This is a genomic window from Fusibacter paucivorans (assembly GCF_018390735.1).
Lineage (GTDB): Bacteria > Bacillota > Clostridia > Peptostreptococcales > Acidaminobacteraceae > Fusibacter > Fusibacter paucivorans.
In genome coordinates, this window is the sequence record NZ_JAHBCL010000014.1 from 1 (window position 1) to 113,665 (window position 113,665).

General features: G+C 43.2%; 87 protein-coding genes. 9 read left to right on the top strand and 78 right to left on the bottom strand.

From position 1 onward, the window contains the following. Positions 1-128: 128 nt before the first annotated feature. The 4 genes from sufB to KHM83_RS09230 all read right to left on the bottom strand — a co-directional run bounded on the left by sufB (position 129) and on the right by KHM83_RS09230 (position 5,303). A complete protein-coding gene (gene sufB / locus KHM83_RS09215) occupies positions 129-1,532 on the bottom strand; it encodes a Fe-S cluster assembly protein SufB (protein WP_213236718.1) in 1,404 nt (467 codons plus the stop codon). Positions 1,533-1,543: 11 nt separating this feature from the next. Continuing rightward, positions 1,544-2,290: a Fe-S cluster assembly ATPase SufC gene (sufC, locus tag KHM83_RS09220; protein WP_213236719.1), complete on the bottom strand. Its 747-nt coding sequence runs from the start codon at positions 2,288-2,290 to the stop codon at positions 1,544-1,546. Between the two features lie 1,400 nt (positions 2,291-3,690). Beyond that, the gene (zupT, locus tag KHM83_RS09225; RefSeq protein WP_213236720.1) at positions 3,691-4,500 is read right to left on the bottom strand and encodes a zinc transporter ZupT; all 810 of its coding nucleotides are present in this window, start codon (positions 4,498-4,500) and stop codon (positions 3,691-3,693) included. Positions 4,501-4,562: 62 nt separating this feature from the next. Then, positions 4,563-5,303 carry a metal-dependent transcriptional regulator gene (locus tag KHM83_RS09230; protein WP_213236721.1) on the bottom strand — a complete coding sequence of 247 codons (741 nt, stop codon included), beginning with the start codon at positions 5,301-5,303 and terminating at the stop codon, positions 4,563-4,565. A 331-nt stretch (positions 5,304-5,634) separates the two neighbouring features. Between KHM83_RS09230 and KHM83_RS09235 the strand changes: the two genes are divergently transcribed. Continuing rightward, positions 5,635-9,096, top strand: a complete 3,462-nt coding sequence (locus KHM83_RS09235; protein ID WP_213236722.1) for a choice-of-anchor I family protein — start codon at positions 5,635-5,637, stop codon at positions 9,094-9,096. Between the two features lie 149 nt (positions 9,097-9,245). On the opposite strand, the gene KHM83_RS09240 is transcribed toward KHM83_RS09235, so the two are convergent. The 7 genes from KHM83_RS09240 to KHM83_RS09270 all read right to left on the bottom strand — a co-directional run bounded on the left by KHM83_RS09240 (position 9,246) and on the right by KHM83_RS09270 (position 16,510). Further along, positions 9,246-9,800 carry a DUF4256 domain-containing protein gene (locus KHM83_RS09240; RefSeq protein ID WP_213236723.1) on the bottom strand — a complete coding sequence of 185 codons (555 nt, stop codon included), beginning with the start codon at positions 9,798-9,800 and terminating at the stop codon, positions 9,246-9,248. 82 nt (positions 9,801-9,882) lie between these two features. Next, complete coding sequence (locus tag KHM83_RS09245) at positions 9,883-10,317, bottom strand: MarR family winged helix-turn-helix transcriptional regulator (protein WP_213236724.1); 435 nt, start codon at positions 10,315-10,317, stop codon at positions 9,883-9,885. 147 nt (positions 10,318-10,464) lie between these two features. Then, positions 10,465-11,259 (bottom strand): enoyl-CoA hydratase/isomerase family protein, encoded by a 795-nt coding sequence (locus KHM83_RS09250; protein ID WP_213236725.1) that lies wholly within the window; start codon positions 11,257-11,259, stop codon positions 10,465-10,467. A 212-nt stretch (positions 11,260-11,471) separates the two neighbouring features. Beyond that, positions 11,472-14,057, bottom strand: coding sequence for an ABC transporter permease (locus tag KHM83_RS09255; protein ID WP_213236726.1), 2,586 nt, complete (start codon positions 14,055-14,057; stop codon positions 11,472-11,474). Further along, positions 14,054-14,737, bottom strand: coding sequence for an ABC transporter ATP-binding protein (locus KHM83_RS09260; RefSeq protein WP_213236727.1), 684 nt, complete (start codon positions 14,735-14,737; stop codon positions 14,054-14,056). The genes KHM83_RS09255 and KHM83_RS09260 overlap by 4 nt, the downstream gene beginning before the upstream one ends. Positions 14,738-14,847: 110 nt before the next feature. After that, on the bottom strand, positions 14,848-15,837 hold the full coding sequence (locus KHM83_RS09265; RefSeq protein ID WP_213236728.1) for a sensor histidine kinase: 990 nt from the start codon (positions 15,835-15,837) through the stop codon (positions 14,848-14,850). Beyond that, complete coding sequence (locus tag KHM83_RS09270; RefSeq protein ID WP_213236729.1) at positions 15,824-16,510, bottom strand: response regulator transcription factor; 687 nt, start codon at positions 16,508-16,510, stop codon at positions 15,824-15,826. The genes KHM83_RS09265 and KHM83_RS09270 overlap by 14 nt, the downstream gene beginning before the upstream one ends. 291 nt (positions 16,511-16,801) lie before the next feature. Between KHM83_RS09270 and KHM83_RS09275 the strand changes: the two genes are divergently transcribed. The 3 genes from KHM83_RS09275 to KHM83_RS09285 all read left to right on the top strand — a co-directional run bounded on the left by KHM83_RS09275 (position 16,802) and on the right by KHM83_RS09285 (position 18,918). Further along, complete coding sequence (locus KHM83_RS09275; RefSeq protein WP_343213138.1) at positions 16,802-17,296, top strand: C-GCAxxG-C-C family protein; 495 nt, start codon at positions 16,802-16,804, stop codon at positions 17,294-17,296. Positions 17,297-17,583: 287 nt separating this feature from the next. Then, the gene (locus KHM83_RS09280) at positions 17,584-18,285 is read left to right on the top strand and encodes an MBL fold metallo-hydrolase (RefSeq protein WP_213236731.1); all 702 of its coding nucleotides are present in this window, start codon (positions 17,584-17,586) and stop codon (positions 18,283-18,285) included. A gap of 39 nt (positions 18,286-18,324) precedes the next feature. Next, positions 18,325-18,918, top strand: coding sequence for a TetR/AcrR family transcriptional regulator (locus KHM83_RS09285; RefSeq protein WP_213236732.1), 594 nt, complete (start codon positions 18,325-18,327; stop codon positions 18,916-18,918). A gap of 231 nt (positions 18,919-19,149) precedes the next feature. Here KHM83_RS09285 and KHM83_RS09290 read toward each other — a convergent pair whose 3' ends face one another. The 3 genes from KHM83_RS09290 to KHM83_RS09300 all read right to left on the bottom strand — a co-directional run bounded on the left by KHM83_RS09290 (position 19,150) and on the right by KHM83_RS09300 (position 23,849). Beyond that, positions 19,150-21,051, bottom strand: coding sequence for an NAD(+) synthase (locus tag KHM83_RS09290; RefSeq protein ID WP_213236733.1), 1,902 nt, complete (start codon positions 21,049-21,051; stop codon positions 19,150-19,152). A gap of 322 nt (positions 21,052-21,373) precedes the next feature. Then, positions 21,374-22,651, bottom strand: coding sequence for an O-acetylhomoserine aminocarboxypropyltransferase/cysteine synthase family protein (locus tag KHM83_RS09295; protein WP_213236734.1), 1,278 nt, complete (start codon positions 22,649-22,651; stop codon positions 21,374-21,376). A 388-nt stretch (positions 22,652-23,039) separates the two neighbouring features. Continuing rightward, a complete protein-coding gene (locus tag KHM83_RS09300) occupies positions 23,040-23,849 on the bottom strand; it encodes an EFR1 family ferrodoxin (RefSeq protein WP_213236735.1) in 810 nt (269 codons plus the stop codon). 364 nt (positions 23,850-24,213) lie between these two features. On the opposite strand from KHM83_RS09300, the gene KHM83_RS09305 reads away from it, so the two are divergent. Continuing rightward, complete coding sequence (locus tag KHM83_RS09305) at positions 24,214-25,785, top strand: carboxypeptidase-like regulatory domain-containing protein (RefSeq protein WP_213236736.1); 1,572 nt, start codon at positions 24,214-24,216, stop codon at positions 25,783-25,785. A 26-nt stretch (positions 25,786-25,811) separates the two neighbouring features. Here the strand turns inward: KHM83_RS09305 and KHM83_RS09310 are convergent, their stop codons facing one another. From KHM83_RS09310 to KHM83_RS09365, 12 genes are all read right to left on the bottom strand, one after another. Then, the gene (locus KHM83_RS09310; RefSeq protein WP_213236737.1) at positions 25,812-26,048 is read right to left on the bottom strand and encodes a hypothetical protein; all 237 of its coding nucleotides are present in this window, start codon (positions 26,046-26,048) and stop codon (positions 25,812-25,814) included. A gap of 30 nt (positions 26,049-26,078) precedes the next feature. After that, the gene (locus KHM83_RS09315; protein ID WP_213236738.1) at positions 26,079-26,285 is read right to left on the bottom strand and encodes a hypothetical protein; all 207 of its coding nucleotides are present in this window, start codon (positions 26,283-26,285) and stop codon (positions 26,079-26,081) included. A 188-nt stretch (positions 26,286-26,473) separates the two neighbouring features. Then, entirely contained in the window at positions 26,474-27,670 is a 1,197-nt protein-coding gene (locus KHM83_RS09320; protein ID WP_213236739.1) for a TIGR04083 family peptide-modifying radical SAM enzyme, read from the bottom strand. 46 nt (positions 27,671-27,716) lie between these two features. Next, entirely contained in the window at positions 27,717-29,225 is a 1,509-nt protein-coding gene (locus KHM83_RS09325; RefSeq protein ID WP_213236740.1) for a HEAT repeat domain-containing protein, read from the bottom strand. Further along, on the bottom strand, positions 29,222-31,312 hold the full coding sequence (locus KHM83_RS09330; protein WP_213236741.1) for an AAA family ATPase: 2,091 nt from the start codon (positions 31,310-31,312) through the stop codon (positions 29,222-29,224). The genes KHM83_RS09325 and KHM83_RS09330 overlap by 4 nt, the downstream gene beginning before the upstream one ends. A 54-nt stretch (positions 31,313-31,366) precedes the next feature. Further along, on the bottom strand, positions 31,367-32,863 hold the full coding sequence (locus KHM83_RS09335; protein WP_213236742.1) for a hypothetical protein: 1,497 nt from the start codon (positions 32,861-32,863) through the stop codon (positions 31,367-31,369). Further along, positions 32,847-34,589, bottom strand: a complete 1,743-nt coding sequence (locus KHM83_RS09340; RefSeq protein ID WP_213236743.1) for a WD40 repeat domain-containing protein — start codon at positions 34,587-34,589, stop codon at positions 32,847-32,849. Before KHM83_RS09340 ends, KHM83_RS09335 begins: the two co-directional genes overlap by 17 nt. A gap of 333 nt (positions 34,590-34,922) precedes the next feature. After that, the gene (locus KHM83_RS09345; RefSeq protein ID WP_213236744.1) at positions 34,923-35,621 is read right to left on the bottom strand and encodes an MBL fold metallo-hydrolase; all 699 of its coding nucleotides are present in this window, start codon (positions 35,619-35,621) and stop codon (positions 34,923-34,925) included. Positions 35,622-35,740: 119 nt separating this feature from the next. After that, positions 35,741-36,919, bottom strand: a complete 1,179-nt coding sequence (locus tag KHM83_RS09350) for a GGDEF domain-containing protein (protein WP_213236745.1) — start codon at positions 36,917-36,919, stop codon at positions 35,741-35,743. 379 nt (positions 36,920-37,298) lie between these two features. Beyond that, positions 37,299-37,661 (bottom strand): YkvA family protein, encoded by a 363-nt coding sequence (locus tag KHM83_RS09355; RefSeq protein ID WP_213236800.1) that lies wholly within the window; start codon positions 37,659-37,661, stop codon positions 37,299-37,301. A 100-nt stretch (positions 37,662-37,761) separates the two neighbouring features. Next, positions 37,762-38,964 carry an efflux RND transporter periplasmic adaptor subunit gene (locus KHM83_RS09360; RefSeq protein ID WP_213236746.1) on the bottom strand — a complete coding sequence of 401 codons (1,203 nt, stop codon included), beginning with the start codon at positions 38,962-38,964 and terminating at the stop codon, positions 37,762-37,764. A 37-nt stretch (positions 38,965-39,001) separates the two neighbouring features. Further along, on the bottom strand, positions 39,002-42,034 hold the full coding sequence (locus tag KHM83_RS09365) for an efflux RND transporter permease subunit (RefSeq protein ID WP_213236747.1): 3,033 nt from the start codon (positions 42,032-42,034) through the stop codon (positions 39,002-39,004). A 177-nt stretch (positions 42,035-42,211) separates the two neighbouring features. Between KHM83_RS09365 and KHM83_RS09370 the strand changes: the two genes are divergently transcribed. Both KHM83_RS09370 and KHM83_RS09375 read left to right on the top strand, forming a co-directional pair. Further along, positions 42,212-42,784, top strand: coding sequence for a TetR/AcrR family transcriptional regulator (locus KHM83_RS09370; protein WP_213236748.1), 573 nt, complete (start codon positions 42,212-42,214; stop codon positions 42,782-42,784). Between the two features lie 537 nt (positions 42,785-43,321). Then, positions 43,322-43,873: a TetR/AcrR family transcriptional regulator gene (locus KHM83_RS09375; protein WP_213236749.1), complete on the top strand. Its 552-nt coding sequence runs from the start codon at positions 43,322-43,324 to the stop codon at positions 43,871-43,873. 134 nt (positions 43,874-44,007) lie between these two features. Here KHM83_RS09375 and KHM83_RS09380 read toward each other — a convergent pair whose 3' ends face one another. The 42 genes from KHM83_RS09380 to KHM83_RS09585 form a co-directional block, all read right to left on the bottom strand. Then, the gene (locus tag KHM83_RS09380; RefSeq protein WP_213236801.1) at positions 44,008-44,931 is read right to left on the bottom strand and encodes an ABC transporter ATP-binding protein; all 924 of its coding nucleotides are present in this window, start codon (positions 44,929-44,931) and stop codon (positions 44,008-44,010) included. After that, positions 44,921-46,015 carry an ABC transporter ATP-binding protein gene (locus KHM83_RS09385; RefSeq protein WP_213236750.1) on the bottom strand — a complete coding sequence of 365 codons (1,095 nt, stop codon included), beginning with the start codon at positions 46,013-46,015 and terminating at the stop codon, positions 44,921-44,923. Before KHM83_RS09385 ends, KHM83_RS09380 begins: the two co-directional genes overlap by 11 nt. A 9-nt stretch (positions 46,016-46,024) precedes the next feature. Further along, positions 46,025-47,089: an oligopeptide ABC transporter permease gene (opp3C, locus tag KHM83_RS09390; RefSeq protein WP_213236751.1), complete on the bottom strand. Its 1,065-nt coding sequence runs from the start codon at positions 47,087-47,089 to the stop codon at positions 46,025-46,027. Next, positions 47,082-48,023, bottom strand: coding sequence for an ABC transporter permease (locus tag KHM83_RS09395; protein ID WP_213236752.1), 942 nt, complete (start codon positions 48,021-48,023; stop codon positions 47,082-47,084). Before KHM83_RS09395 ends, opp3C begins: the two co-directional genes overlap by 8 nt. Before the next feature lie 85 nt (positions 48,024-48,108). Further along, positions 48,109-49,779 carry a peptide ABC transporter substrate-binding protein gene (locus tag KHM83_RS09400; protein ID WP_213236753.1) on the bottom strand — a complete coding sequence of 557 codons (1,671 nt, stop codon included), beginning with the start codon at positions 49,777-49,779 and terminating at the stop codon, positions 48,109-48,111. A 309-nt stretch (positions 49,780-50,088) separates the two neighbouring features. Beyond that, positions 50,089-50,781, bottom strand: a complete 693-nt coding sequence (locus tag KHM83_RS09405; RefSeq protein WP_213236754.1) for a BUD32 family EKC/KEOPS complex subunit — start codon at positions 50,779-50,781, stop codon at positions 50,089-50,091. Beyond that, positions 50,768-51,535, bottom strand: coding sequence for a molybdopterin-guanine dinucleotide biosynthesis protein B (gene mobB, locus KHM83_RS09410; RefSeq protein ID WP_213236755.1), 768 nt, complete (start codon positions 51,533-51,535; stop codon positions 50,768-50,770). The genes KHM83_RS09405 and mobB overlap by 14 nt, the downstream gene beginning before the upstream one ends. Then, positions 51,535-52,272, bottom strand: coding sequence for an energy-coupling factor transporter transmembrane component T family protein (locus KHM83_RS09415; RefSeq protein ID WP_213236756.1), 738 nt, complete (start codon positions 52,270-52,272; stop codon positions 51,535-51,537). The genes mobB and KHM83_RS09415 overlap by 1 nt, the downstream gene beginning before the upstream one ends. Then, a complete protein-coding gene (locus tag KHM83_RS09420; protein ID WP_213236757.1) occupies positions 52,256-52,918 on the bottom strand; it encodes an energy-coupling factor ABC transporter ATP-binding protein in 663 nt (220 codons plus the stop codon). The genes KHM83_RS09415 and KHM83_RS09420 overlap by 17 nt, the downstream gene beginning before the upstream one ends. Beyond that, positions 52,906-53,598, bottom strand: a complete 693-nt coding sequence (locus KHM83_RS09425) for an energy-coupling factor ABC transporter ATP-binding protein (protein ID WP_213236758.1) — start codon at positions 53,596-53,598, stop codon at positions 52,906-52,908. Before KHM83_RS09425 ends, KHM83_RS09420 begins: the two co-directional genes overlap by 13 nt. Before the next feature lie 29 nt (positions 53,599-53,627). After that, positions 53,628-54,155 carry a hypothetical protein gene (locus tag KHM83_RS09430; protein WP_213236759.1) on the bottom strand — a complete coding sequence of 176 codons (528 nt, stop codon included), beginning with the start codon at positions 54,153-54,155 and terminating at the stop codon, positions 53,628-53,630. A gap of 46 nt (positions 54,156-54,201) precedes the next feature. Further along, on the bottom strand, positions 54,202-55,698 hold the full coding sequence (locus KHM83_RS09435; RefSeq protein WP_213236760.1) for an alkaline phosphatase family protein: 1,497 nt from the start codon (positions 55,696-55,698) through the stop codon (positions 54,202-54,204). After that, on the bottom strand, positions 55,685-56,236 hold the full coding sequence (locus tag KHM83_RS09440) for an ECF transporter S component (protein WP_213236761.1): 552 nt from the start codon (positions 56,234-56,236) through the stop codon (positions 55,685-55,687). The genes KHM83_RS09435 and KHM83_RS09440 overlap by 14 nt, the downstream gene beginning before the upstream one ends. Before the next feature lie 31 nt (positions 56,237-56,267). After that, on the bottom strand, positions 56,268-57,902 hold the full coding sequence (locus KHM83_RS09445) for a molybdopterin-binding protein (protein ID WP_213236762.1): 1,635 nt from the start codon (positions 57,900-57,902) through the stop codon (positions 56,268-56,270). Continuing rightward, positions 57,886-58,419: an FMN-binding protein gene (locus KHM83_RS09450; RefSeq protein ID WP_213236763.1), complete on the bottom strand. Its 534-nt coding sequence runs from the start codon at positions 58,417-58,419 to the stop codon at positions 57,886-57,888. The genes KHM83_RS09445 and KHM83_RS09450 overlap by 17 nt, the downstream gene beginning before the upstream one ends. Positions 58,420-58,870: 451 nt before the next feature. After that, the gene (locus KHM83_RS09455) at positions 58,871-59,761 is read right to left on the bottom strand and encodes a 3-methyl-2-oxobutanoate hydroxymethyltransferase (protein WP_213236764.1); all 891 of its coding nucleotides are present in this window, start codon (positions 59,759-59,761) and stop codon (positions 58,871-58,873) included. Between the two features lie 156 nt (positions 59,762-59,917). Next, positions 59,918-60,427, bottom strand: a complete 510-nt coding sequence (locus KHM83_RS09460) for a trigger factor (RefSeq protein WP_213236765.1) — start codon at positions 60,425-60,427, stop codon at positions 59,918-59,920. A gap of 36 nt (positions 60,428-60,463) precedes the next feature. Further along, positions 60,464-61,294, bottom strand: coding sequence for an SDR family NAD(P)-dependent oxidoreductase (locus tag KHM83_RS09465; RefSeq protein WP_213236766.1), 831 nt, complete (start codon positions 61,292-61,294; stop codon positions 60,464-60,466). A 565-nt stretch (positions 61,295-61,859) separates the two neighbouring features. After that, positions 61,860-62,645, bottom strand: coding sequence for a response regulator transcription factor (locus KHM83_RS09470; protein WP_213236767.1), 786 nt, complete (start codon positions 62,643-62,645; stop codon positions 61,860-61,862). Positions 62,646-63,049: 404 nt separating this feature from the next. After that, the gene (locus KHM83_RS09475) at positions 63,050-63,925 is read right to left on the bottom strand and encodes an SDR family NAD(P)-dependent oxidoreductase (protein ID WP_213236768.1); all 876 of its coding nucleotides are present in this window, start codon (positions 63,923-63,925) and stop codon (positions 63,050-63,052) included. A 210-nt stretch (positions 63,926-64,135) separates the two neighbouring features. Further along, positions 64,136-65,113, bottom strand: a complete 978-nt coding sequence (locus tag KHM83_RS09480; RefSeq protein ID WP_213236769.1) for a lipoate--protein ligase — start codon at positions 65,111-65,113, stop codon at positions 64,136-64,138. Further along, on the bottom strand, positions 65,106-66,806 hold the full coding sequence (gene lpdA / locus KHM83_RS09485; RefSeq protein WP_213236770.1) for a dihydrolipoyl dehydrogenase: 1,701 nt from the start codon (positions 66,804-66,806) through the stop codon (positions 65,106-65,108). Before lpdA ends, KHM83_RS09480 begins: the two co-directional genes overlap by 8 nt. A 13-nt stretch (positions 66,807-66,819) precedes the next feature. Next, positions 66,820-67,173 (bottom strand): carboxymuconolactone decarboxylase family protein, encoded by a 354-nt coding sequence (locus tag KHM83_RS09490; RefSeq protein ID WP_213236771.1) that lies wholly within the window; start codon positions 67,171-67,173, stop codon positions 66,820-66,822. A gap of 132 nt (positions 67,174-67,305) precedes the next feature. After that, positions 67,306-67,737 (bottom strand): MarR family winged helix-turn-helix transcriptional regulator, encoded by a 432-nt coding sequence (locus KHM83_RS09495; RefSeq protein ID WP_213236772.1) that lies wholly within the window; start codon positions 67,735-67,737, stop codon positions 67,306-67,308. Between the two features lie 125 nt (positions 67,738-67,862). After that, the gene (locus tag KHM83_RS09500; RefSeq protein WP_213236773.1) at positions 67,863-69,470 is read right to left on the bottom strand and encodes a sensor domain-containing diguanylate cyclase; all 1,608 of its coding nucleotides are present in this window, start codon (positions 69,468-69,470) and stop codon (positions 67,863-67,865) included. 120 nt (positions 69,471-69,590) lie between these two features. Further along, positions 69,591-70,838 carry a DEAD/DEAH box helicase gene (locus KHM83_RS09505; RefSeq protein WP_213236774.1) on the bottom strand — a complete coding sequence of 416 codons (1,248 nt, stop codon included), beginning with the start codon at positions 70,836-70,838 and terminating at the stop codon, positions 69,591-69,593. 153 nt (positions 70,839-70,991) lie between these two features. Next, the gene (locus KHM83_RS09510) at positions 70,992-72,056 is read right to left on the bottom strand and encodes an asparaginase (protein ID WP_281415044.1); all 1,065 of its coding nucleotides are present in this window, start codon (positions 72,054-72,056) and stop codon (positions 70,992-70,994) included. A 58-nt stretch (positions 72,057-72,114) separates the two neighbouring features. Continuing rightward, entirely contained in the window at positions 72,115-73,404 is a 1,290-nt protein-coding gene (locus tag KHM83_RS09515; protein WP_213236776.1) for a CapA family protein, read from the bottom strand. 59 nt (positions 73,405-73,463) lie between these two features. Then, entirely contained in the window at positions 73,464-74,597 is a 1,134-nt protein-coding gene (locus KHM83_RS09520) for a M20/M25/M40 family metallo-hydrolase (protein WP_213236777.1), read from the bottom strand. Positions 74,598-74,867: 270 nt separating this feature from the next. Continuing rightward, positions 74,868-75,503, bottom strand: coding sequence for a GyrI-like domain-containing protein (locus KHM83_RS09525; RefSeq protein WP_213236778.1), 636 nt, complete (start codon positions 75,501-75,503; stop codon positions 74,868-74,870). Between the two features lie 292 nt (positions 75,504-75,795). Continuing rightward, positions 75,796-76,344, bottom strand: coding sequence for a flavodoxin family protein (locus tag KHM83_RS09530; protein ID WP_213236779.1), 549 nt, complete (start codon positions 76,342-76,344; stop codon positions 75,796-75,798). A gap of 114 nt (positions 76,345-76,458) precedes the next feature. Continuing rightward, a complete protein-coding gene (locus KHM83_RS09535; protein ID WP_213236780.1) occupies positions 76,459-77,592 on the bottom strand; it encodes a GGDEF domain-containing protein in 1,134 nt (377 codons plus the stop codon). Between the two features lie 170 nt (positions 77,593-77,762). Then, the gene (locus tag KHM83_RS09540) at positions 77,763-79,010 is read right to left on the bottom strand and encodes an Ada metal-binding domain-containing protein (protein ID WP_213236781.1); all 1,248 of its coding nucleotides are present in this window, start codon (positions 79,008-79,010) and stop codon (positions 77,763-77,765) included. 131 nt (positions 79,011-79,141) lie between these two features. Continuing rightward, positions 79,142-80,311, bottom strand: a complete 1,170-nt coding sequence (locus KHM83_RS09545) for an iron-containing alcohol dehydrogenase (RefSeq protein WP_213236782.1) — start codon at positions 80,309-80,311, stop codon at positions 79,142-79,144. Between the two features lie 454 nt (positions 80,312-80,765). Continuing rightward, entirely contained in the window at positions 80,766-82,829 is a 2,064-nt protein-coding gene (locus KHM83_RS09550; protein WP_213236783.1) for an S-layer homology domain-containing protein, read from the bottom strand. Between the two features lie 13 nt (positions 82,830-82,842). After that, positions 82,843-83,124 carry a hypothetical protein gene (locus tag KHM83_RS09555; RefSeq protein ID WP_213236784.1) on the bottom strand — a complete coding sequence of 94 codons (282 nt, stop codon included), beginning with the start codon at positions 83,122-83,124 and terminating at the stop codon, positions 82,843-82,845. A 110-nt stretch (positions 83,125-83,234) separates the two neighbouring features. Continuing rightward, positions 83,235-84,896 (bottom strand): protein kinase domain-containing protein, encoded by a 1,662-nt coding sequence (locus tag KHM83_RS09560; protein WP_213236785.1) that lies wholly within the window; start codon positions 84,894-84,896, stop codon positions 83,235-83,237. A 9-nt stretch (positions 84,897-84,905) separates the two neighbouring features. Then, a complete protein-coding gene (locus KHM83_RS09565; protein ID WP_213236786.1) occupies positions 84,906-85,337 on the bottom strand; it encodes an XRE family transcriptional regulator in 432 nt (143 codons plus the stop codon). A gap of 267 nt (positions 85,338-85,604) precedes the next feature. Beyond that, positions 85,605-86,684 carry a phage tail protein gene (locus KHM83_RS09570; RefSeq protein WP_213236787.1) on the bottom strand — a complete coding sequence of 360 codons (1,080 nt, stop codon included), beginning with the start codon at positions 86,682-86,684 and terminating at the stop codon, positions 85,605-85,607. After that, the gene (locus KHM83_RS09575) at positions 86,677-87,222 is read right to left on the bottom strand and encodes a phage tail protein (protein ID WP_213236788.1); all 546 of its coding nucleotides are present in this window, start codon (positions 87,220-87,222) and stop codon (positions 86,677-86,679) included. Before KHM83_RS09575 ends, KHM83_RS09570 begins: the two co-directional genes overlap by 8 nt. 71 nt (positions 87,223-87,293) lie before the next feature. After that, a complete protein-coding gene (locus tag KHM83_RS09580; RefSeq protein WP_213236789.1) occupies positions 87,294-88,373 on the bottom strand; it encodes a phage tail protein in 1,080 nt (359 codons plus the stop codon). After that, positions 88,360-88,914 (bottom strand): phage tail protein, encoded by a 555-nt coding sequence (locus tag KHM83_RS09585; protein ID WP_213236790.1) that lies wholly within the window; start codon positions 88,912-88,914, stop codon positions 88,360-88,362. The genes KHM83_RS09580 and KHM83_RS09585 overlap by 14 nt, the downstream gene beginning before the upstream one ends. A 245-nt stretch (positions 88,915-89,159) precedes the next feature. Here KHM83_RS09585 and KHM83_RS09590 point away from each other — a divergent pair, with 245 nt between their 5' ends. Then, a complete protein-coding gene (locus KHM83_RS09590) occupies positions 89,160-100,760 on the top strand; it encodes an S-layer homology domain-containing protein (protein ID WP_213236791.1) in 11,601 nt (3,866 codons plus the stop codon). Between the two features lie 403 nt (positions 100,761-101,163). Here KHM83_RS09590 and KHM83_RS09595 read toward each other — a convergent pair whose 3' ends face one another. The 8 genes from KHM83_RS09595 to phnX form a co-directional block, all read right to left on the bottom strand. After that, on the bottom strand, positions 101,164-102,513 hold the full coding sequence (locus KHM83_RS09595; RefSeq protein ID WP_213236792.1) for an ABC transporter substrate-binding protein: 1,350 nt from the start codon (positions 102,511-102,513) through the stop codon (positions 101,164-101,166). 72 nt (positions 102,514-102,585) lie between these two features. Further along, a complete protein-coding gene (locus tag KHM83_RS09600) occupies positions 102,586-103,410 on the bottom strand; it encodes a carbohydrate ABC transporter permease (protein WP_213236793.1) in 825 nt (274 codons plus the stop codon). A gap of 17 nt (positions 103,411-103,427) precedes the next feature. Beyond that, positions 103,428-104,390 carry a carbohydrate ABC transporter permease gene (locus KHM83_RS09605; RefSeq protein WP_246542993.1) on the bottom strand — a complete coding sequence of 321 codons (963 nt, stop codon included), beginning with the start codon at positions 104,388-104,390 and terminating at the stop codon, positions 103,428-103,430. Then, positions 104,387-105,508 carry an ABC transporter ATP-binding protein gene (locus tag KHM83_RS09610; RefSeq protein ID WP_213236794.1) on the bottom strand — a complete coding sequence of 374 codons (1,122 nt, stop codon included), beginning with the start codon at positions 105,506-105,508 and terminating at the stop codon, positions 104,387-104,389. Before KHM83_RS09610 ends, KHM83_RS09605 begins: the two co-directional genes overlap by 4 nt. Then, positions 105,505-107,148: an amidohydrolase gene (locus KHM83_RS09615; RefSeq protein ID WP_213236795.1), complete on the bottom strand. Its 1,644-nt coding sequence runs from the start codon at positions 107,146-107,148 to the stop codon at positions 105,505-105,507. The genes KHM83_RS09610 and KHM83_RS09615 overlap by 4 nt, the downstream gene beginning before the upstream one ends. 64 nt (positions 107,149-107,212) lie before the next feature. Beyond that, complete coding sequence (locus KHM83_RS09620; protein ID WP_213236796.1) at positions 107,213-108,001, bottom strand: DeoR/GlpR family DNA-binding transcription regulator; 789 nt, start codon at positions 107,999-108,001, stop codon at positions 107,213-107,215. Between the two features lie 30 nt (positions 108,002-108,031). After that, the gene (phnW, locus tag KHM83_RS09625; RefSeq protein WP_246542994.1) at positions 108,032-109,153 is read right to left on the bottom strand and encodes a 2-aminoethylphosphonate--pyruvate transaminase; all 1,122 of its coding nucleotides are present in this window, start codon (positions 109,151-109,153) and stop codon (positions 108,032-108,034) included. Continuing rightward, positions 109,153-109,971, bottom strand: coding sequence for a phosphonoacetaldehyde hydrolase (gene phnX, locus KHM83_RS09630; RefSeq protein ID WP_213236797.1), 819 nt, complete (start codon positions 109,969-109,971; stop codon positions 109,153-109,155). Before phnX ends, phnW begins: the two co-directional genes overlap by 1 nt. Before the next feature lie 280 nt (positions 109,972-110,251). Between phnX and KHM83_RS09635 the strand changes: the two genes are divergently transcribed. Continuing rightward, positions 110,252-111,559: an alkaline phosphatase family protein gene (locus KHM83_RS09635; RefSeq protein ID WP_213236798.1), complete on the top strand. Its 1,308-nt coding sequence runs from the start codon at positions 110,252-110,254 to the stop codon at positions 111,557-111,559. Between the two features lie 475 nt (positions 111,560-112,034). Here KHM83_RS09635 and KHM83_RS09640 read toward each other — a convergent pair whose 3' ends face one another. Both KHM83_RS09640 and KHM83_RS09645 read right to left on the bottom strand, forming a co-directional pair. Next, on the bottom strand, positions 112,035-113,114 hold the full coding sequence (locus KHM83_RS09640) for a tail fiber protein (RefSeq protein ID WP_213236799.1): 1,080 nt from the start codon (positions 113,112-113,114) through the stop codon (positions 112,035-112,037). Beyond that, the coding region (locus KHM83_RS09645) for a phage tail protein (protein ID WP_246542996.1) at positions 113,107-113,665 on the bottom strand (559 nt) is incomplete at its 5' end. The genes KHM83_RS09640 and KHM83_RS09645, both read right to left, overlap by 8 nt.

A 113,665-nucleotide genomic window follows, 5' to 3' on the forward strand; every position in this document is an offset into this window, starting at 1 on the left:
AATATCGATAGATTTTGAAAACTGCCTTTTAGGGAGTCTTATTAAAGTTGCCCTTTTTTAGACCTACTGATTAAAGTGAATTTCCGGTTATTTTAGTCTTGACTTTTCATAGCTGGTCTCCTCTCCCATTAACCGATCGTTCCTTCCAATTCCAGTTCAATGAGCCGATTTAGCTCTACAGCATACTCCAGCGGCAGTGTTTTGGTAATCGGCTCGACAAAACCTCTGACAATCATCGCCTTAGCCTCTGCCTCACTGATTCCCCTGCTCATTAAATAAAAAATGGTTTCATCACTAATTCGTCCAATTTTCGCCTCATGTCCAATGTCTACACTGTCCGTATGCGCTTCGATGATCGGCAGTGTATCGGATTTCGATCGATTGTCGAGCATCAGCGATTCACAATTGGCAACCGCTTTGCTGTTGACGGCGTTCTTGGCGATGCGAAGTAAGCTGCGATAAAATGCGTGCCCGCCATCTTTGGAAATGGATTTAGAATTAACCACGGAATGAGTATTCGGCGCCGCGTGCACGACTTTTGTGCCCGTATCGAGGTATTGTCCCGTCGAAGCAAATGTGATGCCTGTAAATTCACAGGATGCGCCCTCACCGCGCAAAATACTCATGGGATAAAGCATGGAAACGCGCGATCCAAACGAACCCGAAACCCATTCGATCTTACCGTTGCGTCCCACTGTTGCCCGTTTGGTATTGAGATTGTACATATTGCGCGACCAGTTTTCAATAGTGGAATAGCGCAGCGTCGCATCCTCTGCGACAAATAGTTCCACTGCCCCGGCGTGCAGATTATTGACACTGTATTTCGGTGCGGAGCAGCCTTCAATAAAGTGAAGATTCGCGCCCTTTTCCAAAATTATCAGCGTATGTTCAAACTGACCAGCCCCCTTGGCATTGAGTCGAAAATAGGATTGCAGCGGAAAGTCTACTGTTACACCTTCCGGTACGTAAACAAAGGAACCGCCTGACCATACCGCGCCATGCAGTGCAGAAAATTTATGATCACGATTGGTAATCAATTTCATAAAATGTTCTCGCACAATAGATTCATGTGTTCGCAGCGCCGTTTCGATGTCCGTATAAACAACCCCCTGCTCAAGCAAGTCTTCTCGTATCGAATGGTAAACAACTTCCGAATCGTACTGGGCGCCAACGCCTGCAAGGCTTCTCTTTTCAGCTTCCGGAATGCCAAGCCGATCAAAAGTCGCCTTGATGTCATCGGGGACATCAGCCCAGTCGTGCTTCATGTCCGTATCAGGTTTGACATAGTGAACGATATTTTCAATATCGAGATCTTCAAGATCAGCCCCCCAAGCGGGAACTGGCATTGACTTATAAATTTCAAGGGATGCAAGTCTAAAGTCCAACATCCACGATGGTTCTCCCTTTTCTCTTGATATTTCGCGAATCACAGTTTCCGACAATCCCTTGTCCGTCACAAAACGATGGTGTTCTGGATTAATGACGTCATAAATACCACGTTCGATATCTGCAATATATGTTTTTTGTGCCATGGCCGCCTCCTTTACACGGAAGCCCGAAACGCTTCGTAGCCCGATGACTGTATCGTGTTTGCGAGACCGAGATCGCCTTCTTTGACGATCTTGCCGTCGACGAGAACGTGTACGAAATCCGGTTTAATATAATCTAAAATTTTATTGTAATGAGTAATGACGAGAATCGCGTTATCGGCATTTGCCAGCGCCTGAACTTTTTCATAGACAACGCGGATTGCATCGACATCAAGCCCTGAATCCGTCTCATCCAAGATAGCGAGTTTGGGCGCTAAGACAGCCATTTGCAAAATTTCGCTCTTTTTCTTCTCACCGCCTGAAAAACCTTCATTCAAATAACGCGCCAGATATTTTTCATCCATTTCCAGCGATTGCATTTCCGACTTGACCGTCGCATTAAATCGCCCCATCATGGGCATAATGCCCGAAACCTCTTTTTTCGCCGTTCGCAGAAAATTTTCCACAGTCACACCAGATACTTCTTGAGGGTACTGAAAAGATAAAAAAAGACCCGCTCGCGCGCGCTCATCTACTTTCATCGACAGTAAACCTTTGTTCATAAAGAGGGCTTCTCCTCCAGTGACTTCATACGCCGGATGTCCCATGAGTACATTTGCCAGCGTCGATTTTCCGGCGCCATTCGGCCCCATAATCACATGCACTTCCCCCGGATTGATTTCTAAATTAACGCCCTTTAATATTTCTTGATCTCCTACTGTTGCACGAAGACCGCTAACCTTTAAAATGCTTTCACACATCATCTGCCTCGCTTTCGCTCTTCTGTTAATTTTCTATGAACAAGTTCTCTATTGGTACAATTCCTATTGCTTTAGTCACTGCTGCTGTCAGCTGCAACATCACACACCGCCTTAGCACCCGCATTTAAAACAGCTCGTCAAGCAGGTAATCGCAATGGTTTTACAGCTATCTATCGTTTATACCTTAGTAATTTAGTCGGAATTGTTTTCGTAATTATGTTAACACACTTTGATCACGTCGTCAACGTCCTAAAATCCCTTTAGCCAGTCAATGCTATCGCATCGTACTGCCTGATAAAATCGACATCATTTTGCTTGTCAAAGAAAAAACGCACTGTTTAAAATAAACAGTGATGGTTTTTTCTCATACCAAAAGGATTCCTCTAACATTAGTTTAATGATAGAGCAGCAAACAACATTAATTCTGTTTTACAAAATGGAAATATGTGTTATTGTAGTAAAAAAAGTAATCTTTATAGAATGACATAGTGAGGATGGTTTAAAGTGAAACGTTTTAAGATAAACACCTAAATGATAGCTGTAAAATTCGCAGTCATAAATTTAACAATATATATCATAATAGACACTTATTATTTTATAAATAGTCGTTGGTAATTTGGGTAAATGAGAAGATTGAGGTTTCATCAATAGTTTCTGCTGTTTTGTCGTCATTGGCAGCCATGTTTGCAGTCGGTGTGATGCCATATAATTACTATATGACATTGGATGTTTTACTAGAAATAAGCATTTTATCAACCTATTTACCTAAAATTTTAAAATATCAAGGCCACACAGGAATTTATACTGGCCCAAGTTCAAATTACAAATTGAATACATTGTATTATGCAACACCGCATTATATTGTTGAAGAATATTGATAGAATATTAAGGTAGGATTAAATGAGAAATAAAATAATAAAGAATGTTATGATACGCATACAGGTAATATTGCTCTTAATCGTATTATGGTTTGCATTTAGTCTTCTTTTTAGCATTCGACCACTGAGTTATTTTTGGAATTTCTTATATAAAATCGGAGATCATAAATTACAGGTTGGTTTTCTAACAGGATTAATTACTTTCGTTTCATCAATAATACTTCACAAACGCAACCATTATGATCTTTAGCTATTATAACTTACACAAAACCAACTTAATACTAGTTCTTTAAGAATGAAAGAAAAGTCAGTACAAAAGGAGGCCACTGAAATAATGGCCAACTAATATAAGTTAAAACAAAAAATAAAAAATCACGTTTGGTCAGAAAATAAAAATCTAAACCGAACGTGATTTTCTTTGTTTTTATCAGATAAATATATATATTTCTTAATCATTTTTGATGCGTCAACTTCAAATCCAACTTAAAATCAAGCTTTTCTTCTTTAACTGGTTATGCAATGTTAGATAAAGAGCAACAAGCTCAGCGCCATAACCACCATTCCAGCAATAAGGCCATACATCGACAAATGATGTTCGCCGTATTCTCTTGCAGACGGCAGCAGTTCATCTAAGCTTATGTAAACCATAATCCCTGCTACAGATGCAAAGATAAAACCAAAGACCGCATCGTTGAAAAACTTGTAGAGCAATACATAACCAACCAGTGCACCAATCGGCTCTGATAACCCCGACAGAAATGACAGACGAAATGCCTTGCGGCGATCGCCGGTCGCATAGAAGATCGGAACGGCTACGGCAATCCCCTCTGGGATATTGTGAATGGCAATTGCAAAGGCGATGGGAATCCCCAGCGACGGGTCGCTTAATGCCGCTGTAAACGTGGCAAGTCCTTCCGGGAAATTATGAATGCCAATTGCCAAAGCTGTAAACAACCCCATACGCATCAAATTAGATTGATGCTCTTCACTTTTACCATCCATTTCTTCAACCGTGTGCACTTCATGTGGATTTTCGACATCGGGAATCAACTTGTCGATAACGGCAATGATCAGGATCCCAAAGAAAAAACCGCCAACAGTGGCCCAAGTTCCCAAGCGCACACCCAAAGCTGACGTCAGTGCCGCTTGCGCCTTTGAAAAGATCTCAACAAAAGAGACATAAATCATTACACCTGCAGAAAAACCAAGTGCCACAGATAAAAATTTCGTATTCGTTCGATTGGTCAGCAGTGAAAGCGCACTGCCGATCCCAGTAGATAACCCCGCTAAGAGGGTTAATGAAAACGCAAAAATAACCGCATTGAAATCCATTGCAACAACTCCTTTTCTATTCATATTTTGCCGATACTATTTTATTTCTATTGGGAAGGCGCTTATGCGTTATCTTCCGCGTCGTACACCTCACATACAAACAACTTTTGGGCAACCGCGCCACTGAGCGGCGTATTCCGCCCATCATACGTCAATGTCACGATATCACTCACCAAATCTCTTTCAATGATCTTGAAGCACAGATCAATGTAAATATTCAAGCTGTTTAAATAAACTAATAAAGCCTTATCGTCAACAACACTTTTAAGACAATACTGTTTGCCTTTCTTCGCTTTAGAAAGCTTTAAGCGCCCGCAAGTGTCTAGATCATCACGTTTCAAGTCACTCAGTGCCGGAATATAATTGCCATGGGGACACACTTCTGGCGCTCCCAAGAATGCATACAGTTTATCTGCCAATTTTGTAGAGGTGAGATGTTCCAGCATTTCGGCTTCTTCATGAACCTCTTCCCAAGCATAGCCTAGTTTATCTGTCAGAAATGTTTCCCATATGCGGTGTGCACGGATAAGTCTTACCGCTTCCTCCATGCCAAGTGTCGTTAATACAGAGCCTTTATAAGGCTGGTAAACCAACATTTCCTTCTTTTCAAGCTTTCGGACCATTTCATTTACGGTTTGGGCGGTATGCGCAAAATAAACGGCCAACTGATGATTGGTTACCCTCTCGCCCTCTGCTTCATCGCTGAGTTTATAGATTGCTTTGATATAATCTTCTTCGCCTCTACTCGTTACTTGTTTTCCTTTAATAATAGGCTTTTCTTTAATCACTTGCCTCTTAGACATGAAATATTCCTTCTTAATCCCTATTAATCATTATATGCTTCCTTAGTGGTTCCTTAAAAGTCATTTCACCGATTACACCAATCGCCATTTTTTATAATCGTCCGTCAATTCTTAAGGTTAACCATAAAAAGTTGTTCGATAATATTATATGCTTTTCGCCATTGTATGTCAATACGTACAATCGTGTCCTTTTTATTTGTCGATCGCCCAAAATGTATTGTTAAAAAGCACCATACACGATCTTCACACAGATTTAACCTGCTCTTGCGAATGACGCTAAATGTACTGTGATAAAATGACACGCATAACAAATTGTAATTGGGAGGATATTATGGTAAATGGAAAACCTGCAACAGTGCACATTTCCAAGGCAAAACTGGCATTAAATCTCATTTTGCTGTCACTTTTGACCCTCGTCATGTGTGCGATACCAGTTTCGGCAGATGAAATGACGACTGGTTATGTGACCGATGTACCCGGTCGCATCGAAATGAATTTAAGTGCACGTTATGATGTTGATGTCAATGACCCCGAAGGCGGTCTGGAAATCGTCACTTACAACCCAGCCAATCATACAGCCTATGCGATTGACGGTATTAACAGCGTGCTCATCGCCGTGCCAATGAATGCTTTGAGTACAGATCGATTCAATGATCTTAGCGCCGACGGCTATCAAATCGACCTCGCTGCTGCCGCAGAAGCAGCCGTCAGCGGCTTCAAATATGGTGATATTACCAGCATTGACATTTCACCCGATCATACCAAGCTGGCTGTTGCCATTCAAGCGGCAGGCTATAATGACACGGGACTCGTCGCTGTTTTTCCAATTGACAGCAGTGATGATACTTTAGGAACCCCTGCATATTATGCCGTTGGTGTACAACCGGATATGGTTATCTTTGCCGATGATGCAACAGTGCTTTCCGCGGACGAAGGTGAACCGCGCATGGGTTACGGCACCAATTCAGCTGGTGTCAACGTCATCGATCCTAAGGGAAGCATCTCTGTCATCAACCTTGCGTCAGGCACCGTTACCATTGCTGATTTTACTGCTTTCGATAGTCAAAGAGCTGCGTTAGCAGCATCAGGTGTTCTCATGACAAAAGGCCAAACGCCTTCTGTTGATTTAGAACCCGAATACATGGTCATTAGTGGCGATGGGAAAACAGCTTATATCACCCTTCAAGAAAACAACGCCATTGGCGTATTGGACATTCCTTCTGCCACACTAACGAAAGTCATGCCCCTCGGGTTCAAAGATTACGGCGCAGAAGGCAATGCAATCTATTTGGATGGCAGTGCCCGCAGTTATGAAGATCTTTACGGCGCCTATATGCCTGACGGTCTCAGCCTCTATGAAACAGGCGGCAAGACATACCTGATCACTGCAAATGAGGGCGACGGCAGAGAATGGTCTTCAACTGAATTCCCAGAAGACCATGAAGATGCCGGAGATCCCAACAGTGATGACACGTCATATTATTCAAATGAAACAAAAATAACCCTTTCAAAAGAAGACGACTACGAAATAAAAAAAGTCGTCGTCATTGATCCAGAAATGGTTGATGGTCTCCCAAGCGGCGCAGATGTCATGTTTGGCGGCCGTTCAATGACCATTTTTGAAGTGACGGCCAACAGCCTCGTTCCCGTCTATGACAGCGGCAGCGACTTTGAAGACATCACTGCAAAACTGTATCCTGAATGGTTTAATACTTCCAACAGCAAACTGAAGCTCAATGACCGTTCGACTAAAAAAGGACCTGAACCTGAAAACGTCACCATTGGTCAAATCAATGGTCATACGTATGCATTTGTCGTCCTCGAACGCATTGGCGGCATTATGGCTTATGATATTACGACACCGTCAAACAGCAGCTATGTGAATTATATCAACTCTCGTGATTTTGATGCAGAAGACGGCATTGGCGGCGATTCAGGACCGGAAGGCATTCACTTCATCCCTGCTTCACAAAGCGTCACCGGTACTGCTTTACTCATCACCGGCTGTGAAGTAACGGGGACAATGCCCATCTATGAAATAACCGCTTATCCGGGTGATCTTACCGGCAAGCTCGTCATTCTTCATACCAATGATACCCACGGCGGCGACGTTGCCGTTAAAGGCGTTTCAATCGGTACCGCAGGTGTGGCAAAACTTGCAGAAGACTATAGAGCAGCAGGCGCTGAAGTATTGCTCATCTCAGCGGGCGATGCAACACAGGGTGATCCGCTTGTGAACCTTAGCAAAGGTGCAACGGCGATTGATTTTATGAACCTCGCGCAATACGATCTAATGGTTCCAGGAAATCATGAATTCGACTACGATTACGACAATTTACTCAAACTCAAAGCCAGTGCAGACTTCCCGTTTGTCTCTGCCAATATATTAGACAAAACAACCGGCGAACCCGTCTTTGATGCACATGTCATTTTTGACACGGTCATTGGCAAAGTTGGCGTCTTTGGTCTCACGACGCCGGAAACATTGACGAAAGCCAATCCAGACAACGTCGCTTCACTTTCATTCCCTGAGGGGAAAGCAATGTACGCCATTGCACAAGCCCAAGTTGATGCGCTAAAAGCAGCAGGATGTAGCACGATCATCTGTGTCGCGCACCTCGGTACAGATACCGGCAGTGAGCCTAATACATCAACAGATGTCCTTCAAAATGTTAAGGGAATCAATTTGCTCATCGACGGCCACAGCCACAGCGTTATCGAAGGTGATCTCGTCAGCCAATCCGTACTCACATCTGCGGGAACGCGTCTCGAATACGTCGGCGTCGACATGCTTGACGGCACTAGCATCATGTCAACGCTCGTATCAGCAGAAGATTACAGTAGCGTCGATCCTGCCATCAATGCCGTTATAAACGCAAAATCCGATGAAATCGATGCACAGCTTGCAGCAAAATTTGCTGTCAGCGAAGTATTGCTCGACGGCAATCGTGCACCGGGCGTTCGAACACAGGAAACAAACCTCGGTGACTTTGCCGCAGATGCTATTTTATGGGCTGCCAATGAGGCTGTCGGCGCAGGAACTGTGGACGCAGCAATCACCAACGGCGGTGGTATCCGCGCAACAATTGAAATCGGTGATATTACCATGAAAGATATGAAGACAGTATTCCCATTCGGCAATACGATCGCCACTGTAAAAGTGACAGGGGCTCAGCTCTTGGAACTCATTGAAGCCGCGACATTCAGCACACCGGAATCCCTCGGCGCATTCCCGCACGTTGCAGGCATTGAATTCACCCTTAACACCGCCATCCCTTATGCCAAGGGTGCACAGTATCCAGACTCGACCTACTTTGCACCGGCTAAGCCCGGCACGCGTGTTACCAATGTCAAAGTTGCCGGAAAAGCACTGGATCTCAACAAAACGTATACCGTCGCAACCAACAACTTTACAGCAAGCGGCGGCGACACTTATTATCTCTTTAAAAACTGTGAAACGTTCAATACCTATGTTGCTTTGGAAGATGCACTCGTCAACTATACAACTGAAATCCTTGGCGGCGTGGTAACAGAAGCAAAATACGGTCAGCCTGCTGGGCGTATCAATATTATCGCAGCGGCGGCACCTGTACAAACCGAAGCTGCTATGCCGACAGCCGCAAGCGGCATGCGCGTCTATACAGTCGTCAGCGGTGACAGCCTCTGGAAAATCGCTTCATCTTCCCTAGGTGACGGCGATCGCTACATGGAAATATTCAACCTTAACAAGACGCTGCTCTCTAACCCGGATATGATTGCGATTGGACAAACGTTGACGCTTCCAGCAGAATAATCTGTCGAACTGACCCTAAGCAGCGTCGAACATCAAAACAGATCTAAAATCAATTGGTTTATACACTTTAATAAAGGCCATCTTCTATCGCTAATAAGCGAAAAAGATGGCCTTTCTCTCATATGTTTTTCTTTTATATGATTTTCATTTCAAATAACCAGCATTCCCCTAAACCCTCTCGCAGCATAGTATGAATCTGCGCCATTGTGATATGTAAATACCGTATCATAACGGCGATCACAAAAGATCGCACCGCCCAGCACTCGAATGCGATCAGGGGTTTTAACCCATGAAGATGTTTTAAGATCAAATGTTCCCAGTGTTTGCAGCATGCGATACTGAATCTCTGTCAGCATGGTGATGCCCATTTCATTTGCCATCTCAATGGCACTGCCCTTTGGCTTATTGGCTTTTCGAGCTTCCAATGCCGCCTGATCATAGCAAAGATGCCGACGTTTCGTTGGCGATTCTGCCGAGCAGTCAAAAAAGACAATCCCACCTGTAATCTCATCGATGCCGACGACATCCGGTTCACCGCCCGTTGTCTCCATCTGATAGAGCGACCACAGTTTACCAGTGTCTGATTCTAGTTTCACAGCAACCTCTTCCCATTGAATCGACGGATGTCTCGACACGTGCTCATTAAAACGCGCTTCTAATTGTTCAAAAAATAAGCGCTGTTCTTCCTTCGATAAAATTGTCATCACAACCTCTTTTCCATACGCTTTATCAATCGACACAATTGTCACATTATTATTCATACGCGATCTGACACGTGTTAAGCAATTATTTAGCGCCAGAAGCTTCCGAAATTCCTCTGATTTTTGAAATGAGTTGTTTCAGCACTTCAATTTCATGCGAATCAAGAACCGATAGAAAGGCGGTATTGGCTGATTCCATGCGCTCTCTGACAGCTTCTGCTGCTGTAATGCCACTAGGTGTCAAGTAGATGAGAATCGATCGGCGATCATTTGGATTAGCATGTCTTTCAATCAATCCGGAAGACTCAAGTCTGTCAATAATGCCCGTCATCGTGGAACTGTCCAAAACTGCTTTGCTCCCTAACTCAACCGCTGTTATCCCATCCGCTTCATAGAGAAAACTGAGCACCATTCCTTGAATAGCTGTAATTCCCAAATTGGCAATTTGTTTTCCCCAGAACTGCGAACTCTTCTGATTCATTTTCGCGAGCTGAAAAAATATGCAATCACTTTCATTCATCTAATATTCCCACACTTTCTTTTTCGTCATCATTAACTGAATGGCGAAACGCCTTGACGCCTATTTTCGCTATACTTTAACATCTGATCCATCGGACTGCGTCACTGTCGCACCGTTCTTTTCACAATGCGGCTTAGCAATGTTCTTTTATCGGTTAAACACCGGACTGCGCTTTTCCAAAAACGCCTGCATGCCTTCTTGACCATCTGCCGTTGTGGAGATGTTTGCAATCATGGCCGCTTCATTTTCCATCTGCGTTTCCAACGTTGACGTCCAGCCAATGTGCATCAGCTTTTTAACAGCACCAAATGCCTGTACAGAACCGCTTGTCAGAGCAGCTGCCAACGCTTCTGCCTTTTCCATCAACTGATCTGCCGGTACCACTTGATACGCAATTCCCCATTCCAGCGCTTCTTGTGCTGTCAACACGCGATTCGTCGTCGCCAGTTCAATTGCGCGATTCATGCCGACAATTCGCGGCAGAAAATACGTTGACGCTGCATCCGGCGTCAATCCCGCCTTGGTATAGGCCATGGTAAACTTCGCTTTTTCCGATGCAATGATAAAGTCACCCGCACATGCCAAACTCATCCCGGCACCTGCTGCAACACCGTTTACGGCGATAATGACCGGTTTTGCCATACGAACCATTTTGGCAATGGCGCTGTGTAAATAGACCGTCACTTCTTTTAAACAGTAAGAAGCACCTTGTTCACTGCCCATAAAAGCCTTTAAATCACCACCTGCCGAAAACATCTTGCCATTCCCTGTGATAATAACCGCCAACACTTCTTCTGACGCATCACAGTCAAGCAATGCATAGAGCAGTTCCTTTGACAATGCCAAATCAAATGCATTTGCATCATTTGGTCGATTAAGTGTTACCCATGCAATGCGATTGCGCACTTCTAAAACAATATGTTGATATTCCGAGTGATTCATGATGACGCCTCCCTTTCATGCGCCCTTAGCGCATGTCCTTTGTCGTTGCTGCTTTGCGATTGCCGTATTCTTTTGATGGCTGATTCTTTGTCTGCAACATTTTGTACGTATGCAAGTATCTCGCCTACAAGTATAAACAGCTAAAAGCAGCTTGTCAAATTGATGCGATACGCCTCCATTCTCAAAATGCTATCCTATTAAATCTTATTAAATTACATCATATCATCCCGCAGCGCATCTATTATATTTTCCTTTTTTATCTTGCTGACAGCATACGTCATCGTGGTAAAAATAACAAGCAGAACACTGATAATACTAATGCCTATGCTCGTCCAAGGCCACACAAACACAATTCCGTCCGCACCGCCTATAAACATGCCCTTATAGATAAGCCAAGCAATGAGTACAGCCAACGGGAGACCTACAAGCAATGCATTCAAACCATAAAAAACGCATTCATAACGCATCATACGATTAAAATCGCGATCAGACATGCCAACTGACCGCAGCATGGCAAATTCTCGCCGCCGCAATTTAATATTGGTTGCAATGGTATTAAAAACATTAGCCACAGCAATGAGAGAAATCATAACAATAAACGTGTACGCAAATACATTGGCAATAAAAATATAGTTTCGGCTCTCCTCCAGCATCTCAGATGTGTTCACAATTATATACGAATCTACTGTTCCCATATGTTGCAGCATCTTTTCTATTTCCGACATCGATAGCGACGGATTTTCCGACTGAAAGGTTAAGCCTTTCACGATAATTGTATCTGGCAAAGCAAATGATGCTGCACTAGCATATGGCACAATAATCTGAAAAAAGTACGGCTGTGATTCGAAAGGCCTTGCAGTTGGCGGCATATCCGGCGGCGTCATATCGACACAGGTTATCTTTGCGTTTTTTACATACGCCGTCTTGGATGCATCATTCGTTTCCGACTGCATCACTATCTCTATTGATGTCTCGGCGAACAGATCTTTTAGCTGACCCGCAGTTTCTGCCGAATCGCTGTCAGTCTGCATTTTAGCAACGGCAATCCATTTTGCATCTTCACCAGTATACGCTGCCTCAGGCAGTCCCAAGTCTTGAATGATTTTCAGGTAGGCAGCTTCATCAAGACATTGAATTTTAACGGATAACGGCACTGTTTCACCTGCCAAGCCGCATTCTTGAGTCTCCCAGAAAGCATCTGACAGCATGCTGCTTTGAACTGTACACATTTGCTGCATAACCACCTGATACGAACTGTCTGTGACGCCTTCAGTCGTTTTAAGTTTATCGTATAGCAGGAGCATTTCCTTCCCTGCCATGTTCTGTACACCTAAACCAACATCGTAACTCGTTACGGCTTTTGCCAGTGCAGTGGCTTGCTGAAGATCAATGACAAAAGCACTCGTCGATATAAAGAGCACAATACTCAGCACCAGTGACAATACAATGCTGTGATACCGCTTCCTATTTCGCTTAAAGTTTTTCAGAGCCAGTGTCCCTTCAAGACCACAAAGCCTTTGCATCCATTTTGATGTCTTTACATCATTAGGCGCCACCTTTACTTCATTTGTCTGGCGTATACAGGTCATCACAGGTGTGCCGGCTGCTTTTCTCGCCGGCAAATAAGCTGAAATTAGGATTGTTGCCAAACTGACTGCAGCCGCAGTCGCCACTGCGATTGCAGAAATGTGAAGTGTCAGCGGAACCTCACTGTAAAGTATATTGCTGAAATTATGCGTCACAGCCGCTATGACAAGGCCGATACTGCCAAGACCAACCGCTATGCCAATCGGAATACCAACAGCACCGATGCAGAGGCCTTCGAAGAGAACTGAGCCGCGAAGCTGCTTCGCCGTAGCCCCTACAGAGGCAAAGATACCAAACTGCTGCATACGCTCGTTTAGAGAAATATCAAACGAATTGTAGATTAAAAAAATTGAACCAATCATGATGATTGCAATGACAATCATACCGATAGAAACCAGCAGTGATACAAACAGTTTATCACCCGGATCTCTGGATCGTCCCATAAATCTAAGAACATTGTTGTTATAGATGACAGCATGTCCCTCTGTCATGCTGTCTGTAAACGCATAGACTGACCTCGGCTTACGAAGTGTGACAAATAAACTGAAATCATCTGTCATTACCGCATCGTCTACAGCTGTTATTAACGTATATCCCGCTGCATTTTCAGTTTCAAAAACAGGTGTTTGGCAAATGCCAACGACTGTATAAGTCTTTTGCACCTCTACATTCAAGGTCTCATTCCCGGCCATATAAGAATCATATTGACCAAGTTCTTCAGAACCGTTCGTGCGCTGCCCAACCGCGAGGGAAAGCGTATCTCCTAACGCATATGAAATGCCCCCGGCTTTAAGGGCGCGCCCGGAAATGATTACTTCATTGCTGTTTTCAGGCCGCCTGCCTGAAAGCAGTCTGACCGGCAGCTTATCAAAAGCTTTATCCTCGAAACCTGCAATAAAAAAATAGGGGCTAATGTCCTCTTCGTCATTTTGAAACGTCGCATAGCCTATATTCGTAAATGCTGCCGTATCTGCCATTGCATCATTATTGATAACTTCGTTTAATAAGACAGCGTCCGCATCCAGAAATGCAACATGCCAATCGCCGTATTTCTGTGTCGCACCATCTGTCATATAATGCAGCAATGAAACACCAAAAGTAATAACTGCTGTCATCATCGCAGCAGACAGTACAACGCCAACAATCGTTACAATCGTTCGTGTTCGGCTCTTTTTCATTCCCTGCAAAGCCACTTTATTAAAAACATTCATGGGCGTACCCTCTCGTCACGTACGACGCTCCCATCAGATATACCGATAATACGGTCTGCCTGCAAAGCAATCTCTTCATCATGTGTAACAATAATGAGGGTTTGATTGTACTTTTTATTGCTCTCTTTTAGTAATTTAATAATTTCATGCCCGTTTCGACTGTCCAAACTTCCTGTAGGTTCATCCGCAAGCATCACTGCCGGCGCATTCATCAGCGCCCGTCCTATCGAAACGCGCTGCTGCTGTCCACCGGAGAGCTGATTGGGTAAATGTGTTCTGCGATCTTGAAGACCCAGCATATCAAGAAGTTCTTTTAATCGCTCTTCGTTGACCTTTCTTCGATCCATAAGAATTGGCAGCGTTATATTTTCAACGACATTCAACGTCGGAATAAGATTGTGAAACTGATAAATCAGTCCAACCTGTCGCCTGCGAAAAATAGCCAGTTTCTCATTATTCTGTGCATACACGTCCTGTTCTTCCAAATACACATTGCCGCTCGATGGTACATCCACACCGGCAATCATATGAAGCAATGTTGATTTGCCTGAACCCGATGAACCAACAATAGCTGTAAAAGACCCCTTTTCGATCGCTATCGAGACGTGGTCAAGTGCGGCAACCCGATTTTCACCTTTACCATATACTTTGCATAAGCCTTCTGTTCTTAAAAATGCCATTCTGTAAGTTTCCTTTCTCAAATTGTTGTTTAAGGAAATTATGAATTTCCCTCACTTCTTATCATAGAATTTTCGACTTACATCTCGGTGACTTTAAGATGACAGATTCGTCACTTTGTAAAGCGTATGACAAATACAGCGCCGCCCTGAAAATGATTTTTCGCAGTGATCATACCACCGTGTTTTGTTATTACCAATTTTGACAGCGCCAGTCCGATGCCATAGCCGGAAGCATTAGCTTTTTTCCCGCGATAAAATCGGTCAAATAGATTGGGCAAATCATCATTGTCAAAGCCGCATCCGCTGTCGTGTATCGTTAATTCAAGAAACAGGGGATTATCTATACAAGTGATTTCAATATGACCCTGATCACCTGCACTTTCAATACAATTTTTCAATATATTCTGAACGGCTTCCGACAGCCATCCAAAATCCCCATTGACATTTGCTGTTTCCGGCACATCCATCTTTAAGACGATACCATGGATTTCCATTGCTATTAGAAAGGGCTGAAGTGCCGAATCCATCAATGCTCTAACCCTAATTGACTCGTTTTTCAGCGTCACAATGTCTGCATCCAATCTGGAAATTTTCAGTAGAAAATCAAGTAGCCAGTTCATCTGTATGAACAATGTCTTTATTTCACGCACCAGTTTTTTACGTTCATTTTCATCAGGATTATCCTCGAGCAATGACAAGATGAGGCTTACAGCGGTAAGTGGCGTGCGAAGCTGGTGTGCAATATCTGCCAGCGAATCTGCAAGATATGTCTTTTCGCCTCTTAACGCTTCATTTTGTTCACGTATTCGCAGTGTCATCTTCCTGATCTCACTTTGAAGAATGGAAAGTTCCCCTTCATCTGTCTCATCAATATAAAGACGGTTTTCGTTGTGCAGCACGAGATCAATTTGATCGGCAATTTGTGCAATCTTTTTGTAACGCGCTTTTGTAAATACAAAAAAAAACACCCCAAAGACAACGGTATAGACGACGGCAAGCATGCCGGCTGTCATACTGACGGCAAAACCCATGCTCACTGCACTAACGGCTATTATGAAAAATAAAACGGCAAACTGGCGGATTTCTCTATTCCGAAACATGCGCTTCCCCCAATCGGTACCCCATCCCACGAACCGTTAGAATAATCTGTGGTTTTGCCGGTTCATCTTCAATTTTCTCCCGAAGCCGTTTGATATAGACAGTCAGTGTATTGTCATTGACGAACTCACCTACTGCGTCCCACAATTCATCAAGCAGCTTATGTCTTGTTATAATTACTTTTTGATTATTAATAAACACCAGCAGCAATCGATACTCTAAAGCTGAAAGCAACACTTCGGCACCGTTTTTTTTAACAACACCGCTTGTCGTATCCACAGAAAGTCCGCAAACTTCAATAACTGCCGGTGAACGACCTCGTTTCCTCAGTGCCGCCTTAATGCGAGCAATCAGCTCGCGCGGCCGAAAAGGTTTAATGATATAATCATCCGCCCCCATGTTTAGGCCCGTCACAACACTTGCTTCATCCCCAGATGCCGTCAAAAAGATGACAGGAATATCTCCAGCAGTTTTAATTTCTGTGCAGACAGCAAATCCATTCCCATCAGGAAGTGCAACGTCGACCAATGCTAGGTCAAATCGACTCATGTCGATTGCCGCAACCGCTTCAGCCTTTGTCGAAACATGTTTGACTGCAAAGCCTTCCGCTTTAAGGAGACGTATGAGATTTTTGGCGATTCCCCGATCATCCTCAACGAGCAATATCTGTTCCACGATAGATCACCTTCTCTATTTTTACATGCTGTATTGACATGCTTTTTAGTTTGTATACGATTCATTTATATGCTTTGAACACTTTTGGATGTTTATTGCCATCACGCCGCATATAACTCTATTGTATTGCGTCAGATTGCATTATACAAGCTGTGTCATTTGAATCCGTTTATACAGAATTTCTATTCAGTCAATTAGTCGATGCAGTTGCTTGACAAAAGATAGTCAAACCCCTATAGTGAGATTATTATTGAAAACGCGCACAGATTGCGCATACACGAGGAGGGCAACGTGTCAGAAGAACAGAAGGCAGCTTTGATCGCCGAGGCTGAAGAGAAAGCGAGAAATTATTTTAAACAGGGGCTTAACTGTACAGAATGTCTACTGCAAACAATTATGGATCTTAATGACGTGAATCTGCCGCAAGAAGTCATTTGTCTGGCAACCGGATTTGGGGGCGGAATCGGCGAAACGAAAAATACATGCGGCGCCATCACAGGAGCCGTATTGGCACTTAGCGCTGTGAAAGGCCGTCGCAATCCCTTTGCCAAAGAAACATTGAGAGAACGCGTTGTCGAAATCAAATCGCATTACGACCCCTTTGCCGACATGATTAATGAAATCGACGAAATCTACGGTACATTGATTTGTAAAGAACTGACGGCGCCGCTTGGCGACTATGAAGGCAAAGCCCGCAAGAAAAACTGTATGCAAATCATTGGCCATTGTGCCGGCATTACACAAAAATATGCTATGGCACCATATAATGACCATAACCAAGGATAAAACAGCGTTTTAAAACCAAGAATCTCTTATCAAACAAAATAAGTAATACGCCATGCTATGAACCGAATAGCGGTTAACCTTTAAAAGGTTTATCGTATTCGGTTTTCTTTTTGCTCAGTTATTCATAACATTATATAAGGTAATGATGCCATTTCCTCATCCAACAAAATCACAAATTTGACAAAACTAATCATATTAGTTAAAATACTATTATAATTAGTTTTTGTATTGTAAATTTGCAGTGTCCTTTATGTATCTATCAATCCCATGCCAAAGGAGGTTTCCCAATGAGAATAAGATCCCATCAAAACGTTTATCAACTGACCTATTGGCCAAATCTATTTCCCATCAATGTTTATATCGTCGAGTATGACGATCATTTAATTCTAGTTGATACAGGCATTCAGGCAATGGTCACAGGCATTCTTAATTTTGCCGACCAGTTGGCAAAACCTATTCGCCATATCCTTATCACCCATTGTCACGGCGATCATATTGGCGGTTTAGAAGCATTAAAAAAAGCACTGCCAAACGCCGCGTTCTACGTCTCCAAAAGAGAAAGCCGTCTATTTGACGGTGATTTTTCCGTTGAAACCCACGAGCCCCAACAACCGATCAAAGGTGGTATACCAAAACATAAAATTAGTTATGACATCACACTTGAAGATGGTGATCACATAGAAGGCATCTGCTGCATCAGTATCCCCGGGCATACTCCCGGCCAAATGGCGTATTATGTTGAAGCCGCCGGCATACTTCTCGTTGGCGATGCTTTGCAAAGCCGCGGCGGCCTAGCTGTTGCCGGAACGATCAACTGGACATTCCCATTTCCCGCATTGGCAACTTGGTCGAAGCCGCTCGCCGTCAAAAGTGCAGAACTTATTTTGGCATTATCGCCAGAGGTTATCGGCTGTGGTCATGGCGACATGATTCATAATCCAACAGTCCCCTTAACCCAAGCCATTAATCGCAGTAAAACAGCACGATAATGTGTCGCCATCTCTTGATCATCATACAAAGGAGTTCCTATGCCCCGTCAAGAAAAACTGTCTATTGAAAAAATTATCGCTGCCTCAATCGAAATCATTGATGTCAAAGGTTATAATGCCCTTACACTTGCAGACGTTGCCAAAGTTTTAAAGATCAAGCCGCCTTCTCTCTACAATCACATTAGCGGTCTCGATGCCTTACGACAGCAAATGGGGCATTATGCCATGACAGCATTTTACGATGCAATGACGACTTCTGCCTTTGGCAAGTCCGGCAGCGAAGCGATATATGCTGTGTCCGACGCCTATATGCAATTTGTCAAAGAACGTACCAGCCTCTATCAGTCAATGACACGTGTACCCAATGAATCCGAGCCAGCATATGCCGCACTCAATCAAAAGCTCACATCAATGCTGACCCAACTCATGGCTCATTATGCAGAATCTGAAAGCGACCGCATCCATTGCGTCAGAGGCCTGAGAAGTTTACTGTATGGTTTTGCCGCCATTGAACTCGAAGGCGGCTTTCGCATGGCCGTATCGAAGTCCGAAAGCTTTCAATACATCCTTGACCTTTACATCAAAGGGCTCGAAAGCAACTGCCAGTCGAGGAAACTCGAAAACAATCACTAGTATTCTTATTTTTAATACGACCTACCATTTATCATTGTATCAATGACGCAACACAACTTATACCACCACCTTAAAAGGCTGTGCCATCATCCTATAACCCACCTAATGGGAGAGGATATTAGCACAGCCCTTATTATATATCTTAAGCGTTAGCTAGCCAGTCTATGTCAATTCAGATTGGTTCGAGGTCTTTACTTGCACGCAGCCAAATCACTTGGTGATCTGATAACGTCATGGCACCGGATACTTCACATCCGACGGCATGCGCCAGTCCCCTCGAGGCGACAGTGAAACCGTCCCCACTTTTGGCCCATCGGGAATACATGACCTTTTGAATTGCTGTGTAAAAAACCGCCAGAAGAAGGTATCAAGTGTCTCGTCAATCTCAGAATGATCCACTTCATTAAAAGCAATATAAGCGAGTGCCCTTATTTTCTCTTTCTGATAACTGTTCCGCACAAAATGATAGAGGAAAAAGTCATGCAAATCATATTTGCCAATCGTCTTTTCTGTCGATTGAATCTCCTCACCATGCTCAAAAGGGATCAACTCAGGGCTAATTGTCGTATTGCAAATGGAATCGAGCACTTCTTTCAACTCAGGATGCATATCTGCATAGGTTGAGACGAGGTATTTGACCAATGTCTTTGGCACACCTGAATTAACGGCGTACATCGACATGTGATCGCCATTGTAAGTACTCCAGCCAAGGGCTACTTCTGAGAGATCACCCGTTCCAATGACCAATGCGCCCTGCTGATTGGCAACGTCCATTAGAATTTGCGTCCGTTCACGCGCCTGAACATTTTCAAATGTCACATCATAGCAGTCAGATGAATGTCCAATATCTTTAAAATGCTGTTCACAAGCCGGTTTAATATCAATGGTCTTTGACGTGACACCCATGATCGCCATCAATTGATCTGAATTTGATTTCGTCCGCTCAGAAGTACCATAACCCGGCATTGTTATTGCAACAATGTTTTCAATAGGCAGCCCTGCCATTTGATGTGCATCCGCAGCGACCAGCAATGCCAGTGTACTGTCAAGACCACCAGAAATGCCGATCACACTCTTTTGAATCCCCGTCTTCTTAAGACGCTGTGACAACCCGCGTGACTGCAAATGCAGTATTTCCTTGCAGCGTTCTTCCTTTTCGGCGCCTTCAGGGATAAAGGGAAATGGGTTAACCAAATCCGGCAACGGGCCCTGATCGGTTGTCGCCTTTGCCGAAACGTATTGGTAACTTTGCCGCCTATCGCGGTCTGCTCTAAAATTTTCGACAAAGCTGTTGAACCGCAGCCGATCACTGTCTAGTTTTTCAATATCCACTACCGATGCCATGACGCTGTCATTTTCTCTGCCTTCATTGGCGATACTGCCATTGTATGCAATGAGATTGTGACCGCTGAACACGAGGTCTGTCGTACTCTCGCCTAGACCGGAAGAAGCATAGATATAAGCACAAATGCAACGTCCCGATTGCATTCTGACCAAATCTCTGCGATAATGACTTTTCGTCGCCACTTCATTTGATGCCGAAGGATTGACAATAATATTGGCACCATAGACCGTATGAAGCGCACTTGGCGGGTTGTTAACCCAAAGGTCTTCACAGATTTCGCAGCCCAGTCGGATGCCATTCGGCGTTTCCACAATAAGATTTGGCGTAAAAGGCACTTCTTGTCCACACACGGCTACCCTATCTTCGATGCGTGCCGATGCCGGACTAAACCATCTTTTTTCATAGTACTCACCGTAATTTGGCAAAAATGACTTTGGCACAAGTCCCAATATTTTATCACCTTGAATCATTGCCGCCGCGTTAAAGAGCATGCCGCGTTGTTTCACTGGCATGCCGATCACTATAATCATTTGATTAGCCTGTGCTTCAAAGGCTTCCAGCAAACGTGCCAGTGCATTGTCTGCCGATTGATGCAGATACGACTGCAAAAATAAATCACCACAAGTATACCCCGTTAGTGATAATTCAGGAAATACCAGAATTTCAACTTTCTGCGCCACAGCATCTTGCATCACTCTAATCATTTCGTCCACGTTGGCTTCCGGGTTGCCAACAATGACCTCAAAAGATCCCGTCGCGACTTTTACAAATCCTAATTGATTATCCATTCTATACACCCATTTTATATTTGTCGTTAAGTCAAACACTTTCTATTTTTCTATCTTACCACATTGTCGCTCAGACTTGTATCTGCAAATGTGCATTTTTAGGGATTTGTTCGAAAACAACCACCCAATTTGTGTGACAAATCTATTTTACAGCACATGCCACACCTGAAATAAAACGCCCTTCATCAGACGCACAGTCCGCTTCAATTGAGTCAACCCGTTTAACAAAATAAACCGTTTAACCTTATGATGCATTTGACCGCATAATCCAACGCAGAGCGTTTGATTTATTCTAGCAGCTATTTGCTGCTTTGATTTTTCACTATACTTGTGCTAACGCCTGTTTGAGGTCATCAATAATGTCCTCTGCATTTTCAATCCCGACAGAAAGCCGAATCAAATCCGGCGCAATACCGGCAGCTCTCAGCTGTTCATCTGTAAGCTGACGATGTGTATGGCTTGCAGGATGCAGCAGGCAGGTTTTACTGTCTGCAACATGTGTGACAATAGAAGCCAGTTTCAGCTTATCCATAAACTGAATGGAACGCTCTCTACCGCCCTTGATCCCAAAGGAAAGTACGCCGCAGGATCCTTTCGGCAAATATTTCTTTGCCAGCGCATTGTAAGGATTGCTCTCTAAGTCAGGATAATTAACCCAAGCAACATCATCGTTACCTTCTAGGAACTTGGCTACTGCCAGTGCATTTTCACAGTGCTGTCTCATTCTGAGGTGTAGTGTTTCCAGACCGACATTGAGGTAAAAGGCATTCTGCGGCGATTGGATCGCACCAAAATCACGCATAAGCTGAGCAGTCGCCTTGGTAATATACGCACCTTTGCCAAATCGCTCTGCATAAATAATGCCATGGTAAGAATCATCCGGCGTCGTTAATCCCGGGAACTTTTCAGCCTGTGCCATCCAGTCAAAATTGCCGCTGTCCACAATGCAGCCGCCGACGCCGACGCCGTGCCCATCCATGTATTTTGTCGTCGAATGCGTTACGATATCGGCACCCCATTCGAAAGGACGGCAGTTGATTGGCGTCGCAAACGTATTGTCAACAATCAGTGGTACACCATGCGAATGCGCCAGTCTTGCAAATTTTTCAAAATCAAAAACAGAAACGGTGGGATTGGTAATCGTCTCGCCGAAAACAGCTTTGGTGTTTGGTTTAAAGTATTTTGCCAGCTCTTCTTCCGGTAAATCTTGATCGACAAATGTGCATTCGATCCCCATCTTTTTCATGGTTACGCCGAAGAGGTTAAACGTACCGCCATAGATCGCAGAAGAAGCGATAAAATGATCTCCCGCCTCACAAATGTTGAAGAGCGCGTAAAAATTAGCAGCCTGTCCAGACGATGTGAGCATCGCCGCAGCACCGCCTTCAAGTGCACAAATCTTCGCGGCTACAGCATCGTTGGTTGGATTTTGAAGTCTGGTATAGAAATAGCCCTCTGCTTCCAAATCAAACAGTTTGCCCATTTCATCACTGGTGTCGTATTTGAAAGTCGTACTTTGGTAAATCGGCAATTGTCTGGCAGCGCCCTTTTCAGGCTTCCACCCTTCGTGAATGCACTTCGTCTCAATTTTACTTTTCATGCTCTTTCCTCCGAATTCTCGTCAATATTATGCTAAAACGTGCGACCCGAAAATAATCGGTCTCTGTGTCCAAGGCTTCCGGGCAATATAACCCGCGCCGCAAACATCACTGGGCACTTTTGGACATTCATTATTATTACTTATTGTAACAAGATTTTAGAAACATTCAAACGATTTATCAAAATCCTATTGATATTCTCGGGAATTCTCAGAAATTCATCTACATAATACACATATTTTCTATATGAAAAAAATGTATCATAACCTTATCTTTTTACGATGTACAACCACCTCTTGCCGAAAAACAATTCCGATCATCTGCGCCATAGGTCATCGTCATATGCCCATCGCTCTATCTATTGCTATCGTGCGTTAATGCGTTTCACCGTCAATCCAATAGCTTCTGGCTGGCAATTGCTTCCTGTGCCATACTAGGATGATGGTAACGCCCCATTTTCTTTTTATAATGTTTAACGTAGATCGCCTGCTGAGGACAAAAATTAAAACAGGCATAACAATAATAGCATGCCATGTCTGCCCACATAGGATAATCTAAAAGCTTAATGCGGTTTGAAAGACAAACTTCTTCACAAATCCCGCATCCCGTACAGGTATCATCTACCTCAAATATGAGTTTTGGTGATGAATCAATATGCCACATCAGCTTGCCAGCCCATGAAATCTTATTGATTCCCATGACAAGCGCTTCTTTAAAACCAATGCTGCGATGATTCACTGCCTCTGCAATCGTATCTATTGCCGCCATTTCACGCGCCAGCATTTCATGACGCTTTTCTGCCGTAATTTCCGTTTCCCAGTCCAAATGCATTAGAAATTTAGGCGCCACTCCTTTTGGTGTATTGTTAATCATTTCAATGGCATGATAGTCATCTAAGGCTATCTGATGATACTTTTCTAAAAGATGTTTTAAATAGTGCTCCGGTTTTCCCGGAACGCCGCCATGCGTTGTCACGGCATATAAATAGGTCACTTTTGAAAAATCGGCCTGTCTGATAAAGGCTTCAACCGGTTTTGGCAAGCCGTTCATATAAACGGGAAAAATCAGCCCCACTTCACCGCTGAGACTTGTATCCTTTACGCTGAGTAATGGCTTTGCTTTACCATTGGTTCGCTTTGCAAGTTCTATGGCTGCATGCATAGAATTGCCGGTTCCCGAAAAATAATATAAAGTGTGCAACACTGCCTCCCCGAAATAGACGATTCTACATCAAACGTCTTTGATCTGTTTTTACCTGACTACAGCTTAACAAATCGGAACTCCTTTTTAATTAAAAATGTATTAAAATTCCGTAAAGGTATTTGAAATACAGAAGCCTTTCTAAATAAACCGCAGGTTAGAGCTGCTTCAAAACTGCTGAAAACAATCTGCCAATTAGCTGAATACAATCTAAAAATAATCTGACAAATACAAATAACTGAAACAGTTTGACAAATAAGCATAGATTGCTCAGTTAAGGAAATGGTATAATTAAATTGAGTCTTTAGTCCGATAAAACGTTTTTATTTAACAAGACACTTTAGAGAGAGGAAGGAAACGCAACATGAAAAAAATACATATGCTGCTACTTGCCTTATGCTTTATAGCTGGAACCATGTCTTCGGCTTTTGCCGATGTAAACCAGTCCGTCCCGACGGCACAAACAGTTGCAGTACCGACGGCAATTCCCGCTGTCGTGATTCCCAAGGTAACCGTTGTTGCAAACGATGTTAAGATGTGGCAAATGATTGAGTTTACCGTTGAGAACGCACCGACCGCCGCTCAAGCATGGGTAGGCTTATTTGAATACTCACCGGACGCCGAATGGTATCAGGCCGGCTGGGAATCCGCCTATAAGGCAAAGATCATGATTGCTAATCTTGGTACAACACCTTATTTTGAAACGATTAAGTCAACTGAACAAAAGCAATATGTGATTGCCTTATTCGATCAATACGGCTATGATTTAATGCCTGTTGCCGTCAGCGAACCGATTACTGTAGAACCTATGTACCTCAGTAAAAACATGTTCACAGAGCGCGCAGCTTACGATGCAGAAATGAAACAAATCTACGCTGAAAAGTATGTCGGCACTTATGAGATCAAAACTGAAATGAACAAAGGCGTCTGCAACCCAAACATCACTGCCGAAGAAATCCTTCACTACATAACGCTCAAAAACAGCAATACCTCTTTTGAACAGCCTAAACAAACGGCTTATGATCAAAATGGCATTTTATCTGAAATACCGGCAAGTGCAAACTGGTACAGTTATCCGAAAGACACAACTGATGATGCCGCCGTCATTGATTCGCCCGCCGTTGAAGGCAAACGCGAGATGCTCTTTGACAATGAAGACTTTTATAAAATGAAGCCGGCACCTACCAAAGCTACCTCATTCACCGTTCAAGAGACACTGATCCTCGATTATCTTGAAGTCATGCATCAGCTCGGTACAATACCGAATGCCGACAGCACCATCCATTTAAAAGACGCGTCAGGCAACGTTTATGGACCATGGCCCGCTGTACTTGGGGAATCCTTTGATGCTGAATCTATTGATGCTGCAGGTTATACCGTGCTGTTCGTCAAGCCGAATGCAGTCCTTTACCCAGGTACCTATACGATTATGAACGCTGAAAATGCTTCTTGGCTTTACAGCGATTACTCTGAAAATGCCGGCATGGCCTATATTGAAGGTGTTATTCCAGCTCAAGGAAACACGGTGAATACGCCGACAACATCCACCCCGACGGCACTGCCGCCGATACAAGATACCGAAGATAGCATCGCAGACAACCAAGCATCAAATAATGCTCAGGCTGTTTCCCTCCCTGTTATCACTGTCAGAGGGCACCTCTATGATGCATCACTGGCGCCACTGCCGAATACGACAATACAATACAGTCAAAACGGACTGACACTGGGCAGTGTCACAACTGATGCCTCAGGTACGTTTGCCTTAACACTTCAAAGCGGACTTTACGCGTTCAGCTGTTCTTCTGAAACCATCACGCCGGAACAGCCTGGATCTGAAACACTTGAAACAGTTGAATCGCAACTACAGTATATTGCTGTCGGCTACCGTTCGCCTCAGTCTATCTACCTGCTGAAAACGGATGAAGCTGCCGAATAGTAGTAATGGCAATTCAAACGCGTTAATCAATACCGATCTGCAATTTTATAGTGCACTTCTCTATCGACGCGTTCATTAATCATCTGAATGAGTTCAGCCGGTGTATCTGGCTGGTAATACATGCGCGATGCCTGTGAATAGAGGCTGCGATCCTTAAAGCTGCAATCGCGAAAGTCATAGAGGGTATATGTTTTCCCATTATATCGCGTCGTCTTTTCACATGCCTTTAATGCTTTGATATTACAGCTCGCTCGCTGAGCCATTTCAATTTGTTCTTTTACAAAACTGTCAACTTATGCAATGATTTGTTTTGAACTGAGTTTTGCGTATTCCAACATCATATTCACACGTAAATTCCAAGGCCGACTCGTACCGAGGTAGTGAACGGCATTTTGCATCTCAATGCGTAAAAATACACGTTCCTGATGTGGTGGATCATAAAAAATCGCCGCATTTGCCGTATATGGGTGCTGCATTAATACGCGTTCGGTCTTTCTCATTGTTTCCTCTAGATTGAAGAACAGCCGCATAACCCTTGCCTCCTTAAATATCGTCTTATTCTATTTGCCGTATCTACTGACTTACTACACATCAAATACCCGCTTATACTGCATCTTTGCTTTCGAAACTTATTTCACAGCATTTCCGTATTGATTCGCTAAGTAATCACAGCTACACATGATTGTGATTACCCGTTGTTTATGCATGGGTGCTTTCCCTTCGCAATTTCTAAGTAAGTGCCTTCCCGATAAAAAGGATTCCCCTCAGAACTTGCCCCCTCGACTAAAATAGCATTTATGTTAACATCCGAAACCAGCTCTTCCATCATCAACTGATCCAAATGATCAAATATAGCACTATAAGCCTCACAAAGATAATCTCTTGCCAACAGATTACCGTTCGTCATGGCATTAAAGGCACACCCGCCTCGGCAGTATGCCAAATGGGTACAGGCCGCACATGCTTGCTCAATCGCTTCCTTTCTTTTTAAGAATAACGCCCCAGCCTGACTGTCTGAAAGTGTCTTTGCATTCGGTGCATCGACAATATTGCCGAGTTTCGTCATCGGATGACCAACAAATCGCTGACATGGATAGAGATCACCCATAGGATCTATGATGAGAAACATGCCAAAACAATCTCGAAATGTACAAAGTGCATTTTCACCTTGATAAATTCCTCTGCACAGCTGATCAATGACAGGCAGTTTCATCTCACTTGTCCTATTTTCGTAATCGTCAATCATCGCAACAAACAATTGTCGATAGGCTTCTGGCGATAAATGCCATGCGTTTTCCCTTGCGTCAGCAGGTGATGCAACAGCACCATGGCAATCAAATGGCATTTGATGCATTTGAAAAAATGACCGCACTGTTTCCCATTCATTTAATGATTGCTTCGTGAACGTAGCGATCACGCCATGTTTAATGCCCGCTTCCTTGAGCTTTTGTATACCGCGCATTGTCTGTTCAAAATAGCCTTCGCCGCGCTGTGCATCGCTTATTGCTTTGGGCCCGTCAAGGCTGGTGCCAACCGTAACGTCATACGCTTTAAACAGTTCACAGTAAGCATCATTGAGCAGCCATAGGTTGCTCTGGATTGAAAGCTTGAGATCTTTCCCTGAAAAAGCAGCGGCAAGCCCTTTAATAAGGGCTTTGATAACGGTATAACCTGCACAAAGCGGTTCGCCGCCATGTAAAGCAATTTGGACAGTTTGCTGTTCAAGCATTTCCGAAAGCATTTTTATGTATTGGATGGTGTTGTCAACTGCTTCCAGCGTCATGGTCTTGCCGATATTGGGTCCGAAACAGTAGCGGCAAGACGCTTGACACTTCATGGATGGCACAATCATATACGTTGGATTTTGAAAAACCGTATCACACATTTTCTATATACCTCTCTTTTGGTGAAGCATCTTTCTTTTACCTTATTCACTCGTAAAAATCCGTATGCGGTGAATAATTGTAAATTTTATAACCAGAATTATATTCTTCAATGGTGTAACCCGTATCCGTGTGCACAGGCTGATCGTTAATCTTTTCTGCTTCTTGCACTTCTTCTTGTGCTTCTTCTATCTCCGGAAACAGCGATTGTTCAAAGGTTGTTTCAGTATTTTTGCGTTTATAATGGCGAAAAGCCTTGGCTATTTGCTTGCGGCGGCTCTTGGAGGATTTTTCAAAAATGCACATGATATCAGCTTGGTATTGATCAAAATCAAGCGTTCCCAGCCGTTCAAAATCTTTATCGCGCTCGCCTCTAAATATTGTCGCGTATACGGGCTCGCCTAATGAGTCGAGCATTTCAGCGGCTTCTCTTCTCATATTGCCATTATCACTGCCCAAACTTTCAATTAAATAATTGCGCCCGATTGAGTCGCCTAGCGCCAAGAGCAGCCCCGCTTCCTCTATAGCAGTTTTCGATAAATCCAGTTGAAGCCGCAATACTTTTTTTCGCTTTGCAATCAGCGGTGCATAATAGGCTTCATTATAGGCAAGCAATCTTTCAAAATCCAATTGATCACCTCTGATAATCGCCTCATAAGCACCCATGCCACTGTGACGGAGCGCCTCTTTAACAGCCATTCTGACGCGAGGCGGACTAATAAAATATGCTACCAGTTTATCCGCGGGTATTCGGTCGCCATACATACCAATTGCTTGAACAACAGCTGCTCTCAAATCGTAATTAGCCGCGGCTTCAAGCGCCGTCACCAAATAATCAAGTGCTAAATCCAACTTCGAAAATCCCAGCGCCTTAATAATCGCCAAACGATGACAGCTGTTTTCTGATGGGTGTTTTGCTGCCAGTGCCACCAGCAATTCGACCGCAGCTGTTTTGTGAATAGTGCCAAGTGCCTGTATGAGCAATAGCTGATCGTTTCTATTTTGGGTCTCATACGCAGTGTAAACGTGTTCAATAAACGACTGTTCGTCCTCTCTTGCATAACGACGATAGTCCCATTCATCGCCTCGTATAAGTCTCTCACGGCCATTGCCCAGCAAAATCGCCAGTGCAGCGCGCCTTTGTGCTTCGTCGATTAAAAAAAGACTTAACGGTGTACACAATGCTTTATTGACGCTCATCGTCAGCTGTTGATAAATGGCGGCAATCATTTTTTTAGGCACTTTTTGCGCCATGAGCAATGAAACGACAAAACCAATGGTCGCTGGTGTATCCATTTGGATCAGATGTTCAATAATCGTTTGCCGTGCACCGCTGTAATGCTCATAATAGTGCATGAGAAAATCAGCTGTTTCGGCACCTCTCATCGCCACAAGTGCATTGATTATTCTAGGTCTTTCATCGCCTGTATTCGAAAGCAGACTATACGTGAAATCCTCTTCCAATAGATACTGTTTTAACTTCCGATCGCGTCCGGAACGGATACAAGCGTCAATTCGCGCACGCTTCTGTGCAACTGTCATCTTCTCAAATTTCATTGACAAGCCACCTCCTTCAGTTGGTGCTGATAGGTCCAAACCGTTTGATCAATTAGACGTTTCAATATTCTAACTTGTCTGTCCGGCTGGCTGTAAAAAACTTTCAAGATTTCTCGGCATAATACTGTTTCATTTAATTCAGCCAATACTGATTCTTTCGCTGCGACGGCAGCCATTTCTCTTAGATGCTGTCTAACGATTCTTTCATAATCAGCCGCTTCTAGATCGCTAAATACCAGCACATCGTCAATTCGGGACAAGAATTCACTGGAGAAGCAAGCTGATAGCTTTTGGTACACATTGGTCATCGTGCGACTTTGGGAAACAGCCGCTGTCTGAAAACCAATGTTTCGTCGATTGAAATCTCCTTCTGTCACAGCATTGGTCGTCAGGATAATCACGGTATTGGTCGCATCTACTAGTTTCCCACGTGCATCTCTTAATCTGCCCGTATCCAGCAACGGCAGCAGCATGCGCATAATCTCAACGGACGCCTTTTCAATCTCATCTAATATCAATACAGTGAACGGATTGGATGCAATAGCACCTGTAAGCAGTCCCTCTCTATCGCTTCCCGAATAGCCCGGCGGAGAACCGATAAGCGTATTGATGGCTGCATAATCTTTGTAAGCAGACAAATCAATCTGCAACATGTGGTCTTCACAGCCCGTCAGCTGTTTGGCAATCGCTTTGCCAAGCTGTGTTTTCCCGACACCTGTTCGGCCTGTAAACAGAAAGACCGCACGGGGACTATCGCGTCTGGATGAAGTGCAAAATCGCCGATACAATCGTTCGCTTACGCGGTCTATGATCGCATCTTGCCCAATAATAGTCGATTTTAACGCGTTGCTTAATTGTTCTGCTGAAAACATCGGTGTATCCGCTACCATCCATTTCGGTATCTTCACCATCTCACTGAGCACTTTATCAATCATCGATTCCGACAATGCGGTATACTGGCTGTTTTTCGCATAAACACAGGCACTATCCAGTAGGTCATGCGTCTTATCAGGCTGTTGCCGATTGGTCATAAAGCGATTTGCCTTTTCAATGGCGGTGACAATGATGGAATCGTCAATCGCAACGCCATGAAAATCAGTTAATGTCCGAGCATACGTCTTGGCAATTTGAAACATCCGCATACCCGACGGCGCCTTTAACCTTAGCTCCTGAAATCGGCGTTCCAAAGCCGGATCTTTTGTGATATACCGCTGGTATTCTTCCGTCGTCGTCGCACCGATCATCTTAAAACGGCGATCTGTCAGCAGCGGTTTCAAGAGATTGGCCAAGTCCTGACTGCTGTTCTCCGTTCTGCCCGCCCCCATGATCGTGTGTATTTCATCAATAAAGAGTACGACTGGCTGCAGCGCTGCCGCCGCTTCGAAGACGCGGTTTAGCTTCGCTTCAAACTCGCCCCTGTACTTTGTATCGCTGATCAATTGATAAGTAAAAATCTCAATGATCGTGAATTGCTCACGCCTGTCATCTGCCATTTGCTTTGCTAACAGCTGAACCGCTGCGGTTTTGCCAATACCAGCCGGACCCGTTAGGATGACATTGCCTTTTTCTCTTCGCTGCAAAATGCATTTTATCGCCGAAACTGTCTCATCATCCGGATGCAAGTGATTAAATTGCCCTTCACGCGCCATTTGAGTCAAGTTGCGTCCGATATCCACAAGCGACGCCTCTGCCGTGTGCTTCTGAGAAGTCCGATATGTCAGTGACATTTCCCATTCGTAGATATTGGCGCGCATCATTGGCAAATCGACATTTTGCCGGCGCCATTCCTTTACGAGATCATACTTTTCATCATCAAGGATATAACGCAGCAATTCGTGCATTTCAAGCGGCAATCCGTCGTTTTCAAAGCTGGCATCTTCAATAATGTCCAAATCATGAGGCCGGTACTGGGAGAGCAAAGGCTGCAGGCTCCTGTTGAAATCATCCGGTGTTAAACCTGATCTGTCCAGTATCCGCATGACTTCAGAAGGCATTTCATAATGCCACTGTGCCAACAGCACGGGGATCGTGATCGTACGCATTTTATAATGAGCTTTTGCCAGTATCTGCAATTCTGAAACTCTCATCACTTGTCACCTCCTTCGGCAATAGATAACTGTGAACACAGCGTGATCGCCGTGTTATAATGCTGACTCCAGCTGCTGATTAAGCCGTTCAATTTCAGCATTCATTTTTTCATGCTGACGCCTAATGGCACGTGCATCAACAAGATTCTCTCGTTTTTCAATATAGACGGGATCATTGGCCAAAAGAAACATTTCATTCTTAATCTGTGTTTCTTTCTTTTCAATGGCATCCGTCTTTTTACCAATATCATCAGATAAACTGTTAAGATCATTCCCCTCCAAGACGACCTCCGGTTCAATGTCAATCCCCATATGCCGCCAGATGAGCTTTACCCTTTCTAAGATATCTTCCAGCACCATTAATGAACGCGTATCATAGGCCAGCTCCTGATCCCGAATAACAATCGTCTCTTTGTAAAGTGCCTCAAGCACTTTAACTTGTTCTTTTGTAAACGCATGGTTGAGCATTGCATCAGGATGTGTTTTCAAGTAGATTTCCCGCAGGCACTTCTTATAAGCGTACAGATATTGTTTTTGCTCCTTCTCAGACGGCATCTCAGAATGCAGGTTGATGCCTGCATATTGTTTCAATGTCATTGCCCATCTAAAAGAATCTTTTGCCGCTGCAATTTTTTGCTTTGACGCCTTCTCTCTTTGCAGTATCTTTTGGTTGATTTCAGCCTCCGTCAAATGCGGTTCGTCATCCTTTATTTGCAGATAGTCGCGTCTTCTGTTGAGTTTCTGGCGGCGATCCAATATATCAATATAGCTTTCACCAAATTCCGCCATCCACTGCTGTTTGGTTTGTGCTATGGTCAACCTCAGTTTTTCCATCGAAAGCAAGAGATTATCCAGTTCTGTTAGTTTATTGAGCCATTGCATCTTTAACGCTTCATATTGGATGACAACCGTGCGGTTATTTTGATTCTCTATTGCCAGTTCTTTTGCTCTGTCTTGACTAAACTGCTCAATTTCAATGGTTTCCGTTCCAAAGAGGTAAATCCTGCTCGTGAGAATATGTTTCATCAAATTATTAAAACCATCCTCATAAATGCTGTTTTCACCACATGTCTGCCAAGTTTCCTCAAACACGTCATAAAGCGTTTTCAAATCGTGCATTGCCTCAAAGTCAGCCGTAAATGCTTTCGTATATTGTGTACCAATTGCATACAATTCTCCGATTCCACCGCAATTGCGCGCCTTTTTTAACGCGATCCTGCAATATTGTTCATAAAAACACTTCACGACGAGAATCAACGTTCTCGTCACACCAATGTGGAAAAACTGTCCAAATCGCATAATAGCTTCAATCTGCGGCCAATGGTATTCATTGGTATACCAGCAGCGTTTAACGATCTTATGCGGTTGATCGAACACGAAGCTGTCATCAAATCCATCTGCTTCGAGTAGCCGAAGAGAATCCGCCGCATCATTGCCAAGGTATTTTTTCTTTATGGATTTTGGCCATTGCGATCGCTGGTTCACCGTCACATGCGGATTGGTTTGCCAATCACCCATGATTCGATCCATGTCGTCAATCATCAATTTCATCTTCGTCGCCTCCTTTTTTTTCTGCCATTGCTGTAGGGTGATATTTCGTTAAATCGCTTGACGCTGCTTCTATGAGCAACCTCTCCTGTGCCTCGATCAATACAGGAGCCCCCGCATCATAGGTGTCTTTTAGCTGCTGCAAACCTTGTGAAAAGGCTACATTCCCCAAAAGTGCTTCCCTGATTAGATCCTTGCGGTTGTGCGTGTGGTAATAGAGATCCCGCTGCGAATCCTCCGCTGTCAATAGCCTTTCTGTTGCCTTTTCATAAATCAGAATGCAATCCGGTTTATTGGTATAAAACCAACCGGATGGTGACAGCTGATCTCCCTGAGTTATAAAGACAAACCCATCCTTAAAACGTTCCAGTGAACACAAAACGCGTCGCGTCGCTATTTCAATAAAGTCAAAGCCGTGAATAAACTTGGTTACTACTACAGCAACTTTCGCTGGATTGAGTCGCAGCTTCTCCCGCTCTAAAAAACGTGTCAAATCGGCTATAACCTCTTCCATAATTAATGGTATAAACGGTTTTTGAACCTTTTCAATGCCTTCAATTTCAGGGATGCACAACGCGTAAAAGATCAAATCATCTTTCATTTTAATCTGTTGCCAGTCTGACAAGATAGCTCTTTTTTCGTTATCCATGAAGTGTGTCCGATCATCAACTGAAAAATGGCTCAAATGCACCGCCATTATGTAAACCTTTTCGATATCTAACAGGATATGCTGTCGTTGTTCTTTTGTAAATGAAGCCCTGCTCAATATTGTATTGGCATGCATCAGGTAAATCGGCCACCATTTCTGTGTTTTTAATTGGATCAGCCTTCGATTTAAGTAAAGCCATTCACCGTTGTTAGCCATAACTGCAGCATAGGTTTCATCTATCAAAGATGACGTTTTATCGGCGACTAATTCTTTGCCGCAATATTTGACGTTCCCCGTTGAGACATCTACAACGCCATAATACAAAATATTCGCCCTAAAATCTCCCGCTGTAACGAGCAGATAGCAGCCATCATCTGTAAAGGAACAGCAAAAACGGCTTGGCCAAATATTGCGAATGTCGACGTAAGGTGTGTCAGCAATCTGTTTAAAATCAATTGATGCGATGACTTTTTTCGTCGTTAGATCGACGATTTTAATCGTAATCCCCGGTCCGCAGCGATACGCCATCAGCTTCCCGTCTCTGGATAAAAATAGATTCCAAATCGTTTCTGTTTCAATCCAAAGAACTTCTGATTTTTGACTGGCGTCGAACGGCACTCTATAAATAATGTTATCCTGCTGATAGGCCACAGCAAGATGGTCCGGCAATATAAAATCATGTCCTGCAGGTGAACGCCTCTCAATTCGCCCCAAACACCTGCCTGTCTCAATCTCCCATGCATAATAAGCTGTCCCCAGTTCTTTTGAATTTCCCACTGCATAAAAGAAACACAAATCCTTTGACAGTACCGGTACACACAGACTTGCCGTTCTCCAGAAATTCATACAATTCTCAGGCAGCGCTAAATCGCGTTGTATCTCGTCGGCTGCAAAATTATAAACGTGAAGGCTGCGCCCGTCTTTGCCCATTGCAATGCAGCGATTGCTTCCAATAAAAGCTTTCATCTCAAACTGCCTCGTTAATGTTTGAATACATGAATGTGCAAGTTGATTTTCGTAATTCTGCACCCCAATCTGATATTGCGATTGACTTTGTATTAATTGTTTTTGTTCGCCCATATCAGTCCTCCTTCGGCAATTGCCACTATATACGCCTATAAAATTCGGCTTATTCTGTATGCTTTTCAGGCTTCAGTCTTGGTTTCGGTTTCGGTCTCGGTTTTAGCTTCGGCCTCGGCCTTGGTTTTGGCTTCGGCCTTGGTTTTGGTCTCGGTCTCGGTTTTGATTCCAATATTGAATGCGGTTCCGGGTTATTGCTTTTGATAGTTATAGTTTACCGCGTTTTATTGCTGAAAACGATGTGCAAAATGCAAAAAACACGTGCAAAAATAGTTTTTACACGTGCCAAATCATTAAGCTACTGTTTGAGTTCAGTTTAATTCTCTATGCTGATTATTTGCCTCGGCTGCGTCTGACCCAAAAAGGACTACCATGTCCGGGGATGATTAAAGCGGCACTTTTGAGAAGCCGCTCTTGGCTTTCAAACAAATTCGCTTTATTATAAAAATCACCATTGCAATGATAATAATGCGGTGAATTCAGCCATGCGAGGTCGATAATGGCATCACCTGCAACGGCAATGGTAAAGTTATCGGCCGCATTGGTATAAAGAAGACTCGCATGACCTTCCACATGGCCTGGTGTATGAAGGAGTTTTGTCCCCTGACACAGCGTGTCGCCTTCAGCCACTTCAATCATTTTCCGACCGATGATTTCGGGATAAGTATCTCGTGTTCCCTTTAAGCAATACCATACTGCATGTTCGAACATCCGTAGGTTACCATAGTGATCGCGATGTGCATGCGTGATTAGAACACCGTCAATCGTCTCAGGCGTCAGTCCGATCTGGGAGAGTTCAAAAGACAGCCTAACCCGGTTCCTTCTTTGATTTTCAAAACTGCCATCCATTTCATTCTCAAAACCCGTATCAATCAATAGGTTTCGACCGTCGGCCTGAATATACGAAACCGTTGCACCACCGCCGATCCCCATCATCGCCTTTATACGATTAAACTGCGGGGAGATAATATTGCTAGGATCTGTCTGTGCCGTGCCGACGTGCACGATTTTCACATTGATATCCCAGTCCAAAACAGCCTCCTTAATAACCGAGCACAGATACATGCTCATGTGTTTATCATCAGCATTTTCGCCATCACTGGTCGTCTAATTTATTGAATATAGCCTCCTATTCATCAAGGATATTCTCGCTATAAACTGCCCGTCTGAATACCGGATAAACGCCCTTCCGCCTTATGCGCCTGTTTTTCCCGGTACATCGCCTGATCTGCCGCCGCTAAGAAAGAATCAATGGTGTCCCCTTCTTGAAAAACAGCATGTCCCATACTTAAAGTTAATACATAAGGCGCTGGATGCTCTTGATTATATTTGACGACATTCATCTGCAGCCGTTCCATGAATAGAGCAATTTCATCTTGGTGATTGCGTTCACCCACAATGATAAATTCGTCACCGCCAAGTCTAGCCACAAAAGCTTCACTGCGCTTGCTCGTCTTCCGCAGGATTTCCGATACTTTTACAAGCGCGCGATCGCCTTCAACATGCCCATAAGTATCATTAATGCTTTTAAAAGCATCGACATCAATAATAGCGGCAAACAACAATCGATTTTGTCGCCTCATACGTATTCTTCGCCTCAAATGCTGGTCAAGCCGTCTTCGGTTATAGACACCCGTCAAATAATCCGTTGAAATCTGTGCATTTTGCGTCTTAATATAGACACTCGTACACGCGAGCATGGTACAAACCCAAATAATCGAAAGTCCAAAATACCATATTTGAATTAATACTGAGGCAATGACAATAAAGGGAAAAATCAGCAACGTCATATTAACTTCCTGACTCGCACCCCAGCCATTGCGCCTTATATCATCTAATGACATCCATACTGCATAAACCAAATAAATCAAAGCAAGTATTGACATCACTGGAAATCCTTCACCTCTGATATAATGATTATTGACATCAATGATAAAATAGTACTGGGTTTTAATTGTCGCGAGTGACAAAATAGTTGATATAATCGCAGGGATGACATAAAATCGCATTCGGCGCAGCAGCCCATATTTGCTTTCATAAATCTTAAAATCTGCATACATGACCCAGAGCAGGCAAATAAGCGGATTAAAAATATAATAGAGTATTGTTGAAGCATACATAACATGCCGCATCCATGGGCGCGGATCGCCGTCCGCCAACCACATGCCCGTATCAAAGACAAAGATCAGCAAGTTAAAAAACATCACACCATTAAAAATCTTCTGATCCAAGGGTAGTTTATTGAAGCTGCTTCTATTCCAATTTGTTATCATCAGCAGTAAGACCATCGCGCCGACAAAATTAACCTCTGCATATAGAAAATTCAGCACACTTGACGCCCCTCTCCATTCAAAATTTTATTATCTTATGAATACCCGCAAGCGTTTAGAAGTAAACCAGATGTGTCTCTCCTTACATCATAGCTTATTTTTTGAATAATGTGTCGAAAAAATCACCTCAGCTGACAATATTCTTGCAAAATGACATCCTTTTCAGGCTGCTCCAAAACGACAAAAACTCCTGATTAACAATACCAGAAGTTTTTTGTCATTCTTTTTTATACTATTATAAACATTAATCAAGCGCCCTTACTTCCTGCACAAAAAAATACTGCCGATCAGTTTTTAAAGGATTATTTTCTACAGGTATTTCCACAGGAGAATCCTGCCTTTCACAACTGGCAATGATTGAAATGTTCTGGCGCTGCATTCAGCGCCAGAGTAGCCTAACAGCGGTTGTCAGAATCACCACCCAAATTGCAATAAAGGGCAATGCATAATACCACTTTTTACGCCCGATACCATTGGTCTGAGCATCATTTCTGCAACGCATCATCACATCATCAGGAATTAATTTAAGGGTAAGCGCTATTAATCCCGGTAAAAGGATAAGATCATCCAAATAGCCTAATACAGGGATAAAATCAGGAATGAGATCTACCGGGGAGAGCGCATAAACAATGACTACACCCGCAAAAAACTTTGCTAAAAAAGGCGTTTCCTTATCTTTCAATGCTAAAAACACAATGGGAATATCTGATTTTAATTGCTTTGCACGCATTTTTAGACTGATTGACTTCACCCCCGCATCATACACATCATGATTATCAAATACCCTGCTGTAACTGCCGTTCGACATTTATACCAGTATTGATGCATTCCTTACGACCATTTTATTGCATGACGTCACTTTCTTCAAGTGCTTGACTGGCGTCTGCACTAACTGCCACACCATCCTTTAAGGTGGATGACCAACTGGTGATGACAACTTCATCCACTGTCAGCCCTGTTTGAATAGCCGCTGTCGTTGCATCATATAGGGTCACAGTCACATCGCGTTTAACCGCTTTTGAATCCTCAACAACATAAACATATGCCGCTCCGTTTTCGAAATAAAGTGCGTCATAAGGCACTAATATCTGATCTTTTGCAGTTTCAGTAACTGTTGTCAGTTCAACAGTTGCACCATTTGGCAAATCAGCTGCGCCCTGTAGGAATGCCTTGACCCTAAACAAACCTGCGGCCATGTCAACAGCCATGCCGACTTCACTTACCGTTCCCATATATTCACTGCCATTGTATTGAACAGCTACCGCATTTCCCTCAGCCAAATGTGCTCTCACCTTGTCAGAAACATAGAAAACAACGGATCTGCTGTCCGGATCAGTGATCGTCATCGCAACGGTACCGGACGGCATTAGATTGTTTACAGTGGCATTAATACTGTCAATGACGCCTGAAATCGGCGCTGTCAACTGATATAAGCTTATTTGATAACGTGCCGAATCGACGCCTGCCTGAGCCGACTGCATTGCCGCCTGCGCTGTTTCAATCCCCGCTTTGGCGCTTTTTAATGCAGCTTCCGCTTCTATTTGTGTATCTATAGCACCGTCTAGTTGAGCCTGGGATACGGCGCCATCTTGGAAAAGCGCCTGCATATTCTCCGTATTTTGTCTAGCCAGTCGGACTTTGTTTTCAAGTGAGGAATCTGTATCGTCCGGTGCGTAGTGTGCTGTCGCCGTATTGTAACCGGCAACAGCGCTTTCATATCCCGCTTCTGAGCTCGCTAAACTATGCTGTACCGCCGAATCGTCTAATTGGCAAAGCAGCGCGCCAGCTGTTACCGATTCGCCTACGGAAACATTAACGGCTTCCACAACTCCGGAAACCTGCGCGATCACATTGGCGCTGTTTTCAGATGAGACCGTGCCAATATAGGTCCCATCAATTGCAAGCGTTCCGATTGCTGTCTTTTGCGTCGCTACGCTAATGGCGGCATTTGAAACCGCCAGTGCATCATCTTTTCCACAGCCCGCCAGCATCATAATGGTTAAGATAATCATAAAAAACACGCCTATTTTATGATAATTGTTCATGGTCTTCCTTCCCTTTCATCAATGATTAGTCTATAGATTACTGTACGTCATGATCAGATGCCGCCAAGGTTAGCCCTATCGTCTCACTCTTTTTACCTGCAATCAGCAAATAGAAATTCGGTAGAAACAGCAATATTAATAGTGTTGACGTTATTAAGCCGCCAATGATGACAATGGCCAATCCACTCATCATGCCCGTATTGCCGCCTTTTTCCAGCGACATTGGAATCATTGCAATAACCGTTGTCAGCGTCGTCATTAGAATAGGGCGCAAACGGATAACGCCGCTTTCGATTAATGCTTTTTCAGCAGGCATATTGCGCTTTAATCCATTTGCCGTATCGACAAAGAGAATCCCATTGTTGACAACGGTTCCTACCAACGTCATAAGACCAAGCATGGAAATTAGGCTGATATTAATGCCAAACAATCGCATCATGACAATGGAACCAATAAAACTGAATGGTATACTCATCATCACCATGGATGATAAACGCGGTGATTCAAACTGCATTGCCATCACTAAGAAGACCAGAAAAATACCTGCGAATACGAAAATAGCCATCTTCGTCAGTTCTTCATTCAAAATCCGGTCATCTGTCGTTTCTGCAACATTAATCCCCTCTGGAAGCGATACCTGCTTCATATATCCTTTTACAGCAGAAGACACCTCCATCATATGTGCCGCATCCGGAATAACTTGAAGCGAAGCCATGTACTTGCCATCCATTCTAACGCGCGACTGCAGGACATCTTCATAATGAACTTCTGCAATATTGCCAATAGTGATTACCCCGCCCATTCCCGTCTGAATTTGCTTGTTCATCAATGCATTGGCATCAAGATAAGTCCCATCGGGGTAAGTCACTTTTAAATCATAAGTCTTGCCGTCAAGTGTCGTCGACATCACATCGACGCCATTGAGTGCATAATAAATTTCAATCGCCACTTGTGCCGGTGTTAATCCAAAGCGCATGGCTTTCAGCGAATCTGTTCGAATGACGGCTTGTGTTGCTGAATCGCCACTCTCAGCATTAACTTGAACGACGCCGGGAATCATTGAAAGTTCTTCTTTTAGTGCATCTGCTGCTGCAATTGCTTGATCGAGTTCTAGACTCTGTAAATTAACCATGGTGTAGGGCTGTACTAAAAAACCAAGCGATGAACTGTTGCCGCCCGTCGGCAGTACCGTCACATCCATATTGGCATAAGCTTTAAATTTTTGGTTATATGTTTTAACCGCAGCTTCTGAACTTCGCGTTTGTGCTGTTTCGCTATAAGCCGTAAAAGATGCTTTCGAATCTGCAATTACCATGTTCACTTCTTTAAAATGCGGATCCTCCAGCAAGCTTTCTTCAATGCGACCAGCCTGTTCCGCCATCGATTCCAAAGTCGTTCCCGGTCTAAAAACAGCTTCAACGATAATGCTGCCGTCATAGGTTGTCGGCAACAGTTCGAAATTCAGTGTAGCACCTAATGCAATTGCTCCCGTGAAAAGCACTACGGCTCCACCGATAACCGTCACGCGGTGTTTCATAAGCTTGGGCATCATACGGCGGTAAGCCTTTGTGACATGGCTTAAAATTCGATCCGTTCGAAGACCCTTTTTTTCGGTCGGTTTAAGCAAGGTATAAAACAGCGGTACAACTGTAACAGCACTTAACAGCGAACTGACCATAATAATGATAATCGTGTAGCCAAATTCCGACAAAAACTGACCGGCAAAACCACTCATAATCGCAAATGGCAGATAGACAACACTGGTTGTAATGGTTGATGCCGTCACAGAAGCGATCACTGATTTAGTTCCCTTAACAGCAGCCTCCCGAAAAGTTGTTGCTTCCTTCTGATGCCGAAAACAGCTTTCGATGACGACAATTGAATTGTCGACAATCATACCAATGGCAATAACAAGTGCACTGCCCGTCATTAGATGCAAGGTAAAGCCAAATAAACGCATCACTGAAACCGCTAACAGCAGCGATAACGGAATGGAACTTCCCACAATCAAGCTCGCCTTCATATCACCAAAGAATATAAAAATGACGATCATGGCTAAAACAGCACCGATAATCAGTGTTTTTAAAATTGAAATTAGAATTTTTTGAATGGCATCGCCATTGTTATTCATAACGTGAAAGGCAATATCCGGATAGGATGCCGCATATTTTTCAATAACGTTTAAAGCATCCTCAGTAACCGCAACAGTATTGGCGCTTTGCGCCTTTGAGAGGTCAATCGTGATACTTGGTGATCCGTTAAAAGCACTCATACTTTCCTGATCTTCCGAATCGATGCGAATCTCTGCAATATCGGATAGCGTAATGAGACTTCCCTTCTCAGTCATCATCGGAATCTGTTTTAGTGCCGAAAGCGAATGAACTGTTTCAGATGCCGCAACCGTAATATCTCTGTTTTCTGCCGAGAACTTCCCGACTGGCATGTTAAAATCAGCACTGCCAATGTAATTGGCAACATCCCCTATCGACAGGCCGTATCGCGCCATCGCTTTAGAATCTAATATGACTTGAACGTTATTCTCTTTACCACCAGAAGTCGTCACTTGAGCAACACCTGAAACGGCTTCTAGTTCCGGAATAATTTCATCATTGACAATGGCAGTCAGCGCCTCACTGTCCGATGACTGAACCGCCAGTGAAAGTGTCGCTGCGGTATGCGAATCAAATGTCATTTCAAGAATAGTCGGTTCTTCTACTTCTTCAGGCAAATCAATATTATTCAACGCCTTTGTGAGATCCATATAACTACTGTCAATATTGACCCCATACTGGTATGAAAAGACAATGGTACAATAGTTTTCGTAAGAATAGGCTGTATAGCTATCCAAACTGCTTAAACCTCTGCAAGCATCTTCTACCGCTTCGACGACATCTTCTTCAACAATATCAGCTGGTGCGCCGGGATAGACATAAGTGACGGCGAGCATGGGCACTTCCATACTTGGAAACATTTCCATTTTAAAGCTAAAAATTGACGCAATCCCGAAGACGGCAATTGCAATAATAAACATGATTGCCGATACAGGACGATTTAATGCTAATTTTGTCATGTACAATCTCCTTTCGTCTCTCTCTGCTGTCACGACATTGACAAATCTAACAGCAATCATTATAATCGACATGTGTAGATTATACAACCGACTGTTCAATCACTATCGTTGTAAAAGCAACACAACCGCCAAATATGTTGCCTTTACATCCAAAAAAATACATAGTGAGGAAAAACAATGACTCAAGAAAATCAACGCGTAAGGCTCACCAAACGCCTTTTAAAAGACAGCCTAATGGCAATGCTCAAAACAGAAAGCATTTACGCGATTTCCATTCGCGAGCTATGCGAAAATGCCGGGATTAACCGGTCCACTTTTTATAAACACTATGGCTCACAATTTGAAGTGCTCGCCGAGATGGAAAAAGAAGTGTTAATGGGAATCGAAGCAGAATTAACAGACAAAAAAAATGCCCTCAAAGATCGCTCAAGTACGAGCCAGGACAATTTAACACGTATTATTCAATTCATTGACCAAAATCTTGAGCTGTTTAAAATGCTGGTCAATTCCAATGTTGATCCCGAATTTCCAGTCAAGCTGCTCTATCTGCCAATCATTAAGGCACAGCTCGAAAATTTAATGCCTGAGAATCATGCAAAAGTTGATCCTAATTATTATTATGATTTTATTGTCTATGGCGGCTACAGCATTCTACAACGATGGATTAACAAAGAACAGCGCGAAGCACCTGAGGAAATGGCGCGTACCATGCTGCAGATCTTTAATAATCTCATCGATCTAAGCGACTGATAGCCGAAACCTTTATCAACATCTGTCTGCTTTTCTGTCTGCTTTATCGTAGACACTGACACTGCAATAGCAGTTATTCACTGTTATGCGGATTACGCATAACACCATATGAGGCTACCCCAGCATATCAAATCGGCTGATGGGAAAGCCTCATTTTTTTGCCGATCGACTTTTTTTTAATCCCCGGCGCCATCTTTGAAATCGTACTGCCGCTCCTATTGATTGTGCGAAAAAAATCAATACTCACATCAGTCACTTTGCAGACATCAGCCACTATGGAATAATATATATAAACTCTACGTCCCTCTTTTATTAAACAATGTGCATCCATTCTTCTGTTTCAAATAGTGAATAACCATCCATGCCTATTGAATGTACAAGCAATTGTAAAATGTTAAATAATATTTCCGATGCCAAAAATTTACACACTTTGCTTGTACATTCAGTGGATTTATTATATGATTATTTTTACTTGAAGACAATCTTTCTCGCCTATAGTATCACACATGCATCGATATTGTTACATGGAGACTGGTTATGATCATCGAAAATAAAAACAACGGTACAAGATCGAAAAAAAGATTAACAGATGCGCTTTTAAGATTGATGACAAATTATATTTATTCAGAGATAACCATTACCCAGATTTGTCAAGAAGCTCAGTTAAGCCGAAAAACATTCTACCGCCTTTTTAGAACAAAAGATGACATCATCAATGAACTGATCGTCGATATGCATGCGCAGTTAATCTCAAAAATTGAAGCGCGTCATTCTTGTGTTTACCAAGAAATTGCATTCACTTACTTTGAGTTTTGGCATGCGCACAAAGCACTTTTACTGCTGATTAAAAAACAAGATGTACCCTTTGATTTTGATGATATTTCCCGCATCAATGCAATGGAAATCTATCATTTGGTAAAATCCGATAAAAGCAGCCACGTTAGTGAACACAATATGCAATATGTTCTGGCTTACTGCATCGGAGGGCTGAACAGCATGCTCCTGCAATGGGTTGACCAAGGTGCACTGCTGACGCCTAAAGAATTGACACAGCTGTTAAAATACACATTGGAAACGCCATTATTTTAATCTTGCACCTATAGCGCATTTTGCGAACAAAACTCACGATTAATATCAATGCAATCCCATACTTCATCATAAAAAATTAGGCCCTCACAAAGTGAGGGCCTAAACTGATTCGATACTTGCTGTTTCAGTTCACATTACAGCCATTTCTTCAGTTCTTCCGGCGTCGCATGCACATAGTGCGTACCGTCAATATGGTTGCTGACGCCCTTAGCATAGTCAATACCGCTGGTTTCATAATCATAGGTTTCCGACGTACGGTGTTTTTCGACCCGCGGGTTGGAAAGCGGAATAGCCGATAAAAGCGATCGCGTGTAAGGATGAACGGGATTTGAAAAGATCTCTTCTTTTGTCCCTGTTTCAAGTAAATACCCTAAGTGAAGCACACCAATTCTGTCTGAAATGTATTTGACCATTGATAAATCGTGCGCAATAAATAAAAAGGCTATATTGGTTTCCTTTTGAATTTCTTTCATGAGATTGACGACCTGCGCCTGAATGGACACATCCAATGCACTGATCGCTTCATCTGCAATAATGAGTTTGGGATTCATAATAAGCGCTCTGGCAATGCCGATGCGCTGACGTTGACCTCCTGAAAACTGATGCGGATAACGATTGGCATGTTCTCTTGACAAACCAACCTTCTCGAGGATTTGATAAACCCTTTCCTCGCGCTCTTGTTTTGATTGATAAAGATGATGAACATCGAGTCCCTGTGCAATAATATCCAACACCTTTCGACGCGGATTAAGGCTCGCCATCGGATCTTGGAAAATCATCTGCATATTGGTTCGCAAGTGCTGAACTTCTGTATCCGAAAGCTTGCCGGAAATATCAACACCGTCAAAGTTTATCGTCCCCGCAGTCGGATCGTAAAGACGTATCACCGATCTGCCAATGGTCGACTTGCCGCTGCCCGATTCGCCGACGAGACCATACGTTTCGCCGGGATAAATATGAAATGAGACGCCGTTAACCGCTTTGACGGTAAATTTGTTGCTGATTCGAAAAAACTGCTTTAAGTCTTTAACATCCAGCAATGGCTGTTTATTTGCCATCATCGCTCGCCTCCTTTAACATTCTATCAATACGGTCTCTAAGTGCCTGAGGCATTTCAACTTTTGGCGCTTTCTCATGCAACAACCATGTGGCTGCGTAATGAGTATCCGTAATTTTGAACATCGGTGGTTCTAAACGATGATCAATATTGAGTGCGTAAATATTGCGATCGGCAAAGGCATCACCCTCAACTTTATGACTGAGATTAGGCGGCGATCCCGGGATCGTATACAGAACATCATCGAAAGTATCGAGATCAGGCATCGCAGATAAGAGTCCCCATGTATATGGGTGTTTCGGATCGTAAAAAACTTCGTCAACCGTTCCCTTTTCCACAATCTTCCCAGCATACATAACGGCAACGTAATCTGCTACTTTTGCCACAACACCTAAGTCATGCGTAATGTAGATAACGGAGATATTCATTTTCTTTTGAATGTCTTTAATGAGTTCCAAAATTTTCGCTTGAATAGTCACATCCAGTGCCGTCGTCGGTTCATCGCAAATCAGAAGATCAGGATTGCACGCCAGTGCAATGGCGATGACGACGCGTTGCCGCATACCGCCGGAAAGCTGATGCGGATAGTTTTTCATTCGCTTCTTTGCATCCGTAATGCCTACGAGCTCTAAAAGTTCCAATGCGCGCTGATAGGCTTCTTTTTTATTGGCTCTCTTATGCCAGATCATACCTTCCATAATCTGTGCGCCGATATTCATCGTCGGATTCAGTGAAGTCATAGGGTCTTGAAAAATCATGGCAATGTGCTTCCCGTTTATATGTGAACGCATGTGCTTCTTGGTTAGTTTGAGAATATCAACATCAATTTTTTCATGATTGTCATAATAGCTAAAATCAATGCTGCCGGAATTAATGACGCCGTTGCTGCTGAGAATGCCCATGACAGCTTTCATCGTAACCGATTTGCCGCTCCCGCTCTCGCCGACAATTGCCAGCGTTTCACCGCGGTAAAGATCCATTTCAACGCCGCGAATGGCATCAACACGCCCTAGAGCCGTTTGAAACGAGATAGACAAATCTCTAATTGACAATATTTTTTCTTCCATTTTTTTCGATTCTGTCATCTCTGCCCCCTACATTTCTTTCATCTTTGGATCAAAGGCATCGCGAATGCCATCTGCCAACATGTTGAAACTGAGCATTAGAATTGCGAGAACGACGACAGGTGGAATAATCATATAAGGATGCGTCGTAAAGGATTTAAAGGCATCGCTAATGAGAAGTCCAAGTGAAGCCATTGGAACGGGTACGCCTAACCCTATAAATGCCAAGAATGCTTCTGTAAAAATCGCCGTTGGAATCGAAAACATTGTATTGGTGATAATCTGTCCGAATATGTTAGGCAGTATTTCTCTAAAAATGATAAAGAAATCCCTTGCACCCAATGTGCGTGAAGCCAGCACAAACTCCTGCTGTTTTAGTTTCAGCATCTGCGCTCTGGCAATTCTGCTCATCCCAATCCAGCCTGTAATCATCAGTGAAAACGTAATGGTCATAAGTCCCGGCTTTAAAACGATAATCAGCAGTGTTACGACAACTAAATTGGGAATACCGTTCAGCACTTCTGCAAAGCGCTGCATCGCATTGTCAACTTTACCGCCAAAATAACCTGAAATCAAACCATAACTCAAACCGAAAACCATATCAACCAGAACTGCTACCAACGAGATATAAAGCGATATACGCGTCCCCATCCAAGTTCGTGTAAAGATATCCCGTCCGAGTACATCGGTGCCAAACCAGTAATATACATCCTCAAGGCCTGTAACAGAGCCATCTTCGGCAATATATTTATTGCGGTTTACCACACCTGTAGAAGTGTTCATCGTTTCGCTGCCGTCAAAAATACCAAGATTTTCAACGCCTGGTATACGCGGCGGCAAATTTTGATGGGTAATCGTTTGCTCATCAAAAGTGTATTCATTTAAGTCTAGACCTACAATGGCCATGAAAACGATTAAAATAATGCAGATTAAACCAATAACAGCGCCTCTATTTCTAAAGAAACGCTTTGACACATCCTTCCAGTACGATTGGCTCATATAGGTTTCATCTATATGTGTTCTGTTTTCTTGAGAAACAAATTCAAAATCATTTTCGAGAAAAATCAACTGCTCTTCCGATGCCGTATTATTCATGACTTTCCTCCTTTGCCAATCGAATTCTTGGATCTATGATGCCGTAGAGAATATCCACAACTAACATAATGCCAATGTACATAGCACTGTAAATAAAGGCAATGGCAATGATGACGTTATAGTCATTGGATTGGATTGCCGTCACCAGCAGACTGCCGATTCCTGGAATTGAGAAGATCTTCTCAATAACCAGACTGCCCGTCATTAAGCTGACAATAAGCGGTGCCAGTACTGTTATAATTGGAATGAGTGCGTTGCGGAGCTGATGCCTTACGATGAGGTGAATGCCGCTAATCCCCTTACTTTCTGCCAATTGAATATAATCCGAGCCCATGACTTCTATCATTTCAGTTCTTGTAAATCTGGCAATAGACGCAATGGTAAACATACTTAGCGAGATCGTTGGCAAAATCGACGAATCAAAAGGTGCCTTACTAGAGTAAAGCAGTGGGAACCACTCCAGTTTATACCCCAGTGAATAAGACAGTGCCAGTGCGAAGACATACGACGGTAAACTTACCCCAATAACTGAGATAATCGTCGTCAGCGTATCCCAGATCGTATTGTGTTTGAGTGCTGCGATAATACCGAGTATCAAACCAACGACGGTTCCCAATAGAACAGCCTGCCCGCCAATTGTTACCGAGATCGGCAAACGCGACAGCAGCAAGGTTGAAATAGGTGTGTTTTTGCTAATGGTATAAGAAACGCCAAAGTCGCCGGACAACATGTTTTTAACATAGTTGAAAAAGCGAATAATGACGGGTTTATCCAATCCATATTTGGCATTTAATAACTCGATCTGAGCTGTTGTAAGTTTTTCATCGTTAAATGGCGAGCCCGGCATGAATTCTAACATGAGAAAGAGAATCACTAGAATAACAAGCAGTGTTGCTATTGAAATGAGTACCCTTTTCAATAGATATTTTTTCATGTGTTACTCCTTAATATAAGTTTAACAGTGGCTGCAAACGCAGCCACTGTTATTGGCATTGCTTCTTATGGCTGCAATTTAACGACTAATTTTTAACAGCATTTTTGTAAATTCGATTAATTCCCACTGAGTGGAATTCAATACCGGTTACATTCCCTTTAATCATAACGGCATTACCTCTTTGGTAAACAGGGAAAATGACGGCTTCATCCATGACCATTTTTTCAGCTTCTTTGAGGCCTGCCCAACGTGCATCGAGGTCAAGCGCCAATTCACCATTTTTAGCCGATTGAATAATGGCATCATAGTCAGCATTTGACCAGAAACCGTAGTTGTTTGAACTTCCCGTTGTCCACATGTCAAGGTAAGTCATTGGGTCAGCATAATCCGGTCCCCATCTTGTTAAGCCAAGTTCAAAATCACCGTCTTGCATTCTTTCAACACGGTTTTTCTTAGGCATTGTTTCAATGGTAACCGTCATGCCAGGCAGTGTTGTTTGAATTTCTGATTGGATGAATTGTGCTACATTTTGCGAAGCTTCTGTATCTTCAACAATTAATGTATATGAGAATTCGTCAACCCCGAGTTCTGCTTTGGCCGTATTATAGTATTCAAGTGCCAATGCTTTATCCGTTTCAAGGTAAGTATCAGCGGTTTCACGATAGTCTTTGCCGTCCGGACCAGTTGCCAGTAAAGTTGGCACAGCAAAGTTTGCCGCAATCGAACCGTCTTTTAAAATGTTTTTAGCAATTGCAGATTTATCATAAGCAAGTGCAATGGCTTTGCGCAGATTGACGTTTTCAAGACCGGCAACGGTTTGATTTGGAGAGATGTACCAAAGATATCCTGCCACGATGTTATGGAACTCAGGATCCGCTTGGAACTGCTCTACTTGCTCACCTGCAAGGGTTGCTATGTCAATGTCGCCGTTTTGGTATGCGAGCATTGTCTGTTGCGCTTCTTTTATAACTTGATACTCAATACCGTCGAGTTTAACGGCATCAGCATCCCAGTAATCTTCGTTTTTAACGAGTTCAATCGTTGTCGCTGCCGGTTCATAGGCAGAGATTTTGAAAGGTCCATTTGCTAAAATTGTATCTGGTGATGTGCCGAATAAGTCACCCTTTTCAGTAAAGAATGCTTCATTTACCGGGAAGAATGAGTTAAATGACATTAACGATTCAAAGTAAGAAACCGGGAAGTCCAGTGTGACAACCAGTGTCTTGTCATCCTCAGCGACAGCGCCGAGTTCATCAACTGCTGCATCGCCTGAAATAATGGCTGCTGCATTTTTAATCCCTGCGATTTCTGCGATAAAGGAATACTCACTTGCGGTTGCTGGGTCGACAAGTCGTTTCCATGCATAGACAAAATCGTCTGCTGTTACAGGTGTGCCGTTTGACCAGTTTGCATCTCTTAAGTGGAAGGTATAGCTCATGCCATCTTCACTCTTATCAACACTCTCTGCCATTGCTAAGATCGGAGACCCTGCGGCGTCAACAGAATAGAGTCCTTCTGTGACGGCGCCCATCACTTCAAATGATGTTCCGTCTGTTGCAATTTGTGGATCCATTGAAGCGACTTCAACTTCAACTTGTACTTTCAAGATGTTTGCAGCGTCTTCAGATGTTGCTGTCTCTGAAGCCGTTGACGAATCTGCCGGTGTTGCCGCTGCCGGTTCAGCCTCTTTGCTGCCGCATGCCGTTAAGCTGAATAACAGTGCCAATACGGTGAGCAGCGAAATAATTTTTTTCATAGTTCCCCCTTCTCTTTATAAGAAAATACAAAAAAATGAACTCTTAATTACTCAAAAATCATCGTCAATATTGCCTAAAAGTGTTGGCTTATCAAGAACATTTCTAACAAATTTTGAGCACCAGACCCCATCCTCTTATGAAATAATTATATACTCCTGTCTATTTATGTCAAGATAATTCAATGCAAAGTATTCGCATCTGTACATACAGCTTCTGGATTCACTGTTATTTATTTGATCGTCAAACAAACATAAAAAGACTGGCAATCTCTTTCAAAAAACAAATGAGAGTCCTCATTTAAAGAACTCTCACCGTCTAATTGACAGACGTTTTCCATCTCGTCTATGCTGTATTCTAGCGACTTCCGAACGATATATGGCATCGTACATCAATGCCGTTAAATCGACATTTCCTATTTCCCCCAATTGTTCTAGCGTTGATTCTGTCAGAAATGCTCTGACTGCCGCCTGTTTAAACAAACTATCAGTTGGTGCGTATTGTCGATACATCGCGATGAGCCGAATCATCGAAACCATTCTATTTTCATAAGCCATTTCTTCAAAATCAATTCCAAAAACGCGTCCGTCATTCGCGAACACAAAATTTTTCAAATTCAAATCTGCAAGCGCTGCACTGCCGCTGGATACATTGGTCGCCTCATCGTAAACGCAATAAAAGGCAATCAACCATTCAAACAATTGATGCAGCAATGCCGTCGCCGCTTTTTCATCTCCCAAGGTCTCACATCGTTCCAAATACGCAAGCACTGTCATACCTTCAATATATGCATAGCGGCAAATCCATTCATCATCTGAATAAGACAGTATCTCGGGGATGAGCTTTTGCGATGTACTCGCTCCAATGCGAATGTAAACGTCCTTTTCAAAACGGTATGCCGTCTCGTCAGCAAAATGCTTTTCTACATAGAGGCATTTTTTTAGCGCATCCTGCATCAAATACACGCGATTGCGTTTCGATTCGAATTGTTTAATGCTTTTCACTTTTCAACTCCCCGCCTATCGAAAGCTTTATTGTACTCCCCTTCTGATAGCCCTCCAGTTCAGATACGACACCAATAACAGCATTGTGCAGAATCTTTTGAACAAAGGGCACCATTGGGATCTTAACGCCGTCGATACTCAAGTCAATGATACTATCGTCAATGACACAGTCGGTTCGCTTGCGTTCACCTCTAATGATCGCCGTACAGAGTTCTCTGCATGTCATCCCGCATGCAGAACAGCAATCCGAATCAAAATCCGGCAGTAAATCAAAGACGGTCGCCTCAATCATATCGCAAATTTCCTCGGTATGCTCAAGTGCGCTTAAAGCTTTCAGCGAATGGTAATGATCGATGCTGTCGGCAATTTTTCCAGAGACTAGAAAAGCTCTCCCATCATAGCGCTCATCCAAATCCTTGATGCAGTCAGCCGTTAAAATCATCGGTACATTGCCGTCGCGATACCCTTCTAATATAAGATAATCGGTGTCATAAAATTTTGCCATTTCATATAAATCCAGCGGCCTCTGGAAAAGGATGTCGGTTTCATACAGTCCACGCGCTGTGACGAGTTGCGAGCCCGCTTTTTTATGGCGATCTGTATTCGTTCCCTCTGAATCAATCTGAAAAGCCTCAAAGTGAATATCCTTGACAGAGCCAACCGTATAGCCTCTTTTACGTAGCGTTGCAATAATCTTTTCAATCGTCGTCGTCTTGCCAGACTTCGTATAACCGACGACAGCAAATACTTTCATTAAAACACCAGCCTTTCTGACACGAGGAGCATCGCAAAGACCAGCGTGATCGTCGCCGCTCCAATATAATCATGTTTTCCAAATTTCAGCTTTTCAAATGTACTCCGTTTTCCTCCTATAACAAATCCCCTGGATTGCGCCGATTCTGCAAGTGCCTTCCCACGGAGCAGCGTCGCATAGACGATGGGAATAAAAAGACTGCCAATCATTGCTAAGCGCTTGGCGATCGGCAAACGATTGACATCGATCCCCCTTAAAGCCATGGACACATAGGTATTGCGAATTTCCTCGGTTAAAAGCGGTAAGAAACGAATCCCCAAGCCCACCATAAAACCGAACTCATATGGCAGCCCCAACTGTACGAATCCTTGTATGGTGGCCTTCATACTCGATGTTGAAATAATCATCCCCGAAATCAGAATAATCAACACTCTGAAGAGGTAATTAATCCCGCGGTACATCCCGACATCTGTCAAAATCGTTATTTTGCCAATGAGCAAAATCGCACTGCCGCTTCTGTCAAATAAACTCTGAATAACGATTAGTGCTAGACACACACCGAGGAAGCGCTTCATCTTTCGTATTATTTTCAGCAAGTTAACCTTGAAAATGCTGCACATTACCAGACCGACGAGAAAATTGACAAGTGAGAGTACCGGACTCGCACTCAGAACACCAACCGTGGAAATCGCAGTAGCCGCAAGCAATTTTACTCTAGGATCAAATTCCTGTTTCATTGGCAATCCTCCCACTTCGAATGGTGAATACTTCCGTTGGCATCTTGCGGATGAAATCGTGGTCATGGCTGATTAGTAAAATGCCAATCCCCTCTGCATGTATTTGGAGCAGCACCTCCGCTAGCATTTGGCGTCGCTTTTGATCTAATCCAGTTGTCGGTTCGTCCAGAATCAAGTACTTGGGATCGTTCATAAGAATCGTCGCAAGTGCAAGACGCTGCTTTTCACCTTGACTCAAATGGTAAGCGGGCGTATCCAGCGTGTGTCTCAAGGAAAAACGGTCTATCATGATTTCGCTTTTCGCATTGATAACCGCTTGATCAACCCCCTTGTATTTTAGCGCAAACCCCAATTCGCCTCTAACCGTCGGCGCAAAAATCTGAACATTTGGATTTTGAAACAAATAGCCCACTTGATTGCCAATTTCATACATTTTATACTCATTAACATCTTTTTGATCCAATAAGATTACGCCTTCAGAAGGTTTAATCATACCGATCATCATTTTGGAAAATGTTGTTTTACCCGCGCCATTTGCCCCCACTAAGGTCTTAAAACTGTTGCGCCCCAATGACAAGTTTACATTTTGAAACAGGTACTTGCCTTGCACATGATAGCCGACATCTTTAAAAGTTATATAGGACATAACTTCAAATCCTCCTTAGCAACCATTTGCAATTTGCCCGCTTCCATTTTATAGATACGATCGCATGGCCTTAAATTTTCATAATCGTGCTCAACCATCACAACTGTCTTATGATGCGTTTTCATGCGCCGAATCGCTTCTGTGATAAGCACTTTGCCTTTGGCATCCACTTGCGCCATGCATTCGTCCAAAATAAGGATTCCAATGTCGAGACACAGAATTGCCGCAACGGTAACCAATTGCTTTTCCCCACCGGAAAGTGTATTGGGGTTCCTGTCGCGGAGATGTTCGATCGCAAGCATTTTTAACACTTCATCTATTTTGCTTCTCATGATCTCCGGACTAATGCACATATTCTCCATGCCAAAAGCCAGCTCATCGGTTACATTTGAAAAGATAATCTGGTTATCCGGATTTTGATAAATTGTACCGATTTTTTGAAAAAAATCCTCTTCTTTTGCCATGCGCTGACCATCAATAAAAATACTGCCTTTGATCTGACGTTCATATTCATGGAAATAGCTGCCGTTCATAAGCCGAAGCAGCGTTGTTTTCCCAACACCACTCTCCCCAATAATGCCGACGGCTTCACCCTTTCCAATCGATAGGTTGACATTATCCAATATCTTTTTGCGTTTATTGTATTGAAACGTCAGTGCCTCAAGTTGAATTGCCGTCAATAACACACCCCTCTCACCATTCTCTAAAACTATTCATTAACGGATACGCTGTAGGCGTATTTGCACCAGTATTGACTGAATTGATCTTTTTTAATAATCATTTGATAAGGCCCATCGCCGTCTTCTTCTCGCGTACCAATTAGCGCGTCATCTCTTATATACGCCAGATAGACATTGTCATCTTCCATCAATTTATCCGTGCTAAGTGAAACGGCGTAACCGTCAATTGCATAGACGACAACTGCTTCAACTGTCTCTAGATCAATACCGGAATCCGTCAAAATCGTTTTTAACAGGACACCTTCATAGGTATGCTCTACAGGATCTTTACCGCTCGACTTCAAATTAGCTGTAAATGTTTCGCGTCCCAACTGATCAATTGCTGCCATGTCGTATGTCTTCATTTCAATGCCTTCATACTGAACGCTAAAAGCCGCTTCATTATTGAGTGCTCTTTTGGTTTCGATATCACCTTTACTCATCCATGTTGTGACGATAATGACGAGCGCTAGAATACCAATAACACCCGCAACAATAATTGCCTGCCTGTTTTTCATATACCCTCCTGTACTGCGTAGACGCGTTATTGCGCATACTTCCGACCTAATCAATCGCATACGGCACGATGAGATCTTCATATCTAAAATCGCCGTGATCGCCGCCGTCTGCCGTATCGTGCATACCGTGATCCGCAGTGATCACAACTTTGGTCTCTGCCGACATCAACGCTCGCAGTTCTTTCACATAACCATTAACGGCTTCAATGCGCTGTAGCGTCTTTTCATGAAATCTGCCATAATCGTGACCGGCATCATCAATGCCGTGAAAGTGAACCAATAAGTAATCCGGCTGCTCTCCTGATTCAATCAGTGCTTTTGCACGCTCAAAGACTTCATCATCCGTATAACCATCGCCATTATCATCTGTATTTAAATAGGTTTTGGTTTGAATATCGAGAATTTTAATATCGCCTTCAATTAAGGCGCTTGAGCGCCCCATAGACGCTGTACGATCAAAGATCGTCCCGCAATTGATCATTCGATACGATCGATCAAAAACGCCGTTGACAGCCGGCACTTCCCCTGTAATCATCGCCGCAAATCCTGCATTGGTTACTGGTTTATACACCGTTGTCGCCATCTGAACAGCTTCAAGCTGCGACAAGAACCAATCGGGATGCGTCGCTTTTATCGCCTCATACTGCGTGTAAGAAAAGCCATCTAAGAACAATGTCACAACCTTTTGCCCCTTCTCGAGATAGTGAATACTGTCATCAAAATTATCACGGTTTGAAACGGCCGGCGGATTAATCACAGCACCGTAAATATCTCGAATGACAGTATGCAGATCTGTGCTGATATAGTTGATTTTTTGATTTTCAACTTCAAAATAGCCGTCTGAAACCGACTCATAATAATGTTCGCCCTCTCGATCCATTATCAGTAGATTACTGACGTCAAGTGTGCTGCCGGCATCTGTTAATAGATCAGATAATCGAATACACTTTTTGCGCTTCATTACATCAATTTCGAGCCCATCCAGATTGGAACTGCCGTCTAGAAAGGCAATACTGCAATACGAACCTGCCAACAGCTCTCCCAGAGACAAATGCACATTGGCTTCTTTGGTCACGATGTTGAGCCCCGACTTTCCAACTGCATCGGCATCATCGCCGATGACAATGATTTCACGAATATGCTTAATGCGCGCGTTCACAGGGTGTTTTTCAGTGAGGTAACACCAGCCCAGCTCTTCACGATAACCAATGTAAGTATCTGTCAATGTATCATATGGCAGCTTCACCATAAAGCCGTCGTCGGCAATCAAAGCAACTTCACGCGTACCCTCTAATGGTTGAAATGCGGCAATAAGCATCTCAGCTGGAATAGCAGTATAATCGTTCTCATCAAAAACAACGGTTTCTTTCGTCAGTGTATCCCAATACACTGTCACATCGCCAAACTGTGCAACATCTCCCAGTACTTGTAGGCCTTCCGGCGCCATACCAATCGGTTTTTCCGAATGCAGCACTTGGCATCCAGACAGCATCCCAATGAGCACTAAAAATACGATGACCAATATTTGATTACGTTTCATCATGTACTCCCTCTAATTTTTTAATCTGTTTATGAATAGAGTACGCGATCAGTCCACCGATCCCGCCGGACAACGTTGCCCATGAGAGACTCATCAGTAGTGGTATAAGCGGCAGCCTGAAAAAGACCAGGTTAGACAGGTAAGTCCCTGCCAGATTTGCAATAATCCCTGCGAGGAAAAAATCGCCGATCGTTTCCCAACGGCGGCGAATAATGAAAAAGACAGCATCAATGGCAAATCCCGGAAGTGTATACGTTATCACACTCACGATGCCATGACTGCCAAAAGCACCCGTAACAATCACGATGAGCGCTTGTGTAAACGCCGTCATCGTCGCTGTCCCTCTTTTTCCGACAAGCCCGGCAGCCAGGGCAATCCAAAACATATAGAGTCCCCCGGCTACGGCACCTCCCGGTATAAAGAGCGGGCCGGTAATCATATGTGCGATGGGGACGACAATTGGCTTAGCAGCAATGCCAAGCGTCGCCATCAACGCAATAAGAATTAAATCATATACCCTGAAATATTTTAGTAATCGCATACTTCTTACCTACCACCCAGATTTAATGACTTTATTTCACGGTAATTTTCACAACACCTTTGACCCATGTTGTTGAAAACTCGGTGTTTTGCACAAGCTGTACAAGATTGTCCGCTTTAACCGGTTCACCGTTTTTAATGACCGCCAAAATTGTATCCTCATCGATTTGATCTTTTGGCAGTTCGACTTCATAACCGTCACCAGCTGTGATGACAAGTGCACTGAAATCCTCAACATGTAAAAATTCGAGCATTTCTAAAACACGATAGCCTTCCCAGTCATTTGGTTTTTTCTCATCATTCTTTGTATGCTCCGTATGAAGGCTGATAAGCGTCAACTTACGCGCCGCTTTTTCACTGGTCAGATCAAACGAACCATCGCTTAAGCCGTCAAATGTCACCGTCCATTCCGGCAGTTCAACTGCTGCATCGCCATCAGTGCCCTCTGTACTGACGTTTGCCGTGTCAGTCGTCTCCGATACATCTGCTGCCTCCATCGTTGCTTCACCCGCCACAGCTTCAATAGTCAATAAATGCTTAACATTGTATTTTTTAGGCATACTCTCATCAAATTTCGCTGCCGCCGTACCGTCATCAGATAATCTGAGAATACCACTCGCCAGCTCTTCTTTTGTGATTTCAACTTCGTATCCTGTGTTATCAGAAAATTTGAACAGATCGCCTTCAATCCCCGCCGCTGTTAAAGCGTCAATAAGCTTAATCCCTTCAACGTCACCCACCGTACCGTTCATTTGACCATACGCAAGCGCTGAACCTACTGATATAAAAGTTGTATCGCCAACGCCCAGTGTCATTACCGATTTGACATTCATGCCCTTTGGCAGGTCTTTGCCAGTAAACAGCGGTGCATCTTCACCAGTTATTTTCAAATAACCGTTGTAAACCACGTCATAATCTTCGGACTTTTCAAAACCGTCATTCGCTTTAAACGCCGGGTTTCCTTTGCCTTCCGATACATAGGCATCGACGAGATCTGACATTAAAACAGATTTATCTTCACTTTCATAATAGGTGAACGGCTCCGTTTCAATGCCGCTGGCATATGCCGTTTCCAGCATTACCATTCTTGCCGGAACGCTTTCCATCGCTTCAACACCTTCGCTGATTGCAGCAATTTCAACGAGATTAGAAACATAATACATGCTTCGAACATCATCAATAGCGGCACGCAGCGGCATTTCTTTCTCTTCCAGTGCCGCACCGTCAAATTCATAGGCGAGCACGATGTCCTTATTGTTTAATAGATCAGCGGTAACATCAATGGCATAACCATCGCCTGCAATCAATCGAATGGTACTAAAATCTTTTTGTGACATGCCGTGTTCGGCTAAAATTGTTTCCAACAGAACACCTTTAACGGTGTTATCTGCTTCTTCACCACTTGAAGAGACACTGTGAACCGATGTTTCAACAAAAGGCATCGCGTAGATATCGTCATAAGCGACTTCAAATGGTTCCGCCATTCCGGTAAATTTTAAACTGCCCTCGTAATGAAGTGATACCCCTTCTGTCGTCTGTTCAGCCGCCGCAGGAGCCGAGGTTGTTTCAGCAGTTTTAGCGGTTTGGCTGTCTGCTGATTGGCATCCTGTCATCAGCATGGCACATGTCATTAATAAAACTAATATCCTTCTAAATTGTTTCGTCATTTTTTATATCTCCCCTCTTGTCAATGCAGCGATTGACTGCTTTAACCGCTGCTTTACTCGTTTGCGTAGCACCTGTGATTGCAACGACTTCATTTTCATTTTTCTTTCGATACCGAACCACTTTAAGCTTTTCCTCTGTCGACAGCAAAAGCCGGTCCAAGAACCACGTTTCTGTCACGTAACCGCCATAATCTGCTGTTTCCTGATTAGAAAGTACATCAACGTGTTCAATGGCGTCTTCTCCCACTTCGATGAAAAAAAGGATTTCGGATTCATAACCCATTTCAGTTACTAAAAAACCATATCGCCCCTCTGCCAGTTTATACACTCGATGTACTTTCGCATCTTCAAATGCAGGCAGTCTCTCTTCATATTGCTGGTCATATTCTAAAAATATTGGTGTAAAAACAGAAGGTTCTTCCGGTGCGCTCGATGGATTATTTCCATATTTTCCCACAACAAAAAAGAGCAAGGCTAGGATACATAGAAATGTATACAGCCCTGCTCCTTTGCCCAAGTTTTTTATAATCTTATCAACCCCAATCTTTATTACAATCCCTGTCAAATCATTTTATTCCCAGATTATCATGACATTCGACGGATTGCAGTATATGTATTCATACACTTGTCATGCAAGTGCTATTGATCATTTTATTTAGTATACACTTTCAGTATATAAATTTCAACACTCTCCCATTTGATACCGTTCCCATGCAATTGTACTTGCATTTTGCATGAACAGCCATGCAGCGCTATTCCCTGCACCTTCTTTGATGACGCATTTCTCAATAGCTTTAATGTTACATTCATCTCTCAGCTTTTCAATAGATCCAAAGCATATTCTAGCTTTGTAGGCATCAAAATAAGATGTCCTTTTCAAAAGGACATCTTAAATTTAATACTGTCATCACTTTCACGCGATACAATTTGATATCTGCTTCAAACGTAAAAGCGGTTGTTCAATCATTTTATTTTACTTTTTCAAGTGCATTCAAGAATTTTTCGAGTTCACTTTCTTCCATGTGAAAACCGTGTTTGTCTTCAGGATACGCACCTGTGCGAACATCATTTGCCCAAGCGCCATAAGCCGATGCAGACCACTTGAAGAAATCGCCATAAACTTTAGCATGAGAAGCGAGTGAAGGCATCATATTGAATGTATCGAAGTCAACCATTTCACAACCGTCAGCAGCGCCGCCGGCTGCGATTGAAATAACCGGCACACGCAACTTTTTCGCAATGGCATTTGTCACTTCAATTGGCGTTAATTCAATCGTCATCGCCATCATGCCGCATTCTTGGTATTCATATGCCATACGGAAAATTTTCATTGCATCTTCAGCTGTTTTGCCAAGGCGCTTGTAGCCGCCGTGTCTGCTTGTTTGCCATCCTGAAAGCGCACCGACATGACCAAATACCACGAGATGATTGTCTGCCATATATTGGAGCGTTTCGTTATTGATACCCATTGGCAATAATGAATCAGCGCCTTCCGCCATATACATTGAACCGTATTCGAGTGCTTTTTCTTTTGATGCAAATGTTGGTGTCTGCATATAGAAGTTAATATGAATGTATTTTGCCGCATTTCTAACCGTGCGAATCCACCATGGTGCATGTTCGATAGACATTAATGTATTTTCAGCTGGTACAGTCAAACGGCAAATATCACAGCCAGCCATTTCCGCTGCCATTGTAAAAAACTGATCTCTATTGGCAGGACACATCTGAACAATCGGCGTTCCTTCATCTTTACATTTTTGAAGATATGCGATTGATTTACGGCCTTTTACCATCTTTGACGATTTAACTTTTTTGTCCTCCGAATTAATTTGAACATCTTTTTTTTCTTCAGCCATGATTTATCTCCTTTTCAATCAATAGATTATTGGGCGCTTCTTGTTGCGCCTTAAAGACTTTTCCGTAGAACCTGTGCATTTATTTGCTGAAAGCTCTTTTCTGACGGCAAATCGCTAATATTTTATAAGCATTTCATAAACAGAACGATATCATCATTACATCTGGATCACAGCGTTATCATAGATAAAATCAAGCGCTTTGCGGATTAACAAATCATTTCTTAACGACTCTAAATTTTCACCAAGAAAATCTTTGACCATTTCAATGCTGATCTGTTCGCGTGTAGCAATTACCTGCGCCTCTGCTTCCAGTTCATCTATTGTAACTTCAAAACGCTCTGCATCAATAATTCCTCTCAGAATAACTTCCGTCTTCAAGTACTTGCACGCCTCTTCTTTTAACTCGGCCATATCTTCTTCCCGAGGATAGAAATAGTCAAAATCACAAGTACCTGCCAAGCTTTCGTACTTCATTTGATGCTGCCTTTCCATCGCCATTCGCGACGCCTCTTCATCAATGACATTCTGTGGTATGTCAATATCATTTGCATCGAGAATCTTATCGAGTATTGCATCCCTTATTTGTATTTCAGCTTTTTTTTCAGATACCGCGTTTTTCATTCGCGTCACTTCAACACCTTTGTAATGCTTAACGACTATTCCCATTGCAGTTGCTTTTCCTCCATCCATTAATATCAATGCTTAGCCTAAGCAGATTCCACCATCAATTCTCAGTACCGCCGAGTTCATGAACGCCGACTCATCACTTGCCAAATAGACAGCACCGCCAGCGATATGTTTGGCATCAGCAGAAACATACTGATCTGTCACCCAGTCACCCGATAAAATCCAGTCACGACCGCTCTTATTGTAGCCAGAACCCCTATGGATAGCAGCCCCTTTATTCTGCATTGCTTTTGGCCCCCATGCAGGATCCATGCAAATAGCCGTCATGTATGGCCCCGGTTGAATCGTATTGACGCGAATACCGTTTCGCCCATACTCAAAAGCCAGACACTGCGCCAGTGATTGCGCGCCGCCTTTGGATGCAATATAAGCGACCCCAGATGTACTGCCTTGAATCGCACCATTTGATGTGACTAAAATCATGCTCGCTTTAATTTCATTTGGCAGAAAATATTTAAGGCAAGCACGTGAAATTTTCATCGTACCCGTTAGATTATTGGCGATGACATAATCCCAGTCTTCGTCTAATACTTCTTCGCCGGTCGCAAAATAATCCATCACACCGGCAAAATGCGTCAATACGTTAAGCGATCCGTAGGTACTGACCGCGATATCCACCGCTTTGTCACAGTCGGCATTAACCGTTATATCTCCAGTAAACGTAACCAAGTTATCAGAAAATCCCTTCTCCTCAACTTCCTTTTCCAATGCCTCCAACCGATCTTTCTTGTTGTCCATTGCAACGACTTTGCAATGCTCTTCGAGATATGCAAACGTCGTCGCTTTACCCATTCCTGCACCGGCACCTGTAACAATTGCAATTTTTCCGTCTAATCTGTTAGCCATAAAACAACACTCCCTTCTTAAAATTATAACCGCTTAAATTGAAGATCATATATCGGTAATACTGCCACCCTTTGTAATAGCAATCCACAAAACCTTTTCTAAACACCAGCCTATGCCATGACGAATTTTTATCGCGACTAGCCTTGATCTCCCCAAGGCAATTGAAGCCTTTTTCATCGTATCCCATACATCTATTGCTGCCAAAACGCATCTTGCGCTATTGGTTTTCCCTATTTTGTCGTTATTTTCTAAAGTACAGGTTTCTATACATTCATTATAAAATTTATTAATTTTACTGAAAATAGTAAGAACTATGTATTTATTTTCAAAACGACTTAGGTCAACTTCCATCAAATACAAAAAGCAAGGGTAACGGTTTTAAGAACCGTCACCCCCAGCAGATGGCCTTTAAATCAAAAAAAGAATATCAACACAAACAAGTTGTGTGAACATTCTTCTATACCCTAACCATTTTAAATATGTTTTATGCTTATTGGATGCATTTGCATCATTTAATCTTGATTGCTTTTAAATCAGTTTTGGCAATGCTTCAAAGTGAGCCGTCCTAAGATTGCTGGTAGATGCCGTCTTTCATTTCAATCAATTTTAAAATCAATTCCTGACGATTAGACACATCAAGCTTCGTATGGATATTGGCTATATGTTTATACGTCGTCGACAAACTGAGATATAACTTACCACTAATCATTCTAGGCGTCATACCATCGCATAACAAACCTGCAATTTCCACTTCACGTTTTGTGAGTACGTCGCGCAGCTTTGCATATTTGTCTTTTTTGCTGATTTTAGGACCGTTTTCAAGTACTTTCCGATAGAGGTTTTCAATATGAGGCTGAACAATGCTAAGTGTATCAATATCAGAAGCATGGTATTTACTCAGCTTTGTGCGTTCAAGTGTAAAGACAATACAGGAATAATCGTTTACATCGTGCAACATCATCCCCACGCTGTGTTTAATGCCTTGTGGGCGTATAAAGTCTGTAATAAACTCATTGGGTTTGCTCTCCGTCCAGTCGCGCGATTTTACTTTTATTTTAGAACTACTGCCATCATTTAATTTTTCCAATAATGAGTAGTTCCCTTGTTCCAACTTGGAATAATAATCAAAATAGCGCTCTATCCAGCCCTCATCTGCACCCATTATGGTGGCATCATTTAATTTTCCATTAGAATCCACATAAAAAACACTAAATCGATCGTAAGGAATCAATGTATGTAATTTTTGAATAACCTGCATGGAAAAATTTTTTGAATCTGACAAGGACTCTATATAGAGTAAAAAATCATTTATTTTCATCCAAGGTAACTGTTGGGGATAATTCATGACCATATTTCTACTCCATTTCTTTGCGATTTTCGTTAAATAATTGGCTGATTTCTTGAAACAATTAATTAATGTTATTATTCGACTGGAAAGATTCTATGTAGTTTTTTGATTGACATAATCAGTTGATTACTATTAATTATAACGAAGTTCCAAACTTAATGCAATTGCATAATCGGATGTATCTTATACTTTCACTTACAGCAATTATCTGTATCGACCTTTAAAAAGCTTTAGATCACTCTAAAGAGCACATGCAAAATGCTGTCAGTTATGCAGCTGACAGCATTCTTTTAATGAGGAAAATCATAAACTTGAGACACTATTTGATCTTTTCAATCACCATGGCAGTTCCTTGCCCGCCTCCGATGCATCGTATTGCCAAACCCATTCTAATGATTCGGCTGTTATTACTGCATTAACTTATGCGTATGCTCCTTTATAAACATTTCCGTTAAAGATTTTACGTTTTCAATGGCCGTCTGATCGCAGGTATACTTCCCCGAGTGAATAATTTGACCATGTTCATCAAAATATTTGCCGCTAACATGCATCAAATCCTGCGCCGTCGCCAAATAGAGATAAGTTTCCGCCATCTGTTCCGGCGTAATCGTTTTTTTAGATTTCAAGCGGTAAACTAATTTTTGAAAGCTCGAAAGATTGGGATGTCTGTCCAAGTCCACTTTAACCGCCGTCACTCTAATACAGTTAGCCGTAATGCCAGGCATACTTGAAAGCCAATAGGTAAACATTATCTGTGCGAGTTTTGATTGATAGTAAGCCTTTGTTACTGAAAAGTGACGCCTTCGAAATTCAGGATCTTCCAAGTTAATGCGCAATCCCGGCATTGCCAGCAACCCCTTAGACGCAATCGTAATAACGCGACCATCATCACTCTTTTCGACCAGATCCTGAACAAGAGATGTCAAATAAACCGGTCCGATATGATTGGTCATCCAGATCGTCTCATGACCTTCTGATGAAAATATGGGTTCTTTTTGAGCAATATCAAATATAGCGGCATTATGAATGAGGACATCAATATGATCGAAATGCGTATGCAGGTATTCGGCACATTGCTCAATCGAGTGAAAAAGACTTAAATCAATTTGAACGAGTTCAACTGCTTCTGATTGACTTATCTGCTTTATATAGGCCACCGCTTCTTGACCTCTTGATAAATTTCTGCATCCAATGATAACACGGTAACCTTTACTCGCAATTTGTATTGCCGCGGCTCTGCCGATACCTGCATTCCCACCTGTAATAAAACATATTTTCTCCATAATATCGCCTCCGTCCATGCAACTATAGACCATGTGGTCTATATTGAAAATATAACACTTTTCATAATGGTTGTCAAACAAATTAATATTTTCTCTATACCCATTTCACTAGGCTGTAAAAAATTTGCCTCCAACCATAAAAAAGGCCAAAGCAAGTGTCATGGCTTGCTTTAGCCTTAAACGATAGACTTTGGTGATACGGTTAATCCATTATGCCATTAGTGCTTTTATCTTTGCTTCGTCAAAAGGAGCGCCAACAATTCTGGCACTTAGTTTTTCCGGCAAATTGACATCCAGCGCATCCGATGCAATTTTCACAGCTTTAACAATGCCGTCTTCGACCATCAAATAGAGGTCAACAGATCCCCACGCGTACCGCTCACTCATCTGTACATTGAAAGCAGGCGATGCACCATAGCGCCATTCCCAGCTTTCAAACTGCTGCATCAACGGATGAATGACAGCTGACGAATGGGTGTCAACGCCGCCTTCTAAAACGTCAATCATGTCTACGATACGCGCTGTTGTAGAATCTGCTTGATCATCTGTTGTATTATCTGCTACTCCATACGCGGTAATAAACGCGTGATCCAAACAGCGCATCAATCCTTCGACCGTTACATAAGGGTTGAACATGACGAGATTCTTGACGCGCGATCTAACGGAATCGATCCCTTTCGATTGAAGCTTTTGCTTCGAAACTGTCAAGAGTTTCCCAAGCCGATTGCCATCGACATCCACGAGAAGCGTTCCGTGATGACACAAAGTGCCCTCCTCTGCAAAGTAGGCATTGCCTGACACTTTAAAGCCATCTACCATGAGATCATTCTTCCCACTGAATTCAGCCCTAATCCCAAATTCGGCGCCTAACGCAGCAATAATCACGGCAATATTTTGGTGAATTTGATCTTCGCCATTATCGGTCACAAAAGTAAAATTCAAATTGCCGAGATCATGATAAACAGCACCACCACCCGACATGCGCCTCGCCAGCTTCCCGCCTGTTTCTTCAAGGTAAGTCAGGTCGCACTCTTTCCATGGATTCTGATTTCTGCCAATCACCACCGTGTTTTCATTTTGCCAAAGATAGAGATAAGCTTCACCTGATCGATGCTGCTCAACGAGATAAGATTCAAACGCTAAGTTGAAATACGGATTCCTGCTCAGCGAATGATAAATCTTAAGCAAAGTGAATCGCCTCCCCAGTTATGCCGAGTATTGCCTCGTGAACTGATTCTGCTGTTGTCGGATGAGCATAAATTGTATGCTGAAGCTTTCGGTAATCCGTCTTGTTTTCAATATGATACGTCAAACCTGCGATCAGATCAGTCGCACCCGGTCCGATTACAGCCGCGCCCAGAATACACTTTTCATCTTCTGAATAGATTAATTTGACAAAACCTTCTGTTTCGCCTTGGCTCAGTGCTTTGCCGTTTGCTGAAAAAGGAAATTTGCTAACACCATATGCCAGTCCGGTTTCCTTTGCTTTTTTTTCACTCATGCCCACAGTGGCAATTTCAGGTGATACAAAAATAGCACTCGGAACGGCATCATAGCTCATTTTACTGTCTTTTCCCATACAGTTTTCTGCCGCGACAATCCCCTGATGACTTGCAACATGCGCCAGTTGAATAATATTGGCAACATCGCCAATTGCATAGACATTCGGATTAGAAGTCGCCATATGCTCATCAACCAAAACCCCATTGCCGCGCTGATTTAATGAGACATTGAGTACCGAAAGATCAATCGCATTGAGATTTGGACGTCTGCCCACTGCCATCAGCACCTTATCGCTAACGACAAAGTGCTTTTGATCATCCTTTTTAAAGGTGACCACTGCTTTACCGCCTTCTTCACCGTCAATCGCTTCAACACAGGCGCTCGTATAGCATTTAATACCACGCGCTTCACATGCATCTAAAATAATATCAATGACATCTTCATCACAGTTGCATAAAATATTGTCTAAAAATTCTACGATGGTCACATCACATCCAAATGCATTGAAGATAAAGGCGAATTCCATACCGATAACACCGCCGCCAACAATGGTTAAAGACTGAGGACAGTCTGTCATTGCCAGTATTTCTTCATTTGTCATAACGACAGGCAGATCGGAACCCGGAATAGGCAGTTTTGCCGGTGACGAACCTGTGGCAATAATGATTTTATCGCTTTTAATCACCGCGTCGACTTTGTCATTTTTGACGGTGATGACAGAATCCTTTTCAATAACCGCTTTCCCGCGGATCACTTTTACCTGCCACTTTGTTAGTAAATAGTCAATGCCACCGACGAGATTGCTGACAACACTGTTCTTCCGATTGACAATCGCTGCCAGATCAATGGCTAAATCAGAAGCATGAATGCCAAAATCTGCCGATCGCTTCATCTCATCAAAGAGATGTGCACTCTTGACAAAACTCTTCGTCGGAATACACCCCGTATTAAGGCATGTGCCGCCAATTTTGTCCGCTTCGATCAAGACGACATTCGCGCCGAGCTGAGCTGCTCTAATTGCGGCTACATAGCCGCCGGGGCCGCCGCCTATAATGGCAATATCACATTGGATATCTTCTTTTTTAGGCTTTGCCAGCCCAAAGCTGTACCCACTGCCAGATTTTTTATCTGCCGCTGATTTTTGTGCACCTTCCAGCTTGGCAATGGCATTGCCAATTTTAATTGTCTGCCCTTCTTCAATCAATACAGCTGTCACTTCCCCGCTGTATTCCGACTTGACGAGGAAATTCCCCTTTGTGGATTCTGCATTGAAAAGCCCATCGCCAGCCTTGATCAAATCCCCCGGCTTGATGAGTATTTTACCAACCTTTGCCTGCTTGTCTTCGCCATACAATTTTTTTAAAATTATTTCGGTCATTGGTCAAGCCGCCTTACTGGAAATCATTTTGGAATTCATTGATACAATCTTTTAACAAGGTTACAGAATAAGCCATTGACGGACCGCCGCCAAAAGCAACTGCTACCATGGCCGTTTCTCTGACTTCTTCTGGCGTTGCACCTGCTTCAAAAGCTTTGTAACTATGGTATACAATGCAGTATTCACATCGATTATAGCAGCCGATTGCAACGCTGATCAGTTCTTTTGTCTTCAAATCAATAGCGCCCGGTTCATAGGAAGCGCCCAATAGTCCCATAAAAGCATCAACAGCCGCCTCATTGGTCTCTCTCATTTCACCAATGCCATTTACAAAATCATTCAACATTTCCCTTACATTCTTCGCCATCATTCTTCTCCTTTTGCAATTGTTTGATATTTATTTATCATGCTAACAATTACTATACTAACTAATTTGGCAAATGTCAATAACATAAAAAATAAGCAGGGCACGTAAAGTGTCACTGCTTATTTTCTTATGTTATTCTTTAATATTTTGATTCAATTGATTAAGCACTTTTAGAAAGATTTCAATTTCGTGCTCAGGGATATCGCGCAGCAATAAATCGCTAAAATACTGCCCCACAGGCATTAAATCGACAGCAACTTTTTTGCCTGCCTCTGTGAGCCGAATAAATTTCATGCGCTTGTCCTCGGGATTCTCAACTCGATCCACAAGGCCATCACGTTCCATTCGATCGACGAGCCGCGCCGCAGACGGCGCTTGTATATTCATTTGCTGTGCTAATTGCTTTTGACTGATGGGCACTTCCGCAACATAAAGAAAATAGAGTGCTATCCACTGAATGCGTGTTGAGCCATGCATTTCCAGGCGACGATTGAAGTCATCAGTAACATTTTTAGAAGTCGATGACGTCACAAAAGCAATACAGTTTAAAAGATCAAATGCCATTTGTAAACCTCCGTCAAACGGGTTCTTTGCATCGCTATTATACATGTTTAGTCACCAGTCTGTCAATTGCGCCGCCTTCTGCATTGTAACGTTTTAAACATTCGGTGCGGCGTTTAAAACGAACATTATTTATGCAGCGAAATGTCTTTTATAATCTTAAGATTTACTTTAATGTTTCGCTTCTCTTCGTACATTTTTTCATCTGCTTTATTAACGATTGAATCAATATGCTCTTTAAGATTATAACGAATTTCTTCAATGCCATGACTAGCACTTATCACATAGCGCCGATCTTCCATCTGATTAATCTCTCGAAACTTGTCTATGATCTTCTGCCAAACAGCTTCCGCTTCATCTAGATTTAGATCGACAAAGACAATTAAGAATTCATCTCCACCCAACCTGATTATAAAATCTGTCTTTCCGATCTTTTCTTCAATCACTTTCACAACACTTAAAATGAGCTCGTCACCCGCTTCGTGTCCTAAGTTATCGTTAACCTCTTTCAATCCGTTGATATCTATGAAACAAAGGCTGCTTCTTAAGTTGCCCTTTGCATGTTTTTGAAAAGTTGATTTAATCTTTTCAAATCCTGCTCTGCGATTGAAAACACCTGTCATCGGATCATACGTTGAGAAATAACGCATTTGATCTTTTTCACGCTGTTTGACCATCATTAGCGATGCAAGCAGCAAAGCGATTATTAAAGCAACAAGATAGAGATAAAAATACTGTTCTAAAACTTCTTGCACTAAAGCAACTAATGTGAAATTAAACACACATGTACTTGATGCGGGTGCCAGCATTGAGATGAGCGTCCAGTTCGCTTCATCCATTATAAGGTTGTACGCCGCATTATCAATCAAGAAATCTTGTCCCGCCGTTACTTTTGTAAAAACGAAGTGCCCTTCTGACGTTTCAACATAACCATCATAAGACTGATTAATCGCTTGCCACGTACATGAATAAGCATTGGCAAAACGCTCTGCCTGTTTATCTTCATACATAAATGCCCACTCTAAATCCGGGTCATCCTGATGATAGAGCCAGTACCCGTCATTATTGAGCATCGCAATCGTGCCACTGCTTAAACTCGCAATGCTCTTAATGCGATCCAACATATCATTGGCATCATAATTAATAATGACAATGCCCGCTTTTTCTCCGCGATCATCATAATAAGGCATTGAAATTCTCAACATTGGTTTAATGGGAACTTCCAATACGCCATTTTCTACATTGAGGTCCAAAGGAGAAATATAAATGTCGTTCTCATTCAAGCCAATGGTATCCTTGAAGTAATAACGATTTTGCTTATTTTGCAGTTTATTCTCCGGCACAACCTCAGCCCCGCCATCTTTATAGTCAATTCTAATTTTTTCTTTGCCGTTAACATCAATATATCGAAGCTGATCATAATGCTGTTTACGATTGGAAAATGCTAGCCATTCGTCAACGACTTCTGACAAATCATCTGTTTCGCTATCGTGAAGTCTCAAGTGATCCGTGAGAAAGAGCAAATCACTCGTTATTTTATTTAACTTATTATAAATCGTTGCCTTCTCAGCCGCCAGAGTCATCGTTTCTTTCTCGATCAGGGTTGCTTTTTCTTTTTCATTTAAATGATATTGAAAATAGGCAGCTATTACAGTTACTGCAAAGCTAAACATTATAAAAAAGAGCATTGTCAATTTCATCAGCTGTTTTAGATATTTTTTTCCAATATTTTTCATGTCTGCCCCCATCACACTTCGTTTATACAGGTTCAACTAATTCCCATATACCCAAAACATCATGAAGCTCACTGACTTTTTTAACATCGTTAAAATATTCGCGCCCAATGCATTCGCCCTCTATGGGTGTCGTCGTTTCTCTTTCGATTGCGTTTTTACTTTTCCCGTCGGCTGATGCTGTTTTTTTACTTTTTTCATTGGCGCCGCTTTATCATCAAAATGTGGTCCATTTCTTTGATTGGTTTTTAAAGTCGTCTTCAAATCGTCTTTCGTTTCAAAAGCATATCTCGGAATCTTCATGTCAATAAATGCTTCAATCTTTTCGAGCCTGATCTCATCTTTTCCCGTCAAAATAGTGTAGGCAATGCCAGCCGCGCCCGCTCTGCCCGTACGTCCAATCCTGTGCACATAATCTTCCGGAAAATCCGGCAAATTATAATTGATGACATGGGATACCATGCTGATATCCAATCCCCTCGATGCAACATCTGTTGTAACCAATGTTAAAAATTCGCCTTCTCTAAAGCCTTTCATGACATTTTCACGCACTGTCTGACTTAGGCCACCATGTAGTTTCGCCACAGATAGTCCCGCTTCAAAAAGCGTTTGATGCAAGGTATCAACGCCGATTCTGGAACGGCAGAAAATAATTGCCTTCGTGGGACAGTCCCGTTTAAAGAGAAATAGCAAGTCATCTACTTTCTTGCGATTAGACGACAGAATAACGTATTGAGCAATATGGTCGAGCACCACTTTTTCCTTTGGCGCAACGACATGCTCACTTGATTTCATATATTTCTTTGAAAATCGTTTCACTGTTTTGTCAATGGTTGCCGAAAAGAGAAGGGTTTGACGCGACGTCGGCAAATATGACAAAATACTTTCGACATCTTCTAAAAAGCCGCCCTTAAAAAGGTGATCCGCTTCGTCGATCACAAGTGTTGACACTTCAGACAGATCTAAACGCCCTCGTGATAAATGGTGCAGCAGTCTTCCCGGCGTCGCAATAATGACATCAACCTTCCCTTCCAAAGCATGCATTTGTGCTGAAAAATCCTGCCCGCCATAGATATTAAGCACCGATAAATCATAAAACATTTTCGCGACTTCTGTGATTTGAAGTGCGAGTTCGCGTGTCGGCGCAATGACCAATACCGAGATACCCGTAGAAGAAAGGTCTATTTTTTGAAGTGCCGGCAATAAGAATGCCAGCGTCTTACCCGTTCCCGTCTGCGCTTCTGCGATAAGATCTTTACCGGCACTGATCAGTGGAATCGCAAGTGTTTGAATAGGTGTCGGCTCCGTAATGAAGTTTTCTTCAAGGATTTGCGCATAAAAATGATTAATGCCTAATTTATGAAAAGACATTTTGTCTCCAATCCATAAAAAAAGACACGACGTGTGCGTGTCTTAAGTGTGTTTTGTCAACAATGATTATAGCGCAAAGCGTTCATTGTGTCGATGGTTTATCAAGTGATTATCATTTATTTATCGAATATACTTCCTTTAACGCCTCTGTGTTTAATATTGATCGAACATGCGCTGTATTTCACGGGGATCATCGGTTATCGTCAGCGCCAACATCAGCAATATACGGGATTTGGGCGCACTGTGCATCATTGCGGTTATAAAATCGCGCTGCATAAATTGCTGCGTGGGCGTTACCAGCCCTCCCCCCGTTCTTGAACCGACGACGACAGTCACGCCATTTTCCCTCGCCGCTTCCAAACTTGCCATGGCAGCCGCTGACATATTGCCATGACCTAAACCGCTATTGATAATGCCTTTTGCACCGGCAGCAACCGCCGCATCAATAAACAGACCATCCGTGCCGAGTGCTGTGTAAACGATGTCCACGCGCGGCAGTGTTGCCAGATTGGCGACATCAAATTCTGTTTGATGGGTATGCCTTTTGACTGGTACCGACATGAAAAAAGGTTCAAAATTCTGCATAATTCCTAAGTACCCCGTGTCGGGACATTTAAAAGCGGCAACATTGGTCGTGTTTGTCTTTGCAACGCCAAAGGCACTGCTGATCTGATCATTCATACAAACCATGACCCCTTTGTTGCGTGCTGACGGATTTGATGCAAGCGCTATGGCATTGACTAAATTGATGGGCCCATCTGCACTGAGTCCTGTCGCCGGTCGCATCGAAGCGACCAGCACGACGGGTTTATCGGACTTGACAACTAAATTTAAGAAATACGCCGTCTCCTCCAATGTATCCGTCCCATGTGTCACGACGACACCATCAATCGTTTCCATTGACAATAGCACATCAATGCGTTTAGCAAGGGTCAGCAAATTTTCGATACTCAATTTTGAACTGCCGACATTAAAAAGCTGCTCACCGGAAATCTCAGCAAATTGATGCATTTCCGGTACAGCTTCCATTAATGTGTCAATGCCAACCGGTTGTCTACCCGTGCTGACGCCGTAATCGGTAAGTGACAGACTGTTGCCGCCGCGACTTGCAATCGTCCCGCCTGTTGCCAATATAGTGATATGCGGTTTAGGACCGGCATTGTCTTTTATGATTGCCATTGTTTCCTCCTCTATTATCGAAAGCAACAATGCTTTCATTCGGCTGCATGCGTCATTAGGTTCTTCTGTAAGGCACTTACCTCATATAAGTAGCAGCTTACAAATACAGATAGCCGCGTCCGTCTTTTATTTCAATTTTCGTTTGGTATTCATCCGAAAGCTGCTGTAAGTTTTTTAAAATGCGCTCCCCGTCTTCACGACTTGCCAATTCAGGCCTGCCCTTTCGCGAGCGCTTTTTATGAAAGCCCAGCGTAATAGGAATCAGTTCAACGCAAGTAATACGATCATCTTCGACATTAAATGCCGCCATAACGGATTCAAAAACTTTTTGATTTGCCGCCAGCCCCTTTGTCCCATTCCCACTGCGTGCATCAAATGCATCAGACGGCGTCTGTTCAGGGCCTAAGTCATAAAGATCATAGAATTCAGCAGGCTGTCGTTCAACCGAATCATTTTGGATGATAAAATCACCAAGGCTATAAAAAATCGGCCGATGCTGATAGACTTCAAACCCTCTTAAAATATGCGGCCCGTGTCCAAGATACGCATGCGCGCCACTGTCAATACACAACCTTGCAAAGTCGCGGGCAAAGTCCGCTGATATGTCTTTTTCAGGCCCCTTAAATTCATGGACATGATGGCTGACGAGTACCACATCAGCTTGCCGTTTTGCCTCTTGGATCGCTTTGACAATGCGATCGGCATCTTTTTGATGGTAAGTTGTTACCGTTCCGGTATCGCCAACTTCAAATCGAATATTGCCAATGGCAAATCCTTCTTCCGGTTTGACAAACCCTTCTCGTTCAAGCTGCATCCTACGCGCATTGACATCCGTCTTGTTGACAATGCTTTTAAGCATATCAATTTCATGCTTTGGCAAATAGTGTACGGCTTTAAACCGCAGCATATTAATTCCCGGACGCCCCATGACATCCGGTCGCTGTTCACCTGCAATATGCCAATCCCTGCCCGTCGAGGAAACACTGATGAGTGCGACGCGGCCTTCCGGCGTATCAACATACTTTGGCTGGCATGCTTCAGCCATATTGTTGCCGATTCCCGCATAAATACATTCCGATCGATCTAAATGCATCATTGTCTTTTGAAGCCCTTCATGCCCCCAATCCAAAGCATGATTCGTCGCACATGCAAACAAGTTGAATCCAAGCCACTTTAAATCCTGAATAACGGGCGGTCTTGCCGCAACCCACGTGCCGCCGCTAACGGCCGCGGGAGACACTTCAAAATCATGCACTAAAAATTCAAAATTTGTAAACCGAATATCCTTGTCTTCAAATATCTTTTTAAGCTGTATCAAACTTTCGTCACGATAAGGCAATCGTTGTGTTATCAGCGTATCGCCCGTTGCAATAATTGAAATCGCCATGCTGCCACCTCTTTATAAATCATATAAAACACGCTATCGTTATCGAATGATACTTTACTTTACCCTGTCAACGCAGACTTACTGACTGCCTTCACCAATTCAGCCACAAAATCTCCCGCTTTCTGCATATCCTCAATATACACATACTCATCTTTTGTATGGTTGCCAAAATACCCCGTCGCAATGCCAATGGATGGTATGCCCTGTTTATTAAACCGATTGCCGTCCATACCGCCGCCGCTTGTGGCAAAAACGGGTTCAACCCCCAACTGCCGCATTGCATTGGATGCAATCTGCGCAATTGGCGCCGCTTCTTCAATCCTAAATGTATCATATAAAATCTCTGTTTGAACCGTCACTTCTGTTTGATACTGCTTGGCAATCGCTTGGAAGCAATTTCCCATTTCTATTAAATACTGTTCGAGTTCGATTGCCTTTGTACTTCGGGCTTCGCCGATAATTTCGGCATAGTCGCAAACGACATTGGTACTGGTTCCCGCTTGAAAAATGCCAAAATTTGAAGTCGTACAGGGGCTTATTCGCCCCTCCCGTATTTGACTCAGTGCAATTGCGGCGACTTTAATGGCATTGATCCCCTTTTCGGGTTCATTGCCGGCATGCGCACTGCGTCCCTTGACACCAATTTTGATCTTGCACTTCGTCGGCCCCTGATTAATGATGCGGCCAAATCGCCCCGGCGCATCAAAAACATAGGCCATCTTCGCTTTAAATCGGTTAAAATCTAGATACTGCGATCCCACAACGCCGACTTCTTCACACACCGTTATGACAATCTCAACATCGCCATGCGGCATAGAGGATGCCGTCACCTTTCTTAGACCTTCCAATATCGCGCATATCCCCGCAACATCATCTGCCGCTAAAATGGTGTCGCCTCTGCTGACAATGATACCGTTTTCAGCATCGACAACGGGCTGAATGCAGCCATTATTTGCCACTCTGTCCATATGTGCTGAAAACAGAACCGCCGGTATGCCCGGGTCTCCTTTTAGCCTTGCAATAATATTCCCGGCATTACCATTGACTTTGGCTGCCGTGTCATCTTCCGTAACTTCTAATCCAAGCACCATTAGTTTTTCTTTGATGCTTGCAGCAATCGCCTTTTCATTTCTTGACTGCACATTTAATGTTACGAATTCAATGAATTCTTCAATCAATAACGTATTTGCCATCCCTATTTGCCTCTCGCTTAATTTTATGCGCTCACATGATTCTGCCGCTACCCGTTTCACTATCTATTGAATAGATTGCAAAAACGCCGCACAAGCATTAAAGCTCATCCAGCGTCATTTGTATCTGTCACAACATCATCTATCTTTACATTTAACAGCTGATGCTTCTATTGTATCAAAATCAATCCGTCAAAATAATGCCTTTAAAGTGTCTTAAAAGTCTACTGACAATGTGAGAGATCCTCAATCCTATTCTCAAATGTCATCAACCTACTCACGCAGTTTAATCGGATGGCGTACCACGGTCTTTAACTTTTCAGGCGCCGTTTTGCGAAAATCGCTCAAGTAAATTTCGTGGTGAAACCGCTCCGGTCCAATATCAATTTGATAGCCTTGGGATTCGGCATACGCGGCCATCTTTGCCGTGGTGACCGGCTCATTATCAAATGGCCCTATGTGCATACACTGTACACAAATGCCTTCGTCATAGGTGTAGTAGGTTACTTTTGAAAAATCTTGTTTTTTCTTTGATGAGGCTTGCTCAATTGCCCAGTTCACATCCGATTCGCTTATAAAATCGGGAAGGCGAATGATACTGATCCAGTGAAACGCATCTTTTTGATCATAATCAACACCCTCAATACCTTCCTGCCACCAAAACCCTTCAAGCGGCGGCACTACATATTCAAAAAAATCATCAATTTTATGCGCGCCTTTATGACTCATTCGCAATGTATAAGCAACCGGATACAGCATGGCGATTGCTTTTTGGTACTCACCCTGTTCGTCATTTGGATTCCCCTTACCGCGCACCGCGATAAACTGCATTTTAGGAACGGTCACAATCGTCGGTGTTTTAGGCGGTAAATACAACATTTTATATGCTTTCTTGAAATCATATGCCATTTTGGCAGCCTCCTTTTCTAAAGGTTTGTCACAGCTGTTAGAGAATTAACCAACACTTAGTTATTTCATCAGCGGTCTATCGACCTCTCTTATTGTCAGTATAAACGCTCACACAGTTGGAGAGTCAATACCCATTTTACAGCATTATAAAATAGAGCATCAAAAAAAGAACAGCGAACTGGCGATCTGCTCTTTCAATACTGCATTTCTAAAGAATATACCAAAGAACCGCACTGTGCCTAATCGATGATGTCTCCATTCGCCACGCTTACGCACTGCGGCAATGTTCGATTTAAAACGTCTTCTCTCCAGTACTCTCTCTGATAAACTTTAGCATTTCTGTTAAATTTTCTTCTGACACATCATTATGACTGGACCTAAAAAAGGTTAAAAATTCTTGATCTTCTTTTGACAAGGAACCAGGATTTGCCGCATCCTTTTTCTCAATTGATTTTGCAACATTTTTCAGCATCATGTTCAGGAAAAAGTTAAGCTTTTCAGGTGCAAAACCGCCTTGCAGATAGAAGAACGGAATCTGTTCATTGCCCTCTTTCAGATTTTCAGTTTTCAGATGATGGGTATTCTCAGCTGTTTGTTCATTTGCGCCGACGGCAAAGACGACCATTTTTTGTCCCGATTGCCTATGAACCTTTTTTAAAGCCGTCTTTAAACCAACAATTTTCGCAGCGCGAACCCAGCCTCCAAAAATAACGAGATCGTATTGACTCAGATCGCCTGCGTTTCCAAATTTAACAGCGGGACATTTGAGCGCGGCGGCAATCATACCCGCGTACTGCTCAGTAAATCCCGTACTCGATTTGTAAATGACAACCGCGTTCATATAGGAACCTCCTTCAAATTTTAATAACACCTTCTTATATGTATAAAGCCCATTCGGCTAAACGCACCTTCATCTCTCATTTTGAACAATGCTATCCGGTGGGCATCCTGCCAATTAGGCCTTATGTCTTTCCTTATCATGATACATCGCGGCATCTGCCTGTTTTAGGAGCGTTCGGATTTCAGAAGCATTCCCCTTGCTCATGCCCCTCGCGTACTCAAAGGGAAATTCAACTTCATTTCGAATGGTTTCAGAAAGGCAATCCATTTTTCTAAACTTGTCAAAAAGCCATGTGTCACTACCATTTTCAGCAATCACGACAAACTCATCACCGCCAATTCTGAAAATCGATTCATCGGAATCAAATACAGCGGTCAGCAGATAGCCAAACTTTTGAATCAACGCATCTCCTGCATGATGACCGATTTCATCGTTCACATGTTTAAGATTATCAATATCAAGCGACACACAGATAATCCCTTTGTTCAAATCATTTCTAAGATCCTCTAAATAAGCTTCAAAGGCATTTCTATTTTTCACACCTGTCAGACGGTCGACATAAGCCATGTCGTAATACACTTGGTTTAACTCAAGTTTCATTTTTAAGTTTTCGTTTTCCATCTTTTCAATATAGACATTGATATTGCTTCTCGCTGCTTCGTAGAGTACTTTTAGAAAGACGGCAAATACCGCAATATAAATGAGAATGACCGGCACATACTCCCTTCGCGTATAGAGTGGTGATGGATAGCCAACCAACACAAGGGTAAAGATGTAAATCAATATCGCTGCCAAGGCCATATTGCCCCACCCACGCGAAACGGTTCGAAGCACTTCTAAATAATGATGGCGAAATTTAACAGCTCCCGCAAAATACAATGCCAAAAGCGTAACGGTAGCAACAAAGACAACCGTTGGGTCATAGTCAAACGGAATACTAATACATCGTCCTAAGATCACTGCCGTCATCCCAATTAAATCCACAATGGCAAATGTAAAGACGAATCGCGCATCCCGATATTTAGCCATCCATAAGCAAAAGAATAATGACGGGATCGAAAAGCACACACTTGACGCAACCGTTCTTTCGAATCCTTCTACAAGCAGTAGGCTGTACACAACAAAACTGATTACACCAAAACTGATAAACAATGTGATCACTTTTTTCATATTATATCTAAAATCCATATGCATTAAGAACACAGACATCGTCGTTGCCAAAACCATAAAGTCCAATATTTTTTCCATCTTTACACGCTCATTCAGGTGTTTGTCTTGCATTGTCAAACACGATTATACATTAAATGCATCCATCATCCTACGTTTCTATTTTAACACAAGTTTACTGACATGTAGAGGCATACAGGCGATTTGAAGCGCGGTTAAATCACTTTTATTTTAAAAATATTATGCACAGCCTATGCGGATCCGCGTCTTTCGCTTTCACGATACTGTGTCGGCGTCATGCCGTAATGGTTTTTAAACACGGCATAGAAATTGGACATGCTGTTAAAACCACATGCCATTGCAATTTCCAAAACTGTCATATCGGTTTCTTGCAAAGCCTGTGCCGCCGCCTCTAGCTGCTTTTCGCATACATAGGCTCGCGGTGATACATCGTAATGCATTTTAAAGTATTTGGCAACTGAACTGTCTATTCTCTTTAGATAGGCATCAATGGCAGAGTGATCTGTATAATGATCCTCTATAAACCGTTTAACTTCCCGAGTCAATGCTCTATTGGGATTATAGGCGATATGCGCCGCACCACAGCGCTTGCATGCACGGTAACCACTCGCTTCCGCTGCCTGCGGCGTTTCAAAGAAGACTATATTTTTCCGAAGTGGTATTTTGGATTTGCAGGAAGGGACACAATAAACGCGGGTACTCTTCACGCCATACCAAAAGACGCCGTCATATGCCGCATCGCGATTCACCACTGCTTCCCATTTATGATCGTCTGCCACCGATGCGTGTGCAATTTGATCTGATGGAACCAGATCACACTCGATCACGCGCTCTGAACAGTAACTTTTCAGTTTTTCCGGTGCAATAATTTTGATAAATCCCCGTTCTTTTTCAATCACGTGGACGCGAATCAGGAACGACAAATATTTACTCAAGTTCGTCCGGTTCAGTCCGACAAAGGACTGCAAATCCTTTGTGGAAAATTCAAATCGAACGTGACCCGTATTTTCAAAATAAGTATAGAGAAATGTCGCCACTTTCTCAAGACCGCTGTCAAAGGTTTGACTTTCCACTTCGTGCGTCAGCAGATGCACGAGCTGCCACGTATTTTTATAGAGTGCTTTGAAGAGCATTGGCGATTGGTCTAAGCTCTTTTCAAAATCCGTTTTCTTAATTTTTATCACAGTCACATCACTGGTCGCCGTATACTGCAACAAGTGTGTAACATGAACCGCCTCCGGAATCATATAGGGTATAATGCTGCCTTCTCCGTATAAAGCCAGCTGCTTTTCTCTGTCCTTTTGAACAATCGAGAGCTTCACGGTGCCCGTATTGAGATACATCATGCAGTCCCATGTCGTATGGGATTCAAAGATAATATCACCCGCTTTATAATGTAAAATATGATAGGACTGTTCAATAAAAACATCCCTAAACATTTCAAAATCTTTTGAAAAATAATACAACGGCGCTGACATCACAAACCTCCTCACAACACGAATCATTCTTTTATATGATAAACGACAAAACGCCTCTTTGAACGCATCCAAAGAGGTGTTGTCTTTTATTGCAATCTAACGGTTAGCCGTTAGCAGTTAGCAGTTAGCAGTTAGCAGTTAATCGTTGTCCCATAGTAACAAGCTGTCAGTACTTTTTTCATGTTTGCCGCATCAGTCTCTCTCGGATTGAAGAGGGTACATGGATCGAGTGCTGCTTCCTTCGATAACAGGTCTACGGTTTCAAGAAACAGCTTCTCATCCACACCCGCTTCCTGATAGGATGCCGGAATGCCCAATGTCTTGTTGAGCTCGCGGATAGCCGCTACCAGCGCGTTCACTTGCTGCTTGCGGGTCGCACCCTCTAAACCAAGCGCCTGCGCGAGATCGGCAAATCGTTCTTCTGCGGCAATGGTATTGTACTCAATAACGTATGGTAACATAATTGCGTTGCAGCGTCCATGGGTTATATTGTAAATAACGCCGACTTTATGCGCCAGTGAATGGACAATACCCAGCAACGCATTTGAGAAAGACATCCCCGCCAAATCTTGACCGATATGAACATTCCTTCTCGCCAGTTCATTGCCTTTATAAGAAGCGATTAAATTTTCAAATACCATCTGCAAGCCCTTAACCGCCAAAGTATCTGTTAAATCCGTATGTGCCGTTGCAACATAGGCTTCAACCGCATGTGTGATGGCATCCATCCCGGAATCGGCAATGAGTACCGGCGGCATTGAAAGTGCCAATTCTGTATCGACAATGGCGATGTCCGGCGTAATCTCAAAATCTGCGATCGGATACTTGATCTTTGTTGCATCATCCGTAATCACAGAAAAGGATGTCACTTCCGTTGCCGTTCCCGATGTCGTTCCAATGGCAACGAAGATCGCCTTTTCTCTTAGTTTCGGAAGGCTGTACGGCGTTTTAATATCTTCAAACGTGAGTTCAGGATTTTCATAGAATACCCACATCGCTTTTGCCGCATCAACAGGTGAACCGCCGCCCAATGCGACAATCACATCCGGCTCATAAGCTCGCATGGCTTCTGCCCCTCTGTAAACGGTTGAAATCAGCGGATTGCTCTCTACTTTGTCAAATACTTTCACGGCAATTCCCTGTGCCTTGAGAATCCCCGTCAATTTTTCAAGGCTTGCATTTTCAATCATAAAATTGCTGCCCGTGACGATCATCGCCTTTTGATAACCTTTTAATACTTTTAATTCTTCCATGGCGTTTTTGCCATAATAAACGTCTCTTGGGATTGTAAAACGTGCCATAATCTCATTTCCTCATCTTTCTCTGTGTCATTTTCTCTTTGCATGATGAACTGCCTTACATCAAATCTTTTACGGAAGTTGAAGCCTTATACTGCCAATTGCACAGTATTCGTTATGCTTCTAACACGACCAATCAACTGCGCATCAACAAAGCTTAATAAAATGATACCGATTTTTTTGAGCTGCCGCGTCCACAATCCACATTTTTAATTTTAGTATTTATGTCCTTTTAAGTACACTAGCCAAAGCCTCAAACCGTATTCAGAAACTGGATGAGCTGCTGCTGATCGTTTATAAAATCTAATTACAATTTTTTAAAAAAAGACTGGGACAATTCGAAATTAATTGTCCCAGATGTTTAGATTGCCATTATGCCAAATTGCCTTTTGTAGGCTTATTTACAAGCACAATAATCAAATTAATAAAGTAAATAGAACACATTTACAATCCAGTACTACTTGATCACGTCCATTAAATGATAAATAATCACGGCAGCTTGTTCTCTCGTCAACGGTGCATCCGGTGCAAAACTGCCATCCGGCATTCCAGATATTAAACCAAGTTGTACAGCTGTTTTGACATAATTGAGTGCCTCGTTGTCAATGCTTGCTTCGTCCGTAAAAGGTTTAACTGCATTTAATGCCCGTAACGAACCGACGCGAGAATCATAAGCCTTTATTGCCGCTACGATCATATCCTGTCTTGATATTGCCGTATTGGGATTAAATAAGCCGTCACTTGCTGCATCGATAAGCCCAAGGCTGTAAGCCGCCTCTACATAAGGCGTAAACCAATCCTGCGCACTACAATCTTTATAGGTTCCTTTATATGCCATTGGCTGTGTATCAATCACTTTTGTCAAAAGTACAATAAACTGTGCTTTTGTCAGCGTATCAGTAGGTTTATACATCTTTTCGAAGCCGTTGATAATATTTTTCGACGCCATCACTTCAATATAATCCTTTGCCCAGCTGCCTTCTACATCTTTAAAAGTGATGTTGTTTTCATATAGGTTAAAGTAGTAATACGGTATCGGTTCGTGGAGTGCTACTGTAATACCGCCATCTTTATACATCCCGCCAATGCTTCTCAAGGTATTTTTCCCATTTGCATCGGAGTAGACTTGCACTTTGCGAAGATCAATATCTTTTAAATCTGCATCGTTGGGATAGAAAGTAAGCGTTGGCCGATTATTGAATGGGCCCGCGATCAAATCATGCTCTGATAGATAAACTCTAACATCATAGGATGAAACAAGTGCCATCTCTTCCGTGATCGCATCCGGATATGTTTCATTCATAAAGTCTTCTATCTCTTGTTTTGAATAGGTCGCAAGGTCATTTTTGATGTGAATAGACAGATCACGAGTTGTCTTTTCCATCTCTGCAATGGCTGCGCTGTCAAAGTCGAATTTTACATAGTCTGTTTTAATCGAAAATACTTTACCGAATTCTGCAAACAACTTAATATTATCATAAATCATGACATTGCCATCAATATTGCCATCATACTCAAAAATAATTGCCTGCTCCGGTCTCTCCATAAGAGCATGAAAATCGATATTGTCTGTAACGAACGGTAAACGACTTACTTTTACGACATATGGCGCTGCCTTTGCTGGTTCATCAGTTATTATAGGCTCATCAACCGCTGCTGGCTCATCGGTTTCTGCTGGCTCGACAGTCTCATTTGGATCATTGACAAATGCGATATTCTTTGCCGTCAACACCATGTCGCCATCATGGAAGCTGAAGATCATATCATAGATGCCCGAATTTAAATCTTCAAAATGTAGGGGATTATTGCTTCGTCCAAAGCGTGCTTCCAAAGCAATATTGCCGTTTTCATCAATATACTGATAATCACAACCGCCGCCAGGACCCATGACAAAGAATTCGTTGATGGGCACATCATCGCCAAAACAAATATCAAAGAGCGCTTCAAAGGATGGTCTCTCTGGCATTAAAACATTTGGCGTTTTTGCTTTTAAATAGTATGCCGCATCAAAGTGATAGTCACCCTTTAATGACATATTAATTCCCGTGTTCCCCATCACATTTACTACACCGACATGATCAATGATTAAGTCCGGCGTATAATAAATCTTGGTCGTTTGACCGCTGCTTACCGTCACACCTGCATCTAAGCCATTTTCAAACATAATCATCGCCATGTCATCCATAACATGCATTTTCGGTCCAATGACGATTTCAGTTTCTGAAAGCTCTGACGTATTAAACCGCAGCTCATTATCCCCTATCGTAAGCGTCATCTCCTGTGAAAGGCAGTAAACGATGCGATCATTTTCCGTTTTTATCAAAACAGTGGCATTCCCCGCTTTGTTCAGCTCACCGGGTTCTCCATAACTGCCATCTGCATTCATATATCTAACCATCATATCTTTCGTGACGAGTTCCTGCCCATCTAAGTATACCGTTAGTGATACATCTTCCGCTGCAAATGCCGCGGATATTGTCAATACAATGCATAGTGAAATAAATAATGCGATCTTTTTCATAAAATTCCCTCCTTCATATTTTTCTTTCACCTAATTTTTTGAGTTCTACATTTACTTCTGCGACTGTCTGCATTTTCGATATTGCGTGAATAATGACGGCATCCCTTATAAAGCGAGGATATAATTTTCCCTTATCAGACAAATTAAGCAGCCTTTGCGTTTCCTCTAGTGAAAATTGCTTTTCAATCGCCAATTTAATAAGCTCATCTCGCTCATCAACGAACAAGAACACACCTAAGTATTCACAAATATCGTTGCTTTTTTCTTTTCGTTTGCTATTTACTCGTTCATTCATATAAAAAACCTCCTTATAAATCCAATTATAAGGAGGTTGCAACTCAAGTCGGTTAGCTCACTGCTAACAATTTAACAATCTGATAAAAAAATCATACCGCCTGCCGCTTGTTAGTCTTGACGAATTTCAATGCGATCATCAATGGTATTGGGGTCAATCTTAGTATCTTTTATGACAATCGCAGTGATAGAATCCATTTGATTGATAAAAGAAATGTCTTTCACTGGGTTATTGCCGATATTTAGTTCTTTCAGTTTTTCAAGCGCCTTTATAGCCTCGCAATTGGTAATATTATTGTATTGGAGATTAAGTGTTTCAAGGTTATAGAGCGGCAGTAGGAATTCGAGTTCTTCGATATTGATATGTTTTGCAATCAGCATTTTTAAATGGATATTATCAGATAAAAACGACAGATCCCGACACAGTGTATCTGAAATATCCAGTTCACCAATTGTATCAAGCGCCGCGACGGTACTAAAATCCGACACGGGATTCCCGCCAATTTCGAGGGTATAAAGTGATTTCATATTCTGTAATGCCGAAATATCCGATATATTGTTATCGTTAAGGAATAAATGAACAAGCCGAAGATTTTCGATTGAGGATAAATCAGAAATATTTTGTTTGACGAGCTGTAACGTGTGTAGATTTTGCATATGACTAAAATCTTCAAGTGTCTCGATGGATCCCCTTTCAGCATAAACTTGTCCATTTACGCTATAACGGGTCACATAATTGCCAGGATTACTTTCCCATGTTAATTCATCATCGTCCTTGATGATTTGTTCACCCCATATGTTTATCGCCGTAATGCGATTTAAGTCTTCATAAGTGATTTCATCAACCTCTTTGTCCAACTGATCGCTGACCGCTTCCGCAACAATTTCGGAATTAAAATGATAGATGTCTGCTGTCCCAAAGGGATTATAGAGTAGAATCCCTGCCACCAGCAATACCAATATTCCCGCAAAACCGGCAATATACTTTTTTCGCTGATTTTTTATCTTCTTCAGCAAACAAAGCATATCAATGATTTCATCAACACTTTGAAAGCGTTGATCCGGATCGACTTCGATACACTTCAAGATGATTTTCTTTAAAGGCTTACCAACCGTCATCTGCGATTGATTGATCACTTCATTCATCGTAATACCAAGCGAATAGATATCGGTTCTTTGATCGGTCTGTTTAAAACCATACTGCTCCGGCGCCGCATAGCCGTGAGTCCCTAAAAGCATCGTATCTGATGACTTATTTTCGTTAAATTGTCTGGCACTGCCAAAGTCAATGAGTTTGACATCACCATTGTCATTGACCATGATGTTTTCAGGCTTGATATCTTTATGAATAATAGCAGGTATTTGAGCATGAATATAGCTTAAAACACGGCATGTCTTCAGAAAAAGATCAAGCAGTTTCTTTTCAGTGAAGTGCTCATCTTCACTAATATATGTATTCAATGTCTTTCCGTTAATAAATTCTTCAATAATAATTGTACGGTCATGATCTGTTTCAATATCAATGATCTTTGGAATACCGGGATGATCTAATTTTGATAAAAATTCATATTCCTTTGCCTGATAGATCGAATGATATATTTTTAGAACATACTTCGTCTTTAAAACTTTATGAACAATCAGATAGGTTGTGCTGTTATCCGTATGGGCGATACACTCGCTTAAATCATATTTACTTTTCATTTCGGACGGTATCCTTGCGTTTTCAATATCCTCGTCTAACTGACTTCTATAAAACGCTTTAAATCCCTTCATGTTTATCCCCTATGTACATATTATTTCTGCGTCTTCTTCTTCCAGCAAGATTTCAGCTTCAACAAGACTCATCTTATTGCTGATTGCATAAATAATAATCGCATCGCGCTTCAGTTTACTATAAAGCTCCTTCATTCTAGAAATTTTCAGCAATTGCTGTGTTTCATCAAGATCAAGGCCGAGTCCAAATGCCAACTGAATAACCTTATTTCTTGAAGGCTTTCGCTTGCCGCTTAATAAATGATAAAAATAGACTCTATTAAGACTGCTTTTTTCAATAACATCCTTATTGTCAAGATCCTTTTCAACAATAATGTCCATCAGTATCGTATGAAACGGCTTATGAATAAACTCTTTATCATTATCTGAAATATAACCCTTGATGTCAGTTGTTTGAATGATTGCATTGGTCAGTTCACCTGTACTTTTGGCTTTTTTCATCACGCACCCTTCCTCGAATCGCGTTTAGTCAGAATATTCACTTATCATTATATAGTTATTTCAGTATGACAGCAATACCTTTAGCCACTGGCAACGGATAGCATTAAACGTGCATTTTATGATTTTGCCGCCACATTCTACTGATCAAGCATTATTTAATGTGTTCCATTACTATTCAACTTGAAGCAACTACGCTAAATGAGGGGAGTGTGCCTGAATTTCAAGCACTCTCCCCCCATCATACTTTTATTCTTAGTCTGTCAGCACTTAATCCCGAGGTGGATATGTCCCTTCATACGCAATACAGTACTCAAGGGAAAAACTCGGCATGACATTATCATGTGCGCTCGATTCACCTGCAGCATCGATTGCAGCTTCCCCCATTTCAGCATAATTATCATACTCATCATAATATGATTTAAACACTCTCGATCCATTATAATCCGCTTTTGCTAACATGTAATTTGAATCGCAAAGATTTTCGTTTGCATCTTCAGGAATTACCCTCAAGCTGTGTGTATGTTTTGGCATTTCTGAGGTGTTGATCCTTACTTTTTCAGTTCCGCCTGTTAAACCAATCTTAAAGTCATCATTTCGGTGTATCACGATACGCTCTGTAATATTAGGAACGTTAAATTCTACATGCTCTTTTCCGCCAAACTGAACATCAATAACGCCATATAACGACGAATATTTGTTAATCCCAAATGATTTTCCGTTACATCTCAGCCACCCTTTCGGAACGTGATAGTACGAAAAAACACGAACTTCGCCTATAAATTGATCCATCAACACTGCATCGCTGCCTGCATCGCTTTCCGTTGAGGTTTCTTCATTTACACAAATAATATAACCAATACTCGTAAATGGCTGTAGATTCGTGTGCGGTCTGCCGTCCCCCATTCTTGATATTGTCAGTGGTGACATTTCCACACGCTTCTCCGATGACTTCGCATCCAAATAGAGATTAATATCTGAGTCTGCAATCAGATGATTAAAGGGCATTTCTTCGGTTGCCTTTCGTGAACTCACATAAAATTTATGCGTATGCTTTGGCAGGTGCTGTGGGCTTAATCGTACACTGGTCTCTCCCTTTTTTTCACCTAACTGATACGTGGATAGTCCTGTCCCCGTCCCCTTGTGAACAGGCACTCTGCCTCTCAGATCCGGAAGCGCAAAGGTTGTATCGCTAATACTGCCATAAGTGGTACCAATTAGATCGTACAAGGCTTCGTGTTTCTTTTTTGATAACATCTGTCCATCACAAAATTCCCAATTCTTAGGTGCATACGTTCCAGCAAAAATTTTAATTTCGCCTACACGACTATTTTGATTACTTTTAGACATTGGTGCCTCCTTCATCATTGTTATCCGGCTCCCATTCCGGGTATGTTCCTTCATAGGCAATACAGAAATTCAAAGCTAAACACGGCTGGATATTGTTATGGGCTTGATTGCTGCCGATGTTGCCAATCGTATCGGCGTTTATACTTCGTCTTTCTACATTACTCCCATACATCAATATAGATGCTTTATTATTTCTAGCAATCCCAAAATAATTTTTTTCAGGTATCCCATTATTGGCATCCTCATTGCACGCCATAAGTCTATGCGTGTGTTTCGGCATGTTCGCTATGGAGAGCTTAACCGTTTCCTGCCCCCAAGAAGTGCCCATCCAGCGATCTAAACTGGCGCCATTAACCGCCCGTCCCCTCAAATCCGGCAATCGAAAGGTGTTCATGCCATCACCGCCATATGTTATACCAATGAATCTAAATAGTGTCATATAATCACTAATTAGAAGTGTTTGTCCATCGCAGCTTAACCAGCCATCAGGCACTTTGCCATAACTAAATATTTTTATTTCACCAATGTATTGGCCCATTTTTTATATCCTCCTTGTTAAAAATAGCTTTGTTATTCAAATATGTTATCCGAACGCATTATACGCGGCATTTATTTATTATGATGCTTCGCATACTTGCCTTTATACGCAATGCAATACTGAAGTGACAAGCACGGCATGACATTATCATGTGCGACAGACTCACCCGTAACAGTGATTGACTGATCACTCATTTCGACATAATTGGTTTTGGTATCACAAAAGGCCACCAAAGCTCTGCTCCCAGGTTTATTCGCTGTTGCGATCATCCTTGTAAAACTACTCCTTGTTTCATTTGCCATGTCATCAATAACCATCAAACCATGGGTATGCTTTGGCATTTCAGAGATGCCAATCTGAACCTTTTCACTGCCGCCCATCTTGCCCAGTGCGAAATCGGGATTGTTGTGTATCGGGATACGTTTATTGAGATTAGGCAATCCAAAATTATGAGCTGGCGCAACGCCCCCAAAAGTTTGTCCCAAAATGGAGGACAACTGAAAATAATCATACTCATTCAAAATCTTGCCATCACAGGCCAACCAGCCCTCTGGTACAAAACCAAATGGAAAAGCCCTAACTTCCCCGATAAATTGGCTCATGGGCATATCATCTTCAACACCTTCACTGTCAACGGTATCTTCTTTGACGCAGATAATGAAATTCAGGCTCGTATATGGCTGCATATTATCATGATATTGATCACCACCTGTTGCTATAACCGTATCTGCCGCCATGGCCAAAACTTTTTCCGATGGATCAAATTCTTTAAAGAGATTAAATGGCGGTTCTGAAATCGTATTGCCTTCTGGCACTGTAACCTCCGACTCCTCACTGCTTATCATTAACATATGGGTATGTTCTGGGAGCTGTGCTTCTGTCAGTTGAACTGCCAATGCACCTTTTTTATCACCCAGTTTAAATACCGTGCTTTCTTTACTGGTTCCCATGTGAATGGGGACTCTCCCACGCAAATCCGGCAATGCAAAAGTTTTCGTCCCATCCCCGCCATAAGTTGTCCCGATTAAGTCATATAGTGCTTGATAATCTGAGATTGATAATGTCTGCCCATTACAGCATTCCCAGTTTTCAGGTACATGTACATTGGCATATAGCCTAATCTCTCCTACATAACCATTAAGCACTGACATCGTCGCCTCCTTCATTCTTAACAATTGATGCACGTTTTGGCACATCACCTGTCGTCGCAATGCAAATATTTAACGCTAAATACGGCTGCATATTATCATGTGCCTGACCGCTTCCCACAACCTCAATCGATTCGGGGCTCAGTTTAACATCCATAGTGGTGTTATGATACATATTAATCTCTGACTGCAGTTCATTAACGATTCCAAAATAACAGCCTATTGGCTTGTTTTTATTGCCTTTTGCATTACACCCCCACAGCTCATGGCTGTGTTTCGGCAGATTCGTCACGTCAAGTGCAATACGCTCACTCCCACGCGACGCCCCTCGTGGATGGCCTGATCCAACCCCTTCAATCGCTCTTCCCATGAGATTTGGGACCGCGAAAGTCGTCGTACCATTGCCGCCATAAGTTGTCCCTAGCAAGCCATACAAATCTTGGTAGTCTTTAATGTTTAGAATCTGTCCATTGCAACTTAGCCAGCCATCAGGTGCTGTGCCAAAACCAAACATCCGAATTTCGCCTAAATAATATTGATGCATAACATTATTTCCTCCTTCCTACGATTGCCATTGCCTATTACTTCAAACATATAGAAAACCGCTGCAAAAAACATGTGCCAAAAGTACTATATCGCATACATGATGTGACTTTCGGCACATGCTTTTAAAAATAAAACTTTTTATAATAGAGGTAACAATTATAAAATAATGGCACACTATGCCTAAATGAGGAAATGGCATCATTCAAATTTCCTTAAATATCATTATTCAAAGGAGTAAATCAAATGGCGAGAGTAATACATATGATTCGAAGGCGACAATCATTTTTAATCAAAATGATCCTTTTCATCATCACGGCGACACTCATAACGGCACCTGCCCATATTTCAGTTGCCGCCACAGACATTGAGGGGCACTGGGCGGAACAGTCTATAAACAAGTGGCTGGATGAAGGTATTGTTTCCGGTTACGCAGACGGCTCATTTCAACCGGATGCCCCAATGACTAAAGCTGAATTTATTACCGTTCTCAACCACATTTATGGTTTCTATGAGGCAACAGCAGAAAACTACAGCGATGTCGATGAAAATGACTGGTTTTATGCACAGACAGCGATTGCCAAGAACAGCCCTTATATGGCTTGGTGCATAGAAAATACTTTGGGCCCAAATGAAAAGATCACAAGGCAAGAAGTCAGCGCAATGCTCGCTTCTATCCAAGTCTTAAAGGCTTCCGATGATTTTGGCTATCTCAGCCAATTCACCGATCATCAAATGATACCGGAATGGAGCAAACCTTATTTAGACGCTTGCGTTGCCAACGGCTATCTCTCAGGCTACCCTGACAAATGCCTGCATCCAACAGACTTTATCACGCGTGCAGAAGTCATGACTGTTCTGGATAAAACCACGGGACATCTGATTCATCAAAATGGAACCTATTGTGCCGATCATGGCGTTAAAACTTATGACGGCAACCTCACCATTAATACTGAAAGCGCCTCGCTTGAAAACATGCTGATAAAGGGAAATCTCATTTTGGCAGCTGGAATCGGACAAGGCGATGTGAATCTTAATAATATCACCGTTGAAGGCAAGACCATTATCAACGGTGGGGGCGATCATTCCATTACATTTACCAACAGCCATCTTGGCGAATTACTCGTTTATAAACAGGATGGCCGCATTCATGTCGTTTCCGCCGGCAGTACCGTTGGCAACACCATTTTGATGTCAAGCGCATCCCTTTTATCTGGCAGTGACTCGCAATTGGGCCCAGTCCAAATTATTGGGCAAGCACGTACGGTTACACTAGAAGGGAACTACGATCAGGTTTCTCTCGAAGCACCTGTAGATGTTAAGCTCTCTGAGGGAACTGTAATCGAAGCACTCGCTGTTTCATCCGGCGGAGATAATAGTCATATTGACGTAGGAACCCAAAGCAGTATTGGTGAAGTTACATTTGATGCACCTGCAAATATTATCGGGGAAGGCTCTATCGAAAACGCCGTGGTTAATGTCAATGGTGTTACAATTGAACAAAAAGTTGATAAACTAACCGTCGCCGATCATGTAAACGATTTTGCATCTAATACGGCTTCAACGAGTCGCTCAGAAAGAAACACTTCAAATGACAATAATTCAAGTGATACAACGGCACCTAGCGGTTATCAAGTATTTATAGATCAATCTGTTATCAATAGCAGCAACGCGAGTACACTGTCATTTCATTTTGAGCAAGCTGAAATCAATGCCGGCTATACTTATACATTATCAAATACGCTTGATGAAACTGTCATTTCAGGCAGCGGCACCATAACAAGTGCTGATCAGCAAGTCGCTGCTGTCGATATCAGCTCACTTTCTGACGGAACCATTTCACTAAGTGTACAACTAACTGATGCAAGCGGAAACGCGGGAAATGCTTCTACGGATACCGTGATCAAAGACGTTGCAGCACCGACAGGTTATACCGCAGCTTTTGATCTTGTCAGCATCAATGACAACGCCAAGGATGACATCAGCTTTACCTTAAACAGTGCTGAAGTTGGCGCAACATGCGCCTATACCATCGACAGCGATGGCGGCGGCACGGCGATTACCGGCAATCTGCCTGTCACTGATGCCAATCAGCAGATCAGCGGCATTGATGTCAGTACACTTTCAGATGGGACTTTAACGCTTTCAGTTATCCTGACTGATCCCGCCCTCAATACTGGGACTGCGACAACAGACACGGCGAAAAAAGATACCGTTCCACCAAGTGGTTACAGTATCGTCATTGGCGAAGCATACATGAATAACGCCAATCAAAACGCATTAGCCTTCACTTTTAGCGGTGCAGAGATTGGCGCACAATATGAGTACACCCTCGTCAGCGATGGTGGTACGGGAACGATCACTGATACGGGTACCCTTACAAGCAGTGACCAGCAAGTTTCCGGTATTGATACCAGCACGCTTTCTGACGGCCAGTTGACACTTTCCGTTAAACTCACCGATCCATTCGGCAACGTCGGCAGTGATGTCAATGATACCGTCCTAAAAGATGTTGCAGCGCCGGCTGGTTATACCGCAGCTTTCGATCTTACCGTCATTAACAACAATACCAAAGATGACATCAGCTTTACCCTAAACAGTGCGGAAGTCGGCGCAACATGCGCCTACACCATCGGCAGCGATGGCGGCGGCACGGCAATCACCGGTAATCTGCCTGTCACTGACGCCAATCAGCAGATCAGCGGCATTGATGTCAGTTCACTGCCGGACGGCACGTTGACCCTTTCTGTCATCCTGACTGATCCTGCTCTCAATGCTGGGGCAACGGCAACGGATACAGTATCGAAAGATACCGTCGCACCAAATGGTTACAGCATTGCGATTGATCAGACACAGATCAATTCGAGTAACAAAACGGCTCTAGCTTTCACCTTTAGCAGTGCTGAAATCGGCACGCAGTTTGACTATGCCATCATCAGTGACGGCGGCATAGAAACGGTTACAGATTCCGGTACGATTACGAGCACCGATCAGCAAATCACACCAATTGATCTCAGTTCGCTTTCTGACGGAACGTTAACCCTTTCCGTCACACTGACCGATAGCGCCTCAAATACGGGAAGCACCTCAACGGATACGGTTATCAAAGATACGATAGCGCCTATCGGTTACAGTGTTGTGATTGGCGAAGCATACATGAATAACGCCAATCAAAACGCATTAGCCTTCACTTTTAGCGGTGCAGAGATTGGCGCACAGTACGAATACACCCTCATCAGCGATGGTGGTGTGGGAACGATCACCGATACGGGTACCCTTACAAGCAGTGACCAGCAAGTTTCCGGTATTGATACCAGCACGCTTTCTGACGGCCAGTTGACACTTTCCGTTAAACTCACCGATTCTTTCGGCAACGTCGGCAGTGATGTCAATGATACCGTCATTAAAGATATTGCACCACCGGCTGGTTATACCGCAGCTTTCGATCTTACCGTCATTAACAACAATACCAAAGATGACATCAGCTTTACCCTAAACAGTGCGGAAGTCGGCGCAACATGCGCCTACACCATCGGCAGCGATGGCGGCGGCACGGCAATCACCGGTAATCTGCCTGTCACTGACGCCAATCAGCAGATCAGCGGCATTGATGTCAGTTCACTGCCGGACGGCACGTTGACCCTTTCTGTCATCCTGACTGATCCTGCTCTCAATGCTGGGGCAACGGCAACGGATACAGTATCGAAAGATACCGTCGCACCAAATGGTTACAGCATTGCGATTGGTCAGACCCAGATCAATTCGAGTAACAAAACGGCTCTAGCTTTCACCTTTAGCAGTGCTGAAATCGGCACGCAGTTTGACTATGCCATCATCAGTGACGGCGGCATAGAAACGGTTATAGATTCCGGTACGATTACAAGCACCGATCAGCAAATCACACCAATTGATCTCAGTTCGCTTTCTGACGGAACGTTAACCCTTTCCGTCACACTAACCGATAGCGCCTCAAATACGGGAAGCACCTCAACGGATACGGTTATCAAAGATACGATGGCGCCTAGCGGATACAGTGTTGCGATTGGCGAAACATACATGAATAACGCCAATCAAAACGCATTAGCCTTTACCTTTGCCAGCGCAGAAGTCGGGACACATTATGAATACACGATTATCAGTGACGGCGGTACTGGCAGCATCAGCAACACCGGTACCATTACAAGCACGGATCAACTGATATCAAATATCGATGTCAGCTCCCTGCCGGATGGGATATTGACCCTATCTGCCAAGCTCACCGATACTGCATTAAATGTAGGGGTGCTCACATCGGATACGGTCTCAAAAGATACGGAAATCCCTAGCGGTTACAGTATCTCAATTGATCCTGCACAAATCAGCGCAAGCAATCAAGCAGCATTTGCTTTCACCTTTAGCGATGCTGAAATCGGTACGCAGTTTGACTATTCGATCGTCAGTGACGGCGGCACAGAAACGGTTACAGGTTCCGGTACCGTTACGAGTGCTAATCAGCAAATTTCTGCGATCGATGTCAGTTCGCTTTCTGACGGAACGTTAACCCTTTCCGTCACACTAACTGATAGCGCCTCAAATACGGGGAGCGCTTCAACGGATACGGTTATCAAAGATACGATAGCCCCTAGCAGTTACAGTGTTGTGATTAGCGAATCCTATATGAATCATGCCAATCAAAACGCATTAACTTTCACTTTTAGCGGTGCAGAACTTGGCGCACAATATGAATACACCCTCATCAGCGATGGCGGTACTGGAACGATCACCGATACGGGTACCCTTACAAGCAGTGACCAGCAAGTCTCCGGTATTGATACCAGCACGCTTTCCGACGGCCAGTTGACGCTTTCCGTTAGACTCACCGATCCATTCGGCAACGTCGGCAGTGACGTCAATGATACTGTCATTAAAGACATTGCAGCACCGACAGGCTATAACGCAGCTTTCGATCTTGCCAGCATCAATGACAACGCCAAAGATAACCTCAGTTTTACCTTAAACAGTGCGGAAGTCGGCGCAACATGCGCCTATACCATCGACAGCGATGGCGGCGGCACGGCGATTACCGGCAATCTGCCTGTCACTGATGCCAATCAGCAGATCAGCGGCATTGATGTCAGTACACTTTCCGATGGGACCTTGACGCTTTCTGTCATCCTGACTGATCCCGCCCTCAATACTGGGACAGCGACAACGGACACGGCGATAAAAGATACGATGGCACCTAGCGGTTACAGTGTTGTGATTGGCGAAGCATACATGAATAACGCCAATCAAAACGCATTAGCCTTCACTTTTAGCGGTGCAGAGATTGGCGCACAGTACGAATACACCCTCATCAGCGATGGTGGTGTGGGAACGATCACAGATACCGGTACCCTTACAAGCAGTGACCAGCAAGTCTCAGGTATTAATACCAGCACGCTTTCTGACGGTCAGTTGACGCTTTCCGTTAGACTCACCGATCCATTCGGCAACGTCGGCAGTGACGTCAATGATACTGTCATTAAAGACGTTGCAGCACCGACAGGTTATACCGCAGCTTTTGATCTTGCCAGCATCAATGACAACGCCAAAGATGACATCAGTTTTACCCTAAACAGTGCTGAAGTCGGCGCAACATGCGCCTACACCATCAGCAGCGATGGCGGCGGCACCGCGATCACCGGCAATCTAACTGTCACTGATGCCAATCAACAGATCAGCGGTATTGATGTCAGCACGCTTTCAGATGGGACTTTGACGCTTTCAGTTATCCTGACTGATCCTGCTCTGAATGCGGGAACTGCGACAACAGACACGGCGATAAAAGATACCGTTCCACCAAACGGTTATAGTCTCTCGATTGATCCTGCACAAATCAGCGCAAGCAATCAAGCGGCATTTGCTTTCACCTTTAGCAATGCTGAAATCGGCACACAATTTGACTATTCTATCGGCAGTGACGGCGGCACAGAAGCGGTTACGGGGTCCGGTACCGTTACGAGTGCCAATCAGCAAATTTCAGCGATCGATGTCAGTTCGCTTTCCGACGGAACGTTAACCCTTTCCGTCACACTGACCGATAGCGCCTCAAATACGGGAAGCACCTCAACGGATACGGTTATCAAAGATACGATAGCGCCTAGCGGTTACAGTGTTGTGATTGGCGAAGCATACATGAATAACGCCAATCAAAACGCATTAGCCTTCACTTTTAGCGGTGCAGAGATTGGCGCACAGTACGAATACACCCTCATCAGCGATGGTGGTATGGGAACGATCACCGATACGGGTACCCTTACAAGCAGTGACCAGCAAGTTTCCGGTATTGATACCAGCACGCTTTCTGACGGCCAGTTGACACTTTCCGTTAAACTCACTGATTCTTTCGGCAACGTCGGCAGTGATGTCAATGATACCGTCCTAAAAGATGTTGCAGCGCCGGCTGGTTATACCGCAGCTTTCGATCTTACCGTCATTAACAACAATACCAAAGATGACATCAGCTTTACCCTAAACAGTGCGGAAGTCGGCGCAACATGTGCCTACAGCATCAGCAGCGATGGCGGCGGCACGGCAATCACCGGCAATCTAACTATCACCGACGCCAATCAGCAGATCAGCGGCATTGATGTCAGTTCACTGCCAGACGGCACGTTGACCCTTTCTGTCATTCTGACTGATCCTGCCCTCAATGCTGGGGCAGCGACCACTGATACAGCGGTGAAAGATACAGCTCCACCAAGTGGTTACAGTATCGCCATTGATCAGACACAAATCAATGTGGATAACCAAAGTGCACTGTCTTTTACCTTTAGCAGTGCGGATATTGGTGCAGAATATACTTACACCATCACTAGCGACGGCAATGCAGGCGCCAGTTCAGTCACCAATACAGGTATTATCACCAGCAGCGACCAGCAACTTACCAATATAGATGTCGCTGGCCTTCCAGATGGTCTCTTGACAGTCTCTGCAATACTGACTGACGATGCCTTAAATAGTGGTGTCGCATCAACAGACACTATTAACAAAGATACCACTGCACCAGTTGGATATAGTGCTGCAATTGACAATACCCAGATCAATATAGACAGTCAAACCACCTTGTCATTTACTTTTGACAGTGCTGAGGTTAGTACACAATACGCTTATACCGTCAGCAGTGATGGCGGTGGTGGCACCATCACCAATACGGGTGCCGTTACCGATGCTAATCAGCAAATTGACAATATCGATGTCAGCACGCTGCCGGATGGGCTCTTAACCCTCTCTGTCAACCTCACCGACGTCTTTAATAATACAGGCAGCAATACAGAGGATACAGTCATAAAAGACACGGTTGCACCGGTCGGCTACAGTGTTGCGATTGATCTCATCCGCGTTGACGCATCCAACGAAACTAATTTGTCCTTCACATTAACTGGTGCCGAAGTCGGTGCAGCGTGTGCCTATACCATCAGCAGCGATGGGGGCGGTACACCTGTTACCGGTAATGTCCCTATTACAGATGCAAACCAACAGATCACGGGGATCAACGTCAGCACCATTTCAGACGGCACCTTAACCCTTTCGGTTGTAATCACCGATACTGCCTTAAATGACGGCCTATCCACGTCGGACACTGTTATCAAAGATACGACAGCACCTGTCGGCTATGGTCTTTCAATTGACAATGCACAAATCAACAACAGTAATCAAACATTACTATCCTTTACCTTTAGCGATGCGGAGATTGGCACCCAGTATACCTACACCATTACCAGTGACGGCGGTGTCGGTTCTGTAACGGATACAGGTACAATTTCTGCTGTCGATCAACAAATTTCAGGCGTTGATGTTACCGCTTTGCCAGACGGTACTTTAACACTCTCAGCTATACTCACGGATACTTTTAACAATGCTGGCGGCAATACCGAAGCGACTGTTCTAAAAGATGTTGTCGCGCCATCAGGCTACAGCGCAACCTTTGACGAGGCCTATGTAAATCATGACCATTATCAAAATACTGCCTTTTCACTCAGCGATGCAGAAATTGGCGCAACATGTTTCTACACCATCGACAGTGATGGCAGCATACCTGTCACCGGTAATGTCCTCGTCACCAGTACCAATCAGCAAATTTCAAGTCTTGATGTCAGTGGCTTATTTGACGGCACACTAACACTAGCCGTCTTCTTAAGCGATACAGCTCAAAACGACGGCAGTACCATAACGGATACCACTGAAAAGGATACGGTGATGCCTAGCGGCCATACAGTTGCAATTGATGAGGCCCAAATTAATACAGGGAATCAAGATGCCTTCTCCTTCACTTTCACAAGCGCAGAAGTCGGTACACAATATGCCTATACCATCACCAGTGATGGCGGTGCCGGAACCGTTACAGGCACTGATGTGGTTGTGAGTGCCAATCAGCAGATAGCAGGGATTGACGTCACTGCTTTGCCGGACGGCCTTCTAGCCCTTTCCGTCACACTGACTGATGATGCTCTTAACACCAGCACGGCTGTTTCAGATCAGGTTACGAAAGATACGACCATACCGAGCGGTTATAGCGCTGCTTTTGATACACCTGTCAATGCAGACAATCAAACGAACATTGCATTCACTTTCACAAATGCCGAGGTAGGCACACAATACGAATACACCATCGTCAGTGATGGCGGCGGTGGCACCATTACCGATACGGGCACGGTTACCAGTACCGGTCAACAAATCACCGGGATCAACGTCAGCACACTGCCTGACGGTATCTTAACACTTGCCGTTAAACTGAGCGACACATTCGGCAATATTGGCAGCAACGTTACCAATACGACTCAGAAAGACGTTATCGCACCTGCCGGCTACGCCGTGAACATTGATCTTCCGAGCATTGATGTCACTAACCACACGAATTTCACCTTTACATTAAGCAGTGCTGAAATTGGCACGACCTGCCTCTACACCGTCAGCAGCAGTGGCGGCGGAACAGATGTCACCGGCAATATAACAGTATCAAATGCAACGGAGCAAATTTCCGGTATTGACGTCAGTTCGCTGCCGGATGGTGATTTAACCTTATCTGTCATACTCAGAGATCCCGCTCAAAATGACGGAACAATAACATCGGATATTGTTACAAAAGACACGACTGCACCTAGTGGTTACAGCGTTGCCATTGACCCTACAGCCATTAATATCGGCAACCAAAATACACTGTCCTTCACCTTTGCAAGTGCTGAGGTCGGCACACAGTATACCTATACCATCACCAGTGACGGCGGTGCAGGAACCGTTACAAATACTGGAATGATCGCAACGGCCACCGATCAGTTGACAAGTATTGACGTCAGTGCTTTGCCGGATGGGATATTAACCCTTTCCGTTACACTCACCGATGCTTCCGGCAACGTCGGCAGTGAGGCAACAGATACTATTCTGAAGGATATCGTCGCGCCGTCCGGCTATGGTATCAATATTGACCTTGCCTATGTAAATCTCAATAATGAGACAGCATTTGCTTTCACCTTCGATCATGCAGAAGTTGGCGCAACCTGCTTCTATACCATCAGCAGCAGTGGCGGCGGTACACCTGTCACAGGCAACGCACTGATCACAAGCAGCGATCAGCAAATGACAAATCTTGATGTGAGTGGTCTATCTGATGGCACATTAACACTATCCGTCTTCTTAAGCGATACAGCTCAAAACGACGGCAGCGCCATAACGGATACCGCTGAAAAGGATACGGCGATGCCTAGCGGCCATACAGTTGCAATTGATGAGGCCCAAATTAATACGGGGAATCAAGATGCCTTCTCCTTCACTTTCACAAGCGCAGAAGTCGGTACACAATATGCCTATACCATCACCAGTGACGGCGGTGCCGGAACGGTTACAGACACTGGTGCGGTTACGAGTGCTAATCAGCAGATAGCAGGGATTGACGTCACTGCTTTGCCGGACGGCCTTCTAGCCCTTTCCGTCACACTGACTGATAATGCTCTTAACACCAGCACGGCTGTTTCAGATCAGGTTACGAAAGATACGACCATACCGAGCGGTTATAGCGCTGCTTTTGATGCACCTGTCAATGCAGACAATCAAACGAACATTGCATTCACTTTCACAAATGCCGAGGTAGGTACACAATACGAATACACCATCGTCAGTGATACCGGCGGCGGCACCATTACCGATACGGGCACGGTTACCAGTACCGGTCAACAAATCACCGGGATCAACGTCAGCACACTGCCTGACGGCATCTTAACACTTGCCGTTAAACTGAGCGACACATTCGGCAATATCGGCAGCAACGTTACCAATACGACTCAGAAAGACGTTATCGCACCTGTCGGTTATGGTGTATCGATCGACCTTGCGAATGTCGATGATACAAATCATACAAATTTCACCTTTACACTCAATGGTGCCGAAGTCGGCGCAACTTGTGCCTACGCCATCAGCAGTGATGGCGGCGGAACAGATGTCACCGGCAACACACTGATCACAAACAGCGATCAGCAGATCAGCGGCATCAATGTCAGCACTTTGCCAGACGGTATTCTGACACTCGACATCGCTCTGAAAGATACTGCCTTAAACACTGGGAATACGATAACGGACACCATCACGAAAGATGCAGAGCCACCATCTGGTTACAGTATTCAATTTGATCAAAATTACGTTAACAACACCAATAAAAATGCTGTTTCCTTAAGCTTTGCCAGTGCTGAAATTGGAGCTACTTATACCTATACGATTATCAGTGACAGCGGTGTTGAGACCATTACAGATTCCGGAACCATTACTGCCGAAGATCAACAAGTTGCTTCGATTGATGTCTCAACCCTTTCAGACGGAACATTGACCGTTACAGCAGCACTCACCGATGCGGTTGGCCACGTCGGCAGTGATGTCACGGCCAATGTCGATAAAGATGTCGTATTGCCAACAGGCTATGGCGTCAGCATTGATCAAACCCGTATCAATACAACTAATCTCAATCAGTTTAGCTTTGCGCTAAACAATGCAGAACTTGGAACGACCTGTCACTATGCGATCAGCAGTGACGGCGGTGGTACAGATATCACTGACAGCATGACCATTACCAGTGAAAATCAACAAACATCAAATATTGATGTCAGTACACTGCCGGATGGTACTTTGACCCTTTCAGTGACCCTCACGGATGCCGCATTAAACGAAGGTGCGCTGAGCACAGATACCGTTGTAAAAGATACAACTGCCCCAGGCGGTTACAGCGTTTCATTTTATCAAAGCAATATTCATCCGCAGAACCGCAGCGCCATCGCGTTTGACTTTACAAGTGCCGAGGTCGGTACAACGTATGCATACACAGTGTCCAGCAGTCAAGGCGGAACACCTATCACCGGTACCGGAACTGTTTCAGCATCAAGTGAGCGAATTGGAAGCATTGATACCAGTGGTTTATCAGATGGTACCATTACAATAAGCTATTTCTTAACCGATCAAGATAACAACATCGGTAATCCGGTTACCGATACCATCCGTAAATCGCCTTATGCTGACATCGAAGTCATCGGATACGACATTTTCTATAATGCCGACGAAACACCATCCAATGTTCCAGGGAACGGCATTTATACTTACAATGGTATGGAGAACGGAAAGCCAAGTTACATTTTCGTCAAATCCGAAGATGATACCTATCTCATTCATTGGTACGACAGTGGATGGGGTTATGAATGGAATATCACCAATATCTCCGAAGGATCAGATTATATTTACTATTTCAATCAGACAGTTAATCCAACACCGCCAACCGGCAACTGGCATTATACAACGGCAGAATCAACAACAGACCCAGACCTGACCGTCACGGTTGTTGAGCCATAGCCTCCTGGCTAATACACATTAAAAACACAAAGCCCCCTAAGTGCTTTCTGAGCAGTTGCTCATGCTTGATGCACACTTAGGGGGCTTTTCCTTTATTAATGATTAATGATTTGTGTGTTATTCGTAACCATCTGTGGAGATGCCTTGTCACGTCCTCTGCTAGGCCATTCTTCTGTACAGGTATGTAAATTACTCAAATCCTCATCGACTGCTTTCATTGGCAAGGCTATTTTCTGTCTTTCATCTGCATTATAACATAACTTACAGAGTGCTCCGAACCATGATGCTGTATCAATAAGAGACGCCACACCCGAGTGAATAGGCTGCTGAAATATAAAAAGATCCCCCAAGGCGAATACCTCGAGGGATCTAAAAAATGGGAGAGATCATACAAGCTTAAGCGTTAGTTGGTTTCCTGCAATAGCTCATTGATCTGTGTTTCTGCATCCGCTGTGGTCGATTCTATCTCTGCGCCGTTAACCCAAACCGCGTCAAGTACCGATACGACGATGTCGGCTGCTTCTGTATAACCGTTGACCATTGGATATTTGCTGCCGTAGGCCTTAAGCTGATTAAGGGCTATCTCAAATTGAGGGGTTTCAGCATAAAGTTTCTGAATGGTATCTGTCTCAACAGCACTTTTTCGCGTCGGAACGTATCCGGTATAGGCACTGGCATATGCGGCTTGATCGGTTTCCGTCATCCACTTAATAAAAGTCCATGCCGCTTCTTTTTCCTTTTCACTGATACTGCTGGTCATAATCAAATTGCATCCTCCAGCGGCTACGCCGTAGGTGTCATTCATCGGCATTGGCGCAATATTTACCTCAAAACCGCTTTGTTCAGCAAGTCCTATGACATAAGAGATGTAAGCAGAAGAGACAGAAAACATAGCGGCATTTTGGCTCATAAAATCAATTTGTATTTGATTGGAATCACTGCCCGCATGGCAAGCGACATCCCCGTCTTCAATAAGCTCTTTAAAAAAACGTAGCGTTTCTTTTGATTCCGGTGTGTTAATATTGCTCGTATTATTCGCTTCATTTAGAATTGAGGCATTGCTCTGAAGTAAAAAGGCATCAAATAGCCATTCATCCGAATACATGGTCAGACCGTAGGTTCCCGTTTTTTCCTTAATAGTTTTGCAGTAGGCTGCAAGATCATCCCACGTCTTTGGACCTGACGGGTCAAGACCGGCTTCTTTTAACAAAGTCGCATTTAAATAGAGGACAGGGGTGCTCCTTAAATATGGCAAAGCATAATAAGTCCCGTCTACTTTACAATTTTCCAGCAGGCTCTCATAATAATCATCCATATTGACAGCATCTCTTTCAATATAGGGTGTGAGCGGTTCGAAGACGCCATTGTCGGCAAACGTTGTAATGTATCCGAGGTCCATAACGGTAACCGCCGGCACAGTGCCTGATACGTAGGCCGCCTGTAGCTTTTGACTGAGGTCAGCATAGGTGCCTTGATATTCGGCATTAACTTTGATGCCCATTTCCTTACCCACGGTTTCATTAAACTGCTTTGTCAAATTTAAATTGTTCTCTTCAATTGTATCCGTCCACGAATACCAAAAATCAATCTCTGTTACTTCGTCTCCCTGCGGTTCACTTTCTGCAGCATTCGTGTTTTCAGCAATGTGCTGTGAATTGTCCGTCACATTTTCGGCTGTCTTTTTCGTGTCACTGCATGCTGTCATAGAAAAAGTAATGACAGCCGCCAGCAGGATTGAAATCGCCTTTTTCATTTTTCCTGTACCTCCAATATTCATCGTTAGTCCTTGTATTGTTAATCCCTCTTAAATGAAGGAATAGTGGTGTTATTTTTCACCCATATATGTGAAGCCCTTTATAATCTGCTTTTGTGCAAAGAAGAAGGCAATCAGCACCGGTGCAACCAGCATGACATTTCCGGCCATAACAATCTGATAATTGACGCCGCTGCTCGAATTAAATAATGATGCAATCCCCACCGGCAGCGTTCTCACGTCATTATTGGTGGTCAGCACAAAAGGCCAAAAGTAATCATTCCAAGCCGTAATAAATGAAAATAATACCAAGGTTACCACAGTTGGCCGTGCAATGGGCAGCATGATGCGCCATAAAATTTTAAATTCGCTAGCATGGTCCAAGCGGGCCGCCTCTAAAAGTTCTTCCGGTACCTGCATAAATGTCTGACGCAGCATAAAAATACCAAAAGCACTGCTGGCAAAAGGTAAAATTAGAGAAGCATAACTGTTAATGAGGCCCCACTTACTGAACATGAGAAAGACGGGAAGAAAAATAAGCTGAGGCGGGATCATCATCGTCGCCAGCATGATCCCAAAAATCAAATGTTTGCCTTTAAATTGAAAGCGTGCAAAAGCATAAGCCGCGGGTATAACCGTAATAAACTGACAGATCATAATGCCTGTCGCGACGATGATGCTGTTTTTTAGCATTGACAGAAATGGGATCGCCTTAAATGCCGTTGCATAATTGATCCATTGAGGCACTGTCACCCAGAAATTTGGAGGCACTTTTATGGCCTCTACCAATGTTTTCAAAGAGGTGAGAAACATCCAGTAAAACGGCATGATGAAAATAGCGGCAATCAGTGTATTGACGACAAGCTTCATGATTTTTTTTAATGTTTTTTTTGCCATATGAAGGTTCCTCCAATTTATCTATAGTGAACGCGATGGCTCAGTCCGGCAAAGTAGAGTATGGTACAGATGCCGATAATAATCATGAGTACGACGCCTAAAGCACTCGCATAGCCAATTTTATAAAAGGTGAATCCGTACTGATAGATATCATAAACCAGTGTATTTGTTGCATTCATAGGCCCCCCCTGCGTCATGATTTTCACCGGCTCAAAGACCTTAAACGCCGCAATCATATTCATCAGCGTTAAAAAGAACAGCGTGGGTGAGATCATTGGAAGCGTGATCTTAAAAAAAGAGGTCCATTTAGTTGCATTATCGAGGCTCGCTGCTTCATAAAGATACTTCGGCACCGCTTGCATGGCAGAAATTAGAATAAGCGTATTGTAGCCAATGGACTTCCAGACTGAGATGAGGATGAGGGAATACAGAGCCGTATTGCTGTCAGTAAGCCATCCCATCGCAGGCAGACCCAAAATACTTAAAAGATAATTTAAAAAACCATAATTTGAATCCATAAGCCACATCCAGACAAACGTAATTGAAATGAGCGATACAATATGTGGGGTAAAAAGAATGCTTTGCAGCAGCTTGTTCGCCTTCGTTTCTCTTTTTAAGTAAACGGCCAGTATAATCGCTAAGACAATGGCAAAGAACACCGTAAAGAACATGTATTGAAATGAATTTCCAAGCACTTCCCAGAATGCTTTATCCGAGAAAAGCCTGATAAAGTTATGAAGTCCTACAAATGCTTTTGATCCAATGAGATTCCACTTAAAAAAGCTTAAGTAAATCATATAAAAAATGGGATACAATACAAATAGACCTAGAATAGCCATTGCCGGCAAAACCATGCCATAAGGCATCAGTTGTTTAAAATATTGGCGGACCTTACATTTGATCTGATCAAATGATACACGTCGCAATCCCATGCCGGTTTGCTGTTCTAGAACAACCGCTCCCTCTTTTGATTTCATCATGTATAGCACCTTTCTTCATCTGTTTCAATCCGATTTTGGTTCCCATCAAAAAACATGAGGTCTTTTGGGTTCAGTACAACATGACATGCGCCATAATCCACCATATTCAGTTGAAATGATTTTACATAGACCTCACCGTATTTTGTTTTCACCTTATAGAGGACATGGTCTCCAAGCATCTCTCTGGACTGTACAATGCCTTCTAAAAACAACTCGTTAATGCTTAAATCATTCATCTCAGGACATCTTTTTGCAATCCTGCTATGTTCAGGACGAAAACCGACATACCGTGCATGATGAGGTCCAATGCTGCTTATTGAGATCGGCTCCTTGCCGATTAAATCAGATTCCTTATCCATACGATCTTCAAGATCTATCGCCTCCACAGACAATATATTCATCGGCGGGGAACCAATAAAACGGGCCGTAAAGACATTGCTGGGATTTTCATAAATATCAGCAGGACTGCCTCTGTGCTGAATTTTTCCCTTATCAAGCAAAATGATATCTGTCGCCATGGACATCGCTTCTACTTGATCATGTGTGACGTATACAAATGTTGTCTTTAGTTTACGGTACAGCTCAATTAAGTCTGTCCGTATCTGACTGCGCAGTTTTGCGTCAAGATTGGACAAGGGTTCATCCATTAAAAAAACCGAGGGATTTTTTACAATAGCTCTCGCCAGCGCGACACGCTGTCGCTGTCCGCCTGACAGTTGATGCGGCTTTCTGGAAAGGTATGGTTCCAGATCGACCAACTTTGAAATCTCTGCAATTTTAGCCTGCCGTTCGGCTTTTGGCATTTTTATATTTTTTAGACCAAATTCTATATTTTCTCTTACAGTCATCGTCGGATACAGCGCATAATTTTGAAAGACCATGGCAATCTGTCTGTCGCCCGGCGCTATGTCGCTCACATTTTTTCCCTCAATGAGTACGTCGCCGGATGTCTCTTTTTCCAATCCGGCAATAATTCTCAAAATTGTTGATTTACCGCAGCCTGAGGGGCCGACGAGAACCGTAAAGCTGCCTTCTTTTATATTCAGGTTTAAATGTTCAATAACGGGTGTGCCTTTTTCATACGCTTTGGCAATGTTGACAAGTTCAATCTTATTCATATCGCCCCCAATTCTCCCCAGACGAATTTTCCATCGATCACAGTGGCTTCAATGGGAATATCTTTGATTTTGTCTGTAGCTATTGTTAAAGGGTTATCCTTCAAGATGACAAAATCAGCATATTTATTAGGTTCAATACTGCCTTTGCACGTTTCCTCAAAGCTTTGATAAGCCGCATGAATGGTCACGCTTTTCAGCGCTTCATAGACGGGAATTGTCTGATTTTCGCCAAGGATTCTGCCGCCTGATGTCATCCGGTTCACCGCAGACCATACAGAAGTCAGCGGGCTAATCGGCGTTGCAGGCGAGTCATTATGATTGGTAAAAATCATCTCTCTGTCCAAAGCTGAACGACAGGGGTGTACCCTTGATGCCCTAAAAGGACCAAGAAATAAATTATAATGCCGATCACCATGATAGTAGACATGACTTGCATAAAAAGATGGGATTATCTGTAAATCTTGAATGCGGTCCAGCTGGTCTTCCCGTACACTTTGACAGTGAACGATGATATGCCTTGCATCTGGACGTGGGTATTTGGCTTGGGCGGATGTAAAAGCCGCCAATACATCGTCTATTGCAGCATCACCATTGGCGTGTATTGCGATTTGACGACCTGCGATGTGGTATTTTTCGACCGCTTCAATCAGTGCTTCCCGTGGTCGCGCCGGAAAACCTCTGAAGAGGTCTGACCCTTTATGCATGGTGGGGTGCTGTTTATAGTAGGGATTCGTGAGATATGCCGTATAAGCTTGAAGCGACCCATCTGCAAAGATTTTAGTGGCACCTACTGACAGCATATGAGCATACTCTGACAAGTCATCCTGTTCATATGCATCAAGGGGATAGTTTTCATGCGGCAGCATTTGAATTCTGTTTTTTATAATGCCGCGTTGGTAAGCTGTTTTATAAAACCCCAGCATTTGGGGAATGGCTGCTCCCTCTTGCGCGCTTGTCACACCCGCTGCTAGGTATTCTTCTGTACTCTGCGCGAACGCAGACATTAGCATGCTTTCATCAGGCTTGACAAAGTGCTTCAACAATTGCATCATTGCCATTTCTTCAAAGATGCCCATGAGTTTTCCGTTACTGGGATCACGTCGGTAGATCATATCTGAGGGTGTGTTTTCCTCCGTCATACCGGCTGCAGTGATTGCAAAGCTGTTTGCAGACAATGCATGACCACAGGCATGCAAAATGATAATGGGATGTTTTGTACTGACCAGATCAAGGTCATAACGCGTCGGCGTGCGCTGTTCCATTAACAGCGTGTCATCATAACCTTCACCAAGAATGGGTTCGCCTTCAGGGGTTTCCGTCACTTTTTTCTCTAAAGCCTGTCGAATGTCGGCAATGCTGCTAATCCTTCCCATCGGCGGACATCTCAAATCGACGCAAAATTTTCTAAGTACGCCATTGAGCAGGAAATGACTGTGTGCATCGATAAATCCCGGAAGAATTGTTCGCCTGTGTACATCCACAACCTTTGTCTCAGATGAAGCAAAGCTGCAAACGGCTGCATTGCTTCCCACTGCAAGTATTCGGCCATTTCGCACTGCAATTGCTTCCGCGATCTGCCGTTCTGAATCCATTGTTATAACATGACCATTTTTTAGGATTAAATCTGCTTTTTGTTCCATTGTCTTCTCCATTTAAGTAAGGCTTTTGCATGATGCAATTGCCTCAATCAATCGCATTTAAATGCTATTTTGATGGTGACAGCCATAAAATATCGTTTTGCTTTAAAGTGTCAATCCATTTTTTTTCGGGTGCCGAATCGCAAATAATACCAGTCAGTGCTTTCAGGTCACATATTTTATAGGAGGTTCTCACATCCAGTTTCGTATGGTCGCATAAAACGTATTTATATTTCGCATTATTGACCAATTTTCTTGAGAGCATGGCTTTATCGCAATCATAGCTTGTGACACCACCCTCTAACGACACGCCTTCTGTTGAAATAAATGCTTTATTGACGTAGATGAGATCCAGCATTTCCTCTGAAATACCGCCGGATACTCTCAAATGCTTAGCGTTTACCACACCGCCGATAAAAATAATTTTCCCATCGAAAATACCCTTCACTGCCAAATCACACAAAACAGATAGAATGGGCAGCGAACAAGTCAAAATGGTCAGATTCTTCTTCCCGGTAATGTACTCAATGACTTTGTAGGTTGTACTGCCCTCATCCAGTGCAATAATATCATTGTCTTCGATCAGCTTTGATGCCTCTAAGGCAATGCCTTGCTTTTCAGAGATGTTTTCAATCTCTCGAAGTGAAAACGGCAGTTCTTGTTTTTCCAAAAATGATTTAACCGCACCGCCGTGAACCCTTTTTAACTTTCCCTGCTGTTCGAGTTCGCTTAAGTATTTTCTAGTGGTTTCGGTAGACACTTTCAGCTGCATGGCTATCTCTTCCACTTTTATTTTGCCTTTCGTGTTGATCTGCTCAAGAATGATGTTCTTACGTTCTTCACCAACGATGGACATGCCGATATCTCCTTTTAGTTATTAATGTGATTATTCTGTGATCGCTGCCGCTACTGCTTTCAGCAATCGATGTATATCGTTTTCATAGATTTCGCCGATATTGCCCATGCGAAAACTGTCACATTTTGAAATCTTACCGGGATAGATAATAAAGCCTTGTGCCTTTAGGCGATTGTAAAATTGGTGAAAGTCAAAATGCTCGGGATAGTAAAAGCTGGTTATGAACGGAGACTGGTGCTGCTTATTAATCATCGTTTCAAATCCCAGTTTAGCCATCCCCTCTGATAAAACGCTCTGATTCTTGCAATAACGGGCATATCTGGCATTAACGCCACCTTCTTCTTCCAGTTCTATAAGTGCTTGATGGAAAGCGTAAACCGTATGCGTCGGTGATGTAAAGCGCCACTTTCCGCCTATCTCTTCCATCTCTCGCCATTGTGAAAACAAATCAAGCGATAAAGAACGCGCCTGTCCTTCACAGCTGTTCAGCATCTCTGTACGAGCAATTACAAAGGCAAAGCCAGGAACACCTTGAATACACTTATTGGCACTGCTCACCAGATAATCAATCTGCAGTTCATCAACATCTATTGCCATTCCGCCGAAACTGCTCATGGCATCGACAATAAGTGTTTTATCATACTGCTTCACAATGCCCGAAATGGATTCAACCGGGTTTAATATGCCGCTTGTCGTTTCACAGTGAACAACGGCAACATGGGTTATCGCCTGATCACTTTCCAATGTTTCCGCCAATTTATTCACATCGGGGATTTTGGTTTCATCAAACGCCAACATCACATTATGGATGTTCAATCGATCTGCTATGTTTTTAATGCGCTGCCCATAGGCGCCATTTGATATGACCAGCAATTTACCGTCGTCTGGAATAACGGTGCCCAAAACGGCTTCCACTGAAAACGTACCGCTTCCCTGCATCAGTACGCTGGTATAATCGGTTCTTCTTTCCGCTTTCTTTACCGCCAAAGCAACCAGTTTTTCTCTGACAGACTGTACCATGGCATTGTATGCCTGATCCCAAGTACACCAGTCAATGAGCATCGCCTCTTTTACTGTTTTGCTCGTCGTCAACGGCCCGGGTGTTAATAAGATATAGGCATTGTCCGTTTTATCTGAATACATGCTGTTCATTATCTGAGCCCCTCCTCGTTTAGTGAAAGTCTCTTGTCAATTACTTCAACAACACTTCCGGCTTGATCGATGGAATCAATTACGTAGTCTGCGCCAGCTGCTAAAAATTTCTGCCGCACTGCTTCGGTTTTAAGATACAGTTCATGGTCCGATAATCGTTCAATCTGATCTATGGTAAGTCCGAGTTCACTGCCGCCCTTTATAACACCGACACTCCACATGCCTGCATTCTTGCCTTCTAAAATATCGCTCACCGTATCACCGATTTTGACAATAGCATTAGGCGGATAAACATCCAGCTTCATTGCGACCAAGCCACACATCCACGGGGAAGGTCTTCCGGCGGGAACACTGTCGGGTGTTACACAGCAGTCCACATGCAGACCTTTGGTTTCGGCTGCTTTTTTTACAGTGTCCGCCATTTCTTTTGTATAACCTGTCGTCGATCCAATGGCAATTCCTTTTTGCCGCAGTTGATCAATCAGCGATGTAATGCCTGGAACCGGCGTCGCATAATCTTCCAGATAATCAAAGATCACTTGCTCAAAGCGGTTGTAAAGTGATGCAACATCTTCATTGCCCGGCACTCTGTCATGACGTTCAATCCATCGTGATTCGATTTCAGGCAGCTGCAAGGTTTTGCGAATATGCTCTTTTTTTGACATCCCCATGTAACGCCTTGCAATTTCGTCGGTTAATTCAATGTCAACTTCTCCAAAAACTTTAATCAAGGCTTCTACAGGCGCCATGCAGCCAAAATCCACCATTGTTCCTGCCCAATCAAATATAACTGCGGTTACGCTCGTCTTCTTTTTCATTTTCTCCATCCTCATTTATATGACTTATGACAGTAAGAATATAACAGGGTTGCGTAAAATAACAATTATAAACAAGTAAAGTCGTTGTTAAATCAATTTGTTTACTTGGTTTTGATTGGTTTTATACGCATCTCCAACTAAAAACACCCTTAAAATCACCTCTGCTGATCACTGTTTACAAACACCAAACACAGATTTTACACCTGCTTTGTTGTATATTTCTTATGCTTGAGATAAGCTTTACACCAATTCACATTCGTTTTAGAAAAGAGGTTCACGTATGCCAAATAAGTTAATTGTATTATCTTTTGATGCGCTGCAAACAGGCGATCTCGATCTTCTTTCAAAGCAGCCGCACTTTTCCGAAATATTCAAGCACGCAGCAGTCGTCAAAGACCTGCATGCCATTTACCCAACACTCACATACCCCATCCATACCACCATTATGACAGGGGTGTATCCAGACAAACACGGCATCACACACAATCAAAAGTTTACAGTCAACCCGGAAAGCGCCGATTGGAATATGATTGGTTCTGATTGGTATTGGGAAAAAGAGAATGTCAAAGTAAGGACGCTTCCAGAGGCAGTCTATGAGAACGGCGGTACCGTGGCAACCGTTATCTGGCCCGTTATGGCGGGTGAAAAGAGGTGGTGCAACGTTCCCCAAATCTGGCCAACTAAGACAACTCGTTCGAGTGCACGCGCAATTTTTGAAAATGCAGCTTCTGAGGATGTCATGGCAGATTATTATGAGTCCTATATTGCACATTACGATTGGGATGCCAATATGGATGCGGCCTTTTATGCTGTCGATCTCGCCATCGATATCATCGCCCGCAAGAATCCGGATCTGTTGATGTGCCACGTGCTCCACTTAGATCATGTTCGCCACTTGTTCGGTACACAGGGGATGGCGATAAACACCTGTCTCAAAGCACTCGACATCATAATGGGCAGATTTATCAAGGCAGTCAAAGATGCCGGTTTATATGACCAAACCAATTTTGTCATTCTAGGCGATCATGGCCAAATACCTGTTGAAAACGTCTTTTATTTGAATAAGGCACTCAAAGACATGGGTCTAATTAAAAATATTGATAATAAAATGGGGATTGCCTACGATGCCTATAGTTTTTCATCGGGCTTTTCCAGTCAAATTTTTTTGCGGGACAATGAAGATAAGGCACTGAAAAACAAAGTTTACAATGCCTTATCGACATTGAGGACGCAGTATCCAGCGTATATAGAACACATTTATACCAAAGAAGAAGCCGAAGGCGCTGAGCATTTAAAAGGTGATTTTGTTTTTGTAGTCGAAGGAACAGAGGGGACGCTTTTTTTAAACGAAATGGATCGCGGCCTTGTGGTTTCAGCAAATGCACCTGACTATAAAGGCTACCGAGCAACGCATGGACACCATCCATCAAAAGGTGAAAAACCGCCGTTTATTGCATTTGGCCCCGATATCATCGAAGGCAAAACAATCAGTGAGGGCAAAACCATTGATATTTGCCCGACACTAGCTTCACTTGCCGGTGCTGAAATGCCCTCAGTCGTCGGTGTTCCCTTTGATATCATAAAATAATAAGCATGCTTTTAGATTGCCGTATGTTCTGCACACTGCCATCATAAAAAAGGACGTGAAAGCGATTATGCTCACGTCCTTTATCCTTATGTACGATATCATTGTTTTTTATTACAGCTGTCAACGACTAAGCGCTCCGACTTTTTTAAATCTCGTATAGACATACAACAGGTACCCGCAATGCAGGCAGGCAACGGCAGCAATCGGTACAACAGCAGTTGAAACCTTCGCCTTGTTGTTTACCAAAAATTTTTAGCAGGTTGTAATCCAAATTTATGGGCAAATTCTTTGATGAGAAACGTTTCTCCTTTGTGTTTAATGATTGTTTGGTAGTTTCATTTTAACAAAGTTGGGATTCTTCTTCTATTGTTTAAACTTCACTTGATAAGTGAAATGTAAAAGTAATCTAAAATATTGCTTCTATGCGGCGCCAAACGCCGTTTGAATGAACTGGATGAGCGCTGCTTATAATCACTTACTCCCGAGGAGGATAGGTCCCTTCATACGCAATACAGTATTGAATGGATATACTCGGCATGACATTATCATGTGCGCTCGCTTCACCTGTAGCTCTGATTGCGGCAGCCTCCATTGCAACTAAATTTTCTTTTTGACGGCAAAATACTTTTAAATTTCTGCTATCAGGGTAATTCGCACGTGCTATCATATACTCTGTATCACAAAGATTTTCGTTTGCCACTGCATCAATTGCCCTCAAACTGTGTGTATGTTTTGGCATTTCCGAGGTGCTGATACTTACTTTTTCAGTACCGCCCATTGCGCCAACCGGAAAGTCATCATTTCGGTGTATCACGATCCGCTCATTAATATTAGGCACATTAAATTCTATATGACTTTTTCCGCCAAACTGTTCATAAATAATGCTATATAACGCCGTATATTTGTTAATCTCCCATGATTTTCCGTTACATCGCAACCATCCTTTTGGAACGCCATAATACGGAAAGGCACGAACTTCGCCTATAAATTGATCCATCAACACTGCATCGCTGCCTGCATCGTCTCCTGTTGAGGTCTCTTCCTTTACACAAATAATATAACCGATACTCGTAAATGGCTGTAGATTCGTATGCGGTTTGTCTTCGCCTGTCTCTGATATTGTCTCTGATGCCATTGCCACACGCGTCTCCGATAATTTCGCATCCTTATAGAGATTAATATTTGAATTTGCAATCAGAAGATTTTGGGGATTTTTATCGGTTGCCGCTAGTGTACTCACATAAAATTTATGCGTATGATTTGGCAGGTGCTGTTCCTCTAACCGAACACTGGCCTCTCCCCTTTTTTGACCTAACTGATACGTGGATAATCCTGGTGCCGCCCCCTTGTTAACAGGTACTCTGCCTCTCAGATTCGGAAGCGCAAAGGTTGAATCGTCATCACTGCCATAAGTAGTACCAATTAGCTCGTACAAGGCTCTGTATTTTTCTTTTGATAACATCTGTCCATCACAAAATTCCCAGTTCTTAGGTGCATACGTTCCAGCAAAAATTTTAATTTCGCCTACATGACTGTCTTGATTACTTTTAGACATCGGCGCCTCCTTCATCATCAGTATCTAACTCCCATTCCGGGTATGTCCCTTCATAGGCAATACAGAAATTCAAAGCTAAACACGGCTGGATATTGTTATGAGCTTGATTGCTGCCGATGTTGCCAATCGGATCGACTTTTATATTTAGATTATCTCCATTAATCCCATACATATATAATGATACTTCCAAATTTTTAGCAATCCCCAAAAAATTATTTTCAGGTTTCATTTCATCACCATCGGCATTGCAGCCCATGAGTGTATGCGTGTGCTTCGGCATGTTCGATATGGAGAGTTCAACCGTTTCCTGCCCCCAGTAGGTACCCAGAAAGCGATTTTCACTTAAGCCATTGGCCGCTCGGCCCCTCAAATCCGGCAATCTAAAATATGTCCTGCCATCACCGCCATATCTTACACCAATTAAATTAAATAGGGCTTGCTGAACGAAGTTAAAACCATTGAGAATACTGACTTTGAAACGCTTTTTTGATATAATAAATGCAAGGATTTTAACATTTCTTCCACAAAAACCTTGCAGATGGAGGCGCCTC

Excerpts from the sequence above, each read along its gene's own strand:
- sufB (WP_213236718.1), bottom strand. The coding sequence starts at position 1,532 with ATGGCACAAAAAACATATATTGCAGATATCGAACGTGGTATTTATGAC.
- sufC (WP_213236719.1), bottom strand. The coding sequence starts at position 2,290 with ATGTGTGAAAGCATTTTAAAGGTTAGCGGTCTTCGTGCAACAGTAGGA.
- zupT (WP_213236720.1), bottom strand. The coding sequence starts at position 4,500 with ATGGATTTCAATGCGGTTATTTTTGCGTTTTCATTAACCCTCTTAGCG.
- KHM83_RS09230 (WP_213236721.1), bottom strand. The coding sequence starts at position 5,303 with ATGTCTAAGAGGCAAGTGATTAAAGAAAAGCCTATTATTAAAGGAAAA.
- KHM83_RS09235 (WP_213236722.1), top strand. The coding sequence starts at position 5,635 with ATGGTAAATGGAAAACCTGCAACAGTGCACATTTCCAAGGCAAAACTG.
- KHM83_RS09240 (WP_213236723.1), bottom strand. The coding sequence starts at position 9,800 with ATGACAATTTTATCGAAGGAAGAACAGCGCTTATTTTTTGAACAATTA.
- KHM83_RS09245 (WP_213236724.1), bottom strand. The coding sequence starts at position 10,317 with ATGAATGAAAGTGATTGCATATTTTTTCAGCTCGCGAAAATGAATCAG.
- KHM83_RS09250 (WP_213236725.1), bottom strand. The coding sequence starts at position 11,259 with ATGAATCACTCGGAATATCAACATATTGTTTTAGAAGTGCGCAATCGC.
- KHM83_RS09255 (WP_213236726.1), bottom strand. The coding sequence starts at position 14,057 with ATGAATGTTTTTAATAAAGTGGCTTTGCAGGGAATGAAAAAGAGCCGA.
- KHM83_RS09260 (WP_213236727.1), bottom strand. The coding sequence starts at position 14,737 with ATGGCATTTTTAAGAACAGAAGGCTTATGCAAAGTATATGGTAAAGGT.
- KHM83_RS09265 (WP_213236728.1), bottom strand. The coding sequence starts at position 15,837 with ATGTTTCGGAATAGAGAAATCCGCCAGTTTGCCGTTTTATTTTTCATA.
- KHM83_RS09280 (WP_213236731.1), top strand. The coding sequence starts at position 17,584 with ATGAGAATAAGATCCCATCAAAACGTTTATCAACTGACCTATTGGCCA.
- KHM83_RS09285 (WP_213236732.1), top strand. The coding sequence starts at position 18,325 with ATGCCCCGTCAAGAAAAACTGTCTATTGAAAAAATTATCGCTGCCTCA.
- KHM83_RS09290 (WP_213236733.1), bottom strand. The coding sequence starts at position 21,051 with ATGGATAATCAATTAGGATTTGTAAAAGTCGCGACGGGATCTTTTGAG.
- KHM83_RS09295 (WP_213236734.1), bottom strand. The coding sequence starts at position 22,651 with ATGAAAAGTAAAATTGAGACGAAGTGCATTCACGAAGGGTGGAAGCCT.
- KHM83_RS09305 (WP_213236736.1), top strand. The coding sequence starts at position 24,214 with ATGAAAAAAATACATATGCTGCTACTTGCCTTATGCTTTATAGCTGGA.
- KHM83_RS09310 (WP_213236737.1), bottom strand. The coding sequence starts at position 26,048 with ATGGCTCAGCGAGCGAGCTGTAATATCAAAGCATTAAAGGCATGTGAA.
- KHM83_RS09315 (WP_213236738.1), bottom strand. The coding sequence starts at position 26,285 with ATGAGAAAGACCGAACGCGTATTAATGCAGCACCCATATACGGCAAAT.
- KHM83_RS09320 (WP_213236739.1), bottom strand. The coding sequence starts at position 27,670 with ATGTGTGATACGGTTTTTCAAAATCCAACGTATATGATTGTGCCATCC.
- KHM83_RS09325 (WP_213236740.1), bottom strand. The coding sequence starts at position 29,225 with ATGAAATTTGAGAAGATGACAGTTGCACAGAAGCGTGCGCGAATTGAC.
- KHM83_RS09330 (WP_213236741.1), bottom strand. The coding sequence starts at position 31,312 with ATGAGAGTTTCAGAATTGCAGATACTGGCAAAAGCTCATTATAAAATG.
- KHM83_RS09335 (WP_213236742.1), bottom strand. The coding sequence starts at position 32,863 with ATGAAATTGATGATTGACGACATGGATCGAATCATGGGTGATTGGCAA.
- KHM83_RS09340 (WP_213236743.1), bottom strand. The coding sequence starts at position 34,589 with ATGGGCGAACAAAAACAATTAATACAAAGTCAATCGCAATATCAGATT.
- KHM83_RS09360 (WP_213236746.1), bottom strand. The coding sequence starts at position 38,964 with ATGAACAATTATCATAAAATAGGCGTGTTTTTTATGATTATCTTAACC.
- KHM83_RS09365 (WP_213236747.1), bottom strand. The coding sequence starts at position 42,034 with ATGACAAAATTAGCATTAAATCGTCCTGTATCGGCAATCATGTTTATT.
- KHM83_RS09370 (WP_213236748.1), top strand. The coding sequence starts at position 42,212 with ATGACTCAAGAAAATCAACGCGTAAGGCTCACCAAACGCCTTTTAAAA.
- KHM83_RS09375 (WP_213236749.1), top strand. The coding sequence starts at position 43,322 with ATGATCATCGAAAATAAAAACAACGGTACAAGATCGAAAAAAAGATTA.
- KHM83_RS09380 (WP_213236801.1), bottom strand. The coding sequence starts at position 44,931 with ATGGCAAATAAACAGCCATTGCTGGATGTTAAAGACTTAAAGCAGTTT.
- KHM83_RS09385 (WP_213236750.1), bottom strand. The coding sequence starts at position 46,015 with ATGACAGAATCGAAAAAAATGGAAGAAAAAATATTGTCAATTAGAGAT.
- opp3C (WP_213236751.1), bottom strand. The coding sequence starts at position 47,089 with ATGAATAATACGGCATCGGAAGAGCAGTTGATTTTTCTCGAAAATGAT.
- KHM83_RS09395 (WP_213236752.1), bottom strand. The coding sequence starts at position 48,023 with ATGAAAAAATATCTATTGAAAAGGGTACTCATTTCAATAGCAACACTG.
- KHM83_RS09400 (WP_213236753.1), bottom strand. The coding sequence starts at position 49,779 with ATGAAAAAAATTATTTCGCTGCTCACCGTATTGGCACTGTTATTCAGC.
- mobB (WP_213236755.1), bottom strand. The coding sequence starts at position 51,535 with ATGAAAGTATTTGCTGTCGTCGGTTATACGAAGTCTGGCAAGACGACG.
- KHM83_RS09415 (WP_213236756.1), bottom strand. The coding sequence starts at position 52,272 with ATGAAACAGGAATTTGATCCTAGAGTAAAATTGCTTGCGGCTACTGCG.
- KHM83_RS09420 (WP_213236757.1), bottom strand. The coding sequence starts at position 52,918 with ATGTCCTATATAACTTTTAAAGATGTCGGCTATCATGTGCAAGGCAAG.
- KHM83_RS09430 (WP_213236759.1), bottom strand. The coding sequence starts at position 54,155 with ATGAAAAACAGGCAGGCAATTATTGTTGCGGGTGTTATTGGTATTCTA.
- KHM83_RS09435 (WP_213236760.1), bottom strand. The coding sequence starts at position 55,698 with ATGATGAAACGTAATCAAATATTGGTCATCGTATTTTTAGTGCTCATT.
- KHM83_RS09440 (WP_213236761.1), bottom strand. The coding sequence starts at position 56,236 with ATGCGATTACTAAAATATTTCAGGGTATATGATTTAATTCTTATTGCG.
- KHM83_RS09445 (WP_213236762.1), bottom strand. The coding sequence starts at position 57,902 with ATGACGAAACAATTTAGAAGGATATTAGTTTTATTAATGACATGTGCC.
- KHM83_RS09455 (WP_213236764.1), bottom strand. The coding sequence starts at position 59,761 with ATGGCTGAAGAAAAAAAAGATGTTCAAATTAATTCGGAGGACAAAAAA.
- KHM83_RS09460 (WP_213236765.1), bottom strand. The coding sequence starts at position 60,427 with ATGGGAATAGTCGTTAAGCATTACAAAGGTGTTGAAGTGACGCGAATG.
- KHM83_RS09465 (WP_213236766.1), bottom strand. The coding sequence starts at position 61,294 with ATGGCTAACAGATTAGACGGAAAAATTGCAATTGTTACAGGTGCCGGT.
- KHM83_RS09470 (WP_213236767.1), bottom strand. The coding sequence starts at position 62,645 with ATGGTCATGAATTATCCCCAACAGTTACCTTGGATGAAAATAAATGAT.
- KHM83_RS09475 (WP_213236768.1), bottom strand. The coding sequence starts at position 63,925 with ATGGAGAAAATATGTTTTATTACAGGTGGGAATGCAGGTATCGGCAGA.
- lpdA (WP_213236770.1), bottom strand. The coding sequence starts at position 66,806 with ATGACCGAAATAATTTTAAAAAAATTGTATGGCGAAGACAAGCAGGCA.
- KHM83_RS09490 (WP_213236771.1), bottom strand. The coding sequence starts at position 67,173 with ATGGCGAAGAATGTAAGGGAAATGTTGAATGATTTTGTAAATGGCATT.
- KHM83_RS09495 (WP_213236772.1), bottom strand. The coding sequence starts at position 67,737 with ATGGCATTTGATCTTTTAAACTGTATTGCTTTTGTGACGTCATCGACT.
- KHM83_RS09500 (WP_213236773.1), bottom strand. The coding sequence starts at position 69,470 with ATGAAAAATATTGGAAAAAAATATCTAAAACAGCTGATGAAATTGACA.
- KHM83_RS09505 (WP_213236774.1), bottom strand. The coding sequence starts at position 70,838 with ATGTCTTTTCATAAATTAGGCATTAATCATTTTTATGCGCAAATCCTT.
- KHM83_RS09510 (WP_281415044.1), bottom strand. The coding sequence starts at position 72,056 with ATGAAAGCATTGTTGCTTTCGATAATAGAGGAGGAAACAATGGCAATC.
- KHM83_RS09515 (WP_213236776.1), bottom strand. The coding sequence starts at position 73,404 with ATGGCGATTTCAATTATTGCAACGGGCGATACGCTGATAACACAACGA.
- KHM83_RS09520 (WP_213236777.1), bottom strand. The coding sequence starts at position 74,597 with ATGGCAAATACGTTATTGATTGAAGAATTCATTGAATTCGTAACATTA.
- KHM83_RS09525 (WP_213236778.1), bottom strand. The coding sequence starts at position 75,503 with ATGGCATATGATTTCAAGAAAGCATATAAAATGTTGTATTTACCGCCT.
- KHM83_RS09530 (WP_213236779.1), bottom strand. The coding sequence starts at position 76,344 with ATGAACGCGGTTGTCATTTACAAATCGAGTACGGGATTTACTGAGCAG.
- KHM83_RS09535 (WP_213236780.1), bottom strand. The coding sequence starts at position 77,592 with ATGGAAAAAATATTGGACTTTATGGTTTTGGCAACGACGATGTCTGTG.
- KHM83_RS09540 (WP_213236781.1), bottom strand. The coding sequence starts at position 79,010 with ATGTCAGCGCCGTTGTATTATTTTTCAAAAGATTTTGAAATGTTTAGG.
- KHM83_RS09545 (WP_213236782.1), bottom strand. The coding sequence starts at position 80,311 with ATGGCACGTTTTACAATCCCAAGAGACGTTTATTATGGCAAAAACGCC.
- KHM83_RS09550 (WP_213236783.1), bottom strand. The coding sequence starts at position 82,829 with ATGAAAAAGATCGCATTATTTATTTCACTATGCATTGTATTGACAATA.
- KHM83_RS09555 (WP_213236784.1), bottom strand. The coding sequence starts at position 83,124 with ATGAATGAACGAGTAAATAGCAAACGAAAAGAAAAAAGCAACGATATT.
- KHM83_RS09560 (WP_213236785.1), bottom strand. The coding sequence starts at position 84,896 with ATGAAGGGATTTAAAGCGTTTTATAGAAGTCAGTTAGACGAGGATATT.
- KHM83_RS09565 (WP_213236786.1), bottom strand. The coding sequence starts at position 85,337 with ATGAAAAAAGCCAAAAGTACAGGTGAACTGACCAATGCAATCATTCAA.
- KHM83_RS09570 (WP_213236787.1), bottom strand. The coding sequence starts at position 86,684 with ATGTCTAAAAGTAATCAAAATAGTCGTGTAGGCGAAATTAAAATTTTT.
- KHM83_RS09575 (WP_213236788.1), bottom strand. The coding sequence starts at position 87,222 with ATGGGCCAATACATTGGTGAAATAAAAATATTTAGTTATGGCAAAGTG.
- KHM83_RS09580 (WP_213236789.1), bottom strand. The coding sequence starts at position 88,373 with ATGTCAGTGCTTAATGGTTATGTAGGAGAGATTAGGCTATATGCCAAT.
- KHM83_RS09585 (WP_213236790.1), bottom strand. The coding sequence starts at position 88,914 with ATGCATCAATATTATTTAGGCGAAATTCGGATGTTTGGTTTTGGCACA.
- KHM83_RS09590 (WP_213236791.1), top strand. The coding sequence starts at position 89,160 with ATGGCGAGAGTAATACATATGATTCGAAGGCGACAATCATTTTTAATC.
- KHM83_RS09595 (WP_213236792.1), bottom strand. The coding sequence starts at position 102,513 with ATGAAAAAGGCGATTTCAATCCTGCTGGCGGCTGTCATTACTTTTTCT.
- KHM83_RS09600 (WP_213236793.1), bottom strand. The coding sequence starts at position 103,410 with ATGGCAAAAAAAACATTAAAAAAAATCATGAAGCTTGTCGTCAATACA.
- KHM83_RS09605 (WP_246542993.1), bottom strand. The coding sequence starts at position 104,390 with ATGATGAAATCAAAAGAGGGAGCGGTTGTTCTAGAACAGCAAACCGGC.
- KHM83_RS09610 (WP_213236794.1), bottom strand. The coding sequence starts at position 105,508 with ATGAATAAGATTGAACTTGTCAACATTGCCAAAGCGTATGAAAAAGGC.
- KHM83_RS09615 (WP_213236795.1), bottom strand. The coding sequence starts at position 107,148 with ATGGAACAAAAAGCAGATTTAATCCTAAAAAATGGTCATGTTATAACA.
- KHM83_RS09620 (WP_213236796.1), bottom strand. The coding sequence starts at position 108,001 with ATGTCCATCGTTGGTGAAGAACGTAAGAACATCATTCTTGAGCAGATC.
- phnW (WP_246542994.1), bottom strand. The coding sequence starts at position 109,153 with ATGAACAGCATGTATTCAGATAAAACGGACAATGCCTATATCTTATTA.
- phnX (WP_213236797.1), bottom strand. The coding sequence starts at position 109,971 with ATGAAAAAGAAGACGAGCGTAACCGCAGTTATATTTGATTGGGCAGGA.
- KHM83_RS09635 (WP_213236798.1), top strand. The coding sequence starts at position 110,252 with ATGCCAAATAAGTTAATTGTATTATCTTTTGATGCGCTGCAAACAGGC.
- KHM83_RS09640 (WP_213236799.1), bottom strand. The coding sequence starts at position 113,114 with ATGTCTAAAAGTAATCAAGACAGTCATGTAGGCGAAATTAAAATTTTT.